At 51.1% G+C, this 115,343-nt stretch carries 92 protein-coding genes, 7 pseudogenes and 1 riboswitch (2 of these 100 only partly in view); of the genes and pseudogenes, 76 read left to right on the top strand and 23 right to left on the bottom strand.

What is annotated here, in order from left to right:
* From galE to CBE73_RS08290, 13 genes are all read left to right on the top strand, one after another.
* Window positions 1-243: the 3' end of a UDP-glucose 4-epimerase GalE gene (galE, locus tag CBE73_RS08350; RefSeq protein ID WP_094093850.1), read on the top strand. 747 nt of this gene lie to the left of the window's left edge; the window shows 243 of its 990 coding nt (coding positions 748-990); its start codon lies off the left edge, out of view; it ends in the stop codon at window positions 241-243.
* Window positions 244-253: 10 nt separating this feature from the next.
* Complete coding sequence (locus CBE73_RS08345) at window positions 254-1,867, top strand: UDP-glucose--hexose-1-phosphate uridylyltransferase (RefSeq protein WP_229752694.1); 1,614 nt, start codon at window positions 254-256, stop codon at window positions 1,865-1,867.
* A gap of 173 nt (window positions 1,868-2,040) precedes the next feature.
* Window positions 2,041-3,204, top strand: coding sequence for an iron-containing alcohol dehydrogenase (locus CBE73_RS08340; RefSeq protein ID WP_094093848.1), 1,164 nt, complete (start codon window positions 2,041-2,043; stop codon window positions 3,202-3,204).
* A gap of 159 nt (window positions 3,205-3,363) precedes the next feature.
* Window positions 3,364-3,903 (top strand): NfeD family membrane protein, encoded by a 540-nt coding sequence (locus CBE73_RS08335; protein WP_094093847.1) that lies wholly within the window; start codon window positions 3,364-3,366, stop codon window positions 3,901-3,903.
* On the top strand, window positions 3,900-5,435 hold the full coding sequence (locus CBE73_RS08330; protein ID WP_094093846.1) for a flotillin lipid rafts scaffold protein FloT: 1,536 nt from the start codon (window positions 3,900-3,902) through the stop codon (window positions 5,433-5,435). The genes CBE73_RS08335 and CBE73_RS08330 overlap by 4 nt, the downstream gene beginning before the upstream one ends.
* A 140-nt stretch (window positions 5,436-5,575) precedes the next feature.
* Complete coding sequence (glcT, locus tag CBE73_RS08325; RefSeq protein ID WP_094093845.1) at window positions 5,576-6,421, top strand: glucose PTS transporter transcription antiterminator GlcT; 846 nt, start codon at window positions 5,576-5,578, stop codon at window positions 6,419-6,421.
* Between the two features lie 286 nt (window positions 6,422-6,707).
* A complete protein-coding gene (ptsG, locus tag CBE73_RS08320; protein WP_094093844.1) occupies window positions 6,708-8,786 on the top strand; it encodes a glucose-specific PTS transporter subunit IIBC in 2,079 nt (692 codons plus the stop codon).
* Window positions 8,787-8,883: 97 nt separating this feature from the next.
* Window positions 8,884-9,156, top strand: coding sequence for an HPr family phosphocarrier protein (locus CBE73_RS08315; RefSeq protein ID WP_094093843.1), 273 nt, complete (start codon window positions 8,884-8,886; stop codon window positions 9,154-9,156).
* Entirely contained in the window at window positions 9,153-10,865 is a 1,713-nt protein-coding gene (ptsP, locus tag CBE73_RS08310; RefSeq protein ID WP_094093842.1) for a phosphoenolpyruvate--protein phosphotransferase, read from the top strand. Before CBE73_RS08315 ends, ptsP begins: the two co-directional genes overlap by 4 nt.
* A gap of 288 nt (window positions 10,866-11,153) precedes the next feature.
* Complete coding sequence (locus tag CBE73_RS08305) at window positions 11,154-11,798, top strand: 50S ribosomal protein L25 (protein WP_094093841.1); 645 nt, start codon at window positions 11,154-11,156, stop codon at window positions 11,796-11,798.
* 222 nt (window positions 11,799-12,020) lie between these two features.
* On the top strand, window positions 12,021-14,618 hold the full coding sequence (locus tag CBE73_RS08300; RefSeq protein ID WP_157739458.1) for a WIAG-tail domain: 2,598 nt from the start codon (window positions 12,021-12,023) through the stop codon (window positions 14,616-14,618).
* Window positions 14,619-14,901: 283 nt separating this feature from the next.
* Window positions 14,902-15,519: a DsbA family protein gene (locus tag CBE73_RS08295; RefSeq protein WP_229752685.1), complete on the top strand. Its 618-nt coding sequence runs from the start codon at window positions 14,902-14,904 to the stop codon at window positions 15,517-15,519.
* 5 nt (window positions 15,520-15,524) lie between these two features.
* The gene (locus CBE73_RS08290; RefSeq protein WP_094093838.1) at window positions 15,525-16,004 is read left to right on the top strand and encodes a disulfide oxidoreductase; all 480 of its coding nucleotides are present in this window, start codon (window positions 15,525-15,527) and stop codon (window positions 16,002-16,004) included.
* Between the two features lie 42 nt (window positions 16,005-16,046).
* Here the strand turns inward: CBE73_RS08290 and CBE73_RS08285 are convergent, their stop codons facing one another.
* Window positions 16,047-16,349 carry a hypothetical protein gene (locus CBE73_RS08285; RefSeq protein WP_094093837.1) on the bottom strand — a complete coding sequence of 101 codons (303 nt, stop codon included), beginning with the start codon at window positions 16,347-16,349 and terminating at the stop codon, window positions 16,047-16,049.
* A 133-nt stretch (window positions 16,350-16,482) separates the two neighbouring features.
* On the opposite strand from CBE73_RS08285, the gene CBE73_RS08280 reads away from it, so the two are divergent.
* Entirely contained in the window at window positions 16,483-17,385 is a 903-nt protein-coding gene (locus tag CBE73_RS08280) for a hypothetical protein (RefSeq protein WP_094093836.1), read from the top strand.
* Between the two features lie 168 nt (window positions 17,386-17,553).
* Here CBE73_RS08280 and CBE73_RS08275 read toward each other — a convergent pair whose 3' ends face one another.
* Window positions 17,554-18,201: a metal-dependent hydrolase gene (locus CBE73_RS08275; RefSeq protein ID WP_094093835.1), complete on the bottom strand. Its 648-nt coding sequence runs from the start codon at window positions 18,199-18,201 to the stop codon at window positions 17,554-17,556.
* 276 nt (window positions 18,202-18,477) lie between these two features.
* Between CBE73_RS08275 and CBE73_RS08270 the strand changes: the two genes are divergently transcribed.
* The 13 genes from CBE73_RS08270 to CBE73_RS08205 all read left to right on the top strand — a co-directional run bounded on the left by CBE73_RS08270 (window position 18,478) and on the right by CBE73_RS08205 (window position 34,300).
* Window positions 18,478-18,741, top strand: a complete 264-nt coding sequence (locus tag CBE73_RS08270) for a hypothetical protein (protein WP_244905534.1) — start codon at window positions 18,478-18,480, stop codon at window positions 18,739-18,741.
* Between the two features lie 257 nt (window positions 18,742-18,998).
* Complete coding sequence (locus CBE73_RS08265; protein WP_094093833.1) at window positions 18,999-20,393, top strand: helix-turn-helix domain-containing protein; 1,395 nt, start codon at window positions 18,999-19,001, stop codon at window positions 20,391-20,393.
* Window positions 20,394-20,509: 116 nt separating this feature from the next.
* Window positions 20,510-20,677 carry an aspartyl-phosphate phosphatase Spo0E family protein gene (locus tag CBE73_RS08260; protein WP_094093832.1) on the top strand — a complete coding sequence of 56 codons (168 nt, stop codon included), beginning with the start codon at window positions 20,510-20,512 and terminating at the stop codon, window positions 20,675-20,677.
* A 174-nt stretch (window positions 20,678-20,851) separates the two neighbouring features.
* Complete coding sequence (locus CBE73_RS08255) at window positions 20,852-22,147, top strand: DUF445 domain-containing protein (protein WP_157739456.1); 1,296 nt, start codon at window positions 20,852-20,854, stop codon at window positions 22,145-22,147.
* The gene (locus tag CBE73_RS08250) at window positions 22,144-23,487 is read left to right on the top strand and encodes a DUF445 domain-containing protein (protein ID WP_094093830.1); all 1,344 of its coding nucleotides are present in this window, start codon (window positions 22,144-22,146) and stop codon (window positions 23,485-23,487) included. Before CBE73_RS08255 ends, CBE73_RS08250 begins: the two co-directional genes overlap by 4 nt.
* A gap of 21 nt (window positions 23,488-23,508) precedes the next feature.
* The gene (locus CBE73_RS08245) at window positions 23,509-24,465 is read left to right on the top strand and encodes a 3'-5' exoribonuclease YhaM family protein (protein ID WP_094093829.1); all 957 of its coding nucleotides are present in this window, start codon (window positions 23,509-23,511) and stop codon (window positions 24,463-24,465) included.
* A gap of 199 nt (window positions 24,466-24,664) precedes the next feature.
* Window positions 24,665-25,732: a YeeE/YedE family protein gene (locus CBE73_RS08240; RefSeq protein ID WP_094093828.1), complete on the top strand. Its 1,068-nt coding sequence runs from the start codon at window positions 24,665-24,667 to the stop codon at window positions 25,730-25,732.
* Between the two features lie 13 nt (window positions 25,733-25,745).
* Window positions 25,746-25,973, top strand: coding sequence for a sulfurtransferase TusA family protein (locus tag CBE73_RS08235; protein ID WP_094093827.1), 228 nt, complete (start codon window positions 25,746-25,748; stop codon window positions 25,971-25,973).
* A gap of 283 nt (window positions 25,974-26,256) precedes the next feature.
* Window positions 26,257-27,891, top strand: coding sequence for a type 2 periplasmic-binding domain-containing protein (locus tag CBE73_RS08225; protein ID WP_094093825.1), 1,635 nt, complete (start codon window positions 26,257-26,259; stop codon window positions 27,889-27,891).
* 219 nt (window positions 27,892-28,110) lie between these two features.
* Complete coding sequence (locus CBE73_RS08220) at window positions 28,111-29,034, top strand: ABC transporter permease (RefSeq protein WP_094096201.1); 924 nt, start codon at window positions 28,111-28,113, stop codon at window positions 29,032-29,034.
* A gap of 13 nt (window positions 29,035-29,047) precedes the next feature.
* Complete coding sequence (locus tag CBE73_RS08215) at window positions 29,048-29,926, top strand: carbohydrate ABC transporter permease (RefSeq protein WP_373286377.1); 879 nt, start codon at window positions 29,048-29,050, stop codon at window positions 29,924-29,926.
* A 320-nt stretch (window positions 29,927-30,246) separates the two neighbouring features.
* Window positions 30,247-32,589, top strand: a complete 2,343-nt coding sequence (locus tag CBE73_RS08210) for a helix-turn-helix domain-containing protein (protein ID WP_094093824.1) — start codon at window positions 30,247-30,249, stop codon at window positions 32,587-32,589.
* A 34-nt stretch (window positions 32,590-32,623) separates the two neighbouring features.
* Window positions 32,624-34,300 (top strand): extracellular solute-binding protein, encoded by a 1,677-nt coding sequence (locus CBE73_RS08205; RefSeq protein ID WP_094093823.1) that lies wholly within the window; start codon window positions 32,624-32,626, stop codon window positions 34,298-34,300.
* A gap of 198 nt (window positions 34,301-34,498) precedes the next feature.
* Here the strand turns inward: CBE73_RS08205 and CBE73_RS08200 are convergent, their stop codons facing one another.
* Window positions 34,499-35,422, bottom strand: coding sequence for an AEC family transporter (locus tag CBE73_RS08200; protein ID WP_094093822.1), 924 nt, complete (start codon window positions 35,420-35,422; stop codon window positions 34,499-34,501).
* Between the two features lie 424 nt (window positions 35,423-35,846).
* On the opposite strand from CBE73_RS08200, the gene CBE73_RS08195 reads away from it, so the two are divergent.
* The 7 genes from CBE73_RS08195 to CBE73_RS08165 all read left to right on the top strand — a co-directional run bounded on the left by CBE73_RS08195 (window position 35,847) and on the right by CBE73_RS08165 (window position 46,832).
* Window positions 35,847-37,088 carry a sugar ABC transporter substrate-binding protein gene (locus CBE73_RS08195; protein WP_094093821.1) on the top strand — a complete coding sequence of 414 codons (1,242 nt, stop codon included), beginning with the start codon at window positions 35,847-35,849 and terminating at the stop codon, window positions 37,086-37,088.
* 130 nt (window positions 37,089-37,218) lie between these two features.
* The gene (locus CBE73_RS08190) at window positions 37,219-38,118 is read left to right on the top strand and encodes a carbohydrate ABC transporter permease (RefSeq protein WP_094093820.1); all 900 of its coding nucleotides are present in this window, start codon (window positions 37,219-37,221) and stop codon (window positions 38,116-38,118) included.
* 17 nt (window positions 38,119-38,135) lie between these two features.
* A complete protein-coding gene (locus CBE73_RS08185; protein WP_094093819.1) occupies window positions 38,136-38,954 on the top strand; it encodes a carbohydrate ABC transporter permease in 819 nt (272 codons plus the stop codon).
* A 41-nt stretch (window positions 38,955-38,995) separates the two neighbouring features.
* Window positions 38,996-39,985 (top strand): LacI family DNA-binding transcriptional regulator, encoded by a 990-nt coding sequence (locus tag CBE73_RS08180; RefSeq protein ID WP_094093818.1) that lies wholly within the window; start codon window positions 38,996-38,998, stop codon window positions 39,983-39,985.
* Between the two features lie 60 nt (window positions 39,986-40,045).
* Window positions 40,046-40,807, top strand: coding sequence for an alpha/beta hydrolase (locus tag CBE73_RS08175; protein WP_094093817.1), 762 nt, complete (start codon window positions 40,046-40,048; stop codon window positions 40,805-40,807).
* A 397-nt stretch (window positions 40,808-41,204) separates the two neighbouring features.
* On the top strand, window positions 41,205-43,370 hold the full coding sequence (bglX, locus tag CBE73_RS08170; protein ID WP_094093816.1) for a beta-glucosidase BglX: 2,166 nt from the start codon (window positions 41,205-41,207) through the stop codon (window positions 43,368-43,370).
* A gap of 63 nt (window positions 43,371-43,433) precedes the next feature.
* Entirely contained in the window at window positions 43,434-46,832 is a 3,399-nt protein-coding gene (locus tag CBE73_RS08165) for a GH36-type glycosyl hydrolase domain-containing protein (RefSeq protein ID WP_094093815.1), read from the top strand.
* A 152-nt stretch (window positions 46,833-46,984) separates the two neighbouring features.
* On the opposite strand, the gene CBE73_RS08160 is transcribed toward CBE73_RS08165, so the two are convergent.
* The 6 genes from CBE73_RS08160 to CBE73_RS08135 all read right to left on the bottom strand — a co-directional run bounded on the left by CBE73_RS08160 (window position 46,985) and on the right by CBE73_RS08135 (window position 53,761).
* A complete protein-coding gene (locus CBE73_RS08160; protein ID WP_157739454.1) occupies window positions 46,985-47,923 on the bottom strand; it encodes a carbon-nitrogen hydrolase family protein in 939 nt (312 codons plus the stop codon).
* Between the two features lie 13 nt (window positions 47,924-47,936).
* Window positions 47,937-49,004, bottom strand: a complete 1,068-nt coding sequence (locus CBE73_RS08155) for an ABC transporter ATP-binding protein (protein ID WP_229752684.1) — start codon at window positions 49,002-49,004, stop codon at window positions 47,937-47,939.
* An 85-nt stretch (window positions 49,005-49,089) separates the two neighbouring features.
* Window positions 49,090-49,986: an ABC transporter permease gene (locus CBE73_RS08150; RefSeq protein ID WP_174704684.1), complete on the bottom strand. Its 897-nt coding sequence runs from the start codon at window positions 49,984-49,986 to the stop codon at window positions 49,090-49,092.
* Window positions 49,987-50,020: 34 nt separating this feature from the next.
* Complete coding sequence (locus tag CBE73_RS08145) at window positions 50,021-50,965, bottom strand: ABC transporter permease (protein ID WP_094093812.1); 945 nt, start codon at window positions 50,963-50,965, stop codon at window positions 50,021-50,023.
* Between the two features lie 48 nt (window positions 50,966-51,013).
* The gene (locus CBE73_RS08140) at window positions 51,014-52,597 is read right to left on the bottom strand and encodes an ABC transporter substrate-binding protein (protein WP_229752692.1); all 1,584 of its coding nucleotides are present in this window, start codon (window positions 52,595-52,597) and stop codon (window positions 51,014-51,016) included.
* 186 nt (window positions 52,598-52,783) lie between these two features.
* Complete coding sequence (locus CBE73_RS08135) at window positions 52,784-53,761, bottom strand: ABC transporter ATP-binding protein (RefSeq protein ID WP_094093810.1); 978 nt, start codon at window positions 53,759-53,761, stop codon at window positions 52,784-52,786.
* 237 nt (window positions 53,762-53,998) lie between these two features.
* On the opposite strand from CBE73_RS08135, the gene CBE73_RS08130 reads away from it, so the two are divergent.
* Both CBE73_RS08130 and CBE73_RS21895 read left to right on the top strand, forming a co-directional pair.
* Window positions 53,999-55,390, top strand: coding sequence for an amidase (locus CBE73_RS08130; protein WP_094093809.1), 1,392 nt, complete (start codon window positions 53,999-54,001; stop codon window positions 55,388-55,390).
* A gap of 21 nt (window positions 55,391-55,411) precedes the next feature.
* Window positions 55,412-55,579, top strand: a complete 168-nt coding sequence (locus CBE73_RS21895; protein ID WP_157739450.1) for a hypothetical protein — start codon at window positions 55,412-55,414, stop codon at window positions 55,577-55,579.
* 59 nt (window positions 55,580-55,638) lie between these two features.
* On the opposite strand, the gene CBE73_RS08125 is transcribed toward CBE73_RS21895, so the two are convergent.
* The 3 genes from CBE73_RS08125 to CBE73_RS08115 form a co-directional block, all read right to left on the bottom strand.
* Window positions 55,639-56,610: a LysR family transcriptional regulator gene (locus CBE73_RS08125; RefSeq protein WP_094093808.1), complete on the bottom strand. Its 972-nt coding sequence runs from the start codon at window positions 56,608-56,610 to the stop codon at window positions 55,639-55,641.
* A gap of 206 nt (window positions 56,611-56,816) precedes the next feature.
* Window positions 56,817-57,824, bottom strand: a complete 1,008-nt coding sequence (locus CBE73_RS08120; RefSeq protein ID WP_094093807.1) for a cation diffusion facilitator family transporter — start codon at window positions 57,822-57,824, stop codon at window positions 56,817-56,819.
* 1 nt (window position 57,825) lies between these two features.
* Window positions 57,826-58,146, bottom strand: a complete 321-nt coding sequence (locus CBE73_RS08115) for an ArsR/SmtB family transcription factor (protein ID WP_094093806.1) — start codon at window positions 58,144-58,146, stop codon at window positions 57,826-57,828.
* 672 nt (window positions 58,147-58,818) lie between these two features.
* Here CBE73_RS08115 and CBE73_RS08110 point away from each other — a divergent pair.
* The 8 genes from CBE73_RS08110 to CBE73_RS08075 all read left to right on the top strand — a co-directional run bounded on the left by CBE73_RS08110 (window position 58,819) and on the right by CBE73_RS08075 (window position 72,009).
* Window positions 58,819-64,506, top strand: coding sequence for a S8 family serine peptidase (locus CBE73_RS08110; RefSeq protein ID WP_244905533.1), 5,688 nt, complete (start codon window positions 58,819-58,821; stop codon window positions 64,504-64,506).
* 146 nt (window positions 64,507-64,652) lie between these two features.
* Window positions 64,653-65,345 carry a response regulator transcription factor gene (locus CBE73_RS08105; protein WP_094093805.1) on the top strand — a complete coding sequence of 231 codons (693 nt, stop codon included), beginning with the start codon at window positions 64,653-64,655 and terminating at the stop codon, window positions 65,343-65,345.
* Window positions 65,346-65,382: 37 nt separating this feature from the next.
* Complete coding sequence (locus CBE73_RS08100) at window positions 65,383-66,804, top strand: sensor histidine kinase (protein ID WP_094093804.1); 1,422 nt, start codon at window positions 65,383-65,385, stop codon at window positions 66,802-66,804.
* A 76-nt stretch (window positions 66,805-66,880) separates the two neighbouring features.
* On the top strand, window positions 66,881-67,969 hold the full coding sequence (locus tag CBE73_RS08095; RefSeq protein WP_094093803.1) for an ABC transporter permease: 1,089 nt from the start codon (window positions 66,881-66,883) through the stop codon (window positions 67,967-67,969).
* Entirely contained in the window at window positions 67,969-68,640 is a 672-nt protein-coding gene (locus CBE73_RS08090; RefSeq protein ID WP_094093802.1) for an ABC transporter ATP-binding protein, read from the top strand. The genes CBE73_RS08095 and CBE73_RS08090 overlap by 1 nt, the downstream gene beginning before the upstream one ends.
* Window positions 68,641-68,920: 280 nt before the next feature.
* Window positions 68,921-69,940: a Gfo/Idh/MocA family protein gene (locus CBE73_RS08085; protein WP_094093801.1), complete on the top strand. Its 1,020-nt coding sequence runs from the start codon at window positions 68,921-68,923 to the stop codon at window positions 69,938-69,940.
* A gap of 35 nt (window positions 69,941-69,975) precedes the next feature.
* Window positions 69,976-70,917, top strand: coding sequence for an AraC family transcriptional regulator (locus CBE73_RS08080; protein WP_094093800.1), 942 nt, complete (start codon window positions 69,976-69,978; stop codon window positions 70,915-70,917).
* A 6-nt stretch (window positions 70,918-70,923) separates the two neighbouring features.
* Window positions 70,924-72,009, top strand: coding sequence for a Gfo/Idh/MocA family protein (locus CBE73_RS08075; protein WP_094093799.1), 1,086 nt, complete (start codon window positions 70,924-70,926; stop codon window positions 72,007-72,009).
* 69 nt (window positions 72,010-72,078) lie between these two features.
* Here CBE73_RS08075 and CBE73_RS08070 read toward each other — a convergent pair.
* The 4 genes and pseudogenes from CBE73_RS08070 to CBE73_RS08055 form a co-directional block, all read right to left on the bottom strand.
* A pseudogene (locus CBE73_RS08070) lies at window positions 72,079-72,195 on the bottom strand (IS3 family transposase); the annotation flags it as partial.
* 40 nt (window positions 72,196-72,235) lie between these two features.
* On the bottom strand, window positions 72,236-72,649 hold the full coding sequence (locus CBE73_RS08065; protein ID WP_157739448.1) for a hypothetical protein: 414 nt from the start codon (window positions 72,647-72,649) through the stop codon (window positions 72,236-72,238).
* Window positions 72,646-72,810, bottom strand: coding sequence for a tetrahydrofolate dehydrogenase/cyclohydrolase catalytic domain-containing protein (locus tag CBE73_RS22555; protein WP_280523004.1), 165 nt, complete (start codon window positions 72,808-72,810; stop codon window positions 72,646-72,648). Before CBE73_RS22555 ends, CBE73_RS08065 begins: the two co-directional genes overlap by 4 nt.
* A gap of 167 nt (window positions 72,811-72,977) precedes the next feature.
* Window positions 72,978-73,057: riboswitch (ZMP/ZTP riboswitch) on the bottom strand.
* A gap of 163 nt (window positions 73,058-73,220) precedes the next feature.
* On the bottom strand, window positions 73,221-73,667 hold the full coding sequence (locus CBE73_RS08055; RefSeq protein ID WP_094093796.1) for a DUF3888 domain-containing protein: 447 nt from the start codon (window positions 73,665-73,667) through the stop codon (window positions 73,221-73,223).
* A gap of 270 nt (window positions 73,668-73,937) precedes the next feature.
* Between CBE73_RS08055 and CBE73_RS08050 the strand changes: the two genes are divergently transcribed.
* Window positions 73,938-74,360 carry a universal stress protein gene (locus tag CBE73_RS08050; RefSeq protein ID WP_229752683.1) on the top strand — a complete coding sequence of 141 codons (423 nt, stop codon included), beginning with the start codon at window positions 73,938-73,940 and terminating at the stop codon, window positions 74,358-74,360.
* A gap of 58 nt (window positions 74,361-74,418) precedes the next feature.
* On the opposite strand, the gene CBE73_RS08045 is transcribed toward CBE73_RS08050, so the two are convergent.
* The gene (locus CBE73_RS08045) at window positions 74,419-75,321 is read right to left on the bottom strand and encodes a LysR family transcriptional regulator (protein ID WP_094093794.1); all 903 of its coding nucleotides are present in this window, start codon (window positions 75,319-75,321) and stop codon (window positions 74,419-74,421) included.
* Window positions 75,322-75,677: 356 nt separating this feature from the next.
* On the opposite strand from CBE73_RS08045, the gene CBE73_RS08040 reads away from it, so the two are divergent.
* Entirely contained in the window at window positions 75,678-76,775 is a 1,098-nt protein-coding gene (locus CBE73_RS08040; RefSeq protein ID WP_094096198.1) for a YeiH family protein, read from the top strand.
* A 196-nt stretch (window positions 76,776-76,971) separates the two neighbouring features.
* On the opposite strand, the gene CBE73_RS08035 is transcribed toward CBE73_RS08040, so the two are convergent.
* On the bottom strand, window positions 76,972-77,493 hold the full coding sequence (locus CBE73_RS08035; RefSeq protein ID WP_094093793.1) for a helical membrane plugin domain-containing protein: 522 nt from the start codon (window positions 77,491-77,493) through the stop codon (window positions 76,972-76,974).
* Window positions 77,468-80,449 carry a formate dehydrogenase subunit alpha gene (fdhF, locus tag CBE73_RS08030; RefSeq protein ID WP_094093792.1) on the bottom strand — a complete coding sequence of 994 codons (2,982 nt, stop codon included), beginning with the start codon at window positions 80,447-80,449 and terminating at the stop codon, window positions 77,468-77,470. The genes CBE73_RS08035 and fdhF overlap by 26 nt, the downstream gene beginning before the upstream one ends.
* A 488-nt stretch (window positions 80,450-80,937) precedes the next feature.
* On the opposite strand from fdhF, the gene moaA reads away from it, so the two are divergent.
* Together moaA and fdhD are read left to right on the top strand one after the other, a co-directional pair.
* Window positions 80,938-81,948 (top strand): GTP 3',8-cyclase MoaA, encoded by a 1,011-nt coding sequence (moaA, locus tag CBE73_RS08020; RefSeq protein ID WP_094093790.1) that lies wholly within the window; start codon window positions 80,938-80,940, stop codon window positions 81,946-81,948.
* Window positions 81,949-82,082: 134 nt separating this feature from the next.
* Window positions 82,083-82,868, top strand: a pseudogene (gene fdhD, locus CBE73_RS08015) (formate dehydrogenase accessory sulfurtransferase FdhD); the annotation flags it as partial.
* Window positions 82,869-83,113: 245 nt separating this feature from the next.
* Here the strand turns inward: fdhD and CBE73_RS08010 are convergent.
* The gene (locus CBE73_RS08010) at window positions 83,114-83,458 is read right to left on the bottom strand and encodes a Na-translocating system protein MpsC family protein (RefSeq protein WP_094093788.1); all 345 of its coding nucleotides are present in this window, start codon (window positions 83,456-83,458) and stop codon (window positions 83,114-83,116) included.
* Window positions 83,459-83,611: 153 nt separating this feature from the next.
* Window positions 83,612-85,585: a terpene cyclase/mutase family protein gene (locus CBE73_RS08005; protein WP_094093787.1), complete on the bottom strand. Its 1,974-nt coding sequence runs from the start codon at window positions 85,583-85,585 to the stop codon at window positions 83,612-83,614.
* 252 nt (window positions 85,586-85,837) lie between these two features.
* Here CBE73_RS08005 and sigK point away from each other — a divergent pair, with 252 nt between their 5' ends.
* The 12 genes and pseudogenes from sigK to CBE73_RS07955 all read left to right on the top strand — a co-directional run bounded on the left by sigK (window position 85,838) and on the right by CBE73_RS07955 (window position 97,173).
* The gene (sigK, locus tag CBE73_RS08000; RefSeq protein WP_068696941.1) at window positions 85,838-86,536 is read left to right on the top strand and encodes an RNA polymerase sporulation sigma factor SigK; all 699 of its coding nucleotides are present in this window, start codon (window positions 85,838-85,840) and stop codon (window positions 86,534-86,536) included.
* 478 nt (window positions 86,537-87,014) lie between these two features.
* The gene (locus tag CBE73_RS07995; protein ID WP_094093786.1) at window positions 87,015-87,749 is read left to right on the top strand and encodes an SDR family NAD(P)-dependent oxidoreductase; all 735 of its coding nucleotides are present in this window, start codon (window positions 87,015-87,017) and stop codon (window positions 87,747-87,749) included.
* Between the two features lie 74 nt (window positions 87,750-87,823).
* Entirely contained in the window at window positions 87,824-88,423 is a 600-nt protein-coding gene (locus tag CBE73_RS07990; RefSeq protein WP_094093785.1) for an NADPH-dependent F420 reductase, read from the top strand.
* A gap of 22 nt (window positions 88,424-88,445) precedes the next feature.
* Complete coding sequence (locus CBE73_RS21890; RefSeq protein WP_157739446.1) at window positions 88,446-88,718, top strand: hypothetical protein; 273 nt, start codon at window positions 88,446-88,448, stop codon at window positions 88,716-88,718.
* A 386-nt stretch (window positions 88,719-89,104) separates the two neighbouring features.
* The gene (locus tag CBE73_RS07985) at window positions 89,105-89,716 is read left to right on the top strand and encodes a TetR/AcrR family transcriptional regulator (protein ID WP_229752681.1); all 612 of its coding nucleotides are present in this window, start codon (window positions 89,105-89,107) and stop codon (window positions 89,714-89,716) included.
* A 389-nt stretch (window positions 89,717-90,105) separates the two neighbouring features.
* The gene (locus tag CBE73_RS22660) at window positions 90,106-90,228 is read left to right on the top strand and encodes a hypothetical protein (RefSeq protein WP_373286374.1); all 123 of its coding nucleotides are present in this window, start codon (window positions 90,106-90,108) and stop codon (window positions 90,226-90,228) included.
* Between the two features lie 8 nt (window positions 90,229-90,236).
* Window positions 90,237-90,656, top strand: a complete 420-nt coding sequence (locus CBE73_RS22655; protein ID WP_094093783.1) for an IS5 family transposase — start codon at window positions 90,237-90,239, stop codon at window positions 90,654-90,656.
* A 1,150-nt stretch (window positions 90,657-91,806) separates the two neighbouring features.
* Window positions 91,807-92,237: pseudogene (locus tag CBE73_RS07975) on the top strand (DinB family protein).
* 57 nt (window positions 92,238-92,294) lie between these two features.
* Window positions 92,295-92,498 (top strand): zinc ribbon domain-containing protein, encoded by a 204-nt coding sequence (locus tag CBE73_RS07970; protein ID WP_068696844.1) that lies wholly within the window; start codon window positions 92,295-92,297, stop codon window positions 92,496-92,498.
* Between the two features lie 340 nt (window positions 92,499-92,838).
* The gene (locus CBE73_RS07965) at window positions 92,839-93,825 is read left to right on the top strand and encodes an SseB family protein (RefSeq protein WP_174704683.1); all 987 of its coding nucleotides are present in this window, start codon (window positions 92,839-92,841) and stop codon (window positions 93,823-93,825) included.
* Window positions 93,826-94,217: 392 nt separating this feature from the next.
* On the top strand, window positions 94,218-95,708 hold the full coding sequence (locus CBE73_RS07960) for a protein adenylyltransferase SelO (protein ID WP_094093781.1): 1,491 nt from the start codon (window positions 94,218-94,220) through the stop codon (window positions 95,706-95,708).
* Between the two features lie 367 nt (window positions 95,709-96,075).
* Window positions 96,076-97,173: an MBL fold metallo-hydrolase gene (locus CBE73_RS07955; protein WP_094093780.1), complete on the top strand. Its 1,098-nt coding sequence runs from the start codon at window positions 96,076-96,078 to the stop codon at window positions 97,171-97,173.
* A 374-nt stretch (window positions 97,174-97,547) separates the two neighbouring features.
* Here the strand turns inward: CBE73_RS07955 and CBE73_RS07950 are convergent, their stop codons facing one another.
* Window positions 97,548-97,841, bottom strand: a complete 294-nt coding sequence (locus CBE73_RS07950; protein WP_094093779.1) for a hypothetical protein — start codon at window positions 97,839-97,841, stop codon at window positions 97,548-97,550.
* 493 nt (window positions 97,842-98,334) lie between these two features.
* On the opposite strand from CBE73_RS07950, the gene CBE73_RS07945 reads away from it, so the two are divergent.
* From CBE73_RS07945 to CBE73_RS07895, 11 genes are all read left to right on the top strand, one after another.
* The gene (locus CBE73_RS07945; RefSeq protein WP_094093778.1) at window positions 98,335-100,149 is read left to right on the top strand and encodes a sensor histidine kinase; all 1,815 of its coding nucleotides are present in this window, start codon (window positions 98,335-98,337) and stop codon (window positions 100,147-100,149) included.
* A complete protein-coding gene (locus CBE73_RS07940; protein ID WP_094093777.1) occupies window positions 100,137-101,720 on the top strand; it encodes a response regulator in 1,584 nt (527 codons plus the stop codon). Before CBE73_RS07945 ends, CBE73_RS07940 begins: the two co-directional genes overlap by 13 nt.
* A gap of 113 nt (window positions 101,721-101,833) precedes the next feature.
* Window positions 101,834-103,150: an extracellular solute-binding protein gene (locus tag CBE73_RS07935; RefSeq protein ID WP_094093776.1), complete on the top strand. Its 1,317-nt coding sequence runs from the start codon at window positions 101,834-101,836 to the stop codon at window positions 103,148-103,150.
* 66 nt (window positions 103,151-103,216) lie between these two features.
* Window positions 103,217-104,089 carry a carbohydrate ABC transporter permease gene (locus CBE73_RS07930; protein ID WP_237167703.1) on the top strand — a complete coding sequence of 291 codons (873 nt, stop codon included), beginning with the start codon at window positions 103,217-103,219 and terminating at the stop codon, window positions 104,087-104,089.
* A gap of 11 nt (window positions 104,090-104,100) precedes the next feature.
* Window positions 104,101-104,958, top strand: coding sequence for a carbohydrate ABC transporter permease (locus CBE73_RS07925; RefSeq protein WP_229752680.1), 858 nt, complete (start codon window positions 104,101-104,103; stop codon window positions 104,956-104,958).
* A 74-nt stretch (window positions 104,959-105,032) separates the two neighbouring features.
* Window positions 105,033-106,520 carry an alpha-N-arabinofuranosidase gene (locus tag CBE73_RS07920; RefSeq protein WP_094093775.1) on the top strand — a complete coding sequence of 496 codons (1,488 nt, stop codon included), beginning with the start codon at window positions 105,033-105,035 and terminating at the stop codon, window positions 106,518-106,520.
* A gap of 4 nt (window positions 106,521-106,524) precedes the next feature.
* Complete coding sequence (locus CBE73_RS22390; protein WP_094093774.1) at window positions 106,525-106,821, top strand: DUF6171 family protein; 297 nt, start codon at window positions 106,525-106,527, stop codon at window positions 106,819-106,821.
* A 16-nt stretch (window positions 106,822-106,837) separates the two neighbouring features.
* Window positions 106,838-107,470, top strand: coding sequence for a polysaccharide deacetylase family protein (locus CBE73_RS07910; protein ID WP_094093773.1), 633 nt, complete (start codon window positions 106,838-106,840; stop codon window positions 107,468-107,470).
* A 434-nt stretch (window positions 107,471-107,904) separates the two neighbouring features.
* Window positions 107,905-109,218, top strand: a complete 1,314-nt coding sequence (locus CBE73_RS07905) for an ABC transporter substrate-binding protein (RefSeq protein ID WP_068696821.1) — start codon at window positions 107,905-107,907, stop codon at window positions 109,216-109,218.
* Window positions 109,219-109,329: 111 nt separating this feature from the next.
* The gene (locus CBE73_RS07900; protein WP_229752679.1) at window positions 109,330-110,223 is read left to right on the top strand and encodes a carbohydrate ABC transporter permease; all 894 of its coding nucleotides are present in this window, start codon (window positions 109,330-109,332) and stop codon (window positions 110,221-110,223) included.
* 16 nt (window positions 110,224-110,239) lie between these two features.
* Window positions 110,240-111,097, top strand: coding sequence for a carbohydrate ABC transporter permease (locus CBE73_RS07895; RefSeq protein ID WP_229752678.1), 858 nt, complete (start codon window positions 110,240-110,242; stop codon window positions 111,095-111,097).
* Here the strand turns inward: CBE73_RS07895 and CBE73_RS07890 are convergent.
* The gene (locus CBE73_RS07890; protein WP_094093770.1) at window positions 111,087-111,893 is read right to left on the bottom strand and encodes a helix-turn-helix transcriptional regulator; all 807 of its coding nucleotides are present in this window, start codon (window positions 111,891-111,893) and stop codon (window positions 111,087-111,089) included. The two genes, CBE73_RS07895 and CBE73_RS07890, sit on opposite strands and share 11 nt — an antisense overlap.
* 283 nt (window positions 111,894-112,176) lie before the next feature.
* Between CBE73_RS07890 and CBE73_RS07880 the strand changes: the two are divergent.
* The 5 genes and pseudogenes from CBE73_RS07880 to CBE73_RS21880 form a co-directional block, all read left to right on the top strand.
* Window positions 112,177-113,344 (top strand): annotated as a pseudogene (locus CBE73_RS07880) (methyl-accepting chemotaxis protein).
* Window positions 113,345-113,654: 310 nt separating this feature from the next.
* Window positions 113,655-113,970: pseudogene (locus CBE73_RS07875) on the top strand (hypothetical protein); the annotation flags it as partial.
* Window positions 113,971-114,347: 377 nt separating this feature from the next.
* Window positions 114,348-114,803 carry a DinB family protein gene (locus tag CBE73_RS07870; RefSeq protein WP_094093769.1) on the top strand — a complete coding sequence of 152 codons (456 nt, stop codon included), beginning with the start codon at window positions 114,348-114,350 and terminating at the stop codon, window positions 114,801-114,803.
* A 181-nt stretch (window positions 114,804-114,984) separates the two neighbouring features.
* Window positions 114,985-115,248 (top strand): annotated as a pseudogene (locus tag CBE73_RS22650) (helix-turn-helix domain-containing protein); the annotation flags it as partial.
* A 93-nt stretch (window positions 115,249-115,341) separates the two neighbouring features.
* A pseudogene (locus tag CBE73_RS21880) lies at window positions 115,342-115,343 on the top strand (IS5/IS1182 family transposase); its annotated part runs 76 nt beyond the window's last position; the annotation flags it as partial.

The raw sequence follows: 115,343 nt of genomic DNA, 5'->3' as shown, positions 1-115,343 counted from the left end.
CTGGGCAGCGGCAACGGCTTTTCCGTTAATCAGGTCATTTCCAAAGTAAAAGAAGTGACAGGCGTCGATTTCGCGGTCGAAGTGAAACCCCGCCGTGCAGGCGACCCGGCTGTGCTGATCGCATCCTCCGGCAAAGCCCGCAGTGTGCTGGGCTGGAACCCGCAGCGGGAAAATCTTGACGACATTATCGCCAGCGCCTGGCAATGGCATCAAAATCATCCGAACGGCTATGCAGGAAAGTGAGATGAACTCAATGCAGCAGCATACAAGAGAAACGGCAGGAGAAGCAGCAGGAGAAGCGTCGGGCTTGCGGGCAGCCGCCCTTGAAGCAATCGAACGTTTGGTTCAATTTGCCCTCCAGCGCGAGCTGATCGGCCATTATGACATCGACTATACCCGTAACCGGCTTCTCGAGCTGTTTAAGGCAGATGAGCCTTATCTGGGAGATATACGCAAAGAGACCTTGGCAGGGCCGCAGGAACTGCTGAATATCTTGATCGATTACGGTTATGAGGCCGGTCTGATCCCGGAGAATACGGATACGTACCGCGACCTGCTGGATGCGGAGATTATGGGCCGCGTGATGCCGCGTCCTTCCGAGGTTATTGCTTCGTTTAAAGCAACGGAACAGGAGCTTGGCATAGAGACGGCAACGAGCCGTTTCGTGAAGCTTTGCACGGACGCCAACTATATCCGGATGGATCGGGTGGCCAATAATTTGTATTGGGAACAGCCTACAGCCTTCGGGACGATGGAGATTACGATCAATTTATCCAAGCCGGAGAAATCGCCGGCCGAAATCGCAGCTGCCAAGCTGCTTCCTCCACCGGTATATCCAAAGTGCCAGCTGTGCCGGGAGAACGTCGGCTACGCAGGCCGGCTGAATCATCCGGCCCGGCAGAATCTGCGGGTGATCCCGCTCACGCTGAACGGGGAGCCTTGGTTTTTCCAGTATTCTCCGTATGTTTATTACAATGAGCACTGCATCGTGTTCCATCACGATCATGTGCCGATGAAATTAACGAAGGATACCTTTCGCAGACTGCTGGACTTCGTGCGGCAGTTCCCGCATTATTTCATCGGCTCGAATGCGGACCTGCCGATCGTAGGCGGTTCGATTCTGACGCATGACCATTTCCAGGGCGGGAAACATCAATTCCCGCTGGAGAAGTCGCCGGTTGACGCCGAATTCCAATCGGCGCAGTATCCGGGTGTGAAGCTCGGCATCGTCAATTGGCCGATGAGCGTACTCCGGCTTACCGGAGCCGATCCGGATGTGCTGCTTGAAGCGGCCAATGATCTGTATGAGCTGTGGAAGGGCTACAGCGATGAAGAGCTGGGCATCCTGGCGCATTCAGAGGTGGACGGAGCGTCCGTTCCGCATAATACGGTTACGCCAATCGTAAGACGCAGTGCGGACGGCGCTTATGAGTTTGATGTGGTGCTGCGCAACAACCGGACCAGCGATGAGCATCCGGAGGGCATTTACCATCCGCACCGTGAGATGCACCACATCAAGAAAGAGAATATCGGCCTGATCGAAGTAATGGGCCTTGCGATTTTGCCAGGACGCCTGAAACAGGAGCTCGACAGCATCGCCCGCATTTTGTCCGGGGATGAAGCGCTTCGCTTGGCTGTCTCCGAAGGCCGTGCGCCAGAGCTTGCGCCGCATGCGCAGTGGATCGGTTCCCTGCTGGGCAAACACGGTTCCGCTTTAAAGAAGGAACAGGCAGAGATCATTTTGAAAGACGAAGTAGGCAGCAAATTTGCGGAAATTCTTGGTCATGCCGGGGTTTACAAACGGACGCCGGAAGGTCAGGCCGGCTTAAGCCGTTTCGTGACAGCAGCGGGTTTTACGCAGGAATAAATCTGAAGGATTAGTAAGGCGGGCTCTCGACCGGAGGGCTCGTCTTTTTGTTTTGTGGAAGGCTCGCTCGGAACATTTGATTTCTACCCGATTTGTTTCTGCCAAACGTGAGCAGTATAATGGAAGCCTGATTCATTACAAAATTAGATAGAACGAATGGAGGACAAATAGACATGGAAACATTCGCATTTCAAAATCCGACCAAGCTTATTTTCGGTAAAAATACAACGGAGGCTCTGAAAACCGAGCTCCCTAAATACGGCAACAAGGTGCTGCTGGTATACGGCGGCGGCAGCATTAAACGGACAGGACTGTACGATCAGGTCATAGGCTACCTGAAGGAAATCGGCGCACAGGTCACTGAACTTGCCGGTGTAGAACCTAACCCTCGCTTAACGACCGTACATAAAGGCGTCGAGCTGTGCAGACAAAATAACATCGACATCATTTTGGCCGTGGGCGGCGGCAGCGTTATCGACTGCTCTAAAGCGATTGCGGCCGGCTCCACATATGACGGAGACGTTTGGGATATTCTTACCCGCAAGGCAACCGTTCAAGCGGCTCTTCCGCTGGCTGTCGTTTTGACTATGGCGGCTACCGGTTCCGAAATGAACGGAGGTTCCGTTATTTCCAATACCGAAACCGAAGAGAAGCTGAGCTTCGGCAGCCCGTTCACTTATCCTGCATTTTCGATCCTTGATCCTCAGAATACGTTCTCGCTGCCTAAGGACCAGACGGTTTACGGCATGGTAGACATGATGTCCCACGTGCTCGAGCACTATTTCCATCTGGAGGAAAACACACCGGTTCAGGACGGTTTCTGCGAAACACTGCTTCGTACCGTAATTGAAACGGGTCCAAAACTAATTAACGATCTGGAGAACTACGAGCTGCGCGAAAGCATCATGTACGTGGGTACGCTTGCTTTGAATGGCATGGTTTCGATGGGCTTCCGCGGCGACTGGGCTACCCATAACATTGAACATGCCGTTTCGGCAGTCTATGACATTCCGCACGGCGGAGGTTTAGCTATCCTGTTTCCGAACTGGATGAAATACAATCTGCACGTGAAGCCGGAAAGATTCAAGAAATTGGCGGTTAACGTCTTTGGCATTGATGCCAATGGTAAAACCGATACCCAGGTCGGCGAGGAAGGCATTGGCGCGCTGCGCGCCTTCTGGAACTCGATCGGAGCGCCTAGCCGCCTGGCCGATTATGATATCGACGACAGCAAGCTGGAGCTGATGGCCGAGAAGACGGTCAAATTTGGTCCGTTCGGCAATTTTGCCAAATTGGATAAAGAAGATGTATTGGAAATCTACCGTCTTTCCTTGTAAGGCAAATGCCGTTCAAAGTTAATGAAATTAAGCGTTCCGGGTATCCGGGACGCTTTTTCATTTCCCTAAACAGGAAAATTTTGAAACCTTATATAAATTTAGGCGTATAACTTAGTAAGCAAGACAACGGAAGTGACTTGCAGGAGGGTAGCATGTAGCATGGAGGGATTGTATTTAGGGTGCTTGGTCGGCGGTGTTTTGTTTACGCTTGCAAGCGTGCTGGTCGGGGATTTGCTCGGCCAATGGCTGGACGGCATGTTCGACTTCTTATCCGTTGATTTTCTGAAGCCGATTGTACTTGCAGGCGGGGTAACCGGGTTTGGCGGTGCCGGCATTTTGCTGGATCGCTATTCCGGGCTTGGGCGGACGGCCGAGCTGGTGCTGGCCATCTGTATTGCACTGATGCTCTGCGCCTTGGTTTATTTCGCTTATGTCGCACCTGCGGAAAGGAGCGAGAACTCAACCGGATATTCCGAGAAGGAGCTTCCTGGTCAAATCGGGGAGGTCAGCATTCCGGTTCCGGCTCAAGGCTACGGCGAAGTTATGGTCAGAGGGGTGGGCGGTAATTCCCTGCATATTGCGGCAAGCTGGGAGCACCGGGAGATCGCGGCCGGCGTCCAAGTCGTGATCGTCGATTGGCGTGACGGCGTTGTGTATGTATCCGAATTCGATGAGGGTAAAGGAGAGGGTTTCATTTGAACTTTGATTTTCCGGATTATTTAACGATTCCAGGTATTGTTGTTCTTGTTCTGATTGTATTGGGCATTGCTTTCTGGGCCCGTTACAAGACGGTCAGTCCCGATGAAGCGATGATCGTCACCGGTTCTTTTCTGGGCCGGAAGAATATCTCCGAAGACGATTCAGGCCGCAAAATCAAGATTGTACGCGGCGGCGGTGCGTTTATATGGCCGATTTTCCAGCAGAAAGAGCTTTTGTCGCTCCTGTCCCACAAGCTGGATGTCACAACGCCGGAGGTTTATACGGAGCAAGGGGTTCCCGTGCTGGCAGACGGTGTAGCCATTATTAAAATAGGCGGTTCCGTTGAGGATGTGGCTACAGCTGCGGAACAATTTCTTGGCAAACCTGTAGAGGCCTTGAAAGGGGAAGCCCAAGAGGTGCTAGAAGGTCACTTGCGCTCAATTCTCGGTTCGATGACCGTGGAAGAGGTTTACCGCAACCGCGACCGATTCGCTCAGGAGGTTCAGGGCGTGGCGGCCCGTGATTTGAAGAAAATGGGCCTGCAGATCGTTTCCTTTACGATCAAGGACGTCCGCGACAAACATGGTTATTTGGATGCGCTAGGTAAACCGCGTATTGCCGCCGTCAAACGGGATGCGGACATTGCGGAAGCGGAGGCTGTCCGGGATTCCCGGATTCAGAAAGCCCGCGCCGAAGAAGAAGGCCAGAAGGCCGAGCTGCTGCGGGATACGAATATAGCGGAAGCGGCGAAGGAGAAAGAACTGAAGGTCGCTTCGTTTAAACGGGATCAGGATACGGCAAAAGCGGAAGCGGACCAAGCCTATCATATCCAGGAAGCCCGGGCGAAGCAGACGATGGTTGAAGAGCAGATGAAGGTTGAGCTTGTCCGCAAGGAACGGGAGATTGACCTGCAGGAAAAAGAAATCCTCGTTCGTCAGAAGCAGTACGACGCCGAGGTGAAGAAGAAAGCCGATGCTGACCGCTATGCGGTAGAGCAGGCGGCGGAGGCGGATAAAGCTCGCAAAATGCGCGAGGCTGACGCCCTGCAGTATTCGATTGAAACTCAGGCAAAAGCATCGGCCGAGCAGAAACGCCTTGAAGGTCTGGCGATTGCTGATGCGGAGCGGGCCAAAGGTACAGCTGACGCTGAAATCATCCGCCTGCGCGGCCTTGCGGAAGCCGAAGCGAAAGAGAAGCTGGCCGAGGCGTTCCAGAAATTCGGCGAAGCGGCTATCCTTGATATTGTCGTGAAAATGCTGCCCGAACTGGCCGGTAAAATCGCCGCTCCAATCTCTGGCATCGATAAGCTGACGGTTGTGGATACCGGAAAAGGCGAAGGAGCTGCACGCGTCAGCAACTATGTAACCGAGCTGATGGCGACCGCTCCGGAGATGCTGAGAAGTGTATCCGGCATCGAATTGAATTCGCTGATCCAGGGTCTGACCCAGAAGATCGGCGCACCTGCCGCCTCATCTGCTGCTTCACCGGCTGCAGAAGCAGCGGCGGCTTCCGATTCTTTGCCGAAAGTATGAAAATTTTATCCTGCCTGTAGCGTTCGGCCCTGAAGGCAGTTATAATGGAGTATCAGCGTGTCCCGCTGACGCCGGCTGTGTGCGCCTGCACCCCGAGTCAGCGGGATTTGGCATGTATTTTTATCAAATGAGGTGTTAAAGTGAACGGCCTTCAGGTGGCTAAAGTGCTGAACAATAATGTGATCATTGCTAATCATCCCGAGCACGGAGAAGTTGTTGTCATCGGCAAAGGTATCGGCTTTAACCGCAAGCCCCGTGAAATGATCGCGAATGAAGCGGTGGAGAAGCTGTTCATTTTGAGAAATGCAGCCGAGCAGGAGCAGTATAAGCAGCTGGCACTCGAAGTGGATGAGAAGCTGATCGAGGTCTTGAACGAAATTTTGCTTTATGTCGCGAAACACAGCCAAACTCCGCTGAATGAACATATCCATATCGCATTGACCGATCATATCGCTTTTGCTATTAAAAGAGCGGAACAGGACATTGCTATTCATAATCCTTTCTTGTTTGAGACGAAGGAAATTTATCCGGAGGAATATCGGCTGGCAGAATACGCTATCAATATGATTCGGGACAAAATGGGGGTCGATCTCGGCCAGGATGAAATCGGTTTTGTCGCTCTGCATATTCATAGCGCTATGACGAACCAGCATATCACGGAAGTTAAAGCGTATTCGCAGCTGATTGCGGATATGGTGGATATGATCGAGCAGCAGATGAATTTTTCAATTGTGCGCCATTCTCTAGATTATGCTCGTCTTCTGACGCATTTGCGTTTTGCGATCGAACGGATCCGGCGGGGGGAAAAGGTTCATGAGCTTGGCAAGCTGGAGGAAGTCCTGAAGGACGAATATCCGGAGCTTTACGATTTGGCCTGGAAGCTGACGAAGGTGATGGAGAAGCGGCTGCACAAGCCGGTTTACCAAGCGGAGATCAGTTACTTGACGATGCATTTAAATCGAATTGTTCCACGCCATGTAATTTAAGGCTTGCGAAAGCGGTTTAAGGGTGCTATACTGTCAGTCGAGGCAAGACAAGAACTTCATAAATTTAGCGTGTTACTGATTCGATCAGGCATGAGTTGTACAAAGTTTGCTGGTTGTACTTTTTCATTACGGGGTAAGATAACCGTAGTAAAGGGTACATAGGCAGAAGCTTTGTTAACTCATGCCTTTTTTGATGTTCTTGTTAAACCACAAGTACAGCAGCGCTTCAGGGGCAATCTTAACCTGAGTTGAGCTGCTTGATCACATTTCTTATAGGAGGATATATATGTTTAAACGTTTCTTTGGCGTTCTGCAAAGAGTCGGTAAAGCGCTAATGCTTCCGGTAGCGATTCTGCCGGCAGCCGGTTTGCTTTTGGGCATCGGGAACATGCTGGTTAACCCGGATTTCCTGCAGTATGTGCCTGCTCTGAACGCTCACTGGATTCAAACCTTGGCCAACATCCTGATGAACTCGGGACAGGTCGTCTTCGATAATCTCTCCCTGCTGTTTGCCGTCGGCGTAGCCGTAGGTTTGGCTGGAGGCGAGGGCGTAGCGGGTCTGGCAGCCATTGTTGGTTACCTCGTTATGAACATTACGATGGGTACCGTGATGGGTGTCAACGACTATGTATTGTCTCTTAACGATCCGGCTTATGCACGGGTGCTGGGTATTCCTACTCTGGTTACCGGGGTATTCGGCGGTATTATCGTCGGTGTGCTTGCTGCTACCATGTATAACAAGTACTTTAAGATCGAGCTTCCTTCCTACCTCGGTTTCTTCGCAGGCAAACGTTTCGTGCCGATTATGACCGCTGTGTGGGCTCTCGTAGTCGGGATCATCATGTCCTTTGTATGGCCTCCGATTCAGGACGGCCTGAACTATGTATCTCACAGTATGATCGATACGAACCTGACGTTGTCAGCGTTTATTTTCGGGGTCATCGAACGTTCCCTGATTCCGTTTGGTCTGCACCATATCTTCTATTCGCCGTTCTGGTTCGAATTTGGCGAATATACGAACAAAGCGGGGGAAATTATCCGCGGCGACCAGCACATCTTTATGGCTCAGCTGCGTGACGGCGTTCCGTTTACAGCGGGTACTTTTACAACCGGTAAATTCCCGTTCATGATGTTTGGTCTTCCGGCTGCTGCGCTGGCCATGTACCACGAAGCCAAACCGGAAAACAAAAAAATCGTTGGCGGTCTGATGTTGTCCGGTGCCTTGACTTCGTTCCTGACAGGGATCACCGAACCGCTTGAGTTCTCGTTCCTGTTCGTAGCTCCACTGCTGTTTGCGGTGCATGCTGTGTTTGCCGGTTTGTCCTTTATGCTGATGCAGCTTCTCAGCGTTAAGATCGGTATGACCTTCTCCGGCGGCTTTATCGACTTTATGCTGTTCGGGGTGATTCCTAACCGGACTAACTGGTGGTGGGTCCTCATTATCGGTGCCTGCTTCGCGGTTGTTTATTACTTCGGATTCCGTTTTGTCATCCGCATGTTCAACCTCAAAACACCTGGACGTGAAGACGCCGCGGTGGATGCGGATAAGGACGGAGCAGCATCGGGATCTGTCTCGACGGACGATCTGCCGTATAACATCCTGACGGCATTCGGCGGTCCAACAAACATCAAACATTTGGACGCATGTATTACTCGTCTTCGGATTGAAGTTAACGACAAAGCCAATGTTAATAAAGACCGTCTGAAACAGCTCGGTGCTTCCGGCGTGCTTGAGGTCGGCAACAACGTGCAGGCGATATTCGGTACCCGTTCCGATACGATCAAGTCGCAAATCGCAGATATCATGAGCGGTAAAACGCCTGTTCCTGCTCCAGCTGCTGCTCCGATGAAGGCCGAAGAGAAACCGGCTGTAATTGAGCAGGAAGCAGCTCAAGATGGAGATGCGCTGGTTAAAGAAGATATCGTCGCTCCGGCCAACGGGGAATTGATGGATATCACGCAAGTGCCGGATCCTGTCTTCTCTGAGAAGATGACGGGGGACGGTTTCGCGATCCTGCCTAGCGACGGAACGATCTGCTCGCCGGTTTACGGTAAAGTGTTTAACGTATTCCCGAGCAAACACGCCATCGGCATCATGTCAGACGGAGGCAAGGAAGTCCTTGTCCATATCGGCGTGAATACGGTGAAGCTGAAAGGCCAAGGCTTTGAAGTGCTTGTTAACGAAGGCGATCTGGTCGCTGCAGGACAGCCGATCATGAAAGTGGATCTGGAATATGTGAAGGCAAATGCTCCTTCCATCATTTCCCCGATCATCTTCTCAAACCTGCCTGAAGGCGCAGTCGTAACGGTGAACAAGAAAGGCGAAGTGAAGTCCGGCGAAGCCGACATCATCACTATCAAGTAAAATTTCGCCAGCCGGGAAAATTTGAAATTCAGTTTCAAATGTCTTACTATGGTGGACATGAAATATAACTAACTTATTGAAAGCGAGAGGATTATAAATGGAAAAGACATTCAGAATTATTGACGAAGACGGTATCCACGCACGCCCTGCAACTGCATTGGTAAATACAGCAAACAAATTCAAAGACTCCGAAGCTTTTGCCGAAGCTAAAGGTAAAAAAGTAACTTTGAAATCCATTCTTGGCGTATTGTCCCTCGGTCTTGAAAAAGGCGACAGCATCACTCTTACCGCTACAGGCGGCAGTGAAGCTGAAGTGATCCAGGCGCTCTCCGATGTTATGATCAACGAAGGACTTGGAGAAGTAGAATGATCAAAATCGAAGGTATTGCAGCTTCGGCGGGTGTGGCTATCGCACCTGCCTTCAAGCTGGAGCATCCGGATTTGACGGTTCAGCAGCGCAGCGTCTCCGACGTTGCTGCTGAGGTAGCCAAACTGAACGCGGCACTCGACAAATCGAAAGCCGAACTTGAAGCGATTAAAGAGCGCACTCTTCAAGAGCTTGGCGCCAAGAAAGCCGAAATCTTCGAAGCTCACCTGCTGATCTTGAACGATCCGGAGCTGATCAGCCCGGTTGAAGATATGATCCGCAACGAAATGGTGAATGCCGAATATGCCCTGAACGAAACCGCGAATCAGTTCATCGCGATGTTTGAAAATATGAAAAGCGCTTATCTTCAAGAACGCGCTGCAGATATGAAGGACGTAACCAAACGTGTCCTGATTCATCTGCTTGGCCTGAACTACGTAAACCCTGCTGAGATCAGCGAGGAAGTGGTTGTGATCGCCGAAGACTTGACGCCTTCCGATACAGCTCAGTTAAACCGTAAATATGTCAAAGGTTTCACAACCAACATCGGCGGACGTACTTCCCACTCTGCGATTATGGCTCGCTCACTCGAAATTCCTGCTGTAGTGGGAACCAAAGAAGTGCTTGCCAAAGTTAATAACGGCGATCTCGTGATCGTGGACGGTTTGGATGGCAAAGTCATTATCAATCCGACAGAAGAACTGGTTGCCGACTATCGTAATAAGCAGGAGAAATACCAGCTTCAGATCGAGGAGTGGAGAAAACTTCGCGATCAGGCTACTGTTTCTTCGGACGGCGTTCATGTGGAGCTTGCGGCTAACATCGGCACACCAAACGACGTTCCCGGCGTTATCGACAATGGCGGCGAAGCCGTTGGCCTTTACCGCACCGAGTTCCTGTACATGGGACGCGACAAGCTGCCAACGGAAGAAATCCAGTTCAACGCCTATAAAACGGTGCTTGAGAAAATGGAAGGCAAACCGGTTGTTGTCCGTACCTTGGACATCGGCGGAGACAAAGAGCTCCCTTACCTGGATCTGCCTAAGGAAATGAACCCGTTCCTCGGCTTCCGCGCCGTTCGTTTGTGCCTGGACCGTACGGACATCTTCCGCACCCAGCTTCGCGCTTTGCTGCGCGCCAGCGTTTACGGTAACCTGCGGATCATGTTCCCGATGATTGCTACGCTGGATGAGTTCCGTCAAGCTAAAGCGCTGCTGCTTGAAGAGAAAGACAAATTGGCTGCTGAAGGTATCGAAGTTTCCGATGAAATCCAACTGGGTATCATGGTGGAAATTCCTTCTACAGCGATCATCGCGGACCAATTTGCGAAAGAAGTCGATTTCTTCAGCATCGGCACCAATGACTTGATTCAATACACCATGGCGGCGGACCGGATGAACGAACGCGTGTCCTACCTGTATCAGCCTTATAACCCTGCGATTCTTCGCCTGGTTAAGATGGTTATCGATGCAGCGCACAAAGAAGGCAAATGGGCCGGCATGTGCGGCGAAATGGCCGGCGATCCCACAGCGATTCCGCTACTGCTCGGACTGGGACTGGATGAATTCAGCATGAGCGCGACTTCGATCCTCCCGGCTCGTTCGCAAATTTCTAAATTGTCCAAAGCGGACATGGCTGAGCTTGCAGCCAAAGCGTTAACTATGCAGACAGCGGCTCAGGTTGTTGAACTGGTCAAGAGCATTGACGCTTAAGCGTCTGACTCTTGCTTCTGATTTAATAGTTTTATCCGTTTTTCTTTCTTTTTCAATCGTTTTTAACCAACACACACATCTTATCGGCTATTGCCGTGCCGGCACCTCAGGGTGCCGGTTTTTTTGTCGTTAGAAGCATATAAGCTCCAAAAGATTAAAGCAAAACGGTTAGATCAGCTCCAAAACGGGTATTAAATAGGATAAGGCTGCAAAAAATAACTTGGATATGCAGAATCAGCCATTTCAGCGCGAATCTCATTTCGCTTACATTTAGGAGGTTGATGGAAGATGAGTTCTAGTCATAACGTTACTTTGCAGGCAGAGAAAAGAACCAACATGACGCATGGAGATCTTCGTAAGCTTCGGCAGTCCGGCCGAGTGCCAGGGGTCATTTACGGGTCCCAAATCGGAAGCCAACAGCTTCATGTCGATGAGAAGGAGCTGCTTAAAGTGGCTCGGACAGGCCGCACGGAATTTTTCCAATTGAAGCTGGAGGGCGGAGAAACGCTGCCGGCGTTAATTAAAGATATTCAGAAGACCAAAGGCCTGGTGGCCCATGTGGACTTCCAGCATGTCTCCAAAAATAAACCGATTCGGGTCAGCATCCCGGTTCATTTTCACGGCACAGCTGCCGGCACCAAAGAAGGCGGCATTCTTCAAACGCTGATCACAGAGCTTGAAGTGGAAGGGCTGCCTGATGATTTGCCGGCAGGGATTGAAGTAGATGTAACGAATCTCGGAGTCGGGGACAAGCTGACGGTAACGGATGTGTCGATTCCACAGGGAATCACACTGCACGTTCCTGAAGATACGCTGCTGGCTTCCATTGTCGTACCGCGTGGCGCAGAAGTGGATGAAGAAGCTGAAGCCGAAGCGGGCGGTGAAGGTGAAGCAGCTCCGGAGGCTTCCAAAGAGGAAGCGCCTGAGGAGTAAAGCGCAAGCAGAGCCTAATATTTATAACAGATGGAGCAGGCGCCGAAGAGTGCCTGCTCCATTGCTTTTTTTCAACCGGGGCTGTCCATGCGGGCGGTCTTTTGTTCTTAAGGGATTTCCCGGCTTATTCCTTTTCTCATCCGGTTTCCGCGGATTGTGACAGAAGCCCATGGGCCTGCATATGATGCGAGAAGAAGTATGTTGTTGAGAGGAGAGAACAGCTTGAGGAAAGGAAAAGCGTCCAAACCCCGTGCAGGAAATACGACGGGTTCGGGTTACCGGGCTTCTTTTAATGAATTGGATTTGGTTGATCGGTCTAAAGGAAACAGCAAAGGGGAGCAGCCGGTTCATCTGCATCAAAGCACCGCTTCTTCTCTGGTTCATGAATTTACAAATGAGGAGGATAATGGGATATTCGGGACCAAACCGGCAAGCGCAAGCACGGCAACGGCAGCAAACCCAAGCAACGAAACAGCCGGGGGCGAACAACGAATCATCAAGTCGGCCGAATTTAACGTTAAGGAACGCAAGGCGTTTGCGGGAGGAGAACCGTTTATTTATGGCGATGACCTTGCGGATTCTACGATTACCCGCGATAAAATTGCGCCAAACACGATCGATTCGAGCCGGCTGAAGCAGAGCACGATAGACACGGCATGGATTGCCGACTTTGCCGTCACCTCCATCAAGCTTGGAGACGGGGCCGTAACTTCGCCCAAAGTAGCCAAAGCCTCTTTGACCGGAGACCATCTGGTCGAAAGCTCCGTACATGGCAGCAAGCTTGCCAACGGTACCGTCGACGGCTCCAAAATCATGGATGGCTCGATTACTCCCGACAAGCTGGCTGAGAAATCCATCAGCCCTGATCATCTGGCGGACGGGGTTATTCAATCCAGGCATTTAAGCGATATGCTGATCTCCTCTGAAATGCTTCAAGATCAGTCCATAGACAGCAGTAAAATAGCCAGCGGCTCTATTGCGGCGGTTCATATCATGAACGGTTCTATCGATTCTTCCAAGTTGGGCGATCAGATGGTAACCTCCGCCAAAATCCGGGACGGGGCTGTGACTGCGGACAAAATCGGTGACGGTGTCATTACAGGCGGTCATTTGGCTTCCGGGTCTATTCTAACTAAACATCTGCAGACCGCAAGTATTACGAAAGAGCTTCTGGCCAACCGGAGCGTAGGCGGCGGACAATTAGAAGAGAACGCTGTGGATGCCCAGCATCTGAAATCCTCGTCGATCCTTTCCCGCCACATCGTAGAAGGCGGTATTGAAGGACACCATATTCAGGAGTCGTCCATTGCCGACCGCCACATCGGAACAGGAGAAATCAATGCCCGCCATCTGGCCGACCGCAGTATCCTGCAGACCAAATTGGCGGAGCAATCGGTAGGCACGCTGCAGTTAATCGACCAATCGGTGACGGCTTCCAAAATAGCGGATCAAAGCATTTTGGCAGTTAAGCTGAGTGATGAGTCTGTTCTGAAGAGACATATTTCCAAAGCAGCCGTCCAAAGCAGCCATCTTTCGGATTTGTCGGTGGGCTCGCAGCATCTGCAGCCGGACAGCGTAATAGAACATCATATCGGAACAGCGGCCGTAAGCGAAAGAAATCTGCAGACAGGATCGGTCAAATCGCAAATTATTGCTGCCGGTGCGGTTCAGCAGCAGCATATTGCCGATTCTGCCGTAGGCAGGCTGCAAATCCAGACAGCGAGCATAACCGAAGACAAATTGGCAAAAGGTGCCGTTACGGCCGAGAAGCTGGCCCCGGAAAGCGTGGAAAGCCAGGCACTGGCCGTCCATAGTGTTAATGGCGCGCATCTGGCCCCTTATGCAATCCAGGATTATCATTTTGCTGAAGGGGCGGTTGATTCGGCTGCGATCTGTCATGGGGCCGTAACCTCCGATCATATTGATGCAGGCACGATCTCGGCGGTTCATTTGGCCAAAGGCAGCGTTGGCGCAGCAGCCCTTCAGGACCAGGCGGTTACATTCAGAGCCATTCAAAATGAGGCTGTACAAAGCCATCATGTCGGCAGACAGCAAATTGCTTCTTATCATTTACAAGACTATTCGGTTACTTCCTTAAAGCTGTCTCCTGAAAGCGTCTCGACGGATAAAATCGGCGAAGCCGCAGTCACAGACCGAAAAATCGCCGACCAGGCCATCACTTCGCGTCATCTCAGCGATAAGAGTGTTAATGGCAGCCATTTGGCTGAGGAGTCTGTATCTTCCCGTCATATCGCTCCTGCAAGCATCACGGCCGCCCATCTGAAGGATGAAGTCGTCTCCTCGAAGCATCTCGGCAAAGAGGTTGTAGACTCCAGCCATATCGCCCCCGGAGCTGTAGGGGCTCTGCAGCTGGAAACCGAAACGGTATCCAAATTCCATCTCTCTGAGCCGCTGCTCGCGGAAGGCTTGCTGCCAAGAGATGGCGTTGACGGCAGCCAAATCAAGGAGCAGACGATAGAAGCCCGCCATTTGAATGCCGGCACGGTTCAGCTGCAGCACTTGGCGTTCCATCCTGTGGAGAGCCGTCAGGGAGCGGCGCTGCAGCAGTTCGGGCTTACGAAATTCTCTTTCGAACCAGGGGAGAATACAGTTGAATTTAACGTGTTTTTCAAAAATGAATTTTCGGACGAAAATTACATCATCGTAGCGATGAGCAGCTCTTCCTGTATCCAAATTTCTTTGAAGAACAGGGAAGGCGAATATGCGGTGCTTGAAGCCGTGAAACAAAACGGAGTAGCGGAGGAAGGCGGATTTGCCACTTGGATTGCTATAGGGCAAGCGGAAGCACAGCACGGATAACAGGGTTAACAGAACTTGTTTGCACAGCAAACACAGGGACGGCGCCGGAGGGTGCTTGACCTGTGTTTGTTTGTTGTACGGGAGTGATTTAAAACATTTGCACCGGGCCTGGAAATGAGGCAGAATAGAGGAAAGCAGCTTACTATAAGTACATAGAAAGAAGGGATTGTAACTGAAACCGAAGAAACAAGCCAATCCGTATGCGGAACGGAAAAGGAAGGAACAGGAGCGCCTTGCTAAAGAGCGCAGAAACCGTATTCTCTTTTTCTCGATTATCGGCGTAGTGCTGGTTGCGTTTATAGCGGCTCTTATTTTTCGTCCTGATCCATCATCAGTTACGGCCGATTTTGACTACAGCTCGATGCCGGTGCTCGGAGACCCGAATGCTCCTGTTAAGATTGTGGAGTATGGGGACTATCAATGCCCGTCCTGCCGCAATTTTAATTTAAGTATTAAACCGGATCTGGTTAAAAATGATATTGATACCGGCAAAGCCGCCATTTATTTTCAGGATTTGGTCATCCTTGACGGCAATGGCATCGAGGATTCGAACCGGATGGCGCTTGCGGCCCATTCCATTTACCATCAGGATAAGGACTCCTTCTGGAAATTTAACGATGCTATCTACCGCGAACAGGGAGAAGAGAAGACCGGCTGGGCCACCACCGACGTTATCGTAAATTTGGCGAAATCCGAGAATCTGCCGATCGATTATGATAAGCTGAGATCCGATATCGAGAACAAAACCTATCAAAGCGAAGTGGATGCAAGCAACGCGAAAGCGGACAAGCTGGGCGTTCAGAGCACTCCGTCTTTCTTTATCAATGGCAAGCTTTATAATGGAAATTACACCTATAATGATATTCACCAAGCTATCGAAACGGCGAGCAAAGGGGAATAACAGGTATGGAGCAAATCCGCAGCCGGTCCTTGTTTAAGGAATATGCCTTGTATATGGCCTGGATCGTGGCTATAGTTGCAACGGCGAGCAGCTTGTATCTCAGTGAGATATTGCATTACGAGCCCTGCCGTTTGTGCTGGTTTCAACGAATCTTCATGTATCCTCAGGTTATTTTGCTGGGGATCGCCGCTTATCGGGGGGATCGGAAAATCATTCCTTACGTCCTACCGCTTAGCGTGATCGGCGGCTGTATTTCCATTTACCATTACGCTGAACAGAAGATTCCGGCTATGGCGAAGGTGCTGCCCTGTCAGGTAGGGGTTCCCTGCAATAAGGATTATCTTAATTTTCTGGGCTTTATCACGATTCCGCTGCTGGCGTTAATCGCTTTTATTCTGATCAGCGTGCTCCTCTGGATCGGCAGAGCTGATTCAGCTGAAGAAGTGGACCGTGATCAAAATTCCTTGTTAAATACCGGTGTATAAAGGAAATAACCGGCTTCTGCTTTCGAGCAGAAACCGGTTATTTTATTCCAGACCAAACTTATGAATCTGATCCCAGAGGCCTTCCTCGGCCAATATGGATCTCTGTTTGGAGCCTATAAGGTCGAAATGCGGGAACGCATCGCGGCGATGAATATAACGCGGATTTAATCCGTGCCGGACGCACCAGGCCTCAAGCTTGGCCAAATCGCTGCAGCCGACCTTCGTTACCGTTCTGGCGCCGGGGAACCGGTCGTCCAGCCAGTAGTGGGTTAAATAAGCAATTTCGCCGTCGGACACCTGTTTCTTCCATGCGGCGAGCTGCCGTCTGTCTATACCAAAAGCCATATGCCTCATCCTAGTCTTCTTAATGTCTTCATTATAACAAGTAAGGCTTTTAAGTAAACGGCCAATAGGGCAAAATGGGATTAAAGCTGTAACTTTAAGGTTATAAAATCGTAAGTAAAGTGGGGGTGTTGTCATGAGAAACTATAGAAATTATATATTGGGTATTTTATGTTTAGTTCTGGTTGTAGCTTTAACGGCCTGCGGCAAAAAAACTTCGGAAACCGAAGGCACACAGCCTTCGCCTAGTAATGCAGAGAACGTTGCCCAGTCGGATAACGCTTCGAATTCGGCTGCTCCTGAAAGCACAGACGGTCTTCTGCAGGGGACAGGTGAATATCAGGGACAGGCAGATACAACCTCTATTGAAATCACGGTAGACGGCCAGCCTGTCGTATTTCAATTAGGCAGTTTGGACGCTGCCGCACTGGATGCGCTGCAGCCTGGAGATCAGGTGCAGTTCCAATACAAGGAAAAAGCGGTTGAAGAGGGGTCAGACGTTAAAGTGCGCACATTAACGGAGATCGGCAAAGCCGGAGCGGGCGGAGATGCCGCCGGAGCAGTACAGGGCGGTGCGCTTCCGGAAACGAAGAATCTGAGCGTAACGCTCGAAGGCAGCCAGGAGGAGCGGCCGGCCAAGCTGTTTAAGACGGAGGACTACGGTATTTATGTGCCGGACGGCTTCTCTTTCGATAAAGAGAATCAGAAATTATCGCTGACGGCCGACCCGGACTATTTTGCGACGATCACCAAACTGCCTGCCGATTACAACCTGGAGTATTTGAAATTCGAGGCGGATCAGGAAATGTCCGATGTCGGGCGGGTGAAGGAAGTGCCGAAAGAAGACATTCCCGAATCCATGAAGGATGCTGAGCTGGTGATGGCCGGCAACGGTTCGGTCAGAAACAAACAATATATCGTTAAAGTCTTTGACGGCCAGGGTTATGTCTTCCGGCTTGAAATCCCGGTTGGCGAACCTTCCGAGGGATTCCAGCCGCTTGCTTACGCCGCGCTCAATTCTTTGGTCAAACTAAAATAGAGCCCTCGGCGACCAAAGATTCAAGCTATCTAATAAAAAAATCTAATAAAAAAGCCATCTTCACCGTCAAAGCGGTGTTAGATGGCTTTTTGGTCTGTAATTCTGTAAAGCAAAAGTTAAAGAAAAGGGTACAGACAAGAGGTAAAGCCTGAAATCGGCGAATTCTGATTAGCGGAAAGGGAGCTTGAAGGTAAACCCGGTTAACGGATATAGCCATTTCACGCCGCTGACCGTCAGAGTGTCGGCAATCAGATGAGAGGCGTAGCCTGCTCCGGCTGTTAACGCGAGTCCTTCAATATCCAGCTGCTGCTCCATAGCGCGGCTGAGCAAATACCAGATCCAGAGCGCCCAAACGGTATGCGTCAAACCGCGATGTTTCAGCCACGGGGCAACCAGAATGAAAATACCAAAACCAGCCGTCCACAGCATGCCCCAAGACAACCCTGCGAAGACAAGAGCGAGGCCGATCAGACTGACCATCGTATTTCGGATATACCCTTCTTTCACAATCAGGGCCGGAAACAGGGCACAAAGAGCGGCGACGGTAAGTTCAATATGGAAGAGCTGGTATCTGACGTACAGGAAAACGACCAGCAGACACAGCAGCACGGCCAATGTCATCATCGCACGGTAGAGAGCTTTGGAGGCTTTGCCAATACGGGAGCTCAGCATACTGGGGCCGTCAAGATCGGGAGTAAGCGAAGAAATAGCTGCTGCGGCTATGTAGAAAACGGAATCCGGTAAACGGAACGAATGATATCCTGCTGCTGCCGCACCGATCGCGCAGCCGATGGCTAAATGCGTGGAACCTTTCATAAAACCTCCTCTGACTGACATAATGAAGACAAAAGAACATATGTTTGCTCCTTTATTATAGCCTTATATGATGGTGGCAACAAGAGCGGAAATGAAGGACAAACCTTATAAATTTTTTTCGGGTGTAACCTTAATTTAGCAATTGCAATATAAATAATTACATATTAAAATGAAAGTAACGAAAGATTTCTGAAAATTTCATTTGCTTTAAATTACATTCCTGGTGAGGTGAGAACATTGACTACAATGGCGAAGGTAGAGTATTTAAAAGGTTTTTTGCCTAAAGAACATCATTTGGTTACCCATTTTGTGGAGCATGCGTTGGTGTCGATTGATAACTTGGTTGAGCAGCAGAGAGAATTTAACGCGGCCCAGGCTTTATACGGTGATAAAATTATCGGGTCCGAAGTTCGCGTGTTCAATGAGACCGTAGCCCAGGTTAAAGAAGCCTTACTTCAGACCTTGGAGAAAACAGCCGAGGATCTGACTCATAAAGGGGACAAAAACTGGACCGCGCATTTTAAAGACGGCGTTGAATAATAGTGTCTCATCGGAATGATACTAATTTTAGTCGAATTCTATAAAGATCAGCGTACCTGAATAGAGCCGCCCTTCTTTCCGGAAGAGGCGGCTTTTTTATGGCGTGAAATGATGGAATGCGAAAATATTTGTTGTAGAAGCTCTGATATTGGGGAAAAGTGTTGACGAATTTTCTGCAAGTCAGTATGATCACTGGTGTAAGTTGATTTTACTAAAATTTGGATGTTTAATCCTGCAGTTATTGAAGGGGGGGTTATTTGAAACCTACAACGACGATACGCGCAGAACTGGAACATTATCTGAGAGAAAGAGGAAAGTCTATTCATCAATTCGCGGAAATTTCCGGTGTCAATGCCGGGACACTGAGTGCCATGATTAACGGGAACCGTCCGATCTCCATGGGGCAGCTGGACCGGATCACAGCTGGAATGGAGCTTGAGGAAGGATATTTTTACGAGTTATATGTAGAGGAGTGTTTTATTCAAGCCGCTCCCAACTGGCGGAGATTGAAGCCGTTCTTATACCGCTGCGCAGAACTGGACAAGCTGGATTGCATCAGACAGACCGTACGGCAAGTAACCGATAACTTGATTTATATTCCGTCGATATTCGAGACAGCCGAGGATTTGTTCCGGCATGGAAGGGCGAAAGCTGCGGAAATCTTATACCGGGTTGTGGCAGAAAGCGAGAAATACCAGCATTCCGAACGGTTGGCGCTTGCTCAATACCGCCTGTTTAAGATTACGATAGGGCAGGACCAGCAGGTGAATCACCGTACAGCGGTTCAATTTGAGCCGTATGTAGAGCGCTTAACGGAAGAACAGCAGCTGGATGCTTTAAAGGATCTGGCCAATGTGTACGCTTCTTTGCAGTACTGGGACAAGGTCAAGGATTTGGCGGCGGAATTGGGTGAGCGGGCGGCCATTCAGTATGACCATGTGTATGATCACACAAAGCTGCGGAGGCAGCCCCGTCAGACGGAATATCCGTTATTTCTATATATTCTTTACGCCTATTTGCTGCAATCGGCGGTTTGTGAGGAACGCGGTGAATATGAAGAAGCCTTGCATTTTGTTTCTTTATACAGCGATATGGACTGGGTTAAGGAAACGGATGAGCATTCCTTGAAGATTAAGGAGCAGTACAGGGGTTTGGCTAAAGTGAACACCTATTTGTACGAGCTCATGATGGGCAAAGTGACGGTCCTGCAGGACTATGTCGAATATATTGGCTCCAAGGAGGAGGAAATTCTTCCGGGGTTGGTCAAGATCGTCGAAGCGGCCAATCGCTTTAATATAAATGTAGATGATACTCTGGCCCGGTTTGAGAGCCATATTGCCGCCTGCCGGGATATGAACCCATCGTCCGGAACCTATACCCGGCAGATGGTGGCTGACGGGTACATGAATTTAATGATTGAACTCGCCTATTATTATTTGCAGAGCCAACGGTATGAGAAGGGGATCGCCTGTATGCTGGACAGCTTGTCTTTGGCTGTAGAGATCAACAGTGATGCAGGGATGATGAAATGTGTCGGGTTGTTTGAGCAATTCAGGGAATATGCTACTGTTCAAGCTGAAGACACCTATAAATTATTAATCAAGAAGGGAACATTCGGATACATAGGGAAGGAGAGAAGGGGCACTCCGTAGAAAGGAGAGCCCTTCTTTTTTTTTTTTTTTGAATAATTTACCACTGTTATGCACAAACAATAATTCACTATATTTTGGCAATACATCCTAAAATATATCAATGGAGGTGAGAGGTCGTGAACGAACCCGAAATGATTCAGCATAAAATAGAAAAAGCTCGCCTAAAGTTGAATCAAATGGAGAGAATGTATGGCTTAGGCGATGCCAAGGTAATTCAACAATCTATGTACCTGGACGAGCTGATCAATGAATACATGCAAATGTTTATTGTACAAGTGAAATAAGAGACGCAGATTTACTAACGCAGACATCAATATATTTCATTATATATTTTAAATAAAGTCATACCAGACCGGAGGAGATGCACCCGGCCGGCAGATTAGGGATGAATGAATACTTCATGTATAATAAGTTTAATTAGTTATGAAGTAAATTCATCTTTCTCAGAGGTGCGCATCGTGAGGAGTTCAAAAGTAAAAACAACCGTAAATACGGCCTTAATAGCATCGGCGGCTGGCATGCTGGCCTCTTTTCCATTTAAGGAGCATTTTGCCGGTGGGCTTTTATTTTCGGCGTTTAATGCGGCAACGATCGGCGGTTTGGCCGATTCTTTCGCCGTGGGAGCTTTGTTCGGCAACCCGCTGAGAATCAAATGGCCTGCCTTTATGGGCACGCGGGTTATCGAAAGAAACCGGTCCAGACTGATTCATGAATTGGGGCATATGGTGCAGCATGAGCTGCTTACTACGGATCATATTAATGCGAGACTACAGGAGTACAGCATCTCGGCTATCCTGATCAAATATTTGAGGGAGCATGGCGGCCAGCAGCATATCACGGAAATCGCGGAAAGATTGGCGGGAGAACTGGCGTCCAGAACGGATGAGCATGAGCTCGCTAAGGTACTGCAGGACCTGCTCTTCAGCAATGCGGAAGTCTTTCAGCTGGCTGATCTTGCCGCAGATTTGGCGGATTGGACGATTCGAAACGGTTATGATGAATACATTATACATTTTCTGCTCAGCGAACTGATCAGAGTGGTGGAAAGCGAACGTTTTCGGCTGATTCTGGAGCAGTTGGTGTCTTCGGCATTGGCTTCGTATGAACAAGGGAAATTCCGGCGGCAGTTCGTTAATCTTGCGGCTGGTCTCGAGCCGGAGGCGCTGAGCGGGAAGATTCAAGCTAAAATCGCTGATTTCCTGAGGGAAATGCAAGTGCCCGACCATCCCGAGCGGGTCAAGTTGAAGCTGAAAATGGAGCAATATATCTTGAATCTGCGATATGATCCCGACTGGCGGGCAGCCATTGAGCAAAGTAAAAACAAGCTCTTGCTGGCCCTGAAAGAGCATGTGCGGCTGGACCCGTTCGTAAGAGGCATGCTGGATGCTCTCTTGCATACATCTCCAGAGATCATGCAGCAGCAGGAGGGCGGCAGGCCTGTTTTGTCCAGCTGGCTGGGACGCAAAGTTGACCAAACCATCAGCAGATTTGAATCGGACACGAAACTGCTGGACAGCTTTGACCGTGCCGTCAGGGGGGTTCTTCTGCAGTGGATCGAACAGAAGCATAGTTTTATCGCCAAGGTCGTAACGGACAAATTAAATACATATTCTCAAGAGGAACTCGTTGCCATGGTCCGGGATAAAGCCGGAAAGGACCTTCAATATATCCGTTTGAATGGTCTTGTGATCGGCGGTCTGGTCGGCGTTCTGCTATATCTCGTTTCGTTTGTTGTGGGAGGGCTGTCCCGATGATGATGCGAAGAAAAGCGAACCTCAGCTTGCTCTTGCTTGCGCTGCTGTTTGCAGCAGCTTTGGCCTGCTTGTACCTGTTCCCTGAACATGGCTGGCCCCAGTTCCTGCTTTATGTTGCGGAAGCGGGACTAGTTGGCGCTTTGGCTGATTTGTTTGCCATTACCGCGTTATTCAGGCATCCGCTGGGTCTGAATATCCTTCCCCATACCGCGATCATTCCGAAAAATCGTGATAAACTGGTGGATGGCGTTGTAGTTATGGTCGAAGAGCAGCTGCTCAGCAAACCGGTTCTCAAGGAAAAGGTGCAGCAGTATCACCTGATTGATTTGGCCGTTTCGATGGTTGAACGCGGAGGCAGTCAGAAGATGCTTGCCGAACAGATTTGGAGCCTGGTTCTTGCCTTTGCAAAGCAGGCGAATGTACAGGGGCTGGCGGTCAAACTGGATGAGCAGCTCAGGAGCAGCCTGCAGGCGGCCGACTTGTCGCCGTATGCGGGCCGCGGCTTACGCTGGCTGCTGGATCATACACAGTTTCAGAGCCTGCTGACCCAGCTGGTTGATTTGGCTGCGGAACGTCTTGCCCATGATGGGGTCAAACAGCAGATCAAAGAGCTGTTAAGCAAAGAGAAGGAGCAGCTGCTGAATACAGGCGGAACCTTCACCAAATGGCTGAAGAAAAGCCTGCTGGAAATTGCAGAGTCGTCAAATGCTTTTAACCTTGATGATGCGGCCGAGGTGCTGTATGATGATTTGCGGCGATTTCTGGTCGAATTACGGAGTCCGGAGCATGAACTTCGAAAGCTGACTACAGAAATGCTTTATAAGCTGGCTTCCGAGCTTGAGAAGCGGGAAGAGCTTTCGGACACTTTAAACGTTTGGAAGAATGAACTGCTGGATAAAATTTCGTTGCTTCCGTCTTTGACGGCTCTGCTCACGCATGTGAGAGACCGGCTTCTGAGCGAACAGCCGCTGGTAACCGCAGCTTCGGCTGGAGGCGGTATATCCTCAGATCAAATCAAGCAGTTTATGACCCGGTTTGTACTCGGTTATTGGGATTGGTTTAAGGATGATCGTGAACTCAAGGACTGGCTGGAAGGTTATGTGCAGCAGTTCGTTCGGAATATGATCGATACGGAGCATGCTTTGGTGGGTCAAATTGTGCGGACGACCTTAAACGATTTTACGGAGGAGAGATTAACCGAATTTATTGAAAGCAAGGTAGATACGGACCTCCAGCGAATCCGGCTGAACGGCGCATTGGTGGGCGCAGCGCTTGGCGCGGCTTTTTATCTTCTGCTGAACGGGGTTTACAAGCCGCTGCTGGATTGGTTCGGGGTTTGACAGAGAGAGGGGAAGAACGGCATGACATTAATTAAAGATTTGGTCAGTGGGGATGAATTTACAGGGTTCTATTTGATCAAGGAGCTTGAAGTCAAACAGACAAACGCTACACCTCCAAAGGATTATCTGGATCTCGTGCTTTGTGATGCGAGCGGGCAGCTGTCGGCCAAATTTTGGGATGCTTCGCCAAGCGATAAAGAGACTTTTTTTTCCATGGGACTTGTGAAGGTTAGGGGACTGGTTCAGACATACAGAGAACGGTTGCAGATCAAAGTCATGCAGATGCGCCCGGCGGCGGACGCCGACGGGGTAACACTGACGGATTTCATCCGCTCTGCGCCTATCCGTCCCGTGGATTTGGTTCACACGATCAAACAGGCAGCGTCGAGCATCCGGGATACGGAAATACGGGCGATCGTGTCCTTTTGTATAGAGAAAGTTGAAGAGAAGCTGATGCATTATCCGGCGGCCAAAACGCATCACCATGCGTATTTTGCGGGGCTGGCTTATCATATGGTGCGTATGCTGGAGATTGGAGATTTTCTGTGCAGGCAGAGGGCGTTCCTGAACCCGGATTTCATCCGGGCGGGTATTATCCTGCATGATATTGCCAAACCGGAAGAGATGATTGCCCAGCTCGGGATCGTGTCCGATTACAGCGTCAAAGGCAAGCTAATCGGTCATATTTCACTTGCCTCCAATTGGATTACGGAAGCCGCGATCAGACTCGATATTGATCTCGACTCGGAGAAAGTGACCGCGCTGCATCATCTCGTGTTATCGCATCATAACCTGGGCGAATGGGGCAGTCCGGTTCAGCCGCAGACGCCGGAAGCGGTGGCGCTGCATCATATTGATGCGCTGGACGCCAAGCTGCAGATGGTGGAAGATGCGCTGGATACGACGCCGGAGACAGAACTGTGGACGCCGTTTATCCGGGGGCTGGAGAATAAGGCGGTTTATCGCGTCAAGATTTAGTTATTTTAGCAGAGCCTAGCTGCGCCAATAAGCTGAATAAGAGGTGGGCTTTCCTTAGGGAGAGCCCGCCTTTTTATTTTTGATGAAAGGAAAACAGTCAGGAAGAAAATGGATCGAAAATAATGTTGACTAAACTTATAGGGATTGTTAATATAATGAAAGTGAAAAGAAAGAGATGGAAAAGGGGAGAAACAACACAATGCTGCAGATGGTGATTACCGGTTTAATTTGCGGAGCTTTGCTCGGGTTTGTTATGCAAAGAGGGCGTTTCTGTCTGACAGGCGGCTTCCGGGATATGTACCTGACGAAGAACAATCGAATGTTTTATGCCTTATTAATTGCTATTGCGATTCAGGCCGTGGGTATCTTTGCGCTTGTGGAAGCGGGCGTTATTACCTTCTCGGCTGGATCTTTTAATTGGCTTGCGGTGATCGTAGGCTCATATGTCTTCGGAATCGGTATTGTTCTGGCTGGGGGCTGCGCTACAGGAACTTGGTACCGGGCAGGCGAAGGCCTGATCGGCAGCTGGATTGCCCTTGCCGGTTATATGACTATGGCCGCTATTATGAAAACGGGCCCGTTGTCCGGCATTCAAAAGTCCATGACTGAGGTCCATACGTCAACCAACTCCATTCCGGACACGTTTGGCATCAGCGCCTGGTATTTCGTTGCTTTGCTGGCTGTTGTCACTTTGTTCTTCGCCGTGCGTGAGCTGCTCAAGCCTAAAGCCGCGCTTCCGAAGCTGAAGCAGAAACGCAGCGGGCTGGCGCACCTCTTGTTCGAGAAACGCTGGCACCCGTTCTTTACGGCTATCCTGGTCGGCTTGATCGCCGTGTTGGCTTGGCCGCTCAGTGAAGCGACAGGCCGTAAAGCAGGCCTGGGCATTACAACGCCTTCGGCTAACCTGCTTCAGTATCTGGTTAATGGAGATCAAAGCTTTTTGAACTGGGGCGTGTTCCTCGTGCTTGGCATCTTGCTGGGTTCGTTTGTCGCCGCTAAAGCCAGCCGGGAATTTAAATTCCGAGCTCCGGATGCGAGAACGTCCGTGACCAGCTTCGCAGGCGGAATTGCCATGGGCTTCGGCGCCAGCTTGGCCGGCGGCTGCTCGATCGGCAACGGTCTGGTGCAGACAGCCATGATGACCTGGCAGGGCTGGGTAGCGTTGGCGGTTATGATTTTAGGGACCTGGACGGCTTCGTATTTTGTTTATGTCCGTCCGCGTTCGCAAAAAACAAAAACAGCTGCAGCCGTTAAAGCTGCGGTTTAAGGAGGAAATTTAAATGAGTCAGCAAAAATTATCCGTCATCGGACAGGTTTGTCCTTTCCCTCTGATCGAAGCGAAAGAAGCTATGAACGCCCTGAACAGCGGAGATGAACTGATTATTGATTTCGACTGCACCCAAGCTACGGAAAGCATTCCGGAGTGGACGGCTGCTGAAGGACATACGGTTACGAACTATGAGCAAATCGATGATGCGACCTGGACCATAACGATCCGCAAAAAATAACGGATATAAAGTATCATAAACAAGCAGCAAACCTGGCACCTTCAAGAGCCTGTACCGCGTCATAAGATGTTGGTTACAGCTTGGAGGTGCTATTTTTGTGCGCAAACCGGCTCTCAGAAGAGGCGGTTTTTTCTCTTTTTATCTATGCATTTGGAGAAATCATCACCCGCAAAGAGGCAAAAACAACATTGCATTGGCGTTTCTGCACATATCCCTGGATCCCCGGATTCTATAACCTGAAAGGGCAAGATCCATTACCAATCAAATGGGAGGTTATAGAGGCATGAAAAAAATCGCAGCTGCGGCAATGGTCATCACGCTGCTCGGCGCCCTGATGGCGGGCTGCTCATCCGGCGACAAGAACAGCGGAAATGCAGCAGAGGGAGCTAGTCCGGAAGGAACGGCGGGAGCGGCGGAATCGACCACTTATCCGCTCAAAACTGATGAGAAGCTGTCCTATTGGGGCGAAATTAACGGCAACCTGGTTGGGGTCAAGGCTTCGCATGACGAAATTCCTTTTTTCCAGAAATGGCAGGAGAAGACGGGGGTTAAGCTGGACTTTACGGCCCCGCCAAGCGGTCAGGTTAAGGAAGCGTTCAACGTCATGCTGGCTTCCGGAGATTTGCCGGATATGCTCGAATACAACTTTATCGGCGATTTCCCCGGAGGTCCGGAGAAGGCGATCAGCGACGGCTACATTATCAAGCTCAACGATCTGATCGATAAATATGCTCCTAATCTGAAGAAGTACCTGCAGGAGAACCCTGACATTGACAAGATGGTCAAGACGGACAATGGTAGCTATTATGTATTCCCGTTCATCCGGGGTGACGAATATCTGCGCGTCTTCCAGGGACCGGTTATCCGCAAGGACTGGCTGGATGAGCTTGGGCTTCCGGTACCGGAAACGATTGACGAATGGACAACAACGCTTAGAGCCTTCAAAGAGAAAAAAGGAGCCGCAGCTCCGTTCTCGGTGGTCAGCAAACCACGTTTCTTCAATGAATCCGGCAACGGCGCGTTTATCGGCGCCTTCGGCGTGAACCGCGGATTCTATCAGGAAGACGGGGCAGTCAAATTCGGACCGGCTGAAGCTGGGTTCAAGGATTATCTGAAGCTGTTTCATGATTGGTATGCGGAAGGTTTGATCGATAAAAATATCGCCACAGCCGATACCAAAGCAGTGGACGGCAACATTGCCTCCGGCGCAACCGGAGCGACGGTCGGCAACGCAGGAGGCGGCATCGGCAAATGGCAGCCGCTTGTAGAGGCCAATGATCCGAAGGCGGTGCTGGTTGCCGCTCCATATCCGGTGCTCAAGAAAGGCGATAAACCAAAGTTCGGCCAGATGAATCAGGCTTATGCCTCCGAGGGAACGGTAGCCGTTACAACGGCAGCCAAGGATCCTGCGCTGGCGGTGCGTATGCTGGATTACGGCTACAGCGAAGAAGGACATATGTTCTTTAACTTTGGTGAAGAGGGCGTCAGCTATACGATGGAGGACGGCTATCCGAAATTCACCGATCTGCTTATGAACAACCCGGACAAACTGGCTCCGGCTCAGGCGATTTCCCTGTATGCGCGAAGCAGCTATAACGGACCGTTTGTACAGGATAAACGCTACGCCGAGCAGTTCTTTGCCCTTCAGACACAGCGGGATGCCGTGGAAATCTGGAAAAATACGGACGCGGCGAAATACAATCTGCCGAACATCACGCCAACACCAGAGGAAAGCTCCGAATACGCCACCATCATGAACGACATTAATACGCTGGTGGATGAAATGACGATCAAGATCATTCTTGGTTCCGAGCCGGTAGACAAATTTGACGACTATGTCGCCAAGATGAAGTCGCTGGGTCTGGACCGGGCGATCGAGATTGAAACGGCAGCGCTGCAGCGGTACAACAGCCGGTAAACCTGTGAGTCGCTAAAGCAGGGCGTAGCCCCAGACGGTTAGTGTAGCAGCCAAAGCACACAGCCAGAGCATGAAGCCAAAGCGCGCTGCTTGCGGAAGCAGCAGCTGTCAGATATCTAAAAGCAAGTATGTAAAGCGAAGTAAAGCAGATAAGTAAATAAGTAAAAGGGAAGGGGAGAGCCCGCTCTCCCCTCTATGGAAATCGAGGTGAATTCGGGCATGGGAAATCGGCAAACGCTCAGAAGACGGCTGGTTCGCGACTTTTTGCTCAATAAATATTTGTACCTCATGATGGTCCCGGTGATCGCCTATTATTTGGTTTTCTTCTACGGACCTATGTACGGGGCGCTGATTGCGTTTAAGGACTATTCGCCTATGAAAGGCATTTTGGGCAGCGATTGGGTTGGACTAAAGCATTTTCAGGACTTCTTCGGCAGCTTTTATTTTCTGAGAGTGTTAAAAAATACGATTTTGATCAGTTTGTATACGCTGCTCTTTGAGTTCCCGGCGCCGATTCTGTTGGCTTTATTGATCAACGAGGTGCGCAGGAAGAAATTTAAACGTGTCGTGCAGACGATTACTTATATGCCGTATTTTATTTCGCTTGTTGTCATCTGCGGCATTATTACCGATTTTACGAACGCGGACGGACTCATTAACCGCATGTTTATGTTCCTCGGCTACGACGGTCAGGCCATGCTGCAGAAACCGGAACTGTTCCGTCCGATCTATGTGTTGTCCGAAATCTGGCAGCGGATCGGCTGGGAGTCGATTATTTATATCGCAGCCTTGATGAGCATCGATTTGGAGCAGTATGAAGCAGCGCGGATCGACGGCGCCAGCCGGCTCAAGCAAATGATTTATATTACGCTGCCGGGGCTCCTGCCAACGATTATGATCATGTTCATTCTCCGGATGGGGAATCTGCTTAATGTCGGATTTGAGAAAATTATTCTGCTCTATAATCCGGTCACGTATGAAACGGCGGACGTTATTTCCTCCTTCGTCTACCGGAAAGGGCTGCTGGAATTCGGCTGGAGCTACAGCTCCGCTGTCGGTTTGTTCAATTCGGTGATCAATCTCGTCCTGTTAATTACGGCTAATACCCTCAGCCGGAGGGCGACCCAAAACAGTCTATGGTGAGGTGATTAGCTTGATAACAGAGCAAAGTTGGGGAGACCGGATCTTTACGGCCATCAACTATACCCTGCTGACCCTTCTGGTCATCGCGACCTTGTACCCGCTGCTGTACGTGTTGTTCGCTTCCTTCAGCGAATCCGCGCAGCTGCTTGGCCACAAAGGGTTCTTGTGGAAACCACTGGGTTTCAGCCTTGAAGCTTATAAAAGCGTGCTTAACAATCCCGGGATCGGCATCGGCTTCCGAAATACGCTGTTCATTCTTGTGTTCGGGGTAGCGGTCAATTTGCTGATGACCTCGATGGGCGCTTATGTGCTGTCCCGCAAAAATGTCATGTGGAACAAAGTGTTCATGTTCCTTATCGTGTTCACGATGTTCTTCAGCGGCGGTTTGATTCCGCTGTATCTCGTGGTGAAAGGCGTTGGCCTGCTGAACTCCTTGTGGTCTACGATTATCCCGTTCAGCATCAGCACCTTCAACCTGATCATTATGAGGACCTCCTTCATGGGGATTCCGGACAGCCTGGAAGAGTCAGCGAAAATCGATGGCGCGAACCATTTTACGATTCTGTTCCGGATCATTATTCCGTTGTCCATGCCGGTGATCGCCGTGATGATTCTCTACTACGCCGTAGATAAATGGAACGGCTGGTTCTACGCCTCGGTGTTCATCAAGGACCGGAACTTGTTCCCGGTTCAGCTGGTGCTGCGCGAGATTCTGATCTCCAACTCGACCGATAGTATGTCTTCGGGGGCTTCGGCCGGGGATCGGTTCCAAATCGGGGAGACGATCAAATACGCCACGATTATGGTCGCGACCGTACCGATCCTGTGCGTGTACCCGTTCCTGCAGCGGTTTTTCGTCAAAGGCGTGATGGTCGGCTCGTTAAAAGGATAGGAATGTGAGCCGTCCGAAAGGCGTATCAAGTTAGTAGATTTAATGGATGCAGTGATTCAAACGATGCAATTGACGCAAACGTCGAAAACGACGCGAATGATGCAATTGGATACAAACCTCGGCAAAGCCCGGGCAGACCGCAAGGTCCCCTGAGGCTTTTTCGTGTTTGTTCTGCCTGAAACCGCCTTGATTTCCCATTTGATCAACCGGATTTACCTTTTTGACTATACGTCTGCAGGGGGATATTCGGGTATAATGGATGTCTAATCAAGCGAAGAAAGACTTGAAAGGTAAACTACTTAGGCATGGGGATGGTCTAAATGAACTTTCGAAATCTATGGCGGAAGCGGGAAAGCATTATTGTCACCTGGCTTGTCTCTTACAGTGCAGTCCTCTTTGTCCCGATTGCGATCAGTCTGGTCATTTATGCTCAGTCCAGCCAGGCTCTCAAAAGTGAGATTCATCGGGCCAACGACTCCTTACTCAAGCAGATGAGGTACACAATTGACAGCCAGATCGACCTGATGAAACGACTGAATATGGAAATGACCTGGAGTCCGAATTTGCAGCAGTTGATGTATTCCGGGATACCGGCTCAGGAGGTGCCTTATTCGGCCTACCAGCTGGTGAATGAATTCCGTCTTTACAAGACTTCATATGCATCTATTGACGAGTTCTACGTCATATCCAGCCGGGACGGTTCGGTGTACAGGTCTGGCAACATTAGGGACTTGAATACCGCCTTTTATACGATTCACCGCACAGGTGCGCTTACTTTCGAGGAGTGGAAGAACACGGTTCTGAAAGCCCCTAACAACTCCTTTGTGGTGCTGCCTCATTCCACGGCGGCAGAAGCCAAGACCTCCATCGCTTATATCACACAGTTGCCGAAGGATATGTACGGCGAGAGCGCAGGCAGCGTAGTGGTCATGTCCGATACACGCAGGTTTCAGGAAGCGGTGGCCGGCATCGCCGATTTTAACGGGTTAACGCTGCTGATCTTAAATGCTGACAATGAAATTCTGATGTCCAATCAACCCGGCTCCAAGGAACTAAAGCCATTTATAAATGGTAAGCGCTTTCAGTTTGATCCGAATAAGACCTCCGGTTTAGAGCTGTTTTCTATCGATTCGTCGGTCTCTAATCTTAGATATGCATTGATCATTCCAAGCAGCATTTATTGGGAGAAGGCGGAGTACGTCCGTAATTTTACCTATGTCAGCATTCTGGTCAGCCTGATTGGGGCAGGCGTTCTTACATGGTTCTTCATGCGCCGGAATTATTCGCCGATCCAGCAGCTTGTCGAGTCGCTAAAGGATAAGAACACCGACCGGACTTATGCCGATGTGAACGAATTGCGCTTTATTCAGAAGGTTGTTGCCCGCACGCGGACTGAACATGACGAAATCACCCAGCAGCTGAGGAAACACGAGCAGGTGCTGCGCTCCAATATGATCAACCGGCTGCTGAAGGGCAAGCCGGATACATTGGTCCCTTATGAAGATGCGTTTCGCTCCTTCCAGATGAACTATCTGTCCAGTGAATTTGCCGTTCTCTTGTTCGGCATTGAAAATGAGGAGAAATTGTATGAATTCCTGCCGGGGATCGATCTGAACGAACGGAGCAAGCTGATCCAGCTGATCATTTCCAATGTGGTGGAAGAGCTGGTGGAAAGACAGGGTCATGCCGGCTACGTGGTAGAAGCGGACGACATGATGGTTTGTCTCGTCAATTTGAAAGCGGGGGCCACCACGTGGGAGCAGGATCTGCATCATATCGCTGCTGAAGCGCAGCAATTTCTGGAGCGTTATGATATGGAGATCACCGTCTCCATGAGCGGCCGCCATTCCTCCTGGATTGGCATTTCAGAAGCGTACCGGGAAGCCGTGGATGCGATGGAATACAAGATGGTACTGGGGAAGAAGGGGATCATCGCCTACGAAGACATCCGCCCAGGCAGCTCCGCGGACATCGGTTACGGCTATTATTATCCGCTTCAGGTGGAGCAGCAGCTGATCAATTTCATCAAGGCGGGAGATCTGGAACAGGCCTCCTCCTATATGAATGAGATTATCGAGAAGAATTTGGATAGACCGGTGATGCCGCTGACGATGGCTAGATGTCTCATGTTTAATCTCATCGGAACGATGATCAAGGCGATCAACGAGCTGGGAGACGGCAACGACAGTACGCTTGCCGACAACCCGCGCTGGATCAGCGGCCTTATGGCCTGCGATACGATCCGGGAAATGCAGCAGAAGCTGCAGGCGCTGCTGCAGGAAGTGTGCGGCTTTGCTTCGGCCAAACGATTAACCCATCTGTCCCGGGAGCGTGAAGATTCCCTCCGGACGCTGATGGAGCAGGTTCAGCAGTATATTCAAGACCATTACATGGACATGAATCTGAACGTTAACGCGATCGGGGAGCATTTTCAGCTAAAGGGAAGTTATTTATCCAAGCTCTTTAAGAATCACACGGCCGAGGGATTGCTCGATTACCTTCACAAATACCGGATCGAGCAGGCGAAAGACCTGATGCGAACCCGGCAGGAGTCCGTCAGCGAAACGTCGAGGCAGGTCGGTTACAATGATCCGGCAACCTTTATCCGCGTGTTCAAGAAATATGAAGGCATCACACCGGGCAAATACAAGGAGATTGTTTGAGGGGTTAAAGCTTATCTATTCAGGAGGGATCTGTATGAAGGGAAACGGAAGCGCCAGACGGACGTTGGGAAGATGGATACCGCTGGTTGTGCTGCTCATGATACTGGCGGCCTGCGACAGGGGACGGGACACTGCGCAGCCGACGGGCCCTGTGCAGTCCACAGCGGCTATTTCACATGGGCAGCTGGGAAACCAGGCTTCGCCTGAAACGGATAATAAGCTTACCTATTGGGCGGAACTGAACGGCAACGTAGCGGGTATTAAATCGACCTTTAACCAGGTGCCGTTCTTTCAGGAATGGCAGCGGAGAACCGGGGTAGCGCTGACCTTCATCCAGCCGCCGGCCAACCAGGCCAAGGAAGCGATTAATGTGCTGTTCGCCTCGGGGGATTTGCCCGATATGATGGAATATGAATGGATCAATTATCCGGGAGGGCCGGAGAAGGCGATCCATGACGGATATATTTTACGTCTGAACGATTACATCGACAAATATGCCCCAAATCTGAAAAAGTATCTTCAGGAGCATCCCGATATCGATTTACAGATCCGTACGGCAGGCGGAAGTTATTACGCCTTTCCATTTATTCAGGGGGATGTCCAGCTTCGGACTTATCAAGGGCCGATTATCCGCAAGGATTGGCTGGACGAACTGGGGCTTGAGGTGCCGGTAACCATCGACGATTGGCATACTGTGCTCAAGGCTTTTAAGGAGAAAAAAGGCGCCGAAGCTCCTCTGACCTTCCTGGGTGTTCCGAATCCGCTGTTCGGCATTGAGAGCGGCGGCTTTATCGGGGCGTTCGGGATTAAGAAAGGTTTCTATCAGGAGAACGGCAAAGTGAAGTTTGGGCCGATTGAACCCGGTTATAAAGATTTCCTGGCACTCTTTCGGGAGTGGTATGCGGAAGGGCTGCTGGACCCGAATTTTGCTGCGGTGGACCCGGAGACCCAGGACACAAACATGATTCTGAGCCGCAGCGGGGCGAGCATCTGGAATGCCGGAGCGGGCATAGGTACCTGGCTTCCCTTTATGAAAAATAACGATTCGTCCGTAGAGCTTGCGCCGGCACCTTATCCGGTGCTCCACCGCGGGGAACGTCCTAAGTTCGGACAGCTGGCTCCGGCTGTTGGATCAAGCAGTGTGGCGATTTCCGCCAAAAGCAAACATATCGAAGAAGCGGTAAAAATGCTGGACTACGGCTATGGAGAAGAAGGCCATCTGCTCTTCAATTTTGGCATAGAAGGCGTCAGCTATGAGATGAAGGACGGCTACCCGGCCTATACGGACATTATTCTAAACAATCCGGAGAAGCTGGCGCCATCGCAGGCGCTGGCGATGTATACCCGGGCGAGTTATTTCGGGCCTTTCGTGCAGGATATCCGCTATATGGAGCAGTATTATACGCTGCCTGAGCAGCAGGAGGCGATCCGGTTATGGTCGGATACAGACGCGGCGCTCCATACGCTGCCGGCGCTGCCGATCACGGAGAAAGAAAGTACCGAGCTGTCTGCGATCATGAAGGAAGTAAACAAGCTCGTCACCGAAATGTCCCTCAAAATTATTATGGGCCTTGAGCCTGTATCGGCTTTTGATGAATATGTGAACAAGATTCGTCTGCTCGACATTCAGCGGGCGATCGATATTGAGCAGCTGGCGCTGAACAGCTACCGGACATCGGTATCCGAATCGAAGCCGGGTTCTTCAAGATGAGAGGGGACTGTCTAACCCGGTGTAATTGAAATTGCAGGCGGACCGTCAGGCGGGCTTTTAGTTGGATGGGCTTTGTCCAGAATATGGCCCAGAATATGGTTCAGAGTGATGCTCGGAATATAGAAAGCACCCGGAATCTCGGCCTTGGCGCAGATCGCCAAGCTGATACCCGGGTGCTTTTCTTTTTTTCGAGAGGACTTAGGCCAGATGGCCGGCTAATGAGATCAGGACGGTAATCGTAATGACGTTAATAATTGTGGAGATCAGAATCGTCTGAGCCGCAAAGTCAGGTTCGTTCTGATATTCCTCGGCCAGAATCGAAGTATTGACGCCGACTGGCATACCTGAGGCAATCAGCAGGGCTTGAGCAGGAACACCCTTCATGCCCAGCAGCATAATCAATAAGAAGCCGACAGCCGGTGCGAGCAGCAGACGTAGAGCCACGCTGAGATAGACCTCCAACCGATCGAGCCGCAGCGGATATTTGACGATCTGAGCACCCAGGGTGAGCAGGGCAATCGCGACCAGGGACTTATTTCCATACAGTAATGGCTGATAGATGAAGGCCGGAACCGGCAAAGCCAGCAGATGCCAGATCAGGCCAAGCACCAGCGCGTAAGGCACGGGCATTTTAAGGAACCCTTTGATGGCTTCTTTATATAGGCCGTTACTTTTGGCCCCTTGGATGGAGAGGACGCCGTAAGTGAAGGTCAGTAAGCTTTGGAAAGCCATGATCAGCGCCTGCACCGATCCGGCCATCGGATCGCCTTTGAAGGCTAAATTGTTGACCGGCAGACCGTAGTTGCCGGAGTTATCCAGCAGCAAGCTGTTGGTAAACGCGGCCTGCATCCCTCTTGTGAACTTGCGCTGGCGGCCGACGATCGTTCCCACGACGTAAAGAATCAAGACATACAGCGCGTAGAATAAGGCTACGCTGCCGAGCAGGGAAGCCGACATTTCCGATTCATACATGCTGACAAAGACGGCTGCGGGAGTAATGAAATAAAAGTTGATTTTCGTCAAGGTGTACAGATCAAGCTTGAATATGTACTGCATGATGGAGCCGATTCCGATCAGCACAAAGATAGGCAGGACTACCTGCAATAAAATGTCTGCGATCATGGTGTGGATTCATCTCTTTTCAAAAGGAATAAAGAACTGCGGCAATTGCTTTGTCATTATAACACGTTAAACGGGTCGTGCAGAGGGAATAAAAATCAGATCATTAACAAAAATAAGGGTTGAAATCGCTATCAGGGCGGATTATAATGTGTGTATTGAAACGTTTCGAATTTATTGAAAGTTTAGAAGGGTTCATCTTTCCAATAGACGTTAGATTAAAGCCTCGATGATGGATTGGAAGCGTGAACAAAGGTGGGATAAAAGGGATATACCCTTTATAACCGCCTCTGTATGGCCAAAAAGCTTGTTTATTTGACTCGAAACGAGTACGAATTTTTTTTCGAAATAAATCGAAACGTTTCGAAGTAAGTGCTTTCATTTTGAGTTTTAAAGCAGTGCATACTACAAACGGGGTGAAAGAAAGATGAAGAAAAAAACTTGGGGCATCATGTTCGCTACACTGATGGCATTTTCGCTGGTATTGGCAGGCTGCGGCTCGAACAATTCCAATTCTGGATCGGGAAGCAGCAAAACGCTGAAGGTTTGGTTTATGGGAACCTCCGACACGGTAACGCCGATTACCAAAATGTACGAGGAACAGAATCCGGGCGTTAAGGTTGAGGTTCAGGCTATTCCTTGGGATTCTGCCCATGACAAACTTTTGACAGCGGTTGCTTCGCAAAACGGACCGGATGTTGTGCAAATGGGCACCACCTGGGTTCCTGAGTTTGCGGCCGCCGGCGCGCTTGCCGATCTGGCTCCTTACATCGAAAAATATCCGAACCTGAAAGCGGAAAACTTCTACGACGGTGCGGTTCAAACCGGCCAATATGACGGTAAAACCGTAGGTATCCCTTGGTATGTTGAGACTCGTTCCTTGTTCTACCGCACGGACCTGCTAGGTGATGTGGGTTATCCGGAAGGACCAAAAACGTGGGATGAGCTGAAGGATGCCTCGCAGAAATTGGTAGCGAAAGGCGGCGCTGGACATTATGCCATCACGATTGACGGCAAAGACCAGATTACGGCAGCGATCTTCGCCTGGCAGAACGGCATTGATTTTATCGACGACCAGGGACAGCCACATTTCAATGATCCGAAATATGTGGAAGCGATCGACTACATGAAAAGCTTCTTCGATGAAAAGCTCACGCCTGTAGGCACGGATCTGGATGGGGTAGCAGCGTTTAAAGACGGTACGATCCCTATGTTCATCAGCGGACCTTGGATGATTCAGACCATTAAAGATAAAGATCCTGAAATCGATGGTAAGTGGACGGTAACGACGCTTCCGGCGAAAGAAAACAATGATTCCTCTATCGGCGGCTCCGACCTCTCGATCTTTAACTACAGCAAAAACAAAGACGAAGCAGCTAAATTCATTTCTTTCATGTCGGATAAAGAAGCTCAGCTGAAATACTATGAAACTTCTAACTCTCTGCCGGCCCTTAAAACGGCCTGGGATGATCAGGCTTTCCAAGATCCAATGATCGCGGCTTTCGGCAAACAGCTCGAAACGGCCCGTCCGGCGCCGCAAATCAAAGAATGGGAAACCATCGCTCAGGCTCAAATTGCATCCTTTGAGCAAATCTCCATCGGCGGCGCGGATACACAAACCGAAATGGATAAGCTGAATGACAAAGCCAAGGAAATTCTGGCGAAATAATCATTCAGAATGGAAAGCTCACGCTGCGCCGGGGTTCCGCTGAAAGGCGGGTCCCGGCTGTATGCTTTTAGCATTTAGGTCCGCCTAAATGGCGGCGTTCTTTGGAATTACCATCAAAGGGGTGAAGATGATGAGGGAGTTCGCGAAACAGTGGAACAAAAATAAATATCCATATATGTTTATTGCTCCGGCCGTTTTGCTGCTGGTCGTTTTTTCGATCATTCCGATTATTATTGCGCTTGTAATCAGTTTTACCAATATGGACCTGATCGGACTTGCCGATTATTCCAATATCCGCGGCGTCGGCTTGGACAATTATATCAACATTTTTAAAGATCCCGTGTTCCTGAAATCTTTGTTTAATACGTTCATTTACGTGATCGTTGGGGTGCCGCTGGTGGTCATATGCGCCATGGCGGTAGCTTTGCTGCTCAACTATGGCACAAGCTGGCTGTTCAAGACGTTCCGCGTCATCTATTACATGCCTTCCATCACGAATATCGTAGCGGTTGCCGTGGTGTGGGGTTATCTGTATAACGGCTCCTACGGCTTGTTTAACTACATGCTTTCGTGGTTTGGCATCCCGGCCCAGCAGTGGCTGCAGGATCCGACGCTCGCCAAGTTTTCCCTGATTCTGCTGGCCCTGTGGAAGGCCATCGGCCTGAACATGATTATTTTCCTGGCCGCGCTGCAGGGAATTCCCCGTTCCTATTATGAAGCCGCTGAAATCGACGGGGCTACGGGATGGAAGAAGCTGCGCTATATCACGATTCCGCTGCTGAGCTTCGCGACCTTCTTCGTTACGATTACGACTTTGATCGGCTGGATTCAGTTCTTCGAGGAACCGTTCGTCATGACGAAAGGCGGGCCGCTGAACGCGACCATGTCGCTGGCGCTCTTCATTTACAACAACGGCTTTAAGCTCAGCAACTTCGGTTACGCGGCTTCGGGTTCGTTTGTACTGTTCGTCATCATTATTCTGGCCACCATCGTGCAGTTTGCGGTGAGAAAGAAAGAAGTCGAGTATTAAGAAGGAGGAGAACCGGCATGGCCGTCAAAAAGATTGAAAAAGGCGTGATGATAGCGCTCCTGATTCTGGGCGGCATTCTGATGATGGTTCCGTTCATCTGGATGCTCGGCTCGTCGTTTAAGCCGGAGAATGAATTTACGGCAATTCCGCCAACCATTATTCCGCATCATCCGACCTGGAACAACTACAGCAGGCTGTTTACGGAAATGGATTTCCTGGTTTATCTGAAAAATACGCTGATTATCGTCATTTGTTCGTTTGTCGGCTTGCTGCTGAACGCTTTGGCCGGCTACGCTTTTGCGAAATTCGAATTTCCGGGAAAAAACGGCTTTTTCTATTTGATCCTGGCTACCATGATGATTCCGGGCCAGGTTACCATGATTCCGACGTATTTGATCATCAACAAGATGGGACTGGTCAACACGATGGCGGGGATTGTCCTTCCGGGACTGGTTGGCGCCTTCGGCATCTTTTTGTTCCGCCAGTTCATGGCCACCATCCCGACGGATTTGATGGAGGCGGCGCGTCTGGACGGTGCCGGGGAGTTCCGCATTTTCTTCCGGCTGATCCTGCCGATCGTGAAACCGGTATTTGCGGTTCAGGCGATTCTAACGTTTATCGGGGCCTGGAACAGCTTCCTGTGGCCGCTCATTATTGCCAACGATGAGAAGCTGTACACCTTGTCCGTAGGGCTTTCGCTGCTAAAAGGGCAATACGGCACCGAATTTGGCCTGCAGATGGCGGGCGCAGCCTTTATGGTCATTCCTATCATTATTATTTTTACTTTCTTTCAGAAACATATTATTGAAGGATATACGATTTCCGGGATGAAATAAATAAGTAGACTATGCAAGGCTTGGGAAGGACTGGATGAACGATGGCTACGATTAAAGATGTGGCAAAATTGGCGGGAGTCGCGTTATCTACCGCTTCATACGCTTTGAGCGGCGACAGCAAGGTAAGCTCGAAGACACGCGAGAAGGTGCTGGAGGCGGCAAGACAGCTCAATTATCGGAAAAACGGTTTTGCCATGGATTTAAAGCGCAGCCGTACGAATACGATTGCTCTGATTCTTACCGACTTGTCCGGGCCTTATTATTCCGAGCTGATCCGCAGCGTGCAGGACGTGGCTTTATCGAACGGCTATGATCTGATTGCCTGCAGCTCCATGGGAGGCAAAGACTCTACAGCGGTTAAATTCCTGCGGGAAAAAAGGGTGGACGGGGCCGTCGTGCTGGCCCATAACATTACGGATGAAATTTTGCTGAGTTCGGCGAGCGCCGCTTTTCCGATCGTCGTTATGGACCGAAAAACGACCGGTGAAGGTTTGATCAGCGTTGTGGTCGACGGGGAACAGGGCGGTTATGACGCCACCCGGCATTTGATCGAGAAGGGTCACCGGCAGATTGCTTATATCAGCGGCCCGTCGAATTCCTTTGACAACGCGATGCGTTATCAGGGGTTCCTGCGGGCGATGCGCGAAGCCGGGCTTGAGGAGAAAGCCAAGTGGCGGCTGGGCGGCAGCTTTATCCGCGAAGGCGGCTACAAGGCGACCAAAATGATGATGATGCAGGGCGAGCTGCCGACCGCGGTATTTTACGCGAATGACGAAATGGCCGTCGGCGGCATCAAAGCGCTGGAGGAAGGCGGGGTTTCGATTCCGGATGAAATCTCCGTGATCGGCTTTGACGATATTCAGCTTGCTGAATATGTCCATCCTGCCTTGACGACGATTCACCAGCCGATGCATGAATCGGGTTCGCTGGCCGGCCATCTGCTGTTTCAAATGTTGAACGGCGAAGAAGTCAACGAGGCCTACAAGCTGAAAGTAGAGCTGATCCGTCGGAATTCGGTGAAGCAGGTATAAATTAGGTACCGCATACGTGTGGAAATTAGGTAAAACTGAGAGTCCAAGGAGGACACCGTTATGCCGTTTATTCAAACCTCGCTGTTCTCGGAAACGCTTGGTATGCCGACCGAAATTAACGTGGTGATTCCGCACCTGCCTGATGGAGACATCCGGAACAAAGCCAAGCTGCCTGTGCTTTATTTGCTGCATGGCTTGGGAGGCGATCACAAGGAGTGGACCCGGCAATCCTCTATTGAGCGTTACGCGGAGAGTAAAGGCGTAGCTTTGGTCATGCCGCGTGCGGACCGGAGTTATTATACGGATATGAAGCAGGGAGGCGCTTATTTTACTTATTTGAGCGAAGAACTCCCCGAGCTGGTGTCCTATTTGTTTCCACTGTCGCGGCGGCGCGAGGATACGTTTGTCGCCGGTATTTCGATGGGCGGCTACGGCGCCTTCAAGCTGGCGCTGCGCTGTCCGGAGCGGTATGCCGCAGCGGCCAGCCTTTCGGGCGCCTTGGATATCGTCGGCCGGGTCAATGGGCCAAACGGGTTCCAGCCCGGCGAGGCGGAGCGGATCTTCGGCGATCCGGGCCGGCTGCAAGGCAGCGGCGACGATTTGCTGGCCCTTCTTCCGAAGGCGGCGAAATCCGGGTTCTTGCCCAGGCTCTATCAATGCTGCGGGACAGAGGATTTCCTGTACGAAGGAAACCGGATCTTCCTCCGTCATGCCGAACAGGCAGGTCTGAAGGTGGCTTATGAGGAAAGCCCGGGCGAACATGAATGGGGCTATTGGGATCGTCAGGCCCGCCGGATGATGGAGTGGCTGCCGTGCCGGTAACCCGGAGGCAAGCAGGCAATTCGTCAGGCAGTTTCAAAAGGCAGGATTTCTGGCTCATGGGCGGTTCTTTTGGGCCCGCTTGTTCTGAGTTAACCTGTATTAGATAGCCTATATTTAGGTACCCCGCTTTCAGGACGCCCGTTTTTCCCGCTCGTCAGGGGTTTTCCCGCGAGCAATAGGATCCGTTTGTTTCGTTAAGGGTTCTTTTATAGCCTGTGGCCTCAGATCGGTCCCTCTTGGAGATTATGACCAGGCAAGGGGATTCTGCGCTTTCAGAAATTTTTTTGCCAATCATTTGAAACGTTTCGATTTACGGTCTTTATAATCGATAAAATATACAGAATTTTACTTGCTTTAATTAAATAGAAACGATTCGAAAATAGGAGGAGAGGCACAGATGACCAACTGGCTCGTTACGGAGTATGTAAACAAAATGACGCTTGAAGAGAAGGTTGCCCAGCTGCTGCAGCTGGCGGTTCCTTTCTTCAAGGGAGCCAAAGACAGCGGCCAGATCACCGGACCGATGAAAAGCCTTGGCATTACGGAGGAGCAGATCGACAACGCTGGATCCGTGCTTGGCCTGGCTGGAGCCGAAGAGGTTCTGGCGGTGCAGAAGGCGCATCTGGCGAACAACCGGCTTGGCATTCCGCTGCTGATCATGGCGGATATCGTGCACGGGTTCAAGACGATTTTCCCCGTGCCGCTTGCCATCGGCTGCTCCTGGGACCTGGAGCTTGCGGAGAAAAGCGCGGAAATCGCGGCTAGAGAAGCGGCCGTGTCAGGCATTCACGTGACGTTTGCCCCAATGGTTGACTTGGTCCGTGATCCGAGATGGGGACGCGTGATGGAGTCGACGGGGGAAGATCCGTACCTGAACTCGCTGTTCGCCCAAGCTTTTGTCCGCGGCTTTCAAGGCGACGATTTGCGGAACGAACGGGACCGCGTGGCAGCTTGCGTGAAGCATTTTGCCGCATACGGCCTGGCTGAAGGCGGCCGGGATTACAACACGGTCGATTTGTCCGAGCTGAAGCTGCGCGAATCCTATTTGCCCGGCTATAAGGCAGCGCTGGATGCGGGTGCGGAAATGGTGATGACTTCCTTCAACACCCTGGACGGCATTCCCGCCACCGGCAACCGCAAGCTGATGCGCAAGCTGCTCCGCGAGGAATGGGGCTTTGACGGCGTACTTATCTCCGATTGGGGAGCGGTCAAAGAGCTGATTCCGCATGGTGTGGCGGAAGACGAACGAGAAGCAGCGCTGAAGGCGCTGCAGGCAGGAGTTGACATCGAAATGATGACCTCTTGTTATGTGCACTATCTTCCGGAGCTGGTTGCAGAAGGGGTCATCGAAGAGAAGCTGGTCGATGAAGCGGTGCTGCGGATCCTGGAGCTGAAAGAGAAGCTGGGTTTGTTTGAACAGCCGCTGCGCGGGGCGGATCTGGAGCTGGAGCGGACCGTCGTGTACAGCAGCGAGCACCGCGCCGTCTCCCGCGAGCTGGCGGCGAAATCGTGCGTGCTGCTGAAGAACGACGGCCTGCTGCCGCTGGGCCGGCAGCAGCGTGTGGCGCTGATCGGGCCGTTTGCCGACAGCGGCGACATTCTCGGTCCGTGGTCCTGGACCGGATCGCAGGAGACGGCGGCTCGGCTCGGCGCCGCCATGCAGGCAGCCAGCGCTGAAGCTTCGAACGTGACGCTTGCCGCAGGCTGCGGCATCGACACGTTTGAGGAAGCGCTGGCGCAGGAGGCCGCCGCCGCTGCGGAGGCGGCGGACGTGCTCGTGCTCGCGCTCGGCGAGGCGTCCGAGATGAGCGGCGAGGCCGGCAGCCGGTCCGATATCCGGCTGCCGCAGGCGCAGCTGGAGCTGCTGCGGCGCATGAAGCAGCTCGGCAAACCGCTGGCGGTCGTGCTGTTTAACGGCCGCCCTCTGGATTTGAGCGGCGTCCTGGACGAAGCGGACGCCGTGCTGGAGGCCTGGTTCCCGGGCAGCGAAGGCGGTCTGGCAATTGCCGACCTGCTCTACGGCAACGTGAACCCGTCCGGCAAGCTGACGATGTCTTTCCCTTATTCGGCCGGGCAGATTCCGGTCTATTATAACTCTTTTAATACCGGCCGCCCGCAGGGCGCGCCGGATGCGCAGGTCCGCTACGTCTCGCAGTATCTGGACGTTCCGAATGAACCTTTGCTGCCGTTCGGCTATGGGCTGAGCTATACGACCTTTGCCTACGGACAGCCGGAGCTGTCTTCGGCAACGTTAACGGCCGAGCAGCCGCTGCAGGTGTCCGTAGCGGTCACCAACACGGGCAGCACAGCCGGTACGGAAATCGTCCAGCTCTATATCCGCGATATGGCAGGTGAAGTTGTCCGTCCGCTGAAGGAGCTGAAAGCTTTCAGCCGGGTCGAGCTCGCTCCGGGCGAAAGCCGGACTATAAGCTTTGAAATTAACGAAGCCATGCTCCGCTATTACCACAGCGACTTGTCCTTCGGCAGCGATCCGGGGGCTTTCAAGCTGATGATCGGCGGCAGCAGCCGGGATGTGCAGGAGGCCGATTTCCGGCTCGTTTAACGATAGATGGACCTTTAAACAAACGGCTTGAGGCCGAAAGAGAGAGAAAAGGACGTGAGAAAAATGACAACTGTAACGGAATCCAAGCTGTCTCTCCGCAAGGGCGGACTTCAATTTGATTTCCTGGCCAGCGGAGACCTCCGCCAGGCGGCCGGCGGAGACTTCCTGATCAACCAGCTGGCGGGCAACCCGGTGGATGGGGCGGCCGGCAATCTGTTCCTTAGAATTCACTCCCGGGACGGCATCGAAGCTTACCCGCTGCTTGGCAGCCGGTCAGCCAGCCGGTTCGGCCGTCTTGGCGACCGGCTGGTTTGGTCCGGCCGGATTCAGCACCCTGCGGCGGGAGCCGAAGGGGTGGGATATGAGGTTGTTTTTACGCTGACCGATCGTGGGGTCTGGTTCTGGGATGTCCGGCTTCAAGGCAGCGGCGCCGAGGTGGACGTCGTGTACGGCCAAGACGTCGGACTGGCCCATCCGGGTGCGGTGCGCAGCAATGAAGCGTACATGTCTCAATACATCGACCACGCCGTATTTAAAGACGAAACGGGCAGTTATGCCGTTTGTTCCCGCCAGAACCAGCCGCAGGGCGGTTTATTCCCTTACCTGCAGCAGGGATCGCTGACGGGAGCGGCCGGGTTCTCCACGGACGGCTTCCAGTTCTTTGGTTTGTCCTATAAGGAAACGGGCCTTCCGGAGAGCCTGTACCAAACCAGCCTGGCCAATGAAATTTACCAGTATGAATTTGCATATACGGCTCTGCAGTCCGCCCGCAGCGTATTGGATGGCCAAGCCCGTTACGTGTTCTACGGATTGTTTAAGGATGACCATCCCGCTGCGATTGCCGGTCTTGAATTCACGGATATCATCCGGCAAGCCTGGAGAGAAGCGGAACAAGATGCGCCGGCTCCTTTCGGGGGCGAACAGTCGCACCAGGATTTGTCTTCAAATCCGCCGGGAATGATGACGGCTATCGGAGCACCGCTGCAAACCCTCTCCATGCTGCCGGAGGAGCTGGACCTGCTGTTCCCGGTCCGGAAGCAGGAGGAGCTTGAAGACGGGCAGCTGCTATCTTTTTTCACGGACACTTATGAGCATGTGGTCCTGAAGGAGAAGGAGCTTCGCGTAGAACGGCCGCACGGGCATATTCTGATGAGCGGGGACAACGCTCGGATGAATCCGGAGGTCATGACTACAACTTCATATATGTATGGCATTTTTAACTCCCAGGTCGTTGTGGGGAATACGAATTTTAACAAAATGATGAGCAACGCGCGGAATGCCTTAAATGTGCAGAAAACGTCCGGCCAGCGGCTGTACGTCGAATTGGACGGGGAATACCGTCTGCTCGCCATGCCTTCCCTGTTTGAAATGGGCTTCAATTATACACGCTGGTACTATAAAACGGCTTCCGAGACGCTGATCGTCACGAACTACACGACCGTGGATTCGCCGGAGGTCCGCCTGCACGTTCGCTCCGCAAGCGGCGCAGCGTACCGGTTCCTGATCAGCAGTCAAATTACGATGAACGTCAATGAATATGAAGTTCCGTTTGTAATGGAGCAGGCCGAAGATTCCGGCATGCTGATCTTCCGTGCAGACGCCGGTTCCCTAAGCGCAGGCGTTTATCCGCAGCTGCAGTACCGGATGAGCCTGGCAGGAGCCCAATACCGTCTGGGCGATGAGCGGATGTTGGCCGAAGGCGCGGAGGCAGGCAGCGCTTCACTGGTCGTGCAGGTGCTGGAACCGTCCGCGGAATGGACGCTTACCCTGCAGGGGCTGCTGAACGGCGGTGATTTGCCGGTGACGGATCGTCCTGTTGAAGAGGAAATCCGTAAATACCGCGAGTTCTTCGCCAAGGTTATGAACGGGTTCCGTCTGAAGGGCGCTTCCGGACAGGAAGAAGGATTGTTTAAAGTTAACGCGCTTGCGTGGTGGTATACGCATAATATGCTGGTGCATTATTCTGTTCCGCACGGGCTGGAGCAGTATGGCGGTGCGGCCTGGGGAACACGCGACGTCTGCCAGGGACCGGTGGAGTATTTTATGGCCACCCATCATTACGGGCAGGTCCGCGATATTTTGACCACTGTATTCTCCCATCAATATGAAGACGACGGCAGCTGGCCGCAGTGGTTCATGTTTGACGGGTACGCCAATATCCAGCAGGAAGAAAGCCATGGCGATATTATCGTTTGGCCGCTGAAGGTCATCGGCGATTATTTGACGGCCACCGGCGATTTCGCGCTGTTGGACGAACGGGTTCCTTATACGCGCAAGCACAGCTTCGACTTTACGGAGACAGGCGCTTCGGTCCGTGAACATGTGAAAAAGGAGATTGGGTACATCCGGGAGCATTTCCTGCATGACACGTATCTCTCTTCCTACGGGGACGGCGACTGGGATGACACGCTGCAGCCGGCTAACGCGCAGCTCAAGCAGTTTATGGTCAGCAGTTGGACGGTGGCGCTTACTTATCAGGCCGTAACCCAGCTGTCCAAGGTGCTGGAGGAGACGGATCCGCAGTGGTCCGCCGAGCTGAAGGAGCTGGCGGAGGGAATCCGGCGCGATTTCAACCAATATATGCTGGGCACCGGGGTCATCCCGGGATTCCTGTATTTCGAGAACCCGGAAGAAGCCAAGCCGATGCTTCACCCAGCGGATGAGGAGACCGGCATCCAATACCGGCTGCTTCCGATGACCCGGAGCATGATCAGCGAACTGCTGACGCCGGAGCAGATGAAAGCTCATTACGAACTCATTCAGGAGAAGCTGCTGTGCCCGGACGGCGTGCGGCTGATGAACCGGCCGGCCCAATATGTCGGCGGGGTCAGCGTGCACTTTAAACGCGCCGAGCAGGCGGCCAACTTCGGCCGGGAAATCGGCCTGCAGTACGTACATGCGCACATCCGCTACGTGGAAGCGATGGCGAAGATCGGCCAGCCGGAGCAGGCCTGGAAGGGCCTTGCCGCCATCAACCCGATCGGCATCCGGGAAGTGGTACCGAACGCGGCGCTTCGCCAAAGCAACGCTTATTTCAGCAGCTCCGACGGGGATTTCAAAACCCGCTACGAGGCTCAGGAGCGCTTTGGCGAGTTGCGGGAAGGCAAAGTGCAGGTCAAAGGAGGCTGGCGCATTTATTCCAGCGGCCCTGGAATCTACATGAACCAGCTGATCTCCAGAGTCCTGGGCATCCGTGAGGAAAGCGGGGATCTGATCGTGGATCCGGTACTGCCTGCCGAACTGGACGGCGTTTCGTTCGACTTCGAATACGGGGGCACGCCGGTGACCTTCGTTTACCGGATTCGGGAAGGCGTGGTCAGCCGCGTGACGGTCAATGGTCAGGAGATTGCCGGCGAGCGGATTTCGAACCCATACCGGACCGGAGGTTTGCGGGTGAAAGCGGAGGATTTTAGACGGTTTAGAAGTGCGGAGGGAGCTACTCTCGTAGAAATTCGGATGTAACAATTTTTAGAAATCCAGGCAGAGTGTTTCTCTGCCTGGATTTTTTTGGTTATACGGGTTACGCAAATATCCAAGAAAAGAAAGTTAAACGTATTGGAGAAAATGCGTTTCTTCAATCAGGAGCACGTAATGAGCAGCAATTGGCAAAGGGATTATACGGTGACTTCTGCCGGCTTAGGAAGGGACTGGGCCCAACGTTCATGGCGTTTGACGCTGGCGAGCAGCTGCTCATAAATTTCCGGCCGCCAGTCCGGCACTCCCGTTACCGGATTATCCCGAAACAAGGTAAGCATACCGCGGGCTTTGTCGGACAAGGAGAGATCAATAGTTGCGATCAAGAGCTCCTCCTTCTGCTCCACAGGCTCGGCGTAATATTGAGTGCCGATCAACTTGAGCGAAGGGCCTGCGATAAAACTGCCGCCGGGGAAATTCATATTTTTGTCCGGGCCGACAAGGTTGGAGCTAATCAGAAAAGTAGAATTTTCGATGATCCGCGATTTCAGGCACGTGTAATAAAAATCTTCCCAGCCGTCCACATCCATGACTGCGGTAGGATTTAAATAAAGACGCGCGCCCAAAGCAGAGTAATGGCGGGTCAGTTCCGGAAAGCTGTAGCTATCGTAGCAGATTCCTACGCCAACCGGTCCCCAAGGCGTTTCAAACATCAGCGGATCGCTGCCTTTTTTGGCCCAGAGCGACTCATTGCCTGCGGGGTGAATTTTACGGTAGCTGCCGATTAAGCCTTCAGGGCCTAATACCAAAGCGGAGTTATAAAGAAGTGACGGGTTTTTGGTATCTTTTTCCGGGAAGCCGAGTACGACATAAACGCCGTATGCTTTAGTCAGTTCACTGAGCTCATTGGAAACGGGTCCGGGGACGGGTTCAGCCTGCTCCAGCTGCATTTGAGTGGATTCGCCGTCCACGTTATAGCCCGTTAAGGCTAACTCTGGAAATAGAATGATTTTGGCTCCGCGTTCAGCTGCTGCTGTTACGTAACCTTTGATGCGGGCCAAATTGGCTTTTTTATCTCCCCAGACGGCATGAAAGTTTACGGATGCGACTGTAACAATATTTTCATAGCTTTTATTCATGATCATTTCTCCTTTATGAATGGTTTATTAAAGAAGGTGGGATGGAAGCAGCTTCTTCCTCTTTCAACAATAAGCAAGCCGCTTCCTGTCCTTGGCCGAATGGCCGTAGAACCGGCGTTTCCAGCGCACACCGTTCCGTGGCCAGCGGGCACCGTGTGCGGAATCTGCAGCCCGAAGGCGGATTAAGCGGACTCGGCAGATCACCTTTTAAGAGGGTTTCAGGTTTGGGAGGGGCCTCCATATCGACTGAAGGAGCCGATGCCAGCAGTGCTTGCGTGTACGGGTGGAGTGGATTGGCAAAAACTCGATGGGCCGGCCCCCGCTCCACAACTCTGCCGAGATACATGACCAGGATTTCGTCGCTCATGTATTCGACGACATGCAGATCATGCGAAATAAATATCATCGATAGATTTAGGGCCGATTTCAAATCCTGAAACAGGTTCAGGACTTGAGCCTGAACGGATTTGTCCAAAGCGGAAACCGCTTCATCGGCAATGACCACCTCCGGTTTCAGAATCAAAGCACGTGCGATCGCAATCCGCTGCCTCTGACCGCCGCTAAGGCTGCCGGGCAGCCGGTCGGCAAAGGTGCGGGGTAGTCCGACGGCTTCTAGATATTGATGGGCTTCACTCCGGGCTTCGGCTTTGCCGCCTCCGTTCGCCCACAGAGAGAAAGCGATATTATCAAGCACCGACAGCTGCGGGTTGAGTGAGGAATACGGATTTTGAAACACCATTTGAATATGGCGGCGCATATCCTTTACTCCGTTTTTGCCGAGCTGGAGCAGATCTTCGTCCCGAAACAGTACCTGGCCTTGATCGGGTTCGATCAGCCGCATAACTAGGCGGGCAAGCGTGGATTTTCCGCAGCCGGATTCCCCAACGATGCCCAAGGTTTGCTGCCGGGGGAGCTTAAAGGATACGTGATCGACGGCCGATACGCCGCCGGTTCTACGCCCGAGCATATTGCGGACGGGGAAAGTTTTGGCTATGTCGTGGACTTCCATGGCATAGTCAGCGGACGGTTCGGCAGTGGCAAAGTTGTTATGGGCGGTTGCCAGCATTTGTTCATTCAGCATCGGGAATACCCTCCATTCTGGCTTGGTAGCCGACTGGTATGGCCTGGCGGCTATTGGCGTGTTGACTCATTTGGCATTGGCCGGATTAACGCTTTAGTTCAAAGGCGTCGCTTAGCGCATCCGAAACGAGATTCAGGCAGAGCGAAGTTACAAAAATAAAGATGCCCGGGACAATGGTGACTAAAGGTTCGATAAAGATCAGCTGCTTCAGGTTGTTGAGCATAAATCCCCATTCCGGCGTTGGCGGCGATACGCCCAGCCCAAGGAAGCTGAGGCCGGAGGCCATCATCAGGCAGACGCCGATTTGTGAGGTGGAGAAGACGAATAATCTGGCGAAAATATTTTTGAAAATATGATAGCGGATGATGAGCGCGGAGCTTGCTCCGCTGGATTTGGCAGCTTCAATGTATTCCTCCTTGCGGACATCCTTTACGGCATTCTCGGCAACCCTGGCTACCGGCGGGACAAAAACCACCGATGCCGAGATGAGGATATTGCCGATGCCGGGGCCCAGAGCGGCGGCAATGCCGATGGCAAGCAGGATGGCTGGGAATGAAAAGACGATGTCCAGCGCACGCATAATAAGAGAACCGATAACGCCGCCGAAGTAACCAGCGATGATCCCCAACAATCCGCCGATTATGGAGGACACCAGCACGGGCAGAATGCCGGAAAGCAAACTTAACCGTCCCCCGTACAAAATTCGGGTCAGCAGATCGCGGCCCTGTTCGTCTGTGCCCAGCACATGACCGGCCGTTCCTATCGGCTTCAGCCGGTCGGAAATTTCTCCGGCATTTGGGTCATAAGGAGAAATCAAATTGGCGAATAAGCAGGCCGATACAATTAAGGTTAGTACAATCAGAGCGGTCATGGCGGCCTTGCGCGTCCGGAATTCGCGCCATATTATACCCGCGCGTGATGGCTCCCGGACAACGGGTTTCATCAGTATGGCTTCCTGAACGGATTGAATGTTAGTTGACATGGGCTCCACTCCTTTTTTTCTATAGTGAGATGGATTAAGACTGGCGGACCCGGGGATCCATGGCGGCATGTACGCTGTCAACGACCAGATTAATCAAGACAAACATGACGGCGATAATCAGTACTCCGGCCTGGACGACCGGGAAATCCCGCTGGCTGATCGCCTGATAAATGACTTGGCCGACACCCGGCCAGGAGAACACGGTTTCCACAAGCACGGAGCTGGCTATCAAATATCCGAACTGCAGGCCAGCCACATTCAGAATCGCAGGCATCCCGTTGCGGAGCACATGGCGCAGAATAGTGAAAGAGCTGCAGCCCTTTGCCTGCAGAGTAAAGACGAAGTCTTGCTTCAGCAGTCCGGAAACCGTACTCCGGATCATCCGGGTCATGACGCCCAAAGAAGCGAGCGCGGCGGCAATCGTCGGAAGGACTAAATGCAGAACAAGATCCCTCGCTCCTCCTCCATCGACGGATTTCATGCCTGAAGAGGGAAACCAGCCAAACATGACCGAGAATATGCCGATCAGAATAAGGGCAGCCCAGAAGTTGGGCATGCCGATCCCTGCCAGGCTTAACCCATTAAAGATCGAAGCCAATTTGGATTTTGGATAATAAGCGGTAAAAACACCGATGACCATAGAGATAAGGAAAGAAAAGACGGCCGCTGCGCAGGTAAGCAGAATGGTGTTGCCCAAAGCGGGCAGCAGCAAGTCAGCCACCGGAAGCCGGCGGACAACAGAATCGCCAAGCTGGCCCTGCAGCACGCCTCCAAGCCAAAGCAGATATTGCATCACAATCGGTTTGTCCAGCCCCATTTGGGTGCGAATAGCCGCGCGTTCAGTTTCCGTAGCATCAGGCGGGAGGATTGAGTTTACGGGGTCTCCCGGTACAATCTTTAGCATCAGGAATACAACAATGGACACGCCAAGTAATGTCGGAATGAGCATCAGCAATCTTTTTCCAATAAAACCTGTCATTGGCTTCCCTCCTTTCAGATTTGAAGCAGCCTGCTTGCTTGGCCGTCTTTATTCAATAGAGATCGTTGTCAGGTCGGCGAACCAGGATTGCGGCTGAATGAAACCTTTAATGTTAGGGGATAAGGCCCGAAGGTTCAGGTCATGGACCACATACAGCCACGGCGCGTCTTCAGCCAAGATGCCGGATGCCTGTTTCAAATAGGTGTTTTGCTCTTCGGTATCGAAGCTTTCCATGGCTTTCTGAATGGTGGCGTCAAATTCAGGGTTGGAATATCCGCCTACATTGATGCCGTTTGGCAAAATCGAGTCAGTAGCGAAGAAATTCGAATAGAAGTTCGGCGCGATGGTCGGAAGCGAAATGTTGTAAGCCCCGACCTCCCGGTCTTTAGGGAAACCTTGAACAAAGGAGCTGAGCAGCGTCTGCCATTCGATCGATTCGATTTTGACATCGATGCCTACAGCTTTTAGGTTCTTCTGCACGTATTCGTTCATTTGCAGCGGCCACATGTTGCCGGATCCGCTGGTCGGGACGATAAAGGTCGTTTGGAACCCGTCCGGATAACCGGCTTCTGCAAGCAAGTGTTTAGCTTTTTCCGGATCATAGGTGTAAGGCTCAACCTCGTCGTTATACCAGGAATGTCCCTTATACACAGGTTGGGTAGCCGGGGCGGCGGCGCCGTTTAACAGCGCGCTGCTCATGCCTTCGCGGTCAATTGCATAGTTGGCGGCTTGGCGAACCCGTTTGTCTTTCCAAGGTCCGTCCTGCACATTCAGGACATAAGGCCAAATATGTGGATACGTATTGGTCAACACTTGAAAGCCGGAGTTTTTCAGCAGATCAATGGACTCGGTTGGCGGAATTTCAGCCCAGTTAACTTCCCCGGACTGGAGAGCGGCAAGACGGGCGGAAGGATCGCTGACTGGTCTCAAAATAATCGTATCGATTTTGGGTGCGCCGTCCCAGTAGCTCTCATTCTTGACCATGACCATTTCCTGGCCCTGCGTCATGCTTTTGAACTTGAAGGGACCGGTTCCGGAAGGGTGGCTCGTGTAATCTTTACCGTATTGTTTGATGGCTTCGGGTGAGGCGATAAGAATGCCGGTCAAATCATAAGGAAGAAAACTGTAAGGCTGTGTAGTTTGTATAGTGATAGTGCTGTCGTCGACTTTGCTGTAGGTCTTGATATAGCGGAGCGAACTTGCACTGCTTCCGGCGATTTGGGCATTGTAGTATTCTGAATCCGGTTTGAGGATTCTGTCAAAAGCGAAGATGACCGCATCAGCGTTAAACGGTGTATCGTCATGGAAGGTGACGCCGCTGCGCAGGTGAAACGTCCAAAGAGTCGGGTCGTCAGCATCGGCCTCCCAGCTTTCCGCGAGTCCGGGTTTGAGCTGGGCGGGTTGATCCGGATTCGTCAAATCCCAGTTGATTAAAGCATCGTACAACTGATAACCTACGAAACGCATCCCCTCATAACCTTCGGTCGGATACGTGTCGGGTACTGGAATATTGGCAGCGGACATGGCGATGATGAGTTTCTGTTCCTTGCTTGATCCTCCTGATGTGGAGGCAGAGGAAGCGGTTTGGTTCACGCTGCCGCAGGCGGTCATCAGAAGGAATAATGCAAGCATCGGCAAGCCTAATAACATCCTGATTGGTTTGGTCAGTAAGTGTCTCATAAACCCCTCCGTATCCTCGGACAAACATTGTCCTTTATTTTTGTTTTGTTCTTGCTTTCTCTTTTTTCTTATTTTTTCTGTCCTCTGTTCCATATTTACAGTCGATAGAAAATAATGCGTTGATCCCCCTTGACACTTTTAAAATTCAGCTTGAAGCTTCTCCTCCAGCAGGAGGCAGGCTGCCCCATGGTCTTCGTCGTACCGAACGAATAATGGCGTTTGTTCCCGGCAGCCTGGACCGGCCTTAGGGCAGCGGCTTGCGAAGGAACAGCCGTGAGGCATTTCTGTGATTAGCGGCGGATAACCCGGAATGGTTGGCAGCCGTCCCGTTTGTCCTTTTCTTGGGGTAGCTCCAATCAGTCCCTGCGTGTAGGGATGCTGCGGTCTGGAGAGAACCTGGCCGGCGCTGCCGTGTTCCACGATTTTTCCGGCATACATGACGGCAATGTCATCAGCCATTTCAGCCGCTACGCCAATGTCGTGGGTTACAAGCACGATGGACATTCCAAAATCTTTCTGGATTTCCTTGAACAAACGGAGAATTTGCGCCTGAATCGTCACATCCAATGCCGTTGTGGGTTCATCCGCAAGCAGCAGATCGGGATTACAGGCCAGGGCCATGGCAATTACAGCTCTTTGGCGCATGCCTCCGCTCATTTCATGAGGGAATGCCCTCATTCGTTCTTCTGGAGACGGGATGCCGACACGACGAAGGAGTTCAATAGTGCGACGCTGCGCCTCGGAAAAGTTAACCCGTTCATGGGAGCGTATCGTTTCTATGATCTGGTCTCCGACCCGGTACAGCGGATCAAGCGCTGAGAGGGCGTCCTGAAAAATCATGGCAATGCGGCCGCCGCGTATCCGCTCCATCTCCTTTGCGCTTTTAGAAAGCATTTCGTCACCTGCCAGCTTGATGGAACCGGATAAACGGGCACCGGACGGCTTAAGACCCAGGACGGATCTAAGCATGACACTTTTGCCTGAACCAGACTCTCCAAGAACGACTAAAGTGCTTCCCTTTTTGAGCTCCAGAGAGACTCCTCTGACGGCAGCAATCCATTGTTTGCGAATAGAAAATTCGGTGATCAGATTGTCAATTTCCAGCAGTTCCGCCATGGCAGTTCCTCCTTTCGAAATCGGGGGATTTCCCGTGTCACAAATACTAACACATTTTTTTCGTGCACAGGATATTGAAACAATCTATACCCTCAAACGCTTCATTTCTCCGGAAAATATGCTATATTCCTTAACAATCTGATCCATGCGGACGTAAACATTCGTGATTTCAAGGAGGATCCTGGATGAACATTCCTGAATGGGTCAGAAAATATAACATAAAGGAGACATGTTGAATTGAAGACTAAAAACCCGCTGCTGCCGTTTTTCACGATTTCAGACCTGTCCGAATTGATTCGTAACCGTGCCGTTTCACCTGTAGAGGTAACGGAACTCATGCTGGAGCGGATCGATCGGATAAATCCGTCCTTGAATGTCTTCATTACCATTACGGCTGATTTGGCGATGAAGGAAGCCCATCAAGCGGAAACTGACATTATGAATGGAAAATACAAAGGGCCGCTTCACGGCATTCCTATCGCCCATAAAGATCTGTATTATACAAAAGGCATACGGACGACCTGCAGTTCCACGATCCTGAAGGATTTCATCCCGGATTATGACGCCACTGCCGTAGTTAAACTGCGTGAAGCCGGGACCATTCATTTAGGGAAGGTGCAGACGCATGAATTTGCCTCCGGCGCTATGACGAACAGCCCACACTTCGGGCCTTGCCTGAATCCATGGAATACAGACAAGGTCCCGGGCGGTTCCAGTGGTGGCTCCGGAGCCGGGGTAGCCGCAGGCTTGTTCTATATGGGGACGGGCTCGGATACGGGAGGCTCCATCCGGATCCCGGCTGCCTGCTGCGGCGTAGTAGGGATGAAACCCACCTATGGCCGCGTCAGCCGGTACGGCATTTTCCCGATGGCCTACTCGCTTGACCATGGTGGGCCTTTAACGCGAAGCGTGCGGGACGCAGCTCTTTGTCTCGAAGCAATGGCCGGCTTTGACGCCAAAGACGAGTCAACAAGCCCGCTTCCGGTGCCGGTTATGACAGGCGGGTTCACGGATTCGCTAAAGGGAGTTCGCATCGGACTTCCGACCTCCTACTATTTCGAGAATGTGGACGACGAAGTAATGATCGCCGTACAGAAAGCTATCCAGACAATGAAAGAGCTTGGTGCTGAATTTGTCGATGTTGATTTGAAAATGTCGGATTATGTTCGGCCAGCCTCTTCCGCAGTACTGATGGGAGAAATTTTATCGATCCATGGACCTTGGCTTTCGTCACGGCCTGAAGATTATGGTCCGGACGTGCTTGCCATGCTGAAATCAGGGACGGATATAACTGCAGCGCAATATGTAGATGCGCAGCGGGCACGGCATCTTATTACGCAGGATTATTTGAACGCGCTGGGCGGTGTGGATGTTCTGCTGACTCCGGCAACACCGACTTCGGCGCCGGACATTACAGATTACAGACAGGGAATGAGACTGGCCGAATTAACGATGCCGACCAATTTAACCGGCCTGCCAAGCTTGTCGATGCCTTGCGGGTTTACACCGGAGGGTATGCCGGTCAACCTTCAGCTGATCGGCCGTCCGTTTGAAGAACCGCGCGTGCTTGCGATTGGTCATGCTTACGAAATCAACACCCCTTGGCATACGATGCATCCCGAATTGTAATAAGAGAGGAGATTGAGAGAGATGAAACAGAAGGAAACAAAGGCTGCGGTTTCTTTCGAAACGGCAGCTGTCGAGACAAGAAAATCGGTGGGAGAGCTTTTTGGAAGCCGTGACAAATTAAAAGAGTTGGATTTGACAGGTGTGGAACCCATCGTATATCCGACATGGAAGGAAGGGCGCTACAAATAAACGCGGAGAAAATGGATGGGCAAAAAGAGTTAGCAATCAAAATAATCTAGCAAGGATGTTTACGATCCGGAGAGTTTTGTGTGAAGGCTGCTGTATTTATTCTGCAAAGCCTTTTGGATTTGCCCGGCAATTTTTTCGATTGGATGGTGCATGGCGGAAGCGGCTGTCGAATAGGAGACCTGAATGTTGAGCTTGGAAATGTAGTCGGTCTTCATAAGGATCAGGTTAAAAGGAAGAGGTTTCTCAAGCAGATGAAGGATACTGCTAACTGTGGTAAATGTGTAGCCGAATCCCGACTCTAATATGGCTGTCATGGTTTGGGTGTCGGAAACGATATGATAGGAACGGGGGACACTGCCGAACATGTTCATCAAAATACGTTCTGTTACCTCCCGGTAACGAAGCAGGGGAGAACTTTCATAGAGAATAAACGGCCGGTGCTCCAAGAGCTTAACATTGCTTAAATCCTCATGGATCTCGGGGTAACCCGACAGCGGATACAACAGAACCAGATCGTCTTCAATAGCCGGTAAACTAATCGATCCGGGACATTCCCGAGAGTCAAAATGAACGGTAATATGCAGCCCTTCATATTCCGTCAAATTGCATAAGGTCTCAGAGGACTTGGTGACAAAATGGCACTCGAGATTTGGTGAAACTTCACGGATGACTTGAATAATTGCTTCCAAAAATGCCGGGTTGAAAAAGGTTTCCACGCCGATATGCAGCCGTTGATCGCTGGTCACGGCGGCAATCGGTCCGCCGTCGGGATCACCGTGCACCTTTAGCAGTGTAGCTGCTTCTTCCAGCTCCTGCAGCAGCTGTACGGAATAAGAAAGGAAAAATCTCCCCTCGTTTGTGAGCTTTATTCCATCCCAACTTCTATAGAGCAGCTTGACTCCAAGCCCTTCTTCCAGCTTACGGAGCCTGGAACTGAGCGTAGGCTGGGTCAAATGAAGAATCTGCGCTGCTTTGGAGATGCTTTTCTCGCGGGCAACGGTGATAAAGGAATGCAAACCTTCCATATCCATTTCAAATCCACACCCTTTCCGGCCGAGACTGAATTGAAAACTAGGATTATATGTTATATATTATTACATCGTTTTGAAAAAGACTATGTAAATTCTCTCTAGATTTTTGAAAAATCTATGAAGCAGCGGATTGTAATGAAACATGGAACAACAAAGGCGGACCCAAACGGGTCCGCCTTTGTTGGCATATAAGAAATAAATAATCTCTATATCTTCAATTCCTGATGTTTAATCTTTGCGCATTCGACTTGAATGGTGGTGTGTTCGATACCGAATTTATCCTTCAGCCGGTTGATAGCCTGCTGCAGCACGTCCTGGTAATTCCGTTCATCGCCGATTAGCAGATGGCAGCTTAGTGCGTCCAGGCCGGAGGTGATGCACCAAATATGCAGATCGTGAACGTTGACGACGCCGTCGATGTTTTCGAGTTCGGCTTTTACTTCCTCTTGATTGACCGAAGCTGGAGTGCCTTCCATCAGGATATGCACGGAGTTCTGAATGACACCCCAGCCGCTCTTTAGAATCAGCAGGGCCACAACGACAGAGATGATTGGATCGGCGATATACCAGCCGAAGGCATACATGAGGATACCGGCAACGATGGCGCCGACGGAGCCGAGCGCATCCCCAAGCACATGGAGGTAGGCGCCTCGCATGTTGACGTTGTTTTTTACATCACCTTTCGTCATTAGGGAAACGGCGCTGACCAGGTTGGCGATCAGGCCGATGACGGCGATAAGCATCATGGGACCGCTGCCGACAGTGGGCGGATGGGCAAATCTTCCGACCGCTTCCCATACGATTAATCCCGCAATCACAAACAGGGCGATGCCATTCAGCAGCGCAGCCAATATTTCAAAACGGTAGAAACCGAAGGTTTTGTCCGGTGTAGCGGGTCTGGATGCGAATTTGAAGGCAATCAGACTGAGCAGAAGAGCCGCAACGTCGCTCAGCATATGGCCGGAATCGGATAGCAGCGCCAGACTGTTGGTGTACAGCCCGCCGAAAAATTCCAGCAGCAGGATCACCGACGTAGTGATCAGAGCAATCGTCAGCCCTTTGGAATTCCCGTTTCTAAGCTCCTCAAAATGCTGGTGCGAGTGGCTGTGAGAGTGTCCCTGATGATGGCTGTGATTGTGGTGAGTCTGGTTGTGACTTGGATTATCATTGAATTTGTCATTGGAATAGTTATTTGGATTAGAATGTTGGTTCATGCTAGACAACCTCCAGACCGCATTTGATATGGGTTAAGACCTGGTTCAGGATCGTAATGACGTGTTCGTCTTCGTACGTGTAATAAAGGGTGTTGCCCTCGCGCCGAAACTTGACCAGCCGAAGGTTACGGAGGAAGCTGAGCTGGTGCGAGACGGCTGACTGCGTTAGATTAAGCAATTCTGCGATATGATTGACTGAACATTCTTCTTGGGAGAGCAGATACAAAATTTTCACCCGTGTCGGATCACCCAACGCTTTAAAAATCCTTGATGCCCGGTCCACCGTATCTTCTGTTAAAAAATCATGATCCTGCTGTTTCATAAATTCACCGCTTTCTCTCTATATATGAACATATGCTCATATACATTGTATGTCAAAAACAGCCAAACTGTCAAAAGAAGCTGATCCCTTTTTCATTTTCTGACTCATGCTGTCATGGGAACAAAGGAGCAGTCAGGGGAAATGGTCTTACCGTTGGTCAATTCATTAGCAACTTCAGTCATATTCCAAACTGGGACTAATTAATCAAAATGTAAATAATACAGAATTTTACCAAAATAGAGGCTTGTACTTCCATTTTTATGTAATTATACTGACCTTAATCCGAAATCAATCATCGTCCTTTCCATACATAACCCGACAGATGAAATAGGCTGCCAGGGGTATGTACCTCTTAACCTCACTCCTACGATTGGCTCTGTCGAGTTTTCTCCTCTTAAGGAAGATACGGAATTTGTTCGATCCGGCTCCTTAGTTTTTACTCTTTCCTTCATGATTAACTCTATATTCTTGTTGTGTGCTTTCGCCTTGAATTTGAGGTTTCTCTGAAAGGAGGTGATGCTTCTTTAGGAAAAATTTTCGAATGTTTCAGGTTTATTTGAGGTCAGCAGACTGAAGAGGCAGTAAAAAATTCATCTAAATTCCTAGTAAAAGGAGCGGTGAAGTTTGGTTAATCGAAACAGGTTGAACAAGCATTTTTCGATCGGAATGACGATGCTGCTAACATTTTCGCTTATCACGCCCTTTAATCCGGCAAGCGCAAAATCTGCTGACTATTTCAGCTTGAGAAACACCCATGTAGAAACGTTGGCCGTGAAAGTGGATCCCAAACTCAACAAACAATTTGATCAATCGGAATATGTCACCTATCTGGTGAAAATGAAGGAGCAGACGGACACGACCTCGGTATCCCGCCAGGCGCTGCAGAAAGCTTCCTTGCAGAAGGCGACCCCATCCGCAGCCAAGCTGTCGGCCCGTTCGGCCGTCGTCAGCTCCCTCCGCGCAACCGCTTCGCAAACGCAATTTTCCCTTGAACAATATTTAGATGATGCCAAGGAAGCAGGAAAGGTCAAAACTTATAAAAGCTACTTTATTGTGAACGCGCTTGCCGTCACCAGCACCAAGGAAGTGATGGAGGCCATCGCCAAACGGGGCGAAGTAGACAAAATCCTGCCGGATGAAACCCGGTATTTGCAGGATACGACGGTGACACCAACCCTTGAAAAACCGGCGGCCACCGTGCAGACGCCAAGCGGCAGCGCTCTCCAATCAGGCGCTGCGGCGGACAAGGATAAAGGGAGCGCAGGCGGGAAAAACGGCGCAGCGCCTGCGGCTTCCTCAGCCCCGGCCGCTCCTGCTCCGGGCACCTCGAAACCCGGATCGTCCAGCGGAATTTCGCTTGGCGTTCAAACGGGACAAGATACCAAAACTTCACAAAGCGGCAGCGGCAAATCGCCGACCGCGGATGACCCTAACGTAGAATGGAACATTGAGCGCGTGAACGCTCCGGAGGTATGGGCCAAAGGCATCGATGGCACCGGCATCGTGGTGGCGAGTCTCGATACGGGAGTCGACTATACGCACCCGGCGCTGGAACGAAAGTGGCGCGGCCTGGACGCGAACGGCAATATCGTTCACCCTGAGCTGAGCTGGTATGACGCCTTCAGCGGGGATCCGCTGCCGAATGACAACGAAGGACACGGCACTCATACGATGGGAACAATGGTGGGCTCCGAGGAAAACGGCACCAACAAAATTGGCGTTGCGCCGGGAGCCAAGTGGATTGCCGTGCGGATTTTTAATCCGGATACGACGGACAGCATCATTTTGGACGGAGCCCAGTGGCTGATGGCTCCGGTGGACGATGAAGGCAACCTGCATCCGGAGCTGGCTCCGGACGTGGTGAACAACTCTTGGGGAGGCGGACCCGGGCTGGATGAATGGTTCCGGCCGACGGTTCAGGCTTGGCGGGACGCCCAGATTTTTCCGGAGTTCTCTGCCGGCAACACGACCTTAACCAATCCCGGCGGTCCGGGCTCCGTAGCGAATCCGGCCAACTATCCGGAAGCTTTCGCTACCGGAGCAACGGATATCAATGACCAGCTTGCGGATTTCTCGCTGCAGGGGCCTTCGCCATACGGCGAAGTCAAACCGGAGGTTTCCGCGCCTGGCGTCAACATCCGTTCTTCCGTCCCTGGCGGATATGAAGGGGGCTGGAACGGGACCTCCATGGCAGGTCCTCACACGACGGCCATTGCGGCCTTGCTGCTGCAGGCCAACCATTCTTTAACGGTGGATGACCTGGAGAACATTCTGATGGATACGGCGGTGCCAAGAACCGACGGCCAATTCCCGACTTCTCCGAATAACGGGTACGGACACGGCATTGTAAATGCGCTTGACGCCGTCGGCTCCGTCCTGGAGGGCATAGGCTCCGTTTCCGGGAAAGTGAGCACGGGCGGGGACGATACGGAAGAGCCTGTGATCGAACATACGCCTGTAACGGCTGCGTTTGTCGGTTCCGATCTTCCGGTCACGATTCATGCGACGGATGACGTCAGCATCCTGAACGTGGATGTTTACGCCAGAACCAAAGGAATGTCTAATTATGTGTATATCCCGGCAGAACTGGTTTCCGGCGACTACAAAGACGGCGTTTACGCCGCGTCCATTCCTTCTTTCCTCGTGCAGCCTGCAGGACTTGAATATTATATCCGCGTCAATGATTACGGCAACAACGGATATGATTCGGAGGTTTATCCGGTGGAAGTCAGCAGCGGCGTCAAAGCGGGTTATGTGGAGGATTTTGAAAACGGCTTTGTCGGCTTCTCGACAGGCGGTGCAGGGAAACCTTGGGAGTGGGGAACACCGGTCAGCGGTCCCGGATCGGCGGCTTCCGGAGACAAGGTGTTTGCTACCAACCTGACAGGCACCTATGCGGCGGGCTCCAATTCGTACCTGCTCGCTCCTCCAATTGATCTTACCGACAGCGAGAGCGGAGCGCTTGTCTCGTTCAAGCAATGGTATGACATCGAAGATAATTTCGATTCCGGCACCGTGTATTTGGCCTCCGAAAGCACCGGGAATGAATTCGTGCCGGTGAACCGGTTCGACGGCCAAAGCGGCGGCTGGAAAACGCAGTACCTGGACCTTACGCCGTACAAGGGCGAAACCGTTTCGGTTTTGTTTGACCTTGTTAGCGATGGTGGCGGCCAGGCAGCCGGCTGGTATATCGATGATTTTAAAGTGGAGGATCTCGATCAAACGCCTCCTTCGGCGCCAACCGCTTTGACCGCATCGGCGGACATTCTGGGGAATGTAAGCTTGACCTGGACCGCTCCGCAGGATGAGGACCTTAAACAGTTCAAGATTTATCGTTCCGAGAACGATAACGCAAGTTATGAAGAGATCGGCACCTCGCAGGAGCCGGGTTATATGGATACTTTATCGGCGACGGACGCCACCTATTATTACAAAGTGGCAGCCGTTGATTACAGCGGCAATACGGGACCAGACTCAAATGAAGTTTCCTTGAACATTCATGCCCCTGAGGTCGTCTATAGCGATTCCTTCGATTCGGACAGCGATAACGGCTGGACGCATTCCGGAACGCAGGATGAGTGGGAGCGGGGAACGCCAAACGTTCCTCAGCTGCAGGCAGCCGCTTCTCCGCCGAATGTATGGGGTACCGACCTCGACGGGAGTTATGAAAACGGCGCAGACGCTTCTCTTTATTCGCCGGTTATTGATTTGACCAACGTTCCTGAAGCTGTTCTGCTGTTTAACAACTGGTATGCGGTAGAGGCCGGTTACGATAATGCCCACGTGGAAATTACCCGCGACGGCGGAGCCACCTGGAACGAGCTGACCAGCTTCACCGGAGCGAACGACGGCACGCATTGGACACCTGTGATCTCCGATTTGACGGAATACGCCGGTTCCAGCATTCAGATCCGCTTCCGGCTTACTTCGGATGGCAGCGTCACTTTCCCGGGCTGGTATGTGGACGATCTCCGCATTCTGGCGGTGTCCCCGCCTGAAGGGGCTGCTTCCAAGGGGTGGACTGGCGAAGTGAAACCGGAATCCGCCAAAAATCCTTCCGCAGAGCCGCTAATCAAGCGGACGGTAACGGATCAGGAGACCTTTGAGCAGCAGGCAAAATCCGCTGCCCATGCTGAACCTGCGGTTTCATCAGGTGCTTCGGCCCGGCCTGAAGGCGGAGCCGCGGATATCGGCATTCAAAGCCTGCCGACCAGCGCAACCGTTACGGTTCTTGAAACCGGCCGATCGGTAAATACGGATCCGGCCTCAGGCAAATACAGCCTGACGCATATAGCGGGCGATTATAACCTGAAGGCGGAAGCCTACGGTTATTACCCGCAAACCAAACCGGTGACCATTGCAGACGGCGGAACCGCCAAAGTCAATTTCAGCCTGGAGCCGATCCCTAGAGGAGTGGTGCATGGCCTGGTCACGGATGAACGCACGGGCGAGCCGATTGCAAATGCCCGGGTACTGGCCGTGGAGGATACAAAAGTAGCCCCGGCGCAAACCGCCGAAGACGGCAGCTTTACTTTGACATTGCTGGAAGGAACCTACAGTCTGCTGGTACAAGCGGGCGATTATTACTCCACAACCGAAACGGTCACCGTCGCCGGGAATGACAGCACCCAGGTTGTGGTAAGCCTGAAGCCGTTTGTCGGCATTGAAGGCGAGCTGGCCTATGACGACGGAACTGCGGAGAACGCCTGGGCGTTTAACGCCGGCGGCAATGCTTGGGGCATCCGCTTTACACCGGATTCCGAAGCGGCAATGATAACCGGCGCACGGCTCACCTTCTGGGGTCCGGAGTTCCCGTCTCCGGGCGGCACAGCTTTTCAATATGCCGTGTATGATGCAACCGGTGCTGACGGTGCCCCCGGCAATCTGGTAGCCGGCCCATTCGATGCGACGGCCCTTCGGGACGAAACGCAGTGGACGGAGGTAGAGCTGCCGCAGCCGGTTACGGTTCAAGGCGACTTCTACATCGTGTATATTCAGTCTAATGCCGGCACGGCTTCACCGGCACTTGCTACGGACGAAGATACGGAAGCGACCGGGCGCGCTTGGGAACAGGTGAGCGGAGTTTGGGCTCCATCCGCCGTAGAAGGCAACTTTATGGTCCGGGCCGAAGTTAAATACGCGGTTAATGCGCCTGTTATTTTGACGCCGGCGCCCGCTTCTTACACCAACGTGCCCGATTTGACCGTTACCGGGACTTCTACTGCAGAAGGCTCCGAGATTACGATCTACAATGACGATACGGCGGCAGGAACCGGTGTTATTGAAAACAAAACCTTCAGCGTTCCCGTTACGCTGCATCCTGGCAGCAACACCTTAACCGCAGAAGCCGAGGTGAACGGGAAAGCAACCGACCGTTCGGAACCGGTCGTGATCACGCTGGATCAGACAGCGCCTGAGCTGGTCGTCACCACGCCGGCAGAAGGCACGGTGATGAACGGCGAAGTCGTGACGGTTACCGGCACGACGTCCGATGAGAACTTTGACACCTTGCTCGTGAACGGACAGCCGGTAGAGCCGAACAGCGACGGCAGCTTTACCTCTAAACTTATCGTGGAAGAAGGAGATAATACGATTACCGTTACGGCCCAGGATTTGGACGGCAACGAAACGACGGAGGTACGCACCGTTCATGTCAGCACGGCTCTGCCGGAGCTGACAAATATGGAGCCTTCGCAAGACGTGCATATCGCTTCCGGCGAGCCGTTGACCGTCTCGTTTGACAGCGCGCCTGGCTTGACGGCTTCCTTCCGGATCGAGCTTCCGCTGCCTATGAGCACCTTTGCCCGCAGCGGCGTGGCCATGACAGAAACCGAACCGGGGCATTATGTAGGCACTTACTCAACGCCTGCTTCCCTGAAGCTGGACGGCGGCGTAATCGTCATCACGGCGGCCGATGCCGCAGGCAATGAAGTCGAAGCCGAAGCTCCTGGCAAACTTTATGTAGGCCAGCCGGAAGGCGGAGACGGGAATGGGGGCGATAATGGCGGCGGGAATCCCGGTGAACCGGGGGATCCCGGAAATCCAGGTGACCCAGGAACTCCCGGAAATCCTGACAATCCCGGAGATCCGACTCCTCCAGCCAACCAACCGCCGGTTGCGGTAATTGATGCGCCGGATCAAGGCGCAAAGAAAGAAAAAATCACGTTTAGCGCCGCAGGCTCCACCGATCCGGACGGCAGGATCGTCAAATACGAATGGGACTTCAGCGATGGCAATACCGCTACCAAGCAGTCTGCCTCTCACAAATTCAGCCATAAAGGCTCGTATACGGTAACGCTGACCGTTACGGACGACAAGGGGGCGAAAGCGACGGCGGAGCATGTGATTGTGATCCGATAACAAGGATTACGTTTCCGTGAATATTTTTTTGGAAGAAGCGCCTGTTCAGGTTTCGGCCTGAGCAGGTGCTTTTTTTGGCCATGTGTTATACTCAAACTGAATTTTAACAAGGAACGATAAGCGGTGAAGGAAAGGGAGAACCTGTGATGAAAAAACTTCTGATCGCGGACGACGATGCCCATATCCGCACCCTGCTCAGGCATTTTCTGACCACGGAAGGCTACGGCGTGGTTGAAGCCAGGGACGGACAGGAGGCTATGGACAAGCTGGCAGCCGAGGATCTCGATCTGGCCGTTGTTGACGTCATGATGCCCAAAGTGGATGGACTTGAATTGTGCGGCCATATCCGGGAGCACTACGATATTCCGGTCATTCTGCTGACGGCTCGGGAGCAGCTGGCGGACAAAGAGCAAGGCTACCGTCAGGGTACGGATGATTATGTAACGAAACCTTTTGAGCCGGAGGAGCTGCTGTTCCGCATCCAGGCGTTGTTCCGGCGTTATTCGCTTGCGTCGAAAGAACGCATCAGGCTGGGGCCGCTGATGATCGACCGGAGAAACTACGAAATCCGGGACGGGGACGCGGTTATGCTGCTGCCGCGCAAGGAATTCGAACTGCTTGCCCAGCTGGCCCAATTTGCCGGACGGTTATTTGGAAGGGATGAGTTGATCCGTTTAGTTTGGGGCGGCGATTACGCAGGCGACGAGCGGACGGTGGACGTTCATGTGAAACGGCTGCGCCAGCGTTTTGCAGATTATGAGTCTATCTTTCATATTCAGACGGTAAGAGGGCTTGGTTACAAGCTGGACGTTTCCGAAGGGAACAAAAAACCGGACTGAGGCTGCCCCGCAGTCTAAAGATTGGAGCTGCAGGCCAATGAAATCTTTATACCTACGCATCTGTATGGTCACGTTGTCTACCATTATCGTCAGCAGCCTGTTCGGATTTATGGTATCCAACATTTATTATCATGCCAAACTGAAGCCTTTCAACGACGCCAAGCTTTCCCGCATGCTGGACCAGGTCCGGTCGTTTCTGGAACAGGAGGCTGCGGGCACGGCAGATACGCCGGAGCCGGACATCACGTCTGCCGCGGACAAATATCTGCAGAGCGTGGGAGCGCTGGGATACGAGCTGTATTTGACGGACGGGGCCGGAGAGGACAGTTACTACGGGGGGGAATTCCGGGTCACCGATCTCAAGGAACGGCAGGTGAAGTCGGTTTTGGCCGGACAGGCCTATCACGGGGTGGCCGATTTTCCCGGCGGACCGCTGATTACCGGGTTCTTTGAGAACAGGCTCAGCAATACGGTAGGCACCGGGGTTACGATCGCCGGACGAAATTATGCGCTGTTTATGCGGCCTGATACGGAAGCCCAGTTCGGCGAGCTGCGGAGCTTTTTTGCGATGATCCTCCTGTTTACGGTCCTGTTCAGCATTTTGCTGTTTCTAATCGCGACGGGGCATGTCGTTCGTCCGGTCACCAGGCTGACGGAAGCGACCAAAGCGATCGCCAGCGGACGGTACGATATCAAGCTGCACACCAGACGCCGTGATGAAATCGGGCAGCTCGCCGCCCAATTTGAAAGAATGAGCCGGGAAATCCAGCGGTCCGACCAGTCGCGCAAAGAATTCGTGTCCAATGTTTCGCATGAAATCCAGTCTCCGCTGGCTTCCATTCAGGGATTTGCGGCAGCCCTAAGGAAGCAGGGGTCCTCGCCGGAGGAACAGGAGCATTATTTAAGCATCATCGAGCAGGAAACCCGGCGGTTATCCTCCCTGAGCAAACAACTGCTGACCCTGTCCATGCTGGATGACCAACAGGCGGAAGGTTTCGCGGCGGAGCCGGTCCTTTTGTGGGAGCAGCTGAGACAGGCCGCCCAGGTGCTGGAATATCCGCTGGCTGAGAAGGAGATCGCACTGCTGCTTAACATGCCGGAGCTGACGGCTGCCGGAAACGGCGGACTGCTGTACCAGGTCTGGATGAACCTGCTGGCAAATGCGGTGAAGTTTACGCCGAGCGGCGGGACGATCAAAGTTCGGGCCTGGAAAGAAGGCGAATGGTGCAAGGTCGCGGTAACGGATTCCGGGGAAGGCATCGCAGCCGAGGAGCTGCCGCTGGTATTCGACCGTTTTTATAAAACGGATAAATCAAGGGAACGTACGTCGAGCGGAACCGGTTTGGGGCTTTCCATCGTCCGTAAAATCATCACCCTGCATAAAGGCACGATCGAAGTGGAGAGCACCGTTGGGGAAGGCAGCACCTTTACGGTAACGCTCCCCGCATTTGTAAACTGAAATTCATATTCCGTTCATACAGGCTCCCTATACTGGGCTCGTAAATTAGATATACCAGTTAGGGAGTGAAACCGATATGTTTTTATCGATCAGGGAAATCCGGCATGCCAAGGCGCGTTATGTGCTGCTGCTGGTTATAATGCTGCTGGTCACCTTTTTAGTTTTATTTGTGACGGGTTTGGCCCGGGGGCTGGCTTACGCCAACGCTTCTTCCGTGGAAAATATGCCGGCCCGCTATTTTTTGCTTCAGCAGAATTCGGATAACCGCTTCAGCCGTTCGCAGCTGGATTCATCTTCGATTCAGCAGGCCCAGGCGGCGATTGGACAGGAGCATGCCGCTTCGCTGGGCGTCCGCATGGGAACGATCACGGTTGACGGGGGCGTGTTAAAGACGGATATTGCCGTATTCGGAATCGATCCGGACGGTCTGCTGGCGCCAGAGGCTGCGGAAGGGACGCCGCTCCGCGCGGCAGGCGAAGGAGAAGTGCTGGCGGACAGCGGGCTCAAGGAGGCTGGCGTCAAGCTGGGCAGCCTGATCAAGGATCAAAGCAGCGGTTTATCCTGGAAGGTGGGCGGGTTCACGGACGACGCCTCCTACAGCCATGCTCCGGTCGTCTATATGAACTTGGCGGATTGGGGCAAGCTAAGCGGCGGGGCAGCGGTTTATAATGCCATTGCTGTCCAGGGCAACCGAGGAACGGCGGATGCCGCTGCCGCGACGCTGAAAGACGTGGACCTGATCACGAAAAAAGAGGCCATCTCCGCCATTCCGGGTTATTCGGCTGAACAGGCGTCCTTAACGATGATGATTGCCTTTTTGTTTGTGATCGCCGCTTTTGTATTAACGGTGTTCGCTTATGTCATGACCCTTCAGAAAACAAGCCAATTCGGCGTGCTGAAAGCAATCGGCGTAAAAACCGGCTACCTGGCAGGCAGCGTTCTGCTGCAGATGGTGCTGCTGTCTGTGGTCAGCGTGGCGGTTGGCCTCGTCTTGACCTGGGGGATGGCGCTCGCGCTGCCTTCGGGCATGCCGTTTATGCTTGAAGCGGGCGTAATGGCGGGAACTGCGCTGCTTATAATTGTTGTCTCTGCGGCCGGAGCTTTAGTATCGGCGCTCAGGGTCGCCAAAATTGATGCGCTCGATGCGATCGGGAGGGTTGCCTAATGACAACGATGTTGAAGCTGAACCGGGTAACCCGGACCTTTGGCGACGGCGATTCCACGATTACGATTTTGGACGAACTGTCTTTTGAAGTAAAAGAAGGGGAATTTGTGGCGGTGCTTGGGCCCTCCGGCTCGGGGAAAAGCACCTTCCTGTCCATCGCCGGGGCCCTGCTGACCCCGACCTCGGGCGAAGTTACGATCAACGGAAGAACGCTTGCAGGCTTGAACGGACGGGAATTGTCCGATCTCCGCCTGCGGGAAATCGGGTTTATGTTCCAAAGCGCCAACCTGGTGCCTTATTTGAAGGTGGAGGAGCAGCTGCAGTTCGTCGCCAGGCTGGCCGGCATGGACAAACGTGAAGCCCGGCGCCGCGCGGATGAGCTGCTGGAGCGGCTTGGACTTCGGCATCGCGCCGGGTTTTACCCGGAGAAGCTGTCCGGCGGTGAGAAGCAGCGGGCCGCGATTGCCCGCGCCTGGATGAATCAGCCTTCGATCCTGCTGGCGGATGAGCCGACGGCCAGCCTGGATGCCGCACGCGGCGATACGGTCGTGCGTATGATCGCCGATGAGGTGAAGGCGCAGCGCAAGGCGGCCGTCATGGTTACCCATGACGAGCGGATGCTCCATTACTGCGACCGGGTGCTGCATTTGAAGGACGGGAAGCTGGTCTAGGCGAACGCCGTTCTTAGGTTCTTGGGTTTTGACTGGAAGATGATGGTGCAGTCGCTCCCGAAAGGGGGCGGCTGTTTGTCATCTGAATCGTTCGCCCGATGGAAATGGCCTCAACCAGCGCGAAAAAGGTTTCATAATGTGACAAGCGGCGTGATTTTTTACTGATTTTCGATGTCGTAATATTATAAGTCGGTTGTCGCATTTTTCTAATATAAAAGCGCTTAACTTTGTGCTATTTTAAAGGTGGCTGTCAGAATAATATATATCGGAGGTAAAGCGAATGAGCGTCAGAGTCGGAATCATCAGCTATTGGCATGTACACGCCTGGGACTATACGAAACAGGCACAGGCGCATCCGGATGTAGAGATTGCCGCGGTATGGGATGAACTTCCCGAGCGGGGACAAGAGGCGGCCGGGCGGCTGGGCGTTCCTTTCATTGCCTCCCTTGATGAGCTGCTGGGCCGGGAAGATATCGATGGCGTGATTGTCGTTACCCCGACCAACCGGCACCGCGAGGTTATGGTGGCCGCTGCGAAGGCGGGCAAACATATTTTTACGGAGAAAGTGATTGCCGCTACAACTAAAGAATTGAACGAAATTTTGCGGGAAGCGGAAAACCAGAAGATTAAATTTACGGTTTCATTGCCCCGCTTGAACGATGGTTATACGTTAGCCATTCAGGATATTTTGAGTCGCAACCCGATTGGACAGATTACATACGTCAGAGTGCGTTTGTCGCACAACGGGGCAACGGCCGGATGGCTTCCGGAGCATTTTTACAATTTGGAGCAGACCCAAGGCGGTGCGCTTATCGATTTGGGCTGTCACCCGATGTATCTGACGAACTTGTTCCTGGGGCAGCCGATTACGGGCGTCAGCGCGAATTTTGGCTATGTTACAGGCAAGGACGTAGAGGACAACGCAGTAGCGACCCTCTACACGGCTTCCGGAGCGATCGGCGTCGTCGAAGCGGGATTCGTCAATAACCATTCTCCGTTTACGATCGAGATTCACGGCACCGAAGGCACGCTGCTGTATGGAACGCCGGAACCGAAGCTGCTGCTCAAGACGAGCAGGGAAGTGGAAGGCGTAGATCCGAAGGCGAAGGAAAGCTGGGTAGAGCTGCCACTTAAGCCTAACCGGGAAAGCGCCTTTGACCAGTGGGTGGCCCATATTCAGAAAGACACGGCAGCTTCGGAAAATATCGCGGCGGCCGCCCAGCTGACTTCGCTGATGGAAGCGGCCAACCTTTCGGCGGCAGAGAAACGGATCGTCACACTGGAAGAACTAAAAGGCTGACCGATGCACTTTTTTGAATCAGGAGGAATTTCGTCATGGACCCTAAAACCTTACAACCGTGGTTTGACAAGCGGGAACTGCTGGAGCGTCTCGACATCACCATCCCGTGGGGACATTACGAGCTGCGGGTGCTCCGTTTCCACCTGACTTCTTTTCCGGCAGGCCGGGTTGTGGGGTTCCATAATCATGCCGAATTTGAATTTCATTTCATTCCGTCCGGGAAAGGCAAAGTGATCTTCGGGGACGGAGAGGATGGGCAGGAGCACGCGCTGTCGGAGGAAATGCTTTATCTTACGCCCCCGGGCGTCATGCATCACCAGGAAGCGGACGCGGCGGAAGCGATGGACGAATTCTGCCTGCATGTCGATATTGCGGAGAAACGCCGGGCCGGCGTGGACCCTTGGGAAATTGCGGAAGCTCAGGAATGCGTGGAGAAGCTCAGGAGCCTGCCGCTTGCTCCAACTATCGATACGCACAAAGCAATGGATTGTTTCCTGGAAGCTTATGCGTTATGTGACGGCAAGCTGCCGGGTTATTACACCTCCATCAAACATCTGGTGATCGGCATCCTGCTCAAGACCGTCAGGGCTTATGTACCGGAAGGGATTCAGACGGAATCGGAGGCGCCTAGACGCGACATGCTCACCTACCGCTATCAATACGCTATTCAGTTTATGGAAGCGAACCATGCTTCGCCGATCACGCTGGAGAACGTGGCGGAAAGGCTGAACATCAGCTCGCGGCAGCTGCAGCGGATTTTTAACCAGGCCTGCCCGGACAAAACGTTCAGCAAAGCGCTGGAAAATATCCGGCTCAAGGCGGTCTGCCGCAAGCTCGAAGACGGAGCTCTGACGGTGGAGCAGATCGCCCAGTCGGAAGGTTTTAACCATGTGACCTATTTGCATAATGTGTTTCGGAAGAGAATCGGCATGACTCCTGCGGCTTACCGCAGAACCTTACAAGAGAAGCGAGGATGATCGAAGATGGGTAAAACATACCGTGTAGGTATTATCGGCTGCGGAGGCATTGCAAACGGCAAACACCTGCCAAGCCTGGGGAAAATGGAAAACATTCAGCTTGTCGCCTTCTGCGACATTATTCCGGAGCGGGCCGAACAAGCGGCCGAGAAATACGGTGCTGAAGGCGCGAAGGTTTATACGGATTATAAAGAGCTGCTGCAGGACGGCGGATTGGACATCGTACATGTGCTGACGCCTAACGATTCCCACGCGGAAATTTCGATTGCCGCGCTGGAGGCGGGCAACCACGTGATGTGCGAGAAACCGATGGCCAAAAGCGCTGCGGATGCGAAGAAGATGGTGGAAGCTGCGAAAAGCACCGGCAAAAAGCTGACCATCGGCTACGACAACCGGTTCCGTCCGGACAGCCAGCACTTGAAGAAAGCCTGCGACGCCGGGGAGCTCGGCCATATTTATTACGCCAGAGCGCATGCCATCCGGCGCAGAGCGGTGCCAACCTGGGGCGTGTTCCTCGACGAAGAGAAGCAAGGCGGAGGCCCGCTGATCGATATCGGTACACACGCTTTGGATTTGACGCTTTGGATGATGAACAACTACCGTCCGAAAGTTGTGCTTGGTACTAAATATCATGAGCTGTCCCAGCGCGAAAATGCGGCCAACGCTTGGGGGCCTTGGGATCCGAAGAAGTTTACGGTAGAGGATTCGGCGTTCGGCATGATCATCATGGAGAACGGCGCTACTATCAATCTGGAAGCGAGCTGGGCATTGAACACGCTGGACATTGATGAAGCGAAATGTTCGCTGAGCGGAACCGAAGGCGGGGCCGACATGAAGCAGGGGCTGCGGATCAACGGCGAAGACCATGGCAACCTGTTCGCCAAGGAAGTCGAACTGGGTTCCGGCGGCGTAGCCTTCTACGACGGCATTCAAATGAACCGGACCGATCTGGAAATGAAAGACTGGATCGATTCGATTGAGCAGGACCGCGATCCGGTCGTTACGCCGGAGCAGGCTTATGTAGTTTCGCAGATTCTGGAGGCCATCTACGAGTCGGCCCGCACGGGTAAGGCGGTTTATTTGAACGAGTAGGATGGGAAATGAAAGAGGAAGAGGAAAGCAGCCGACCTGAATTGACCCCAAAAAGTGTGACATTTTTATTTAGGCAAGCTGAACGGCAAGAGTACGGTATTGTACCGGACTCTTGCCTTTTAGTTTAGACTTGATTTGTTTGTGATTGTAGTAATCGATTGTATTGTGCCGCTCTAATTGCAGCAACCGTATTTGCTAGGATTGGATCCATATAAGTCTATTCAGTCTATGACTCCGTTACAAGTGCTTGTAATTTTAATGAAAAAGTATCCCAGTTTGTATCAAACCCTTTATTAAACGTCCATCCGCCAGAACGCAGCTTCTCGCCTAAATAGATGTAATCGGCACGTTGCTTATCGTTTAAACTAATATCTAAAGCTAAAGTTCCGTCACCAACCGTGAACTTTTTCATGTAATCGTGTAATTTCCAAAGGAGCGTTTCCTTATCGTCATCTCTTTCCATTCCCATACGCAATATAATTGAATCCTTAGCATCATCCAGCTTCTGGACAACAAGAGCTCCATTTTTCCAATTATTATCCTTTTGATCCTGTATCGTTGCTTCTAGCTGAGCTAAATCTCGATAAATGTATGCATTCAATAACTCATCACTCAACAAGTTTTTTGTTGGTCTGCTCAATCGGGTATCTGATTTGTAATAGTAGTTATACCGTCTACGTCCTTCCCAGTGTTGATAGCATCAAACGCTGCACGTTCATCTATATGGTCCGGGACCGGGTGCCGCAATAATATTCCATGCATGCAGGGATCGTTGTTTAGCTTCTTGATACGGGATATCAATTTGTCCGTCGTTATGTCTGAAGGGAGGGCGATTCGGTAGAATGCATTCCTAGCCTTTTACACTTCCTTTTGATGTTGTCAGCTACTCGATTACCGTCTAAAATCGATTCTGTTCTTTTATATTATCAGTCCCTTCTAAACATAAAGAGGTAAGGGGGTTACCCCCTTACCTCTGCCCAGGCGTACGGCTGTATGTATATGTACTCCCTCATGATACTCCACGTTTACGCCAGTCGTACATACCAAATATTTACTTTACTATAGTTTTAATAATGAGGTTAGTCAAGTGTATTATTCGCCGCTAGTCAAATCAACCAGAGCAATATCTAAGGCTCCTTTAAAGGTTCCTTTTCAATGTATATGACTTTGTCGTTTCGCTCTTAAGTTGTTCAACTATCCTGCCCGTTAGTTCAATATTTCTTAGGCTTCTTGATGATGTCCTGCCAATGCGTGGGTAGCTCATATGTCTTTAAGTGGGTGTAATTCACCAGTTTGGCCTTAGGACCCGCTGAGATCTCAAACGTTAATCTGTCTTTACCAACTGAAATATGTGGACCAATAACTGGTGTCACATCGAGCGTAATTGATAAGATAAAACCGCGAAAACCATTTACCCTGTGAGATTCAATCATATCAACGAAATACGGATATACCAGTGGTAGTTCCCGTAATAAATGTTGATAATAACCTTGAATAGCATCGTTTATATATGGATTTATAAAATTCATAAGCATATCCTGTAACCTCAGCTCTGTTGAGTCTTCTTGAGGTATGTAGTAACTCTTTTCAGCGTTAGTTTGTATAGGCGATAGTAGAATCAATATCAAAGTTAAAGAAATAATAACGGTCCTTTTCATACATACACCTCATCCAAGTTTACAGATAGGGTGCCCAATTCTAAGATGTTCAAGTAAGTAAAATCCTACGCACTTCTGCCCGTTATCACAACGAGACAGCCGATCATCTGATGCGGCTGTTCTTTTATTTTAAATCTTATGATAACTATTTATTTATTATAAACATCCAAATCAATTATTTTACTTATTTGAGAAAAGGGCATACGATATAGCCATCCACATTCTGGATACCGGTTCAGGAGCGTGGATGGACATGAAACACAGGAGGTTATGACGGTGAAGAACATATTGTTCGCAACAGATGGATCGAAGTATTCTGCGCGTGCTGCAAGCCTTATGGAAGAGCTGCTGCAGGCATGGCCTGAAGCCGAATGTACGGTTATTTATGTCACGGTAAAGGAAAATTATGCTTATGATCTGGTGCCGGATGCTGTGGACATCTATGAAGAAAGGCTCAGCGAAATGATTAAGCAGGAAATAGATGAGCAGCTTGCTCGCTGGAAAAACCGGCTCCGATTCGTTCATCTTACCGGCCACCCGGTCAAATCTATTTGTACTGCGGCTCAGGAAGTGAAAGCGGATTTAATTGTAATGGGCAGCCATGGCAGAGGTTTAATGAATGAGGCGCTGCTTGGCAGCGTCACTCATGGCGTTTTGCATCATTCCGAGATTCCAGTGCTGGTGGCTAAATAAACAAGTTTCCCTGGTCTGCTGGTGCTCTGAACATTCTATTGATATTGTGGATCAAGCGTTAATCTTCCGGAAAACCTTCCCCGTCCCGGATCATGGCCGCCAGCAGCTCGGTTGCTTTGGTCTGGAACTGGCTTTCCGGCATGACCAGTGAGAATTGGCGTGTGAGCGGGAATCCATCCAGCTGCAGAAGCTGAAGGGAACCGGCTTCGAGTTCCTTGCGCAGCGTCCAGCGGGAGAGCAGGGTGAGGCCAAGGCCGGCATCGACGGCTTCCTTGATCGCCTGCGTACTGCCGATGACGAGCAGATGGGCAGGCTGGAAGCCGAGCTGCTCAAACGCTTTTTCCTGCATTTGCCGGGTTCCGGAGCCTTCTTCGCGTACAATCCACGTATGCTCAGCCAAATCAGCGGCCGAGATCTCTATTTGTCCTGACGCCGGGTGGCGGGGGGAGGCGGTGATAAACATTTGATCTTCTGCAAAAGAATCAGCGCTGACGCCTGTCAGCTCTTTCTCTTTAAGTTCGCCTTCCACGATCCCGATGTCCAGCTGTCTGCGCGCGGTCAGGTCCAGAATTACTTTCGAATTGGCGATCGTAATGGTTGGCGATACCTTCGGGTACAGCTCGCGAAGCCTGGTTAACACATGCGGTAAAATATATTCGCCAAACGTATAGCTTGCCCCGATGGTCAGCGGACCGCTGGCGGTATGCTGGAGATCGTCGAGAAGATTCCCCATGCGGGTGTAAAGGTTCAGGATTTCTTTGGCATGGTGGTAGACGATTTCCCCGGCTTTGTTCAGCTGGACGTATTTGTTCGTCCGGTCTAGCAGACGTGCGCCCAAGGCTCGCTCCAGGGTTTGGATATAGCTGCTGACGGCCGGCTGGGTCATATGCAGCAGCTCAGCTGCCCGGGTAAAATTCCGCTGCTCGGCAACGGTAATGAAGACTTGTAAGGATTGTTCCATCAAGGGTCCCTCGGCTTTCTTGTTTGGAGATGGTGTGGCAGTTTGTTGATATCATAAATGAATGGTTATTATAACGATCATTATAACTTATTTTACTTATTAAATCTTCAGGCATAACATGAACTATGTACCAAGAAGGATCTGGAGGGGTGATAGACATGAACAGGAACATAAACTCAAACATGCCGTATAAGGAAATACGTAAGGAAGTCCTCAGGGAAGCGACCGGGGAAGTGGTGAAGGAAACCCCCGCCTCGAAGCCGAAGGAGCGGCAGCAAGGTTCACAAGAACTGGCATTCCAGCAGCAGGAGCAGGCGGTGCCTGGAACTATACTTGGAGTTACTAGTGGAACAACAATGAAAAATACAGGGGGAACCATAGGTGGAACTCCGATTACAGCCACACTCGAAACAACATTAGGGACAACACTCGAAACAAAACGAGGCAAACAGTCCGGCTGGCTGCGCTGGTGCGGAGGCCTTGCGTTTACCTTTATTATAGCCTTAATCAGTTATTACCTGGGCAAGCTGCCCGGATTGGATCATGTCGGCGCCTTGGCCTGCGCCATTCTGATTGCCGTCATTTACCGGCAGTTTGCCGGTTATCCGGAGGCGCTTCGGCCCGGGATTCAGTTCGCTTCCAAAAAACTGCTCCGCTTCGCCATCATCCTGTTCGGCCTGAAGCTGAATATGGACGTCGTGCTGCACCAGGGACTGGGCTTGCTCGCCCGTGATGTGGTGACCATTCTGTTTGCCATCGGCGCGACCCTGCTGTTGGCCAAATGGCTAAAAGCCGATATGTCGCTGTCCTTGCTGCTCGGCATCGGTACGGGCGTCTGCGGGGCGGCAGCGATTGCCGCCGTGTCCCCGATTGTGAAAGCCAAAGAAGAGGATACAGCGATTGGGGCTGGCCTGATCGCTCTTGTAGGCACGCTGTTTGCCATTGCCTATACCGTGGTTCGGCCCTTCCTGCCTTTTACGCCGGTAGAGTACGGCACATGGGCCGGCATCAGCCTGCATGAGATTGCCCACGTCGCTTTGGCCGGAGCTCCGGCCGGAACAGACGGTCTGGCCATTGCCCTGCTGGCCAAGCTGGGCCGAGTATTCCTGCTCGTGCCGCTCAGCTTCGTTCTGCTCTTCTGGATGAACCGCAAAAATAACAAGAAACAGATACCGTCCGCGAATGCCGCATCCAAAATCGAGTTCCCGTGGTTCTTGATCGGTTTTATTCTGATGAGCTTGTTTGGCAGCTATGTGCTGGGCCAGGCCATCACGCTTCCTGAGGCGATAATGAATGATATTTCGGTAGTGACTTCCTTCCTGCTGAGTATGGCCATGATCGGACTCGGGCTGAACGTGAGCCTGAAGGATGTCAGAAGCAAAGCGATGCGTCCGCTGCTGATTATGGTGATCGTATCGGTGCTGCTGTCGGGTCTTGCGTACCTGATGGTCTGATAAGCGGGAGAAAGAGATCATAAAAAACTCAAAAGAAGTTCAAAAGAAGCTCAATAGAAGCTCAATAGAAGCTCAATAAAAGCTCAATAGAAGCTCAATAGAAGCTCAATAAAAGAAAGCCCGCTTTAAATGGGATGCTGCTTTTCCATTTAAAGCGGGCTTTTATTTTCATGAAGCTTTGGGTGAGAAGGCGGATTTATTTATCCTTCTTGGAGATAAACTCCTCGTTGTCATCCTTGCGTTCAGCCAGTCCTTGCCCGAGTCCCTTCAGGAAATGGATGCCAAAGCCGACGGCGCGGTTGACGTCCGGGTCTTTAAGCACCCGCATCAAATCCATCACGCCGATCTTCTTCTGGTTATGCAAAAACTCCTCCCCGGACTCCATGCCGTTCGAAAGGCTCTTCATCAGCTTGGTTGTCGTAGCCGGATCGATTTCGCTCAAAGCACCGGCTGCACCCATCAGATTGTTGATGGCATTGGTTACCGGCTCACGGGTCACCTGGGCCAGCAGGATTTTGGTGATTTCCTCTTTGGCCTTCAGCATGGACTGAGCTGCTTCGAGAATGCCGATGTCGTTCAGCTCTTTCATGATCGAAAGCGTATTTTTGAGCGCTTCGCTGCTTTCGGCCATTTCGTCCGCGAGCTGCTGCAGCTTTTGCTGTTTCTGCTCCTCTTCCGTCAATACCTTCTTATTAATGAATGTAATTGGCTTGGCCATGAGGGGAATCTCCTTTCTCCTGATCGACTAGGGAAACAAAGCCCGGCCGGTTCCATTTCCGCTGCACTTCAACGCCGTGTTGAGGGAAACGTTTCTTGTACCGGTGGTTGATCAGCGGAAGCGGGTTGTTGCCCTCCTCCTCCAGCACGGTCATGCGGATCTTCATCTGCTTGTAGGCCGGAGTATGGGTCTGCACATCGACGGCACCGCCGGTCAGCAGGTTGATTGCACTTTCGTGGCTGTGCGAGTGCATCGGCACATAAACCGTATGGCCATGCATCCGGTCGGTGATCAGCGCATGCAGCTTGATGGCGCCGTATGGAGATTCCAGGCGGACCAGCGTACCGTCCTTGATTCCGCGTTCTTTGGCCAGCTCCGGCGAAATTTCCACGAATACTCTTGGCAGCTTCAGATGAATGCCGTGAGATTTATCGGTCAGGTTGCCTTCGTGGAATTGCTCGAGCAGACGGCCGTTGTCCAGGAACAGGTCAAATTCCGGCGGAAGCTCTTTCGGCGGAACGAAGTCGAACAGGGCAAAACGGGCTTTTTTATCCGGGAAGTTGAATCCGTCCAGATAGAGAAGCGGTGTGTTGCTGCCGTCCGGCGAACCCCAGTTGAAGCTGCCCCAGCCCTCCAACACATCGTAATCGCACTGAGCAAAGAACGGCGTGAGGGAAGCCATCTCGTCGAAAATTTCGCTTGGATGACTGTAATTCCAGTCGAAGCCCATCTTCTTGGCGAGCTGGCAGAAGATCCACCAGTCCGGCTTGGCGTCGCCGATTGGTTCAAGCGCTTGATACAAACGTTGTACGCGGCGTTCCGTATTGGTGAAGGTTCCTTCCTTCTCCAGAGAAGGCACGGCCGGCAGAATCACGTCTGCAAACTCGGCGGTTTTGCTCAGGAATACGTCCTGTACAACCAGGAATTCAACTTTGGCCAGCATATCCTGGGTATGGTTGGAGTCGGAATCGACCCAGGCCATTTCTTCACCGGATACGTACATGCCTTTGATTTTATCGTTGTTGATCGCTTCCAGCATCAGGATGTTGTCGAGACCCGGTTCGGCCGGCAGCTTGACGCCGTAAGCCTTCTCGAATTTCGCACGGATGCTGTCGTCAGTTACAGGCTGGTAGCCTGGGAAAATATTCGGCATAGTGCCCATATCGGCTGCACCCTGCACGTTGTTATGACCGCGCAGCGGGTAAGCGCCGGCGCCTGGACGCATGAAGTTGCCGGTTACGAGCAGCAGGTTCGCAATCGCTGTGGATGTGTAAGACCCCCCGATGTTCTGCGTAACGCCCATGCCCCAGCAAATGCAGGTGCCGTCGGCATCGCGGATCATTTCGGCGATCTGGATCAGCGTTTCCTGCGGAATGCCGGTTATCTTCTCAGCGAACTCCAGCGAATATTTCTGAATCAGCTCCAGATATTCCGGATAGAAGTTGACATGCTTCTCAATGAACTCCGGTTTATGCCAGTTCTGATCGATCATGTATTTGGCAACCGCAGTCAGCCACACATAATCCGTACCTTGGTTCGGACGAATGAACAGGTCGGCGCGCTCGGCCATCTCATGCTTGCGCAGGTCGACGGCAATCAGCTTCTGGCCGTGCAGCTTGTGCGCACGTTTGATGCGCGTAGCGAGTACCGGATGGCCTTCGGCAGGGGAACAGCCGACCAGAATCACGAGACCTGCTGCAGCGAGATCTTTGATGGTTCCGGTATCGCCGCCGATGCCGGTGGTTTGCTGCAGACCCCAAGAAGCCGGGGATTGGCAGTAACGGGAGCAGTTATCGACGTTGTTCGTTTGGAACACCTGACGCGCAAGCTTTTGCATCAGATAGTTCTCTTCGTTCGTATATTTGGAAGAAGCAATGAAGCCAAGCGCTTCGGGGCCGTAAGCTTCCTTGATGCCGCCAAGCTTGCTGGCTACAAGGCTCAGCGCGTCATCCCAGCTGGCTTCTACGAATTCGTCGCCTTGACGAATCAGCGGAGTGGTCAGACGTTCGCCGCTGTTGACGAAATCCCAGCCGAATTTCCCTTTAACGCAGGTGGAAATACCGTTAACCGGACCTTCGGAGGTCGGCTGGACTTTAAGGATTTTACGGCCCTTGGTCCAAACCTCAAACGAGCAGCCAACGCCGCAGAACGTGCAGACGGTTTTGGTCTTCTTCGTGCGGGTTTCACGCATGGAAGCTTCGACTTCGGAAACGGCAAAGATACCGCCGTAACCTGGCTCGACTTCCTTGATCAGGTGAATCATAGGATCGAGCACATCTTCTTTGAGACCGGTCATGAAGCCGGCTTCGCCGAGCATGGATTTCTCCATCAAAGCGTTACAAGGGCATACGGTTACGCAGTGACCGCAGCTGACGCAGGAGGAATCGTTGATCGCTTTACCGTCATCCCAGATGACGCGAGGGCGTTCAGCTTCCCAGTCAATGGACAAGGTTTCGTTGACCTGCAGGTTCTGGCAGACCTCTACGCATTGTCCACAGGCAATACATTGGTTAGGGTCATAGCGGTAGAAAGGATGAGACATATCGACAGCCTCAGCACCGCCCTTAGGCTTGAACGGATATTTCTGATGCTCAATTTCCATGAATTCTACCGTGTTGTGCACCCGGCAGTTGCCGTTGTTGTTGTCACATACGGTACAGTACAGCATGTGGTTCTCCAGCAGCCGGTCCATTGCTTCTACTTGAGCCTCTTTGGCCGGAGCGGAAGCAAGCTGAATGCTCATGCCTTCCTCTGCCATCGTAGAGCAGGAACGCATTAATTGTCCGTTCACTTCCACGATACACGTATCGCAGGTACGGATCGGGTCTACTTCAGGAACGTAGCAGACCTGCGGGTGTTGAATGCCGTTTTCGTTGATGGCCTCAAGGATGGTCTGTCCTTTGCGGACTTCATATTCCTTGTTGTCCATCGTGATTTTAAATGTTGTTTCTGTCACGATCCATTTCTCCTCTCGACTGAATTCGTTTCATAAAGGAAAAGAAATAATGCCCATTAGATTATGAAATGAATTCATTAGGCTAAAAATAAAAAAATTCCACTCCTAATACATTTGTCCAAAAACAACGCATGTATTCAGGTGGAATAGTAATCAAGCAAAAAACTTGATAGCCAATCGCCTTTTTATGTTAGCCAGAATGCCAATATCCATAGCTATTAACCGCCAAACGGACGCACCGGACGACGATCAAAACGCTATTTCTCAATATTTAACTATAGTGCTGAATGTCATAGATTTCAACCTCGAATTGAAGTATGGCTTGCCAATCCGTAAAAATTTTGACAAAATCCATGGATAGCGTTACAGTCCAAATAAATGATTGCTTTAAATTTTATGATGATTAGATCGTGGTAATAACGTTTGGTTGCAGACAATGCGTTTGGATTCAATAAAAAGCTGTTATAGAGACGTATGAGGTGATGATAATGAACAATCCCGTGCATGATTCACTGGACCGCCCCTTACGTGACCTGAGGATTTCGGTAACGGACAAGTGCAACTTCCGCTGCCGTTATTGCATGCCGGCCGAAATATTTGGGCCGGATTATCCATTTCTGCCTAAGGATAAAGTGCTCAGCTTTGAGGAGATCGCCAGATTGGCGGAAATGTTCGCCGGTTTAGGTGTTACGAAGCTGCGGATTACAGGCGGAGAACCTCTGCTGCGCAAGGATCTGCCTTTCCTGATTGGCATGCTGAAGCCTATTCCGGGGATTACGGACATTGCTCTGACGACGAACGGCGTGCTGCTGCCCAAATTTGCGGGGAAGCTGAAGGAAGCCGGGGTCGGACGGGTGAATGTCAGCCTGGATTCGCTGCATGATGAGACCTTTCGTTACATGAACGGGAATAGAAGCGGCGTGCAGGCTGTTCTGGACGGCATTGAGGCCGCGGCGGAAGCCGGGCTGCAGGTGAAAGTAAATATGGTTGTGCAAAAAGGTGTCAACGATCATGAAATTGTGGAGATGGCGGCCTTTTTCAAGGCGCGGAAGCATATTCTGCGGTTTATCGAATTTATGGATGTCGGCAACTCCAACGGCTGGCGGCTGGATGACGTCATGACCAAGCAGGAGATCATTCAGCGGATTCACGGGGAGATGCCTGTGGAGCCGGCTGATCCGCTGTACAAGGGAGAAGTGGCTTCTAAGTTCCGTTATAAAGATACGGGAGAGGAGCTTGGCGTCATCTCGTCGGTCAGCGACGCTTTCTGCTCCAGCTGCACAAGGGCACGGATTTCGGCCGAAGGCAAGCTGTACATGTGTTTGTTCGCCTCTAAAGGTTATGATCTTCGCGATAAGCTGAGATCGGACCTTACGGACGAGGAAATTCAGGCCTATATCGCGGACATCTGGAGAGGGCGTAAGGACCGCTATTCAGCGGAAAGACGCAGCCAGACCAAGGATCTGCCGAAGGTGGAAATGTCGCATATCGGGGGCTGACGGATAGCAGTCTGATTCGAGCGGCAGCCGGGTGCCGGAAGGGCGTTTAGGAAGAGGCAGGGAGAAGCTTTGGAGCAAAGTCCGGAAGGAAGTCCGGAATCTTGGAAAGGTAAAAGTCAGGGAGGAGAACAGTTATGGCTAAACCGGTCGAAGTCAGCCGCAAAGTGATTCGTTATCACGGCCATCAGATCGAAGAGATCGAGGATCAGGTTGTAACGGAATACCCGGTCACCATCAAAATTAACAAAGAAGAGTTCGCCACTATGGTATGTACGCCGGAATATGTAGAGGATATGGTCGTCGGCTTTCTGGCTTCTGAAGGCGTCATCAAATCTTATTCGGATATTAACGAGCTTTGGTTCCAGGAACGGGAAGGCTACGTGCATATCAAGACGGAGAAGCTGAACGAATTTTACCAGCATTTCCACTCCAAACGGTATATCACATCCTGCTGCGGCAAAAGCCGGCAGGGCTTCTATTTCATGAACGATGCCAAAATGGCCAAACCGGCCGCGGGAGCTAATGTGCACTTGTCCTATGAAGACTGTTTCCGTCTTATGGAGCTGATGCAAACCTCGGCGGAGATCTTCCAGCAGACCGGCGGCGTTCATAACGCGGCTTTATGCGATAAGAACGGGATGGTGTTGTCCCGGATGGACATCGGGCGTCATAACGCGCTGGACAAGATTTACGGCTATTGCCTGAAAAACAACATCTCCCTGACAGACAAGGTCATTGTCTTCAGCGGCCGGATTTCTTCGGAGATTCTGCTCAAGGTATCCAAAATCGGCTGTGCGGTAGTCTTGTCCAAGTCCGCTCCAACCGAACTGGCTTTGCAGCTGGCCGAAGATTTAGGGATTACGACGGTTGGTTTTATCCGCGGGAATTCGTTTAATGTCTATACGCATCCGGAGCGGATTGGCGAAATGGCAGCTGCCATTTCTGAAGGGGCAAAAGCCGAGAGTACGGGGGACGCCCCGGATACTGGGAATGGCCATGGCCTGGAGAATGAATGCAGCATTCAGCAAGAATAGAGGATATGAGAGCGGAGATATCCGTCGATAGAAGCTTGCCTGAAGATAAAAGAAAAGGCCGTCTTGGCCAGGCTGCCGTGAACCGCCGGATTTGGCGGTTTTTTTATGTCCAATTGTGTTATTCCATAGGCTTAGGGATTAATTTTGTCTTGAAAAACAAATACGGAAACCGCGACATCCTGCTCTACGTTAATATCCGTGAATAAATACAGCATCTTATTATCCATATAGGCTTCAAATTCCGGCTGGAACTTGATCGGGTAGACCTTTTGAATCATTTGCGTGCGAGCGTCCTTGACCATTTGTCTGCCGTTCGGCTCCTGAGCGAAGAACTTCTCCGTTTGTGTCAGGTTTCCGTACAGTATGCTGATAGCCAGATTATCTACAAAAGAAGTTTGGATTCGCTCGGGACCCTTCCCGAACAATTCTTTTCTTACTTTACGAACCAGTTCGTTAAAACCTGTCTCCTTCTTCATGGAAGCATCCCTTCAAATAAAAAATGATTTCGGGATTCTATTATACCATATCAGCAGGCAGATTGAGGGCGCTTTCGATAGAGAAGATAGCTTAAACCGATCAGGACGGACTTTATTCAAGCATAAGGCTGGAATTTGATAGGCACAGTCTGTTTATGACGGGTACTTCTGGCGGTAATGGCTGAAGGCGAGCAGCGGCCAAATATGCCGGTAGCTGTGGTAGTTGGTATAAAAGTTGCCGGGAAGCCCGGCGCCGGTCGGATAAGAGTAAAGGGAATCATGTAGAGCAGCGGCATCGCTGGCAGTATCGCGATCGGTAGCATGATCGGTGATGTTATCGTGGGCGGTATCCCTATCCGAATCATGCTTCAGAAATGCTGCCAGCCTTAAAATGCCCCTTTCGATTTCAGGTGTAGTCTCGGGAGAAACGGCGATCAAAGCGTCCAGTGCCCAAGCGGTCTGCGAGGGTGTGCTTTGCCCTAAAGGAACAAAACGTTTCACCACATCGCTCCGGCAGGATTCACCCCAGCCTCCGTCCGGATTCTGGACGTCATGCAGCCAGCGGACAGCTTTGGTTACCGCGTCATGGTCAGCGGGGATGCCGACCGCCGATAGTCCGGTCAAAGCGGCCCAAGTGCCGTAAATGTAGCAGACGCCCCATCTTCCATACCAGGAGCCATCTTTTTCCTGATGATCTATCAGCCAATCCGCTCCGCGTTTAATAAACTTGTGTTTGATGTTTAGTCCGGCAAAGCTGCCGAAATACTCTAGCGTCCGCCCGGTAAGGTCGGCTTCAGAAGGATCGGTTGCCGCCGCTTTAGCGCCTTCGATTGCCAGCCAGGTCAGCATCTCTTTGTCTGTATTTTTCTCAAAAGCCGGCCAGCCGCCGTCTTTGTTCTGCATCGAAATCACCCAGTTCAGCCCGCGGTTCCAGGGGTCACGGAAGGAGTCGTCCGTTCGGGCCAGCCTGCAGATTGCCCGCAGCGCAGCAGTAGTGTCGTCTACGTCTGGGACCATACTGTTGTTGTTGGAGAAACCCCATCCGCCCGGCACAGGGTTTGGATTATGTACACTCCAGTCGGCCAGCTTGTGCTGCTGCTTGGAGCGAAGGTAGCCGGCAGCTCTCCGAATAGCTGCATGGTTTGCGGGCAAACCGGCTTCCTGCAGGGCATAAGCCAGCAGAGCGGTATCCCATACGGTGGAAGGTGAGTTCTGTAGAGTCGTATGGCCGTCATCGGCCGTATAGCGCATGTTGATAATCCCGTCCACGGCCCGGGTGATGATCGGGTCTCTTTTATCGTAGCCCAGCGCAAGCAAAGCCCAAACCATCAAAATAGTTGAACTGGCATAGCTGTACAGCGTCCCGTCTGCTTCAATCCGCTGCAGCATAAACCGTTTGGCTTGTTCGGTGGCTGCTTCATGCAGATAATGGCCGGGGGCGGCGAGTTTGCCGAGTCCCGATTTGATAGGGTCGAGCAGCTTCCGGTGTTCCTCCGGCGGTGGTTCGCTGCCTATGTCCCGGTTGGTATAAAGCTCGCTGAGATCGGGCGTTTGCGGAGTTTGGACCGTGAAATCGCGGTCGGCCATAATCAGCAGCGGAATAAGATGAATCCGTGAATAACCGGAGAAATCGAACAGGCTGATCGGAAAAGAAGCCGGAAGAAGCAGCACTTCCAGCGGAATGGTTTTGACGGAGAGGGGCCATTTCTGCTGCCCGGTTACGGAAAGCAGCGTTTTGGTCAGGATGCTTGAGGAATTTCCGGCGCCGCCCCTTGATAAAATGTATCGTTTGGCCCGCTCCAACGGTTCGTCCGTTGTTTGGCTGTAACCGGAATAGAGCAGGGCGAAATAAGCTTCGATTGAAGCGGCCAGGTTGCCCTCCGATTCGTCGGCATACCATCTCCAGCAGCCCTCCGGCTGCTGCGCCGCCAGAATCCGGTCGTGCAGCTCGCGGATCAGCGGTTCGTTATCCAAGTCCAGGCTCCGAAAGAGGATGATGGAGAGCGCATCGATGACGGTGCCATTTTCAAAACAAAAATGCCACGTTCCATCCGGCTGCTGCCGCTTTACGAGATCACGAGTCATCCGGTTTATAGCTTCGTTTGCCGTCTTTAACACTGGGTTCATCTGCTGGTACCTCCCGGTCCTTTTTCGACCAGTATATGTGCGGGAGCCAGCAGAAATGAGGCGGAGGGTGGCCGGGACAGTAAGCCGGGGAATAAATAGGCGTCTGTGACCCGGGATCATTCGGAAGTCCGGCGGATTCAAAATTTCGATCGGCTGCCATATCTTTTTCCCCGTACAGGCACGAGTAGGCCTTCGCCCACATACAATGAACAGACCGCAGACAAATGCACATTTCTTCAGGAGGTGTCATCCTTGCCCGGACTATTCAGTGCGATTGCCTTGTTTATTAAACAGCTCACTCTGCTTGTCTCTTACGTCAAAAACAATGCGTTTCCCCAGCCCTTAACGGAAGCCGAAGAAACGCTTCACCTTCAGCGCATGGCCGAAGGCGACCCCGTCAGCCGCAACCTGCTGATTGAACACAATCTCAGGTTGGTTGCCCATATAGTCAAGAAATTCGACAATACCGGCGAAGACCTGGAGGATCTGATCTCCATCGGAACGATAGGCCTCATTAAAGCCATTGAAAGCTACCGGCTTGGCAAAGGCACCAAGCTGGCCACATTTGCCGCGCGTTGTATTGAAAACGAAATCCTGATGCACCTCAGATCGCTTAAGAAAACACGTAAAGATGTGTCACTGCACGATCCAATTGGAACGGATAAGGAAGGTAATGAAATCACGCTGATCGATATCCTTGGCAGCGACAACGACGACGTCGCAGACCATGTGGAGCTGAAGATGGAGAAAAGCAAAATTTATCAGAACCTTGATATTCTGGATGAACGTGAGCAGGAAGTAATTAAAGGCCGCTTTGGCCTGGAGCATGGCGGGGAAGAGCGGACGCAGCGCGAAATCGCCAAGGAGCTTGGCATAAGCCGGAGTTATGTATCGCGGATAGAGAAAAGGGCGCTTATGAAGTTGTATCATGAGTTTTATAAGAAGAAGTGAAGGACGGATGAACAACCGGCTATATACAATTTATCTTAACTAGTATAAAAAGATCGCAGACTGGTCTGCGGTCTTTTTTATATAGATATAGCGGAGTATGTTGGAAATCTAAAGAGTTTAAAAACAGCGTATGAGCTCAGCTCGTTAAAATGGGATCAAAATGAATGGAATTCCTAGGAGAACCAGTAATCCGGTATTCTGTTTTTTACCAGATAAACTTAGTATGAAAAGCAGTAACAAATCGGTAGGGAAAGCCACCTTTGACATTAAAATCGAGGGTGGCTTTTCATATTGGATCGTAGGCGGTTCAGCTCTTTCCAGCTTGGCGGTGTCTTTGGCTGGCAGGGTCTTGTTGACAAACGGATCACTGATCCGATATAATTGAACCACTGATCCGGATCGGTGAAATCCATAAGATACAGCAATCTGTTCAAATGGTCCAGAGACGCTGTTCAACATAACGAAAGGGTGAACATTCATGGGAAAGCTTGAAGGTAAGGTTGCAGTTATCACAGGGGGCGCTACCGGCATCGGCCGCGCCGCAGCAAAGCGTTTCATCGAGGAGGGGGCCTTCGTCTTCATCTTCGGCCGCAGGCAGGACGCGCTCGACGCCGCTATAGCCGACCTTGGGCCAAATGCCCGCGCGGTGAAGGGCTCGGTCTCCGATCTGGACGACCTCGACCGACTCTACGCGGCGGTGAAGTCCGAACGCGGAACTCTCGACATCGTCTTCGCCAATGCCGGGGCGGGAAGCCAGCTTCCGCTCGGCGAGATCACCGCTGAACACATTGACGAAGTCTTCGACACCAATGTGAAGGGTTCGATCTTCACGGTACAGAAGGCGCTGCCGCTGATGGGCCAGGGCGGTTCGATCATCCTAACGGGATCGAGCGCCGGTACCACGGGCGCCCCGGCCATGAGCGCCTATAGCGCGAGCAAGGCTGCAGTGCGCAATCTCGCGCGGACCTGGGCGGAGGATCTGAAGGGCACCGGCATCCGGGTAAACGTGCTGTCGCCCGGAGCAACGGCAACCGAACTCGCGAAGGAATCGCTAGGCGAGGATGGCCAAAAAGTCTTCGCCTCGATGACTCCGCTCCAGCGCATGGCTGATCCGGCGGAGATCGGGGCGGTAGCCGCTTTTCTCGCATCATCGGACAGCAGCTTCATGACCGCTAGCGAGGTCGCCGTCGACGGCGGCCTGGCGCAACTTTAACGCGCTACGCCCGACCGGTGCTCCATTCGATATTCGGAGCCCGTAGGGCGTGATAACCCAGAGGAGGAGAACATATGAGCTACGCAATTATTGGCTTCGGCCAGATCGGCCAGGCCCTTGCTAAGGCGTTTGCCCGAAGCGGCATCGAAGTATCCGTTGCAACTACTCGCGACCCGGAAAGCTTTGCATCCGCTGCGGCCGCGATTGGACCAGAAATCATTCCTAAAAAATTGGTGGACGCCGTCAAGGCGGACATCATCTTTTTGGCTGTCCGTTTCGAGTCGCACCCGGATGTTGCGAAGGTGCTCCCCACTTGGCAGGGGAAGACCATCGTCGATGTGACCAATGCCTACGGCGTGCCCTCTGAGGAACTGGGAGGACTGCCTTCTTCCAAGTTCGTCGCGCAGGCCTTCACGGGTGGACGACTGGTCAAGGGCTTCAACCATTTGGTGGCTGCCGTCCTTGACCAAGATCCGGCCGTTCATGGCGGCAGGAGAGTCGTGTTTCTGGCGAGCGACGATGACGGCGCAGCAGCGGAGATTGGTGCTCTTGCGGAAAATCTCGGTTTCGCGCCGATCAAACTTGGCGGGCTTTCGGAAGGCGGACTGCTTGTGCAGGCGCGCGGAAAGAGCTGGGGTCAACTGATCTTTAAGGATTTGATCAAGTTCGACTGATGAATCATGATCGCAAATTTCGATGCGATCCTGTCTTGTAGACACGGGCAGCCACAATTTGTTTGAAGCGAAGACGATGCCGGTAGGCAGACGTTTGCCGATCATCTGGCACGTGCGCGCTTGCGGGGCTGTTCAGGCCTTCCAGCTCAGGGAGCTGGCGGGCTTGGCACTCCTGCTTGCGCACCGGTCGGGGCGTGAGGGTCGGGCTAAGGCGCTCGACCCTTGCTTCTTTCGCCAGCGTTTGCAGCTGTGCGATGGCGAATGCGCTGCGGGAGCTTGCGCATGGACGGTTTGAACGCCGAAACGATGGAGTTTCGGTCGTGGTCTGATGGAGATACAGACGAGGAAGATTGAATTTGATATAATGACAATACAGCACATTGAAGTTGATATTGGATCATGGCTGACTCCTTAGGGATTCGGCCTGCATTCGATTTATAATAAAAGCCGGGCTTGTGGTTTACTACATGATAGCCTTTGGTATTTATAAGGGATCATGTTACGTAAGCAATATTAACGTTTCAATTTCGCTTGGCTGGGGAGAAATTACAGTTGAGACCCGTTCCCTTTGATACTAAAAGACATATTAGCTTTCGATGGATTGTCCCACAAACAAATCATTTTAGGAAAAATCAACGCCTAATCGTGACAGTAAGCTTTCTATTTGAGTGAGGTGAAAACATGATGCGAGCTGACGCCAGAAGAAATTACGATCATCTACTTACAGTCGCGCGTGACGTCGTCGCCGAGCATGGTGTCGATGCGTCCATGCGAGATATCGCCCGCCGGGCCGACGTCGGGTTGGCCACACTGCTTCGTCATTTCCCGACGCGGGAAGCCTTGTTCGAAGCGTTGCTGCGTACGAATCTGGAGGCACTGACGCAGAAGGCAGGCGAACTCGAAACGTCGAAACCACCTGACGAGGCGCTTGTGTCCTGGGTTCGCGAACAGGTGGCTTTCCTCCAAAGCTATAGCGGCGTTGTCGCCTTGATGGCGAGCGCCCACGCGGATCCGGACTCCGCGCTTTACGCTACATGCGCAGCGGTGCACTCAGCGGGCGAGCGACTATTGCTCCGCGCTCAGACCGAGGGAACGGCGCGCGCCGATATGAATGGGGACGACTTGTTCGCCCTGATATCGGCACTCGGCTGGCTTGCCGGCCAACCTTCATTCGCGCCACGGGCCGATCACCTCTTCAATATTATCGCGAGCACCTTCTGGATCAGAGATCCACAAGATACAGCAAACGATGCAAATGGGCCAGAGACGCTGCCCAACACAACGAAAGGGTGAAAGTCTTGGGAAAGGCTGATAAAACGATGTTGACTGTTGACAGCGTGATGTAATTCGATTGTTGGCTTATTCGCAGGATCTCATAAAGAAATCACGGGGTACCGGATACGTTGCGCCAAAGGGTACATGACCCGGATAGGCATGGGAGCGAAGTCTCCAAAGACTGAGGTTCTGGCCTCGTCAACATCTTCATCGTATTGCAAAGGGGATGAAATCCTGCGAATAAGCGAGTTATTTTCTAGGGCGTGTATGCAAACTATAAATTTCTTCTAGATGGGTAATAGTTTGTATGATGAGAAGATACGAAATTCGTGACGACCAATGGGACAAAATGAAAGACCTAATGCCGCTGGCAAAAGGCTGGTATTTGGGATCGGATTCTAGAGCATGTGTCCATTGAACCCGACTGGGAAAGTGTGATGATTGACGCAACCATTGTCCGTGTCCACCAGCATGGAGCGGGCGCAAAAGGGGCCTTCAAGCAAGCCATTGGGCGTTCCAGGGTGGACTAACGACCCAAATACATGCGATCGTAGATGCCCTTGGGAACCTACTTCGCTTTCAGTTGACGGCTGGGCAGCGCCATGATGCTGTAATCGGTTACGAGATGCTCAAACAAATGGATCTCACAGAAAAACAAGTCTTAGCCGACCGAGCTTATGATTCCAATCGAATTTTGAAGCTTCTTGAGGAACAATCCGCCACTCCAGTCATTCCAAACAAGGAAAATCGCCGAAAGCCAAGAAAATGGGATAAAGAAATTTACAAAGAACGGCATTTAATTGAGTGTTTTTTCAATAAAGTGAAGAACTACCGTCGCTTGGTGACTCGCTTTGATAAAAAGGCAGACACATTTATGGCATTTTTAACCCTAGCTTCAATCATGGTATGGCTTGTAACTATGAATTTAGTTACTTGCAAAAAGCACAGAGGACAATAGAAATCACGGTGAAGAAAATTAATTTTATGGATTTATGGTTTATAATTACGAACTATATATTCAAAAGACCACTCCTTATTTATTTTCTTCTTCTCCTTTTTCTGTTAAATCTCGCCTACGGATACATTCCCAATATTCTCCCATATGTATTTGCTTCGGGAGCAATAGTGAGGTATCTGCTCATAATGTCGGATTGATTAAAAGCGCTATTTCTATTGGGGAAGTTATTGGGTTGACGTTTATACCTAAATTCGGTAACTATGTCTCCAAGTGTTTTTTGTTTGGTATCCTGCGTACTCTACTAACGATTATAGGGATGTATTGTTTCGGAAATATGATTTTTATGTTAGTAATAACATTTCTTTTATATGGCGCTTTCGATTCCTTAACTCAACCATTATTCAGTTATATTGTAAGAAGTATTGATTCAGACGTTCGAGGCCGGACTTTGGGATTTATTGACTCAGTTGTATTGTTGGCAGCTCCCTTGGGAATGTGGTTGGGGACTATATATTTGGTACAGCCACTCTGATATTTCTATCTACAAAGGTCTTAAGGAATATTAGTGTTTCAGGAGCGGCAGGAATTGTTTAGTGAGTAAAGTTAATATGGGCACAAAAGTTACAAGATCAGATACCACAAGCTATGAGTTTAATTATTTCTTTCCAAAGAATGTAGACCCTAATATTTCTAAAAAATACAGCGTCAGAGTTAGTTTGTCTGATAGTAAATTTTATGGTTGGTATCTATGATTTAGAGATATTCCAAGAATATCGAAATAAGGGGATTGCAACTCAATTTCTTAAAAAACTTATAAACTCTAGTCTCGCTGAGTTTATTATTTACAAACATGGAGTGGGAACTCTGTAGCGTTAAGAACCTATACTAAAGTAGGTTTTCAAATTGTAGATAAATGCTCGTTCTTCGTTAAGCCTGCGCCTTTAATATAAAAAACGCGCACATTAGTATAGCTAGGCATAGGCCGGAGTTATGTAGCTATCGCGGATAGAAAAGAGGGCACTCATGAAGCCGTATCATGAGTTTTATAAGAAGAAATAGGATATGAGAAACGCCTTTTTTACTAACGTATTGGATATATACTCTTGTTATTAACAACAAATATCTTTTCAATAAGGAAGCGAGGTAGCCGATAGTGAAACAGCTAATCCTTGGAGATGCTAGGCATGAGCTGGCCAACACCCGTCGCATACTGGAGAGCTTGCTCAATGAACATATGACGTGGAAGCCGCACTTAAAGTCGATGACATTAGGTAGCTTGACTACACACCTGGTAAATCTGCTAAACTGGCAACACGCGAAGAAGCGCTGGAGGAATTTGACGTTAATGCCGCTAAGCTTGAAAAATTGCTGGACGAATGCGGGGAGGATGAGCTTGCCGCAGAATGGACCTTGCGAAACGGCGACCATGTGATCTTTAGCCAGCCGCGGGCTCTTGCGTTTCGAATATTCGGATTAAGCCATATGATCCACCATCGAGCTCAGCTCGGGGTGTATTTGCGTCTGCTCGATATTCCATTGCCGGGGATGTACGGTCCCACTGCCGATGAGAAGGGCATTTAACGAAGAAGCAGCGCGTACAACTGCGTTAAACCTAACAGTGATGGAGGAAAGAAGGGTATGGGAGAAAAGGGATGTATCAAATGCGGCAGTCATGACGCGAGAACGAAGGAAGTGGCCATGACCGGAACAGGGCTTTCCAAAATGTTCGATATCCAGCATAATCAATTTATTGTGGTCTACTGCGCGGATTGCGGTTATTCCGAATTTTATAACAAGCAGTCTTCGGCGGGTTCGAATATTCTTGATTTGTTCTTCGGTTGATTCAACCGGATACAAGTTCAGAGCCATGCTAAATTTTCAAACAATAATGAAAGAACACACCAAACAAGCCCCCGGCTAGCCGGGGGCTTCTACTACGCCTAAGCTTTTTCTCTAAGCTTTTCCTATACACTCAATCAGCCCCGCCAATTCGCCCAATACTCGCATTGCTACCATGGAACGAGGCCGGGGAGCACGAGGACTTTCTCCCAGGACCATTTTTCGAGGAATGGTTTGAGGTTCTCTTGGCGCAGCGGAAGGGGAAGTAAGTGGCTTTTGCTTGCCGTAGACGAGCGGGAATAAGTTATACTGTACTCAAACAAGGAGAGAAGTGGGGTGCCGGATGAACGAGGAACGGAAAGACGAGATCGGGCGGAGGTTTTTGTTAACGCCAGAGATTTCGCAGGAAGAGCTCGGAGGGCTGGAAATCCAGGAACTGATTTTCTTAGTGCATACCGCCAAGCGGTTTAAGGTGGAGGAAGCTTTTCCGGACGTATATCTGGACGAGCGGATTAAGGGGATTACAGGCGTGCTGCTAGACAAGATTAAGCATGCCGATACGCTGTATCTCGCTTGCGGCAAGACAACCGGTTATCCTTATGTAGATGGGGAAGACCGGGTCTGGATGTTCTCGCAGGAGGCCTATGCCGCGAACGCGGAGGATTATTTCCGGCAGCAGCTGCTGATGCTGGAGATGAAGCCTATCGGCGGGGAGGAGGTGCTGAGGACCTTCGGGGAGTTTCATATTCTGGGATTACCGAAAATTCTTGTGGACAACGGGCAGTATCACATCGAATTGAACCGGGATGACATCATGCCGCCGCCGGATTGGACCGGAACGCCGGAAATCAGCGTTCCCGTCACAAATCCGGGGCTGCAGCGGGCGATGATCCGCTTCTTCCAAACGCTTCATGCGCCGACAGGCGATCAGGAAGCCCGTGGGCGGGAGTTGAACGTGCTGGAGGCGGAAATGCTTGATGAGATTCTGCAGGCGAGGTATTTGCTGCCCATGCAGTTGAAGGAATCCGATCGTTCGCCCACGGATGAGCAAGGTGTAAAAACGTTGAAGCAAGGGACCGTCATTCAATTCGGCGTGTTAAGTGCAGAAGACGGTTCGGCTTGGCTCCCTGCGTTTACGGATTGGCCGGAGTTCGAGAAGGTTTACGACAAAACGGCCTGGAGCAGCAACATTGCCGCTTACGACGACCTGCTGGCGGTGTCTGGAAACATGGATGGCATCGTACTCAACTGCCGAGGCATCCCGCTGCGAATCGACGCGAACAACCGGGAGCGGATCGAGGCTTTCCGTCAGGAGCGAGGTTTAAAGTAACAGAAGTCCGCAGCAGCTTGCAAGAGTAGCCTGCAACAGTAGCCCGCAATAGTAACTCGCGGCAGCTCTTACCGTTGTATAAATCGTTCGGATTTGGCACAACCTTCCTGGTGAAAGTCATTCGTTCAAATCAGAGATGGAGGTCCATCCGGGTGATATCGTTTTGTCCTGATAGTTTCAAGGAAACTGTCGGGAAATACAGGCCGTTTGACCTCGCTTTATGGAGTACGGACAGCGGAGCGTCGGATGATCCGGCAGACGTGTGTGAAGCCAGCAGGTTCAGTGAGGAACGCACTTCAGTTACGTCGTTACGCGCACTCACCCAGCATATTAATGTAATCACGTCCTGCGGGAGACCGGCAGGACGATAACGGATAACGAAGGAGAAGCTGATGAGCCAATCAAACCAAAATTCACAAACCGGATGGAATTTCGATAACACCTATGCCCGTTTGCCGGAGTTCTTCTTCACGAAGCAGGAGGCCAAGCCGGTCCGGTCGCCGAAGCTAATCGTACTGAACGAACCGCTCGCGGCGGAGCTTGGCTTGGACCCCGCGGAGCTCCGAAGCGAAGTGAACGTTGCCGTCCTTGCGGGGAGCGGGCTGCCGCCGGGAGCGGAGCCGCTGGCCCAAGCTTATGCGGGCCACCAGTTCGGGTATTTCACGATGCTGGGGGACGGCCGGGCCCTGCTGCTCGGAGAGCAGATCGCGCCTGGCGGCGATCGCTTCGACATCCAGCTTAAGGGCTCCGGCCGGACGCCGTATTCGCGCGGCGGCGACGGGCGCGCCGCGCTGGGCCCGATGCTGCGGGAGTATATCATCAGCGAGGCGATGCACGCGCTGGGCATTCCGACGACCCGCAGCCTGGCAGTGGTGACCACCGGGGAGACGGTGGTCCGCGAACAAGGCTTATGCGGGGCGATTCTCACCCGCATTGCCGCCAGCCACGTGCGCGTCGGCACGTTCCAATACGCCGCGCAATTCGGCGAGCCGGCGGACGTCCGCACGCTCGCCGACTACGTGATCCAGCGCCACTACCCGCAGCTGGCCACTCTCGCCGATACCGGCAAGGACGGGCGCTATCTGGCGCTGTTACGGGAGGCGATCCAGCGCCAAGCCTCCCTGATCGCCAAGTGGCAGCTCGTCGGGTTCATCCACGGGGTAATGAACACCGATAACATGGTCCTCAGCGGCGAGACGATCGACTATGGGCCATGCGCCTTTATGGACGCGTATGATCCGGCGACCGTATTCAGTTCCATCGACCGTCAGGGCCGCTATGCCTACGGCAATCAGCCGTCCATCGCGGTATGGAACCTGTCCCGGTTCGCCGAGAGCCTGCTGCCGCTGCTGCACGACGAGGAAGAGCAGGCCGTCCAGCTGGCTGAAGAAGCGCTTAAAGGCTTCGCCGGACAGTTCGAAGCGGCATGGCTGCAAGGCATGCGGTCGAAGCTGGGACTGTTTGATGAACAGGCAGAGGATGTCGTCCTCATCAAAGACCTGCTTGACCTGATGCACCAGCACCACGCCGATTTTACCAACACGTTCCTCGCTTTGACCTTTGGCCGTCTGGAGGAACCGGCGATGGCCGGCACCTCCGAGTGGTCGGATTGGCTTGCGCGGTGGCAGGCGAGACTCGCCGGGCAGATGGAGTCCCCAGAAACCGTCCGCGAGTTGATGCGCCGCAGCAACCCAGCGGTGATCCCGCGCAACCACCGGGTGGAGGAAGCGCTTGAAGCCGCCGTAGAACGGGACGATTACAGCGTGATGCAGCGCCTGCTTAAGGTATTGGCGCAGCCTTTCGCCCATACGCCGGAGCAGGCGGAATTCGCGGAGCTGCCGGCGGCGTGCGACCGGCCTTACCGCACATTTTGCGGGACGTGATCGGTCGGCAGGCCTGATGAACCCTGGGGAACTCCCCAGTTCCCCTAACGATCTATTCGTGACCACTGAAATCACATCATAATCAAATCACATCATAATCAAATCACATCATAATCAAATCAAACCAGATGTCTCTTGTTTACCTCTAATTCTTTTAAGTTTTTCGCTGTAAGAGCCGTATCTGAACTGTACCCCCCATTGTTAGTCACACTTAACAATTGGGGGTGTGGTTCACCAACGGCTCTTTATTCATGTGCCGGCCCGAGTTCCAGCATGTCTGCATTTGGCAACGTCCCCCGCCATGCAGTATACTCTGTTTGAACCAACTCATCATCCACTCTTCATGTAGGAAAAGGCGGTATTTTACATGTTTATCGTATTGATTGTTGTATTAGCTCTCCTCATTGGCATTACCTTGTTTATCAGGCTGAATCCGTCCTTTGGCGGAACAGCTTCGGCAGCCAATAGAGCGCGTTACGCGCAGTCCCCTCAATGGCGGGGCAAAAAGTTTGCCTACACGGAGCCAACCTCTTCCTTCCAGCCTTCGTCGGGCAACATGGTTTCGTTGCTGCGGGACTACCTGCGCGGCAATCCGCGGGTCCGGCCGGACCGGACGCTGCCGATCGTGAAACTGGGGCGCGAGGCGCTGGAGGATCGGGACCACGATAGGGTGGTTTGGCTTGGCCATTCGGCGCTGCTGCTGCACCTTGGGGGCAAACGTCTTCTGCTTGATCCGATGCTGGGCCTGTCGCCTACACCGGTCCCTCCCTTCGGAGGCAAACGGTATAACCGGCAGCTGCCGGTTGAGCCGGAGGACTTGCCGGAGATTGATGCCGTGATTCTGTCCCACGACCATTATGATCATTTGGATTACGGCACGATCCGGAAATTAAAGGATAAAGTAGGGCGCTTTTTCGTTCCGCTCGGTGTCGGCAGCCACCTGGAACGGTGGGGCGTAGAGCCGGGGCGGATCAGCGAACATGACTGGGGGGAGGAGTTTGACTGGAATGGCTTGCGGCTCGCCTGCACGCCCGCCCGTCATTTCTCGGGCCGGGGGCTGGCCAACCGGGATATCACCTTGTGGTGCTCCTGGGTGATCGCGTCCCCCGAGCGGAAGGTTTTTTTCAGCGGAGACAGCGGATATGGCCCGCATTTCAAGCAGATTGGCGAGAAGCATGGCCCCTTTGATCTGGCCTTGATGGAGTGCGGTCAATACGATCCGCGTTGGAGCGACATCCACATGCTGCCGGAACAGACGGTTCAGGCTCATATGGACGTACAAGGAGGCGTGCTCGTTCCGATCCATTGGGGGGCATTCACTTTGTCGCTGCACGATTGGAACGATCCGGTCCGCCGCGCGAACGCCGAAGCCCAGCGCCAAGGCGTGCCCATCGCCACGCCAAAAATCGGCGAGCCGGTCTATATCGGAGATCCGGACTACCCTAAGGAGACCTGGTGGGACTAAACAGCGTATGGCTGCATTTGAATTTAGGCCGGTCATGGCGCAAGCGCCACGGTTGCTGGCAGGCAGCAAAAGCCGGTAGTTTAGCTGCTCCGCGTCAGGCGGCAAGCGATAAGCGCTAAACCAACAAGAAAGCGGCTTTGTACGCGGCCGCCTGGGACTGTCCTCTGCTTGAGGCTGGAACTAAAGTATCTTTCGAGTTTTAATCGGCCAGTTGTCGGAAGCGAACCGGCGGCTTGTATGGTTTAGTTTGGTTTGGTTGTTGGATTTGGTTGGGATTAGGATCGAGTTATAGAGAAGAGGCGAGCCTGTTGGGCTCGCCTCTTCTGCTTAGGGTGGGGAACAAAAGGATGAATGGTCAGCCCGGGAACAGTTCTTTAATAAGGATAAGGGAAGCAGCCCGCCCAATTTGGTTCCTCTGCATGAATGGGTTTTAAACTGCCCGCTGCGATGCCATCCATCCTTTGGATATGTTGTTCAAGGGTATGAAGGATATGTTTAACATTACGGGTTCTTTTGGAAAAAACACCAGCTGTATCGTCCTTTAAAAGCTGGTTAGCAATTACATTAGAAGCTTTCGATGCCGTATAACCACCGTTTTTGATAAGATCGCGATATTCAGGAAGCACACCAATTATCTTTGCATTTTCGATGGGGGACCAACGTAACATGAAATCACTCCTTATGCATTTTGGGATATTGTACCATATCCTGTTAGATTTAAAAGGAGGTAAAATAACGGATTTGGACACTCGTTTGAGATGGCTTTCAATATCATCGTCAACGCAAAGCCCGGACGGGTGAGCTCAGGGGACCTATCCAGCCCAATCAGTGGAATAATAGAGGGAACAAATTAAGATTCGTCGTCTCCTTCTAGGTTTAAACGCTTACAATTATGATGCTATTATTTCCGTTCAATGCTAGAATCAAGTATGCAATGGAGCCAAGCGGACAAATGAATAATCTTCACTCACAGCAACTAAGATATCAGCAAGCAAGATCATATAGAGAGAAACGAAGGCCAAAACCACATGGAGAGAGTGCTATTGCTCGATGTGTTTTTTTTAGCCTTACAAGTTGTGTTATAAGTAACTTTTTCATACTCTTGGAGAGAGGCTCGCATGCCTGTATGCTGGGAACCCTAAAGAATCGGAGGGAGAACTCGTGAATTATTCCAAAACTATATTTCTCGGTAAACCCAAAAAACTAGCCTTTAAAATTCCCTTTGCTTATTTCCTTATCATTTTAATTACCGTAGGGTTCAGTTATTTGGTCCTTAACAAAATTTCCTCAAATTCAGCCCAAAAGAAAATCAATGAAGCATCTCTGCAAACCATCGCCTCCATACAGGCCAATGTCGATTTAATGATTGGCAATGTCAATAATTATTCTAAAATGATTTTCTCGGATCATAATCTGCAAAACTTGCTGAGGCAAGGGAACTTATATGCTAATCTGGATACCCAATCCAAAGTAAGTTCGTATCTGTACAACCTTATGCAAGCGGTTCCAATTATTGATTCGGTCTATATTTTTGACAATTCGGGTCATCGCTTCTCGGTCGGCACTCAAGAACTGCCCACTTTTAAGGAGGTAAATGTGCAGGACGCATCGTGGTACGATCAGGTGGTTCAAAATAAAGGTAAATACCTGCTAAGGCTGAACGGCAGCGGAGCTTTCTCGGAAGGAACCGTCAAAGGAAATTTTATTTCGTTTATCCGGCTGATCCGGGATATTGATGACACTTCCCCTTTAGGGGTGTTGGTCCTAAACATTAAAGCAAGCTCCTTTGTTCAGGCGTACTCCAGCCTGCTGAATCAAGATTCATTTCATATTGCGATCCTGGATGAGAACAATCAGACCATCATAGCTAATCCGGCTTTTGACCAAAACGGTACCGGCCTTCAGCAGCTAATCACATCAAATAAAGAGAAACTTCAAGAAAAGTTCGATCAGAGCGGTTCAGGATTTCAGACCCTAAATGCGGGTTCACAAAAATACACGGTATCTTATCTGTCCGGTGGAGCCTACAATTGGAGGTTTATCAGCATAAACTCCTATGAAACGATTGATTCCAGAAATAAGTCATTGGTGCTTTTAGCCCTGATTTTGCTAGTCATAAATGGAACCGTATTTTTTGTAAGTTCTTTTATTATCTCACGAAGCATCATTAAACCTATTCATAAGCTTCTTCGGGCCATGTACAAGGCGCCAAGCGGGAACTTCAGAAAAGTGAACGTTGAATTGAACAGCTATGAGTTCGAACAGCTGTATAGGGGATACAACCAGATGATCGAACAAATTGAGCAGATGCTTAAGCGAATTATTGAAGAGCAGAATACCCTCCGTAAGGCGGAGCTGACTACACTGCAAGCTCAAATTAAACCGCATTTTCTATATAACACGCTGGATTCCATAACCTCGTTAGCCCTGTCGGGATTAAATGATCAGGTATGTGAATTGATTGAGGCATTAGGCAGTTATTACCGATTAAGCGTGAATAAAGGAAGGGAAGTCATTACGGTCGGGGAAGAAATTGAAATTGTCCGGAATTATTTAATTATTCAGAAAACACGTTATCAGGATGTCTTTGATGTTCAGTTCGAGATGGATGAGGAGTGCAGGCAGACTCCAATTCCGAAGCTGGTCATGCAGCCGTTGGTAGAAAACTCTCTTTATCATGGAATACGTCCTAAAGGTTCCCCAGGAAAGATAGGAATCAGTGTGAAGGGGACAAACGAGAATGTCGTGATTACCATAGCTGATGATGGCGTGGGGATGTCTGGGGAAGAAATTGAGGAGATTTTAAACACAGAAAGAAAAGGCCAAAACAAAAGTTTTGGTCTTTGGGGAACAATGGAGCGCCTGCGCATTTTTTATGAAGATAAAGACTGTGTCCAAATCGAGAGTGAACCCTTGAAGGGAACTAGGATTACATTAATCATACCGAATGGAGCTGATCTGGGATGGGGGAACTAAAGGTCTTAATTGTCGATGATGAATATCTAATACGGAATTTGCTCAGAATGCGCATTGATTGGGAGAAGCAGGGCATGAAAATAATCGGGGAAGCCGCTCATGCCGCCGAAGCTCTTGAGTTTGTGGATAAGCACAGACCGGATGTTATTTTCACCGATATTTACATGCCTTCTATCGACGGAATTGAGTTTAGCGAAAGAGTGTTAAAGAAGTATCCCGATATCAAAATCGTAATTGTGACCGGCCACGACGAGTTTGAATATGCACGCAAAAGCATCAAAATCGGGATTTCGGATTTTATTTTGAAGCCGATTCACGCTTCAGAACTGCTTAGTGTAACTGAAAAGCTAAGAAAAACGATTGAAGAAGAGCGCACGCGTGAAAAGGAAATGGAAGTTCTGAAAGAGGAACTGAGGAGAAACCTTCCTTATCTGAAGGAAAAATTTCTATACCACTGGCTGAACGGCTCTCTCTCTAAAGAAGAAATTTATGAAAAAGCGGCGTATTTTCAAGTCCCTATGGGACGTGGCACAGAAGCATTTCAAATCGCTGTAATGGAAATTTCTTCTGTCTCAGCGACGCATACCGAGGAGCAGCTGATTCTATTACGGATGGAATGCAGGAATAAGATTGAAGCCTTTTACAAGGACAACTCACAGGTCATTATTTTGACGGATACCCGGAATCAGATCGTGCTGATTTCCCAGAGCCAAGACAACCATCTTGTCTCTGACTGCGAATGGCTGATGGCAAATTTGCTCCATTTGGGCACATGTACAGTGAGCATCGGCATCGGGCGGAGACATGAACATATAGAGGCGGCACATCTCGGGTATGAGGAGGCCTGCCGCGCTCTGCATTATCAAGCTTTCGTGGGGAAAAATCAGGTTGTCTGTTTTGAAGATATCGTTGAGGGCGGGGATGAACAGTACCGTTCGAATACGGAGCTCCTTCGTCAGCTCCAGTTCTACATAAGTGTAGGCTCGTCTGAACGTGCGTCCCAGACTTTAGGTCAGATCTTTGATGTTTCGTTTGCCTCGGTATCACAGTTCCGGATGGCAGCCATGGATGTCATTATGGAGTGTCAGCGTGCGGCGATTGAACAGCAAATCGAAAATGAACACGTGTTTGACAAGGAAACGTTGGTGTCTATTCTTACCGCCGAGCTTTTACCGCAATTAATGCAGAGCCTGGAGCGGTATGTTCTGCATGTTGCCGGCGTTATCTATTCCAGACAGGAAGCTAAAGTAGGCAATCTGATCAGCCAGGTGAAAGATTACCTGGAGCATAATATCAGCAATCCTGAGGTGGGATTAGCGAGTACGGCGGCTGCTTTTTTTGTCAGTCCGGGACATTTGGGACGGCTAATGAAGAAGGAGACCGGGCAGACCTTTGTTGAGTACTTAACAAATTTACGCATGAAGAAGGCGGAGATGCTGCTGAAACAAACGGACTTAAAAGGGTATGAAATCGGCGAACAGGTGGGTATTACGGACCCGCATTATTTCAGTATCTTATTTAAAAAGAACATGGGCCGATCCATGAATGAATATAGGAACTGCAGGGAGTAGCGGGAAGATGTTTGAATTTTAAAAGGTGATGTCTGGATTTTGAATGGAGCTTAAGGGGGAATTTCCCTAAAATTCCTTATAGAAACAGCAAACATTCATGGGGAGGTTCAATAATGAAAGCGTTATTAAAAAGAACGATGGGTGTCATTTTGGCTGTAGGATTGGCAGGCAGCCTCGCCGCGTGTTCGTCCGGATCATCTTCGAATGGAGCGCAATCAAATGAAAGCGGATCCATTAAGTTGACCCTTTGGGATCAATCCGTAGGCAACACAGATCCTACTGCGAAGCTGCTGCCGACGATTATTGACAAATGGAACAGCGACCATCCGGACATTCAGATTGAACGGACGGGGACTACAGGCGAGCAGTATAAGACCAAGATCAAAACTTCAATTGCCGCCGGCGAAGCTCCTGATGTTTTTTACGGTATGGGCGGAGGAAGTTTTATGGAGCCTTACATCAAATCCGGCAATGTCCTCGACATCTCGAGTTATCTGACGGATGATCTCAAGGCTAAACTGGGACCGGGCATGGCGGAAGCGATCGAGAATGACGGAAAAATTTATACCCTGCCCGTCTATACTCATATTGCGAACCTTTACGTGAATACCGAATTGTTTGATAAAGCAGGCGCCAAACTCCCGACAACCTATAAGGAACTGCTGGATGCCGTGGATAAGCTGAAAGCGGCGGGAATCACGCCGGCGTTAATCGGGGAAAAAGACCGCTGGCCGGGCATGTACTGGTACGACATCATTGCGATGCGCCAGGCCGGAAATGAGGCGGTTAAAGAGGCGTTCAAAGATCCGTCGAAATGGAATTCTCCGGATTTTGTAGCTGCAGCGGCAAAAATGCAGGAGCTGGCCAAAGCTGGCGCATTCAACAGCAGCATGTTCAGCATGAGCTATGATGAAATGCTGGGCGCCTTTAATGCCGGGAATGGGGCTATGATGGTTCAGGCCAACTGGGTAAATGCCGGTATTGAAGATCCTTCCTCCGCCGCCAAAGGCAAGGTTAAAGTCATCCCGTTCCCGGTCTTTGAAGACGGTAAAGGAACAAACACCGAAATTTTCGGCGGAGCCGTCGACGGCTTCTATATCAGCAGCACCACCAAACACCCTAAAGAAGCAGCCGAGTTCCTGAAATACCTAAGCGAGCAGCTCGGCACACAGGGTTACCTGGCCGGAGCAGGACTTCCAAGCTGGAAAACGGACGGGCTCGATACTTCCGGATTGTCCTCGCTGGACCTGTCCAGTGCAGAAATTATGAAGACCGCAACCTCGTTTATCGCTTGGTGGGATAACATTCTCCCGGCAGAATCCGCTGAAACCCATAAGAACTTGATTGCGCAGCTTCTGGCAGGCGACATCACGCCTGAGGAATTCTGCAAACTGATGGCCCAGCTTCAGCCGACAGAGCTGAGCCTTTAACATGAAATAAACCTAAACAAGATGTGGTCAGGAGTTTTTCCTGATCACATCTTTGAGAGGAGGACGATGATGAATTCTGTATTTTCAAATAAAACAGCCATAACGATATTTGTTCTTCCTACCCTCCTTATCTTTTGTGCGATTGTTTTGGTTCCGATCTTCGTTTCGAGTTATTATAGTTTGCTGGATTGGAATGGCGTCGGCAAAGGAGCGTATATCGGGTTCCATAACTACGTGGAATTGTTTACGGATTCGAGAGCCTTGAATTCCATGAAAAATTCGCTGCTGTTTGCAGCCGCTTCTATCTTCATCCAGCTGCCTTTATCTCTTTTGCTGGCCCTAATATTAGCATCGAACGTTAAAGGAGAGGGCTTTTACCGCACGGTTTATTTCATACCTGTATTGATTTCAACCGTAGTTATCGCACAGCTGTGGTCTAAAATCTATAATGCAGACTATGGACTTCTGAACACTCTGCTGGAAAATGTGGGGCTCTCCCATTTGGCCCAAGACTGGCTTGGACAGAAGAAAACGGCGCTGATTGCCTCGTTTATCCCGACTCTATGGCAGTATATCGGGTATCACATGCTGCTGATGTATGCGGGAGCGAAGTCAATTTCGCAGGATATTTTTGAAGCGGCCAAGATTGACGGGGCTTCCCGAGTGCGGACAGCCTTCTTAATCACCATTCCGTTAATGAAGCCGGTCCTTAAAGTATGCCTTGTATTCTCTGTCATTGGTGCATTTAAAGTATTCGATCTGATTTATGTGCTGACAGGAGGCGGTCCTTTCTTCACCACGGAAGTGCCGAGTACCTTAATGTACACAACGATTTTTGATACTTACCGATATGGTTATGGCAGTGCCATCTCGGTCTTCATTATCCTTGAATGCCTAGTAGTTACTTTGATCATCAATAAATTCATCAAAACAGAGTAGGGGGGAGAGTAGTGAGTACGGCTGAAATGGCGTTACCGAAAAAAACCATGCCCATAGGAACTATTCTGCTGCAGGCGTTTTTAATTCTTATTGCGATTACACAGATTTATCCGCTCATTTGGCTGGCCTTCTTCTCACTTAAAGATAACAGTGAAATCTTCAGCGGTGATGTGGCGAACCTTCCTAAACAGTTCCTTTGGAGCAACTACGCGAAGGCACTGTCGGAAGGGCATGTCTTGACTTATTTCTTTAACAGCGTATTTGTGACTGCCGTATCGATTATTCTTGTTCTAATCCTGTCGTCCATGACCGGTTATGCCATTACCCGGATGAACTGGAAATTAAGCGGTTTAACGCTGACCATTATCCTTCTGGGGATGATGGTGCCGATTCATGCGGCATTGCTGCCGCTGTTTATGGTATTAAAAAATTTAGGTCTGCTGAACAGCTACTGGTCCTTGATTATTCCTTATGTTGCTTTTGGTATCCCGATGGCCGTGTTTATTCTCGGCAGCTTCTTTAGGGGGGTTCCCCGGGAGCTTGAGGAAGCCGCCGTTATAGACGGGTGCGGCATTTACAGAACGTTCTTTTCCATCATTTTGCCGCTTGTTCGTCCGGCCATATCGACGGTCGCCATCTTTACGTTTCTTTCCTGCTGGAACGAGCTGATGTTTGCCGTGACCTTTATTAATAAAGAGTCTATGCAGACGCTGACAGTCGGGATGATGTCGATGGTCGGAACCTACATCACCCAGTGGGGGATTATCGGGGCGGGGCTCATGATTACGACGATTCCAACGATTATTATTTATTTGCTGCTCAACAAACAGGTGCAGAGAAGTATGATCGCCGGTGCAGTTAAGGGATAGGGTGCAGTTGGCTCATAGCCATCCACATAGACAACTAGCAAATCGAACAGTAGATCCTGAAGGGAGACTTATCTATGAACACTACCATTACCGTTAATGCAGATCAGTCGACAGGCACCATCAGCCGCCATATCTACGGGCATTTTGCAGAACATTTAGGGCGCTGCATTTATGAGGGGATCTGGGTAGGCGAGGATTCACCGATTCCCAATACCCGCGGGATCCGGAACGATGTTCTTGAGGCGCTTAGAAACCTAAGCATCCCCGTCCTGCGCTGGCCGGGCGGCTGCTTTGCGGACGAGTATCACTGGAAGGACGGCATAGGGCCAAGGGAACAGCGCAAACGTATGGTGAATACGCATTGGGGCGGTGTGGTGGAGAATAACCACTTCGGCACCCATGAATTTCTGGACCTGTGCGAGCTGCTCGGCACGGAGCCTTATATTTGCGGGAATGTGGGCAGCGGCACCGTTCAGGAAATGCAGGAGTGGGTCGAATACATGACCTTTGACGGTGAATCGCCAATGGCCGACTGGCGAAAGGCCAACGGGCGCGAGAAGCCGTGGAAGCTGAAATATTTTGGCGTCGGAAATGAGAATTGGGGCTGCGGGGGGAACATGCGTCCTGCCTATTATGCTGATGAATACCGCAGATTTCAGACTTACGTACGAAACTATGGCGAGAACCGCGTCTACAAGATAGCCGGCGGGGCGAATTCGGATGACTATAACTGGACGGAGACGCTGATGCGTGAAGCCGGCGGGTATATGGACGGTCTCAGCCTTCACAACTATACCGTGCCTGGAGGATTTGAGGTCAAACGTCCGGCGACCGGCTTTGACGAAGCGGAGTGGTTTGAAACGATGCAGCTGGCGCTCCGGATGGACGAACTGATTACCCGCCACAAGGCAATCATGGACCAGCATGATCCGAAGAAACGGGTTGGTCTCATTGTTGACGAATGGGGGACGTGGTTCCAGGTAGAGCCCGGAACCAATCCCGGTTTTCTTTATCAGCAAAATTCGCTGCGCGACGCGCTTGTAGCAGGCCTGCATTTCCATGTCTTCCACCGGCACTGCGACCGTGTTCATATGGCGAATATCGCGCAGACGGTCAACGTCCTGCAGGCCATGATTTTGACAGAAGGCGCCGAAATGCTGCTGACTCCAACCTACCATGTGTTCGAAATGTTTAAGGTCCATCAGGATGCGGAAGCACTGTCACTCCATCTGGATACGGGCGATTACACCTTGGGGGACGAGTCGATCCCGCAGATCAGCGCATCTGCATCCAAACGCGCGGACGGAACCCTGGACATCAGCCTCTGCAATCTTGATCCTAACCGTGAGGCTGCCGTCTCGCTTCAGCTGAGGGGATTAGCCGGAATTCCGGAGGTCAGCGGGCGTGTGCTTACCCATAACGACATGAATGCGCACAACACCTTTAGCCAGCCGGAAACGGTGAAACCGCAGGCTTTTGAAGGAGTCCGGAGTGTGAGTGCAGACGGATTATCCGCTGTCCTGCCGCCAGCCTCCGTCGTTGTGCTGACGCTGCTTTCCTAGCCGTATGGCCGTGAATCAGACATGTAAAGGCTGCTCGGCGGATGTATGGGTTACGGAAGCCCAAATCCAAAAACTCCTCGCAGGGATGGAGGGCAAGGGCTTCAGCTTTGTGAGCGAGACCGTTTATCAAACCCGGCTTGCGGTTTGCCGGACGTGCCCGTCACTGGTATACGGAACAACATGCAGCCATTGCGGATGCCTGGTGGAGGTCAGCGGGAAGCTTGCGGGGAAAAAGTGCCCCCATCCGGCGGGCTCCAAGTGGGAAAAGGCAGAACAGGCATCTGCATCTGCAAAATCTTAAAGAAGGAAGTGGCCGTATGGCTGAATTAAGTTTGATCAATAAAGTCCCGACCCGGGGAAAAGCGGTTGCCTTTACCTTTGACGACGGGCCTGATCCGCTTTATACGAGGCAGATCATGGATATATTCCGCGAGGTTAATGGCCACGCCACGTTTTTCATGATCGGTCGCCAGATCGAACTTTACGGGGATTTGGCAGCAGAGGTTCATGCAGCAGGGCATGAAATCGCCAATCATACTTATACCCATCCTGATCTAACCAAGCTGACGCTTAAGGAGGTTCGTACCGAACTGGAGCTTGCAGATAGCCGGATTAGGCAGGTGACAGGGAAACAGGCTTCCCATTTCAGGCCCCCCTATTTTGCGGTCACACCTGAAATTATCGCCCTTGCGGCAGAAATGGGCTATACATCCATAGGATGCGTGAATGGGGAAGCCAAGGACTGGGAGCAGCCCGGAGTAGGCTTTATCGTGGATCAGACCCGGCTAACCGTGGAGAGCGGAAGCGTTTTCTTATTCCACGACGGTTATGGCGAGCGGTCCCAAACCGTTGAAGCTGTGCGGATTTTGGTGCAAGAGCTGTCAGCGGAAGGATTTAGTTGTGTTACGGTAAGCGAGCTGCTGCAATCAGCCGCCGCTGATCAGGTTTAACAGTAAACGTTGTCTAAGCGAACATCCACTATTTAGGGCGACTCTAATCAGCACAATAAGCTGAATTCAGAGTCGTCTTTTCTTGTGAGTATCGAATTTCCGCTATTATTGTCGAAATGAATAATATGACTATAGATCAATAATACATGAGGATATGTCATTGCATCCAAAGGTCAGAAGGCTTACTTTTAAAATAATAAATGAAAACGCTATCACCAATAAATTCAACCGGTATCCATGTGCAGATTAGGAGGTGAGCGGCATTTTGCTGTACCCATTAAACTTGTCGGCAGATAGGGGGAGACCTGAAGATTTCGAGTATAAATAATAATAGATCAATAATATTTCCCGTTTTTTTTGGTTCCAGTTAGGACTTTATGTTCATTCATTGGTTACTACACTTGCCATGGGCATGAGTACAAAGGGGGATGCATATGAAAAGATTTTTGGCTATTCTGCTGATCGGGGCTTTGATGACAGCTCTTACTGCTTGCGGTGGAGGAAATCAACAGGCGGAGGAGAACCCTTCGGGCAGCTCTAATCAAGGGAAAGAAATTTCGGGTGACCTCACCGTATTCGGGTGGGGCGGCGGCGAGGAGCTCCAATCCCGGAAGGAAGCAACCAAAATTTTTAAGAAGCTGTACCCGAAAGTGAAGGTTCATGAAGTGTGGCTTCCGGCGGATAATATCGATGTCAAGCTGGATGCGGCTTTGGCTGCGGGGAATGCCGGCGATGTGATCATGATGTCCCCGGACTGGAAAGGGCTCAGATCCAAGTGGTTTGAAGATCTGAATCCTTATATTGAAAGGGACCAATTGGACCTTGAAGCCTTGTTTACGCAGGGGGTTGACGGAGGGTATGTGGATCCGGACGGCAAACGGGAAGGCATGCCGACCACGGCCTCGGATTTTATGATCGCATACAACAAAGATATCTTTGACAAGGCCGGCATCGCCTATCCTACGAACGACTGGACCTGGGACGATTTTGCGGCCACAGCCAAACAGATTTCCTCGGGGGAAGGCGCTAACCGGGTTTACGGGATTGTATCCCATTGGATTCTGCAAAGCTTCGCACCGTTTATTTACGGCGGCAAGCCTTATAACGAGGATTGGACCAAACAGACGCTGGATGATCCAAACACCCTTAAAGGTTATCAGCTGTTCGGCGATCTCGTGAAAGCCAAAGCGATGCCGGATGATGCGGCTGCCAAGAGTATGCCGATGGACCAGATGTTCGCTGCAGGTAAAGCGGCTATGTACCCGCTTGGTCTGTTTGAAGCATCGACGATCGCCAAAAATATCGGGTCCAACTTTAAATGGGGAATCGTCATGCCGCCGAAGGACCCGTCCGGAAAAACCGTCAACATTAAATTCCAGACCGGCTTTGCCATGAACAAGGACTCCAAAAACAAAGAAGCCGCCTGGGCTTATATTAAAACGGTGTCCCTGAATAAAGAGGTAGGCGACTTGTACAGCAAGGTTAATCTCCCTGCCGCGAAAGAGTCGGCCGACGGCACGTTTGCCAATCTGAAAATTGAAGGCACGGATATTTCCATGATGGACTTTATAACGGGGCTGCAGGACGCGACGACCTTCCCTTGGGGAGGCTCCATTGCCAAAGCCGGCGACCTCTATGAGCAGACCTGGCAGCAGGTTACGGTTCAGGGGAAATCGGCTGAGGAAGCGGCTAAAGCCTACACCTCACAGATTCAATCCGCTCTCGATTCCATCCATCAAAGTAAATAGCAAACAGGGTAACGAGGCATTTACGCCCGGTTTATCAAAGGGAGGATACCTGGCATCCTCCCTTCCTATTCTCATCCGGTCTCAAGCGGAGGTTTTAAGGGAGGCAAGAACATGAAGGCGCGTATCAACGGCATCGATAAAAGAGAGGAAAAGCATTTTTTCCTCTTCATCTCGCCATGGCTCTTGGGCTTTTTGATTTTCACCCTGTACCCCATGGTTTTTTCTATCATTTTGGTCTTCACGAATATGGATATGACCGGCTCCGGTCAATTTGTCGGTTTCGCTAATATCATCCGGGCCTTCACAGAGGATCCGCTGTTTTACCGCTCTTTGCTGAATACGCTTTATTTTGTGCTTGTGTCCGTACCGGTCAGTTTGCTGGCGGCTTTTCTGATTGCCCTTCTGCTTAATCAAAAGCTTAAGGGGGTTGGTTTTTTCAGGACCAGCTTTTACATTCCTTACATTACTTCAGGCGTTGCGGTTACCCTGCTTTGGGGGTGGATCTTTAATGCACAGTTCGGCCTTGTCAATTATTTTCTGTCTCTCTTCGGCATTACGGGACCCAACTGGTTAAGCGATACCCGGTGGGCGATGCCGGCGATCATTATTATGGGGATCTGGACCATCGGAAACTCCATCATCATTACGCTGGCGGGGCTGCAGGATATTCCGGAGGCCCTGTACGAAAGCGCAGAAATTGACGGTGCAAGCAGTTTTGTAAAAATCACGCGGATCACCCTGCCTCTGGTAACGCCTACGTTATATTTTAATCTGGTCATGGGGATTATCGGCGGTTTCCAAATCTTTATGCAGCCGTACATCCTGACCGAGGGCGGCCCGAGCTACTCCACCTATACTTACATGATGCATATTTACAACAGCGGATTTAAATACAACGAGATGGGGTACGCTTCCACCTTGGCTTGGTTATTATTCCTCGTGATTATGATCATCACTCAAATCGTAAACCGGACCTCCAGACACTGGGTTTATTACGATAACTAATTTGGGAGGTGCAGCCATGGAGGCTTATTATAAAAGTAAAAGAACCAGCGACCGGATCAAAACCAGCCTCAGCTATGGGGTATTAACGATTATAGCCGTTATTTTTATTTTCCCGTTTATCTGGATGCTTTCCACCGCTTTTAAAATCCCGTCTGAGGCTTATACGCTGCCTCCCAAAATCATCCCGAATACGTTCACATGGGATAATTTCGTCCAGGGCTGGCAGTATGCGGATTTCACGCGATATACATGGAATACCTTGATTGTAACGGTGCTTGCCACACTGGGAACGGTGCTGTCCGCTTCCTTTGTAGCTTACGGCTTTGCACGTTTTAAATCCCGGTACAGCGGAGTATTGTTTACCGTCGTGCTTGCCACCATGATGCTCCCCAGCCAGGTGACCCTGGTCCCTACTTATCTCCTGTTCACCAAACTGGGCTGGCTTGATACCTTGAAGCCGCTTATCATTCCTTCCTTTTTTGGAGGCGGCGCATTTAACATTTTCCTGCTCAGGCAGTTCTTCAAGACGATCCCGAAAGATCTCGACGAAGCGGCTTATATTGACGGGGCCAATGCCTTTCAGATTTATTACAAAATTCTGATGCCGGCCATCAAACCGGCGCTGATCACGGTCGGCCTCATGTCGGTGACCTTCCACTGGAATGACTACATGTCTCCACTGATTTACCTGAACAGCGACCAGAATTTCACGCTGGCCATCGGTCTGCAGTTCTTCCAGAATTCTTTCGGGTCCTCGCAGATTCAGATGCTGATGGCGGTTTCCTTGATTACGGTTATTCCTGTATTGATATTGTTCTTCATCGGTCAGAAATATTTTGTGCAGGGAATTACGATGACCGGGATCAAGGGTTAAGCTTGGTAGGGCCCGGCGTTCCTGCGCCTGAACCGGTGTTTCTTTTGTTGAATTTCTTGGGCGAGGAACCGGTTAGCTGCTTGAATTGTCTGCAGAAATGCTCCACATTCCGGTACCCGCACCGGTCTGCAATCTCCGCAACCGTGTAGGGGCTGTGGATGAGATATTCCTTGGCTAAGCGGATCCGGCTGTGAATGACATCATCCATGCACGTCAGGCCAAAGGATTTTTTGTAGATGACCTGGAGATACCCGGGGCTGATGCTTAAGATTTCTGCCATTTCCGACACCGTCCAAGGATGGGTAGGGTTATTATGGATAGCCGACCGCAGCTTTAGAAGATTGTAATGCTGAGGCGTAATTTCCTCGCGGAAATAAGACTCCAGCAGTTTGTTGAACAGCGTTCTGAGCAGGCAATCAATGGATGATTTTTTGTAGTCTTTGTTGAACGAGTTCTCAATGACCAGAAGCTGGAACAGCCTGTGGCAATATTCGGGGTCGTCCAAAGGAAAAGGACTGCCAAAGGGCAGCGAAGTTTCAGTCACGTAAGGCTCATCAGTTTCAAAGCGGATCCAGTCATTGACATATTGTTCGGCGCATGCCCGGTAATAGATCTTTTGATGCGGTTCAAATAGCACTGCACAGTGGGGCGGATACTCCCTCAGCTTGCCGTCCACCCAAAATTGGGCGGGGGTCTGCGTAATAACCAACAGCCAGCAATTATGGCCTTCCGGAATATCAAAAACAAAACTGCTGTTATGCGCCGCATCATATTCGACGTAAAAAATGTTTGTCATGTTTCTCACCTTCGTCAGGAGGTATAGTCGAGCGAATCCAAAACCGCATCCCACGGCTCGGGGATAGTCTTCAACAGGATAACTCTTTTCCAGCTGGGGCTGTTAAGCTCTTCATTTGTTTTTTTCTATTATAGAGGGTTATAAACGGAATGACTGGCGGCTGGCAATAAAAAACGTTCCTTTCAATTTTGAAGTGCATCCCTTAGAATTTGATGGAGTACAGAAACGCGCCGTTCTTGTAACCAATGAATTGACTGGATGGAAAATTGTCGGCACCATCAACATGGATGAAATTACGGAAGTTAGCAGCCAAATTCTTATAACAACCCTGATTGTCATTGTGATCGCTGTCGTGCTTGGCCTAGCCCTTGTATTTGGAATTGTTCGATCCATTCACAGCCCTTTAAAACGTTTGATGACTGCAACAAAAAGGATTGCTGACGGAAATTTAACTGAAGAAGTGGCGGTTAAATCCAAAGACGAGCTTGGGCAATTGTCGGTTTCTGTAAACCAGATGACAGCCAACCTGCGTCAATTGATTAGTCAGGTCGGTTTCAATTCATCCCAAGTTGCCGCAACCTCGGAAGAGCTGTCGGCGAGTGCGGAGCAGACAGCCCAGACGGCAGAACATATAGCGAATTCTATTCAGGAGATTGCCGAAGGCTCGGATAAACAGGTTAGTACCGCTAACGAGTTCACACAAGCAACGACTGAAATATCAAAAGGCATGGATCAGGCTGCGGCCTCGATTCAATACGTGTCTCAGTTGACGGGAACAGCGAGTGACAAAGCTAGTGACGGCAACAAGGTCGTCGACAAAACCATTGAACAAATGAGACTTGTTCAGGGGACGGTTAGCCAAACCGCGGACGTTGTTAATACGTTAGGAGAAAAAACGGGAGAGATCGGCAACATCGTTGGATTGATAACGGAAATCGCAGGCCAGACCAACCTATCGGCACTGAATGCCGCTATTGAAGCAGCAAGACGGAAGAGAGTTTGCGGTTGTAGCTAATGAGGTTAGAAAGCTGTCTGAGCAGACAGGTATGGCAGCCGGTCAAATCCGGGGACTTATTGAAGAGTTCCAAATAGAAGCAGAGAATACAGTTCATTCTATGAACGAGGGGACCTCTGTTGTAGATGAAGGCATTAACATGGTGAATTTAACAGGTGATACCTTCAAAGAAATCGTATCTTCCATTGAGAGGGTAGCCGCTGAATCGCTTGAAGTGTCTTCGATTGTCGAGCAAGTCAATGCGAGTTCGCAAAATATGGTGGAGCTGGTGACAGAGGTTGCCACCATAGCTCAGCAGTCAGCTGGCAATACACAAAGCGTTGCCGCATCTACACAGCAGCAAAATGCCTCGATGGAAGAGGTATCCGCTTCGGCTGAAGCTCTTAGCAAGATGGCTCAGGAGCTGCAAGAAGTCATTAGCAAGTTTAAGGTTTAAAACTTCCGGGATTTATTTTATGGGGGTAAGTCCCCGTATATTTTAATAGATAGGAAGAGTAATACGCTAGCGGTTCCTGTATATGTATGCGGGACCGCTTTTCTTTTTTTTATCAATTATATTTCCCCGTCCTAAGGAGATTTAAATGAGCGGGACGTCATTGGAGCTGCAGCTTTTAGAGCCGTTAAAGCCGGAGTTGACATCGTTTTGCTGCAGAATGCTGGCATCAATTGAAGACCAGATGAATAGCTTTTTTCAACCCCGAGAGATATTGATCGATCGCTTCTTTATTTAAAAGCAGCGTGATACCACGTTTGCCGTGCGTTGTATTGAAAACGAAATACTGACGCACATGAGATTGCTCAAGAAGACCCGGAAAGATGTCTCCTTGCATGATCCGATTGGAATGGAAAGAAGGCAACGAAATTACACTGATCGATATCCTTGGCAGCGACAATGATGATGACATCATGGATGATGTGGAACTGAAGTGGGAGAAAAGCAAAATCTATCAGAACCTTGATATCCTGGATGAACGTAAACAAAGTGGAATTAAAGACCGGTTTGGCCTGAAGCACGGCGGGGAAGAGCGTACACAGCGCGAAATAGCGAAGGAGTTTGTAATATTAATTCGCCCTCTGAAGTGAAAACGTAAATCAATAACGGGAGTTAAATCAATTCAGGTGGAACACTTGAAGGCGAAGGAGAATGGGACCTAAAGATAGAATATCAAACGTAATCGCAGGCACAATGTCGTGGGCACAATGATAGCATTAGTCTATGGGACTATGGAGCACCTGATGTCCTTCGTATTGAAGAATTAAAAAAATTTCCGTTCCCTTTGCGGGGCCGGCAGTCAAAGCGGGTGCAGACGTCAAACAGCTTCAAAGGTAGTGTTATTCTGGAACTGCATAATGATCCTTGTTGAACTGCTTAAATGAACTGAACTAGCGGATAACAATAGGTTCAAGAAATCGAGGAAAACAAAGAGGAGGCAACTGGAATGAAAACGATCAAGCGAATGATGGACCACTTGTACTGGGCTGACGGGCGTATTTTGGACGCAATCGAGGAGAATGAGATAAAGAACAAGGACCTGCTGAAGCTTGTTCGGCACATCGCGGTCGCGGAACGAGTCTGGCTGTCAAGATTGCAGGGCAGGGGCGCCGCGCACTATTCGTTGTGGGAAGAAGCGGAAGACCTGCTGACGATCCGTACGATGTTCGAAGAAAACGCCGAGCAATATCGCATCTATATCGAAGGAATCGAGGAATCCGATTTGGATGAGATAATCGATTATGCGAACCAGAGCGGTGTTCCGTTCCAAACGTCCGTCCGCGACATCCTGCTGCAGGTCCTCTTACATGGACAATATCACCGGGGACAGATTAACCGGGCACTTCGGATCGAAGCGGCTGAGCCTGTCCAAGTCGATTACATTACGTTTGCGAGACTCTAACCCGGCGAAGATTTAGAAGATCTGATCTCCTTCGGAACGACGAGAGCACCCTTTGACATCTAAGACCTATATTGTAAATTGAGTATCTCACTCATAAAAATTGAAAAGAGTTCACTTATGGCTCACCCCCTTAGCGAAGAGAAACGAAAAGCATTATTAATTAACTTCCGCAACGGAAGAGGTAGCAATGGCTGGAGCTTCTGCATCCACCATTAAAATCGCCAAGAAAGCAGGGGTTGCAGAGGGGATTTTGTTTGTCTACTTTCCAACCAAGGATGACTTGCTCAATCAGCTATTTCTGGATTTAAAATCGGATTTGATGGGATTTATAATCATTGATTATCCGATTCAGGGCCCATCCAGGAGAAAATCAGGTATCTATGGAAACGTTACATTGACTGGGGAGCAACCTATGCGGACAAGCGTAAGGCACTGCGACCGCTAAGCGTCTCGGAGCGAATCACCGATTCAAATAAGGATGTAAGTGATGAACTATTTTATAACCTGAATGTAGGGATCGAAGAGGAATTTAAGGCCCAT

Origin of the sequence: Paenibacillus physcomitrellae (genome assembly GCF_002240225.1) — a bacterium.
GTDB classification, from domain to species: Bacteria; Bacillota; Bacilli; order Paenibacillales; family Paenibacillaceae; genus Fontibacillus; species Fontibacillus physcomitrellae.
The sequence above is the reverse complement of the archived record's forward strand: the minus strand, read 5'-3'. Positions and strand labels throughout refer to the sequence as shown.

Coding starts and splice junctions, on each gene's coding strand:
- CBE73_RS08345 (WP_229752694.1), top strand. CDS start 254: ATGCAGCAGCATACAAGAGAAACGGCAGGAGAAGCAGCAGGAGAAGCG.
- CBE73_RS08340 (WP_094093848.1), top strand. CDS start 2,041: ATGGAAACATTCGCATTTCAAAATCCGACCAAGCTTATTTTCGGTAAA.
- CBE73_RS08335 (WP_094093847.1), top strand. CDS start 3,364: ATGGAGGGATTGTATTTAGGGTGCTTGGTCGGCGGTGTTTTGTTTACG.
- ptsG (WP_094093844.1), top strand. CDS start 6,708: ATGTTTAAACGTTTCTTTGGCGTTCTGCAAAGAGTCGGTAAAGCGCTA.
- CBE73_RS08315 (WP_094093843.1), top strand. CDS start 8,884: ATGGAAAAGACATTCAGAATTATTGACGAAGACGGTATCCACGCACGC.
- ptsP (WP_094093842.1), top strand. CDS start 9,153: ATGATCAAAATCGAAGGTATTGCAGCTTCGGCGGGTGTGGCTATCGCA.
- CBE73_RS08305 (WP_094093841.1), top strand. CDS start 11,154: ATGAGTTCTAGTCATAACGTTACTTTGCAGGCAGAGAAAAGAACCAAC.
- CBE73_RS08290 (WP_094093838.1), top strand. CDS start 15,525: ATGGAGCAAATCCGCAGCCGGTCCTTGTTTAAGGAATATGCCTTGTAT.
- CBE73_RS08285 (WP_094093837.1), bottom strand. CDS start 16,349: ATGGCTTTTGGTATAGACAGACGGCAGCTCGCCGCATGGAAGAAACAG.
- CBE73_RS08280 (WP_094093836.1), top strand. CDS start 16,483: ATGAGAAACTATAGAAATTATATATTGGGTATTTTATGTTTAGTTCTG.
- CBE73_RS08275 (WP_094093835.1), bottom strand. CDS start 18,201: ATGAAAGGTTCCACGCATTTAGCCATCGGCTGCGCGATCGGTGCGGCA.
- CBE73_RS08250 (WP_094093830.1), top strand. CDS start 22,144: ATGATGATGCGAAGAAAAGCGAACCTCAGCTTGCTCTTGCTTGCGCTG.
- CBE73_RS08245 (WP_094093829.1), top strand. CDS start 23,509: ATGACATTAATTAAAGATTTGGTCAGTGGGGATGAATTTACAGGGTTC.
- CBE73_RS08240 (WP_094093828.1), top strand. CDS start 24,665: ATGCTGCAGATGGTGATTACCGGTTTAATTTGCGGAGCTTTGCTCGGG.
- CBE73_RS08235 (WP_094093827.1), top strand. CDS start 25,746: ATGAGTCAGCAAAAATTATCCGTCATCGGACAGGTTTGTCCTTTCCCT.
- CBE73_RS08225 (WP_094093825.1), top strand. CDS start 26,257: ATGAAAAAAATCGCAGCTGCGGCAATGGTCATCACGCTGCTCGGCGCC.
- CBE73_RS08220 (WP_094096201.1), top strand. CDS start 28,111: ATGGGAAATCGGCAAACGCTCAGAAGACGGCTGGTTCGCGACTTTTTG.
- CBE73_RS08210 (WP_094093824.1), top strand. CDS start 30,247: ATGAACTTTCGAAATCTATGGCGGAAGCGGGAAAGCATTATTGTCACC.
- CBE73_RS08205 (WP_094093823.1), top strand. CDS start 32,624: ATGAAGGGAAACGGAAGCGCCAGACGGACGTTGGGAAGATGGATACCG.
- CBE73_RS08200 (WP_094093822.1), bottom strand. CDS start 35,422: ATGATCGCAGACATTTTATTGCAGGTAGTCCTGCCTATCTTTGTGCTG.
- CBE73_RS08195 (WP_094093821.1), top strand. CDS start 35,847: ATGAAGAAAAAAACTTGGGGCATCATGTTCGCTACACTGATGGCATTT.
- CBE73_RS08190 (WP_094093820.1), top strand. CDS start 37,219: ATGAGGGAGTTCGCGAAACAGTGGAACAAAAATAAATATCCATATATG.
- CBE73_RS08185 (WP_094093819.1), top strand. CDS start 38,136: ATGGCCGTCAAAAAGATTGAAAAAGGCGTGATGATAGCGCTCCTGATT.
- CBE73_RS08180 (WP_094093818.1), top strand. CDS start 38,996: ATGGCTACGATTAAAGATGTGGCAAAATTGGCGGGAGTCGCGTTATCT.
- CBE73_RS08175 (WP_094093817.1), top strand. CDS start 40,046: ATGCCGTTTATTCAAACCTCGCTGTTCTCGGAAACGCTTGGTATGCCG.
- bglX (WP_094093816.1), top strand. CDS start 41,205: ATGACCAACTGGCTCGTTACGGAGTATGTAAACAAAATGACGCTTGAA.
- CBE73_RS08165 (WP_094093815.1), top strand. CDS start 43,434: ATGACAACTGTAACGGAATCCAAGCTGTCTCTCCGCAAGGGCGGACTT.
- CBE73_RS08160 (WP_157739454.1), bottom strand. CDS start 47,923: ATGAATAAAAGCTATGAAAATATTGTTACAGTCGCATCCGTAAACTTT.
- CBE73_RS08155 (WP_229752684.1), bottom strand. CDS start 49,004: ATGCTGAATGAACAAATGCTGGCAACCGCCCATAACAACTTTGCCACT.
- CBE73_RS08150 (WP_174704684.1), bottom strand. CDS start 49,986: ATGTCAACTAACATTCAATCCGTTCAGGAAGCCATACTGATGAAACCC.
- CBE73_RS08145 (WP_094093812.1), bottom strand. CDS start 50,965: ATGACAGGTTTTATTGGAAAAAGATTGCTGATGCTCATTCCGACATTA.
- CBE73_RS08140 (WP_229752692.1), bottom strand. CDS start 52,597: ATGCTTGCATTATTCCTTCTGATGACCGCCTGCGGCAGCGTGAACCAA.
- CBE73_RS08135 (WP_094093810.1), bottom strand. CDS start 53,761: ATGGCGGAACTGCTGGAAATTGACAATCTGATCACCGAATTTTCTATT.
- CBE73_RS21895 (WP_157739450.1), top strand. CDS start 55,412: ATGAAACAGAAGGAAACAAAGGCTGCGGTTTCTTTCGAAACGGCAGCT.
- CBE73_RS08125 (WP_094093808.1), bottom strand. CDS start 56,610: ATGGATATGGAAGGTTTGCATTCCTTTATCACCGTTGCCCGCGAGAAA.
- CBE73_RS08120 (WP_094093807.1), bottom strand. CDS start 57,824: ATGAACCAACATTCTAATCCAAATAACTATTCCAATGACAAATTCAAT.
- CBE73_RS08115 (WP_094093806.1), bottom strand. CDS start 58,146: ATGAAACAGCAGGATCATGATTTTTTAACAGAAGATACGGTGGACCGG.
- CBE73_RS08110 (WP_244905533.1), top strand. CDS start 58,819: ATGCTGCTAACATTTTCGCTTATCACGCCCTTTAATCCGGCAAGCGCA.
- CBE73_RS08105 (WP_094093805.1), top strand. CDS start 64,653: ATGAAAAAACTTCTGATCGCGGACGACGATGCCCATATCCGCACCCTG.
- CBE73_RS08100 (WP_094093804.1), top strand. CDS start 65,383: ATGAAATCTTTATACCTACGCATCTGTATGGTCACGTTGTCTACCATT.
- CBE73_RS08095 (WP_094093803.1), top strand. CDS start 66,881: ATGTTTTTATCGATCAGGGAAATCCGGCATGCCAAGGCGCGTTATGTG.
- CBE73_RS08090 (WP_094093802.1), top strand. CDS start 67,969: ATGACAACGATGTTGAAGCTGAACCGGGTAACCCGGACCTTTGGCGAC.
- CBE73_RS08085 (WP_094093801.1), top strand. CDS start 68,921: ATGAGCGTCAGAGTCGGAATCATCAGCTATTGGCATGTACACGCCTGG.
- CBE73_RS08080 (WP_094093800.1), top strand. CDS start 69,976: ATGGACCCTAAAACCTTACAACCGTGGTTTGACAAGCGGGAACTGCTG.
- CBE73_RS08075 (WP_094093799.1), top strand. CDS start 70,924: ATGGGTAAAACATACCGTGTAGGTATTATCGGCTGCGGAGGCATTGCA.
- CBE73_RS08055 (WP_094093796.1), bottom strand. CDS start 73,667: ATGAAAAGGACCGTTATTATTTCTTTAACTTTGATATTGATTCTACTA.
- CBE73_RS08050 (WP_229752683.1), top strand. CDS start 73,938: ATGACGGTGAAGAACATATTGTTCGCAACAGATGGATCGAAGTATTCT.
- CBE73_RS08045 (WP_094093794.1), bottom strand. CDS start 75,321: ATGGAACAATCCTTACAAGTCTTCATTACCGTTGCCGAGCAGCGGAAT.
- CBE73_RS08040 (WP_094096198.1), top strand. CDS start 75,678: ATGAAAAATACAGGGGGAACCATAGGTGGAACTCCGATTACAGCCACA.
- CBE73_RS08035 (WP_094093793.1), bottom strand. CDS start 77,493: ATGGCCAAGCCAATTACATTCATTAATAAGAAGGTATTGACGGAAGAG.
- moaA (WP_094093790.1), top strand. CDS start 80,938: ATGAACAATCCCGTGCATGATTCACTGGACCGCCCCTTACGTGACCTG.
- CBE73_RS08010 (WP_094093788.1), bottom strand. CDS start 83,458: ATGAAGAAGGAGACAGGTTTTAACGAACTGGTTCGTAAAGTAAGAAAA.
- CBE73_RS08005 (WP_094093787.1), bottom strand. CDS start 85,585: ATGAACCCAGTGTTAAAGACGGCAAACGAAGCTATAAACCGGATGACT.
- CBE73_RS07995 (WP_094093786.1), top strand. CDS start 87,015: ATGGGAAAGCTTGAAGGTAAGGTTGCAGTTATCACAGGGGGCGCTACC.
- CBE73_RS07990 (WP_094093785.1), top strand. CDS start 87,824: ATGAGCTACGCAATTATTGGCTTCGGCCAGATCGGCCAGGCCCTTGCT.
- CBE73_RS21890 (WP_157739446.1), top strand. CDS start 88,446: ATGCGATCCTGTCTTGTAGACACGGGCAGCCACAATTTGTTTGAAGCG.
- CBE73_RS07985 (WP_229752681.1), top strand. CDS start 89,105: ATGATGCGAGCTGACGCCAGAAGAAATTACGATCATCTACTTACAGTC.
- CBE73_RS07970 (WP_068696844.1), top strand. CDS start 92,295: ATGGGAGAAAAGGGATGTATCAAATGCGGCAGTCATGACGCGAGAACG.
- CBE73_RS07965 (WP_174704683.1), top strand. CDS start 92,839: ATGAACGAGGAACGGAAAGACGAGATCGGGCGGAGGTTTTTGTTAACG.
- CBE73_RS07960 (WP_094093781.1), top strand. CDS start 94,218: ATGAGCCAATCAAACCAAAATTCACAAACCGGATGGAATTTCGATAAC.
- CBE73_RS07955 (WP_094093780.1), top strand. CDS start 96,076: ATGTTTATCGTATTGATTGTTGTATTAGCTCTCCTCATTGGCATTACC.
- CBE73_RS07950 (WP_094093779.1), bottom strand. CDS start 97,841: ATGTTACGTTGGTCCCCCATCGAAAATGCAAAGATAATTGGTGTGCTT.
- CBE73_RS07940 (WP_094093777.1), top strand. CDS start 100,137: ATGGGGGAACTAAAGGTCTTAATTGTCGATGATGAATATCTAATACGG.
- CBE73_RS07935 (WP_094093776.1), top strand. CDS start 101,834: ATGAAAGCGTTATTAAAAAGAACGATGGGTGTCATTTTGGCTGTAGGA.
- CBE73_RS07930 (WP_237167703.1), top strand. CDS start 103,217: ATGATGAATTCTGTATTTTCAAATAAAACAGCCATAACGATATTTGTT.
- CBE73_RS07920 (WP_094093775.1), top strand. CDS start 105,033: ATGAACACTACCATTACCGTTAATGCAGATCAGTCGACAGGCACCATC.
- CBE73_RS22390 (WP_094093774.1), top strand. CDS start 106,525: ATGGCCGTGAATCAGACATGTAAAGGCTGCTCGGCGGATGTATGGGTT.
- CBE73_RS07910 (WP_094093773.1), top strand. CDS start 106,838: ATGGCTGAATTAAGTTTGATCAATAAAGTCCCGACCCGGGGAAAAGCG.
- CBE73_RS07905 (WP_068696821.1), top strand. CDS start 107,905: ATGAAAAGATTTTTGGCTATTCTGCTGATCGGGGCTTTGATGACAGCT.
- CBE73_RS07900 (WP_229752679.1), top strand. CDS start 109,330: ATGAAGGCGCGTATCAACGGCATCGATAAAAGAGAGGAAAAGCATTTT.
- CBE73_RS07895 (WP_229752678.1), top strand. CDS start 110,240: ATGGAGGCTTATTATAAAAGTAAAAGAACCAGCGACCGGATCAAAACC.
- CBE73_RS07890 (WP_094093770.1), bottom strand. CDS start 111,893: ATGACAAACATTTTTTACGTCGAATATGATGCGGCGCATAACAGCAGT.
- CBE73_RS07870 (WP_094093769.1), top strand. CDS start 114,348: ATGAAAACGATCAAGCGAATGATGGACCACTTGTACTGGGCTGACGGG.